Annotated in this window: 112 protein-coding genes, 2 tRNA genes, 1 other RNA gene, 2 pseudogenes and 1 other annotated feature (1 of these 118 running past the window's edge); of the genes and pseudogenes, 66 read left to right on the top strand and 51 right to left on the bottom strand. The window is 68.6% G+C overall.

The genetic code is table 11. The features are described 5' to 3' along the window. From KTN05_RS00585 to KTN05_RS00565, 5 genes are all read left to right on the top strand, one after another. Positions 1-956: the 3' portion of an ABC transporter permease gene (locus KTN05_RS00585; protein WP_217327429.1), read on the top strand. Its footprint begins 28 nt before the window's first position; only the last 956 of its 984 coding nucleotides appear in the window; the start codon falls outside the window, past its left edge; it ends in the stop codon at positions 954-956. A gap of 1 nt (position 957) precedes the next feature. Then, positions 958-1920, top strand: a complete 963-nt coding sequence (locus KTN05_RS00580) for an ABC transporter permease (RefSeq protein WP_217327428.1) — start codon at positions 958-960, stop codon at positions 1918-1920. Then, positions 1917-3551, top strand: a complete 1635-nt coding sequence (locus KTN05_RS00575) for an ABC transporter ATP-binding protein (RefSeq protein WP_217327427.1) — start codon at positions 1917-1919, stop codon at positions 3549-3551. The genes KTN05_RS00580 and KTN05_RS00575 overlap by 4 nt, the downstream gene beginning before the upstream one ends. A gap of 152 nt (positions 3552-3703) precedes the next feature. Beyond that, positions 3704-4828 carry an aminodeoxychorismate synthase component I gene (locus KTN05_RS00570; RefSeq protein ID WP_371823245.1) on the top strand — a complete coding sequence of 375 codons (1125 nt, stop codon included), beginning with the start codon at positions 3704-3706 and terminating at the stop codon, positions 4826-4828. Continuing rightward, positions 4786-5421: an aminotransferase class IV family protein gene (locus KTN05_RS00565; RefSeq protein ID WP_217327425.1), complete on the top strand. Its 636-nt coding sequence runs from the start codon at positions 4786-4788 to the stop codon at positions 5419-5421. Before KTN05_RS00570 ends, KTN05_RS00565 begins: the two co-directional genes overlap by 43 nt. A 22-nt stretch (positions 5422-5443) precedes the next feature. Here KTN05_RS00565 and KTN05_RS00560 read toward each other — a convergent pair whose 3' ends face one another. Together KTN05_RS00560 and KTN05_RS00555 are read right to left on the bottom strand one after the other, a co-directional pair. Beyond that, on the bottom strand, positions 5444-6058 hold the full coding sequence (locus tag KTN05_RS00560; protein ID WP_217327424.1) for an isochorismatase family cysteine hydrolase: 615 nt from the start codon (positions 6056-6058) through the stop codon (positions 5444-5446). 112 nt (positions 6059-6170) lie between these two features. Beyond that, complete coding sequence (locus KTN05_RS00555; protein WP_217327423.1) at positions 6171-7034, bottom strand: MurR/RpiR family transcriptional regulator; 864 nt, start codon at positions 7032-7034, stop codon at positions 6171-6173. Between the two features lie 149 nt (positions 7035-7183). On the opposite strand from KTN05_RS00555, the gene KTN05_RS00550 reads away from it, so the two are divergent. The 7 genes from KTN05_RS00550 (at position 7184) to KTN05_RS00520 (ending at position 14858) form a co-directional block, all read left to right on the top strand. Beyond that, positions 7184-7939: an N-formylglutamate amidohydrolase gene (locus tag KTN05_RS00550; RefSeq protein ID WP_217327422.1), complete on the top strand. Its 756-nt coding sequence runs from the start codon at positions 7184-7186 to the stop codon at positions 7937-7939. Further along, positions 7939-8445, top strand: coding sequence for a TRAP transporter small permease subunit (locus tag KTN05_RS00545; RefSeq protein WP_217327421.1), 507 nt, complete (start codon positions 7939-7941; stop codon positions 8443-8445). Before KTN05_RS00550 ends, KTN05_RS00545 begins: the two co-directional genes overlap by 1 nt. Then, entirely contained in the window at positions 8445-9785 is a 1341-nt protein-coding gene (locus tag KTN05_RS00540; RefSeq protein ID WP_217327420.1) for a TRAP transporter large permease subunit, read from the top strand. The genes KTN05_RS00545 and KTN05_RS00540 overlap by 1 nt, the downstream gene beginning before the upstream one ends. Positions 9786-9832: 47 nt before the next feature. Beyond that, complete coding sequence (locus tag KTN05_RS00535) at positions 9833-10867, top strand: TRAP transporter substrate-binding protein (protein WP_217327419.1); 1035 nt, start codon at positions 9833-9835, stop codon at positions 10865-10867. A 65-nt stretch (positions 10868-10932) separates the two neighbouring features. Then, a complete protein-coding gene (locus KTN05_RS00530; protein WP_217327418.1) occupies positions 10933-12297 on the top strand; it encodes a glutamine synthetase family protein in 1365 nt (454 codons plus the stop codon). Positions 12298-12330: 33 nt separating this feature from the next. Continuing rightward, positions 12331-13716, top strand: a complete 1386-nt coding sequence (locus tag KTN05_RS00525; protein ID WP_217327417.1) for an aldehyde dehydrogenase family protein — start codon at positions 12331-12333, stop codon at positions 13714-13716. Next, positions 13713-14858: an iron-containing alcohol dehydrogenase gene (locus KTN05_RS00520; RefSeq protein ID WP_217327416.1), complete on the top strand. Its 1146-nt coding sequence runs from the start codon at positions 13713-13715 to the stop codon at positions 14856-14858. The genes KTN05_RS00525 and KTN05_RS00520 overlap by 4 nt, the downstream gene beginning before the upstream one ends. 204 nt (positions 14859-15062) lie before the next feature. Here KTN05_RS00520 and KTN05_RS00515 read toward each other — a convergent pair whose 3' ends face one another. Continuing rightward, entirely contained in the window at positions 15063-15812 is a 750-nt protein-coding gene (locus KTN05_RS00515) for an SDR family oxidoreductase (protein ID WP_217327415.1), read from the bottom strand. A gap of 221 nt (positions 15813-16033) precedes the next feature. Continuing rightward, positions 16034-16089: a sequence feature (sul1 is cis-regulatory element that is thought to sense ions involved in sulfur or methionine metabolism; They are found in Alphaproteobacteria), on the top strand. A 51-nt stretch (positions 16090-16140) separates the two neighbouring features. On the opposite strand from KTN05_RS00515, the gene KTN05_RS00510 reads away from it, so the two are divergent. The 3 genes from KTN05_RS00510 (at position 16141) to KTN05_RS00500 (ending at position 19091) form a co-directional block, all read left to right on the top strand. Further along, the gene (locus KTN05_RS00510; protein ID WP_217327414.1) at positions 16141-17631 is read left to right on the top strand and encodes a SulP family inorganic anion transporter; all 1491 of its coding nucleotides are present in this window, start codon (positions 16141-16143) and stop codon (positions 17629-17631) included. Positions 17632-17641: 10 nt separating this feature from the next. Then, positions 17642-18490: a universal stress protein gene (locus KTN05_RS00505; protein ID WP_217327413.1), complete on the top strand. Its 849-nt coding sequence runs from the start codon at positions 17642-17644 to the stop codon at positions 18488-18490. Between the two features lie 154 nt (positions 18491-18644). Further along, complete coding sequence (locus KTN05_RS00500; protein WP_217327412.1) at positions 18645-19091, top strand: YaiI/YqxD family protein; 447 nt, start codon at positions 18645-18647, stop codon at positions 19089-19091. A 163-nt stretch (positions 19092-19254) separates the two neighbouring features. Here KTN05_RS00500 and KTN05_RS00495 read toward each other — a convergent pair. From KTN05_RS00495 to KTN05_RS00470, 6 genes are all read right to left on the bottom strand, one after another. Beyond that, positions 19255-19330: transfer RNA gene (locus KTN05_RS00495), tRNA-Phe, on the bottom strand. Positions 19331-19435: 105 nt separating this feature from the next. Continuing rightward, positions 19436-19585: a DNA gyrase inhibitor YacG gene (locus KTN05_RS00490; protein ID WP_217327411.1), complete on the bottom strand. Its 150-nt coding sequence runs from the start codon at positions 19583-19585 to the stop codon at positions 19436-19438. Beyond that, entirely contained in the window at positions 19585-20652 is a 1068-nt protein-coding gene (locus tag KTN05_RS00485) for a ribonuclease E/G (protein WP_217327410.1), read from the bottom strand. Before KTN05_RS00485 ends, KTN05_RS00490 begins: the two co-directional genes overlap by 1 nt. Continuing rightward, positions 20649-21209 (bottom strand): nucleoside triphosphate pyrophosphatase, encoded by a 561-nt coding sequence (locus tag KTN05_RS00480; RefSeq protein ID WP_371823244.1) that lies wholly within the window; start codon positions 21207-21209, stop codon positions 20649-20651. Before KTN05_RS00480 ends, KTN05_RS00485 begins: the two co-directional genes overlap by 4 nt. Positions 21210-21240: 31 nt before the next feature. Further along, positions 21241-21459, bottom strand: a complete 219-nt coding sequence (gene infA / locus KTN05_RS00475) for a translation initiation factor IF-1 (RefSeq protein WP_217327589.1) — start codon at positions 21457-21459, stop codon at positions 21241-21243. A 179-nt stretch (positions 21460-21638) separates the two neighbouring features. Beyond that, a complete protein-coding gene (locus tag KTN05_RS00470; RefSeq protein ID WP_217327409.1) occupies positions 21639-22847 on the bottom strand; it encodes an acyl-CoA dehydrogenase in 1209 nt (402 codons plus the stop codon). Between the two features lie 173 nt (positions 22848-23020). On the opposite strand from KTN05_RS00470, the gene KTN05_RS00465 reads away from it, so the two are divergent. Continuing rightward, positions 23021-25561 carry an OmpA family protein gene (locus KTN05_RS00465; protein WP_217327408.1) on the top strand — a complete coding sequence of 847 codons (2541 nt, stop codon included), beginning with the start codon at positions 23021-23023 and terminating at the stop codon, positions 25559-25561. Positions 25562-25629: 68 nt separating this feature from the next. Here the strand turns inward: KTN05_RS00465 and KTN05_RS00460 are convergent, their stop codons facing one another. The 4 genes from KTN05_RS00460 to KTN05_RS00445 are packed head-to-tail and all read right to left on the bottom strand — an operon-like array spanning position 25630 to position 28463. Further along, positions 25630-26133: a hypothetical protein gene (locus tag KTN05_RS00460; RefSeq protein ID WP_217327407.1), complete on the bottom strand. Its 504-nt coding sequence runs from the start codon at positions 26131-26133 to the stop codon at positions 25630-25632. Between the two features lies 1 nt (position 26134). Next, positions 26135-26563, bottom strand: coding sequence for a GNAT family N-acetyltransferase (locus KTN05_RS00455; RefSeq protein WP_217327406.1), 429 nt, complete (start codon positions 26561-26563; stop codon positions 26135-26137). Continuing rightward, on the bottom strand, positions 26560-27696 hold the full coding sequence (gene dapE, locus KTN05_RS00450; RefSeq protein WP_217327405.1) for a succinyl-diaminopimelate desuccinylase: 1137 nt from the start codon (positions 27694-27696) through the stop codon (positions 26560-26562). The genes KTN05_RS00455 and dapE overlap by 4 nt, the downstream gene beginning before the upstream one ends. A gap of 8 nt (positions 27697-27704) precedes the next feature. After that, a complete protein-coding gene (locus tag KTN05_RS00445) occupies positions 27705-28463 on the bottom strand; it encodes a sulfite exporter TauE/SafE family protein (RefSeq protein WP_217327404.1) in 759 nt (252 codons plus the stop codon). 198 nt (positions 28464-28661) lie between these two features. Between KTN05_RS00445 and KTN05_RS00440 the strand changes: the two genes are divergently transcribed. Both KTN05_RS00440 and KTN05_RS00435 read left to right on the top strand, forming a co-directional pair. Beyond that, positions 28662-30290, top strand: coding sequence for an acyl-CoA dehydrogenase family protein (locus KTN05_RS00440; RefSeq protein ID WP_217327403.1), 1629 nt, complete (start codon positions 28662-28664; stop codon positions 30288-30290). A 108-nt stretch (positions 30291-30398) separates the two neighbouring features. Next, entirely contained in the window at positions 30399-30812 is a 414-nt protein-coding gene (locus KTN05_RS00435) for an META domain-containing protein (protein ID WP_217327402.1), read from the top strand. Here KTN05_RS00435 and recO read toward each other — a convergent pair. The 8 genes from recO to mutM form a co-directional block, all read right to left on the bottom strand. Next, entirely contained in the window at positions 30809-31522 is a 714-nt protein-coding gene (recO, locus tag KTN05_RS00430; protein WP_217327401.1) for a DNA repair protein RecO, read from the bottom strand. The genes KTN05_RS00435 and recO overlap by 4 nt on opposite strands. Next, the gene (locus KTN05_RS00425) at positions 31519-31947 is read right to left on the bottom strand and encodes a VOC family protein (protein ID WP_217327400.1); all 429 of its coding nucleotides are present in this window, start codon (positions 31945-31947) and stop codon (positions 31519-31521) included. The genes recO and KTN05_RS00425 overlap by 4 nt, the downstream gene beginning before the upstream one ends. Position 31948: 1 nt before the next feature. Continuing rightward, entirely contained in the window at positions 31949-33025 is a 1077-nt protein-coding gene (recF, locus tag KTN05_RS00420) for a DNA replication/repair protein RecF (protein WP_217327399.1), read from the bottom strand. A gap of 29 nt (positions 33026-33054) precedes the next feature. Then, positions 33055-34173, bottom strand: a complete 1119-nt coding sequence (gene dnaN, locus KTN05_RS00415; protein WP_217327398.1) for a DNA polymerase III subunit beta — start codon at positions 34171-34173, stop codon at positions 33055-33057. Positions 34174-34267: 94 nt separating this feature from the next. Further along, on the bottom strand, positions 34268-35644 hold the full coding sequence (dnaA, locus tag KTN05_RS00410; protein ID WP_217327397.1) for a chromosomal replication initiator protein DnaA: 1377 nt from the start codon (positions 35642-35644) through the stop codon (positions 34268-34270). A gap of 491 nt (positions 35645-36135) precedes the next feature. Continuing rightward, complete coding sequence (gene rpsT, locus KTN05_RS00405) at positions 36136-36405, bottom strand: 30S ribosomal protein S20 (protein WP_217327396.1); 270 nt, start codon at positions 36403-36405, stop codon at positions 36136-36138. A gap of 128 nt (positions 36406-36533) precedes the next feature. After that, positions 36534-37310: an enoyl-CoA hydratase gene (locus tag KTN05_RS00400; RefSeq protein ID WP_217327395.1), complete on the bottom strand. Its 777-nt coding sequence runs from the start codon at positions 37308-37310 to the stop codon at positions 36534-36536. Positions 37311-37378: 68 nt separating this feature from the next. After that, on the bottom strand, positions 37379-38224 hold the full coding sequence (mutM, locus tag KTN05_RS00395; protein ID WP_217327394.1) for a bifunctional DNA-formamidopyrimidine glycosylase/DNA-(apurinic or apyrimidinic site) lyase: 846 nt from the start codon (positions 38222-38224) through the stop codon (positions 37379-37381). 55 nt (positions 38225-38279) lie between these two features. Here mutM and ubiE point away from each other — a divergent pair, with 55 nt between their 5' ends. Both ubiE and ubiB read left to right on the top strand, forming a co-directional pair. Then, entirely contained in the window at positions 38280-39032 is a 753-nt protein-coding gene (gene ubiE / locus KTN05_RS00390; protein ID WP_217327393.1) for a bifunctional demethylmenaquinone methyltransferase/2-methoxy-6-polyprenyl-1,4-benzoquinol methylase UbiE, read from the top strand. Between the two features lie 3 nt (positions 39033-39035). Continuing rightward, complete coding sequence (ubiB, locus tag KTN05_RS00385; RefSeq protein ID WP_217327392.1) at positions 39036-40565, top strand: 2-polyprenylphenol 6-hydroxylase; 1530 nt, start codon at positions 39036-39038, stop codon at positions 40563-40565. 145 nt (positions 40566-40710) lie between these two features. Here ubiB and KTN05_RS00380 read toward each other — a convergent pair whose 3' ends face one another. Both KTN05_RS00380 and KTN05_RS18430 read right to left on the bottom strand, forming a co-directional pair. Beyond that, positions 40711-41427 carry a flagellar hook capping FlgD N-terminal domain-containing protein gene (locus KTN05_RS00380; protein ID WP_254367871.1) on the bottom strand — a complete coding sequence of 239 codons (717 nt, stop codon included), beginning with the start codon at positions 41425-41427 and terminating at the stop codon, positions 40711-40713. Then, the gene (locus KTN05_RS18430; RefSeq protein ID WP_217327391.1) at positions 41384-41764 is read right to left on the bottom strand and encodes a flagellar hook-length control protein FliK; all 381 of its coding nucleotides are present in this window, start codon (positions 41762-41764) and stop codon (positions 41384-41386) included. The genes KTN05_RS00380 and KTN05_RS18430 overlap by 44 nt, the downstream gene beginning before the upstream one ends. 1378 nt (positions 41765-43142) lie before the next feature. Between KTN05_RS18430 and KTN05_RS00370 the strand changes: the two genes are divergently transcribed. The 8 genes from KTN05_RS00370 to KTN05_RS00335 all read left to right on the top strand — a co-directional run bounded on the left by KTN05_RS00370 (position 43143) and on the right by KTN05_RS00335 (position 47707). Then, positions 43143-43391, top strand: coding sequence for a flagellar biosynthesis protein FlgJ (locus KTN05_RS00370; protein WP_254367870.1), 249 nt, complete (start codon positions 43143-43145; stop codon positions 43389-43391). Next, positions 43384-43698, top strand: a complete 315-nt coding sequence (locus KTN05_RS00365) for a hypothetical protein (RefSeq protein WP_217327390.1) — start codon at positions 43384-43386, stop codon at positions 43696-43698. Before KTN05_RS00370 ends, KTN05_RS00365 begins: the two co-directional genes overlap by 8 nt. 74 nt (positions 43699-43772) lie before the next feature. Beyond that, a complete protein-coding gene (locus KTN05_RS00360; protein ID WP_371823243.1) occupies positions 43773-44732 on the top strand; it encodes a flagellin in 960 nt (319 codons plus the stop codon). A 72-nt stretch (positions 44733-44804) separates the two neighbouring features. Further along, positions 44805-45167 carry a flagellar biosynthesis regulator FlaF gene (gene flaF / locus KTN05_RS00355; protein WP_217327389.1) on the top strand — a complete coding sequence of 121 codons (363 nt, stop codon included), beginning with the start codon at positions 44805-44807 and terminating at the stop codon, positions 45165-45167. After that, positions 45168-45569, top strand: a complete 402-nt coding sequence (flbT, locus tag KTN05_RS00350) for a flagellar biosynthesis repressor FlbT (protein WP_217327388.1) — start codon at positions 45168-45170, stop codon at positions 45567-45569. It begins immediately after the preceding gene. A 59-nt stretch (positions 45570-45628) separates the two neighbouring features. Beyond that, positions 45629-46348: a DUF1217 domain-containing protein gene (locus KTN05_RS00345; RefSeq protein WP_217327387.1), complete on the top strand. Its 720-nt coding sequence runs from the start codon at positions 45629-45631 to the stop codon at positions 46346-46348. Positions 46349-46664: 316 nt separating this feature from the next. Further along, positions 46665-46964, top strand: a complete 300-nt coding sequence (locus tag KTN05_RS00340) for a hypothetical protein (protein ID WP_217327386.1) — start codon at positions 46665-46667, stop codon at positions 46962-46964. A 14-nt stretch (positions 46965-46978) separates the two neighbouring features. Next, positions 46979-47707 carry an NAD-dependent deacylase gene (locus tag KTN05_RS00335; protein ID WP_217327385.1) on the top strand — a complete coding sequence of 243 codons (729 nt, stop codon included), beginning with the start codon at positions 46979-46981 and terminating at the stop codon, positions 47705-47707. Positions 47708-47743: 36 nt separating this feature from the next. On the opposite strand, the gene mnmH is transcribed toward KTN05_RS00335, so the two are convergent. Beyond that, positions 47744-48952: a tRNA 2-selenouridine(34) synthase MnmH gene (mnmH, locus tag KTN05_RS00330; RefSeq protein WP_254367869.1), complete on the bottom strand. Its 1209-nt coding sequence runs from the start codon at positions 48950-48952 to the stop codon at positions 47744-47746. A gap of 21 nt (positions 48953-48973) precedes the next feature. After that, the gene (locus tag KTN05_RS00325; RefSeq protein WP_217327384.1) at positions 48974-49528 is read right to left on the bottom strand and encodes a L,D-transpeptidase; all 555 of its coding nucleotides are present in this window, start codon (positions 49526-49528) and stop codon (positions 48974-48976) included. A 409-nt stretch (positions 49529-49937) separates the two neighbouring features. Between KTN05_RS00325 and KTN05_RS00320 the strand changes: the two genes are divergently transcribed. Continuing rightward, a complete protein-coding gene (locus KTN05_RS00320; RefSeq protein WP_217327383.1) occupies positions 49938-52373 on the top strand; it encodes a heavy metal translocating P-type ATPase in 2436 nt (811 codons plus the stop codon). A 57-nt stretch (positions 52374-52430) separates the two neighbouring features. On the opposite strand, the gene KTN05_RS00315 is transcribed toward KTN05_RS00320, so the two are convergent. The 5 genes from KTN05_RS00315 to meaB all read right to left on the bottom strand — a co-directional run bounded on the left by KTN05_RS00315 (position 52431) and on the right by meaB (position 55877). Further along, complete coding sequence (locus KTN05_RS00315; protein WP_217327382.1) at positions 52431-52901, bottom strand: copper chaperone PCu(A)C; 471 nt, start codon at positions 52899-52901, stop codon at positions 52431-52433. 30 nt (positions 52902-52931) lie between these two features. Then, positions 52932-53279, bottom strand: a complete 348-nt coding sequence (locus KTN05_RS00310) for a hypothetical protein (RefSeq protein ID WP_217327381.1) — start codon at positions 53277-53279, stop codon at positions 52932-52934. Positions 53280-53378: 99 nt separating this feature from the next. After that, a complete protein-coding gene (rpmB, locus tag KTN05_RS00305; RefSeq protein ID WP_217327380.1) occupies positions 53379-53654 on the bottom strand; it encodes a 50S ribosomal protein L28 in 276 nt (91 codons plus the stop codon). Between the two features lie 108 nt (positions 53655-53762). Beyond that, the gene (locus tag KTN05_RS00300) at positions 53763-54854 is read right to left on the bottom strand and encodes a bifunctional transcriptional activator/DNA repair enzyme AdaA (RefSeq protein ID WP_217327379.1); all 1092 of its coding nucleotides are present in this window, start codon (positions 54852-54854) and stop codon (positions 53763-53765) included. 63 nt (positions 54855-54917) lie between these two features. Further along, positions 54918-55877 (bottom strand): methylmalonyl Co-A mutase-associated GTPase MeaB, encoded by a 960-nt coding sequence (gene meaB / locus KTN05_RS00295; RefSeq protein WP_217327378.1) that lies wholly within the window; start codon positions 55875-55877, stop codon positions 54918-54920. A 105-nt stretch (positions 55878-55982) separates the two neighbouring features. Here meaB and KTN05_RS00290 point away from each other — a divergent pair, with 105 nt between their 5' ends. The 3 genes from KTN05_RS00290 (at position 55983) to KTN05_RS00280 (ending at position 58508) form a co-directional block, all read left to right on the top strand. Next, positions 55983-56342 carry a thioredoxin fold domain-containing protein gene (locus KTN05_RS00290; RefSeq protein WP_254367868.1) on the top strand — a complete coding sequence of 120 codons (360 nt, stop codon included), beginning with the start codon at positions 55983-55985 and terminating at the stop codon, positions 56340-56342. 63 nt (positions 56343-56405) lie between these two features. After that, positions 56406-57698: a serine--tRNA ligase gene (gene serS / locus KTN05_RS00285; RefSeq protein WP_217327377.1), complete on the top strand. Its 1293-nt coding sequence runs from the start codon at positions 56406-56408 to the stop codon at positions 57696-57698. A gap of 66 nt (positions 57699-57764) precedes the next feature. Then, on the top strand, positions 57765-58508 hold the full coding sequence (locus tag KTN05_RS00280) for a hypothetical protein (protein WP_217327376.1): 744 nt from the start codon (positions 57765-57767) through the stop codon (positions 58506-58508). Here KTN05_RS00280 and der read toward each other — a convergent pair. The 3 genes from der to KTN05_RS00265 form a co-directional block, all read right to left on the bottom strand. After that, positions 58505-59986, bottom strand: a complete 1482-nt coding sequence (gene der / locus KTN05_RS00275; protein ID WP_217327375.1) for a ribosome biogenesis GTPase Der — start codon at positions 59984-59986, stop codon at positions 58505-58507. The genes KTN05_RS00280 and der overlap by 4 nt on opposite strands. Then, complete coding sequence (locus KTN05_RS00270) at positions 59986-61308, bottom strand: PQQ-like beta-propeller repeat protein (protein ID WP_217327374.1); 1323 nt, start codon at positions 61306-61308, stop codon at positions 59986-59988. The genes der and KTN05_RS00270 overlap by 1 nt, the downstream gene beginning before the upstream one ends. Before the next feature lie 71 nt (positions 61309-61379). Then, positions 61380-62087 (bottom strand): tetratricopeptide repeat protein, encoded by a 708-nt coding sequence (locus KTN05_RS00265; protein ID WP_217327373.1) that lies wholly within the window; start codon positions 62085-62087, stop codon positions 61380-61382. A 182-nt stretch (positions 62088-62269) separates the two neighbouring features. On the opposite strand from KTN05_RS00265, the gene KTN05_RS00260 reads away from it, so the two are divergent. Both KTN05_RS00260 and rarD read left to right on the top strand, forming a co-directional pair. After that, complete coding sequence (locus KTN05_RS00260; protein ID WP_217327372.1) at positions 62270-62869, top strand: superoxide dismutase; 600 nt, start codon at positions 62270-62272, stop codon at positions 62867-62869. 141 nt (positions 62870-63010) lie between these two features. Next, entirely contained in the window at positions 63011-63901 is an 891-nt protein-coding gene (gene rarD, locus KTN05_RS00255) for an EamA family transporter RarD (RefSeq protein ID WP_217327371.1), read from the top strand. Here the strand turns inward: rarD and ispG are convergent. The 3 genes from ispG to hemA all read right to left on the bottom strand — a co-directional run bounded on the left by ispG (position 63869) and on the right by hemA (position 67755). After that, positions 63869-65014 carry a flavodoxin-dependent (E)-4-hydroxy-3-methylbut-2-enyl-diphosphate synthase gene (ispG, locus tag KTN05_RS00250; RefSeq protein WP_217327370.1) on the bottom strand — a complete coding sequence of 382 codons (1146 nt, stop codon included), beginning with the start codon at positions 65012-65014 and terminating at the stop codon, positions 63869-63871. The genes rarD and ispG overlap by 33 nt on opposite strands. A 121-nt stretch (positions 65015-65135) precedes the next feature. Beyond that, positions 65136-66407, bottom strand: coding sequence for a helix-turn-helix domain-containing protein (locus KTN05_RS00245; RefSeq protein WP_217327369.1), 1272 nt, complete (start codon positions 66405-66407; stop codon positions 65136-65138). A gap of 118 nt (positions 66408-66525) precedes the next feature. Continuing rightward, entirely contained in the window at positions 66526-67755 is a 1230-nt protein-coding gene (hemA, locus tag KTN05_RS00240; RefSeq protein WP_217327368.1) for a 5-aminolevulinate synthase, read from the bottom strand. Between the two features lie 161 nt (positions 67756-67916). On the opposite strand from hemA, the gene KTN05_RS00235 reads away from it, so the two are divergent. Continuing rightward, positions 67917-69302, top strand: coding sequence for a dipeptidase (locus KTN05_RS00235; RefSeq protein ID WP_217327367.1), 1386 nt, complete (start codon positions 67917-67919; stop codon positions 69300-69302). Positions 69303-69375: 73 nt separating this feature from the next. Here the strand turns inward: KTN05_RS00235 and KTN05_RS00230 are convergent, their stop codons facing one another. Continuing rightward, the gene (locus tag KTN05_RS00230; RefSeq protein ID WP_217327366.1) at positions 69376-69888 is read right to left on the bottom strand and encodes a CarD family transcriptional regulator; all 513 of its coding nucleotides are present in this window, start codon (positions 69886-69888) and stop codon (positions 69376-69378) included. 329 nt (positions 69889-70217) lie between these two features. On the opposite strand from KTN05_RS00230, the gene KTN05_RS00225 reads away from it, so the two are divergent. The 3 genes from KTN05_RS00225 (at position 70218) to KTN05_RS00215 (ending at position 72892) form a co-directional block, all read left to right on the top strand. Beyond that, a complete protein-coding gene (locus tag KTN05_RS00225; RefSeq protein ID WP_217327365.1) occupies positions 70218-71261 on the top strand; it encodes an extracellular solute-binding protein in 1044 nt (347 codons plus the stop codon). Between the two features lie 78 nt (positions 71262-71339). Then, positions 71340-72425, top strand: a complete 1086-nt coding sequence (locus tag KTN05_RS00220; RefSeq protein ID WP_217327364.1) for a TRAP transporter substrate-binding protein — start codon at positions 71340-71342, stop codon at positions 72423-72425. A 50-nt stretch (positions 72426-72475) separates the two neighbouring features. Further along, positions 72476-72892 (top strand): PaaI family thioesterase, encoded by a 417-nt coding sequence (locus KTN05_RS00215; protein WP_217327363.1) that lies wholly within the window; start codon positions 72476-72478, stop codon positions 72890-72892. An 83-nt stretch (positions 72893-72975) separates the two neighbouring features. On the opposite strand, the gene KTN05_RS00210 is transcribed toward KTN05_RS00215, so the two are convergent. Further along, positions 72976-73221, bottom strand: a complete 246-nt coding sequence (locus tag KTN05_RS00210) for a PepSY domain-containing protein (RefSeq protein WP_217327362.1) — start codon at positions 73219-73221, stop codon at positions 72976-72978. A gap of 115 nt (positions 73222-73336) precedes the next feature. Here KTN05_RS00210 and ssrA point away from each other — a divergent pair. Together ssrA and KTN05_RS00200 are read left to right on the top strand one after the other, a co-directional pair. Beyond that, positions 73337-73690, top strand: a transfer-messenger RNA (tmRNA) gene (gene ssrA / locus KTN05_RS00205). Positions 73691-73842: 152 nt separating this feature from the next. After that, positions 73843-75126 carry a glutamate-5-semialdehyde dehydrogenase gene (locus KTN05_RS00200; RefSeq protein ID WP_217327583.1) on the top strand — a complete coding sequence of 428 codons (1284 nt, stop codon included), beginning with the start codon at positions 73843-73845 and terminating at the stop codon, positions 75124-75126. Positions 75127-75530: 404 nt separating this feature from the next. On the opposite strand, the gene KTN05_RS00195 is transcribed toward KTN05_RS00200, so the two are convergent. Then, entirely contained in the window at positions 75531-76181 is a 651-nt protein-coding gene (locus KTN05_RS00195) for a histidine phosphotransferase family protein (RefSeq protein WP_217327361.1), read from the bottom strand. Positions 76182-76238: 57 nt separating this feature from the next. Between KTN05_RS00195 and KTN05_RS00190 the strand changes: the two genes are divergently transcribed. The 3 genes from KTN05_RS00190 to KTN05_RS00180 all read left to right on the top strand — a co-directional run bounded on the left by KTN05_RS00190 (position 76239) and on the right by KTN05_RS00180 (position 78187). Then, complete coding sequence (locus KTN05_RS00190; protein ID WP_217327360.1) at positions 76239-76424, top strand: DUF3553 domain-containing protein; 186 nt, start codon at positions 76239-76241, stop codon at positions 76422-76424. A 129-nt stretch (positions 76425-76553) separates the two neighbouring features. After that, a complete protein-coding gene (locus KTN05_RS00185; protein WP_217327359.1) occupies positions 76554-77336 on the top strand; it encodes a GNAT family N-acetyltransferase in 783 nt (260 codons plus the stop codon). Beyond that, positions 77333-78187: a 1-acyl-sn-glycerol-3-phosphate acyltransferase gene (locus KTN05_RS00180; RefSeq protein WP_217327358.1), complete on the top strand. Its 855-nt coding sequence runs from the start codon at positions 77333-77335 to the stop codon at positions 78185-78187. The genes KTN05_RS00185 and KTN05_RS00180 overlap by 4 nt, the downstream gene beginning before the upstream one ends. Here the strand turns inward: KTN05_RS00180 and KTN05_RS00175 are convergent, their stop codons facing one another. Next, positions 78188-79966, bottom strand: coding sequence for an SLC13 family permease (locus tag KTN05_RS00175; protein WP_217327357.1), 1779 nt, complete (start codon positions 79964-79966; stop codon positions 78188-78190). Between the two features lie 123 nt (positions 79967-80089). After that, on the bottom strand, positions 80090-80911 hold the full coding sequence (locus KTN05_RS00170; protein ID WP_217327356.1) for a TIGR00282 family metallophosphoesterase: 822 nt from the start codon (positions 80909-80911) through the stop codon (positions 80090-80092). 131 nt (positions 80912-81042) lie between these two features. Here KTN05_RS00170 and gpmI point away from each other — a divergent pair, with 131 nt between their 5' ends. The 5 genes from gpmI (at position 81043) to KTN05_RS00145 (ending at position 86595) form a co-directional block, all read left to right on the top strand. Beyond that, positions 81043-82566, top strand: a complete 1524-nt coding sequence (gene gpmI, locus KTN05_RS00165; protein ID WP_217327355.1) for a 2,3-bisphosphoglycerate-independent phosphoglycerate mutase — start codon at positions 81043-81045, stop codon at positions 82564-82566. Next, positions 82563-83765 (top strand): murein hydrolase activator EnvC, encoded by a 1203-nt coding sequence (locus KTN05_RS00160; RefSeq protein WP_254367867.1) that lies wholly within the window; start codon positions 82563-82565, stop codon positions 83763-83765. The genes gpmI and KTN05_RS00160 overlap by 4 nt, the downstream gene beginning before the upstream one ends. Further along, entirely contained in the window at positions 83762-85264 is a 1503-nt protein-coding gene (locus KTN05_RS00155) for a S41 family peptidase (RefSeq protein ID WP_217327354.1), read from the top strand. Before KTN05_RS00160 ends, KTN05_RS00155 begins: the two co-directional genes overlap by 4 nt. 11 nt (positions 85265-85275) lie before the next feature. After that, positions 85276-85782 (top strand): RNA pyrophosphohydrolase, encoded by a 507-nt coding sequence (locus KTN05_RS00150; protein WP_217327353.1) that lies wholly within the window; start codon positions 85276-85278, stop codon positions 85780-85782. 81 nt (positions 85783-85863) lie between these two features. Further along, positions 85864-86595 carry a DUF421 domain-containing protein gene (locus KTN05_RS00145; RefSeq protein ID WP_217327352.1) on the top strand — a complete coding sequence of 244 codons (732 nt, stop codon included), beginning with the start codon at positions 85864-85866 and terminating at the stop codon, positions 86593-86595. Between the two features lie 3 nt (positions 86596-86598). Here KTN05_RS00145 and KTN05_RS00140 read toward each other — a convergent pair whose 3' ends face one another. Beyond that, positions 86599-87066: a YbaK/EbsC family protein gene (locus KTN05_RS00140; protein ID WP_217327351.1), complete on the bottom strand. Its 468-nt coding sequence runs from the start codon at positions 87064-87066 to the stop codon at positions 86599-86601. Between the two features lie 48 nt (positions 87067-87114). On the opposite strand from KTN05_RS00140, the gene KTN05_RS00135 reads away from it, so the two are divergent. Both KTN05_RS00135 and KTN05_RS00130 read left to right on the top strand, forming a co-directional pair. Continuing rightward, entirely contained in the window at positions 87115-87444 is a 330-nt protein-coding gene (locus KTN05_RS00135) for a hypothetical protein (RefSeq protein WP_217327350.1), read from the top strand. An 85-nt stretch (positions 87445-87529) separates the two neighbouring features. Next, entirely contained in the window at positions 87530-88780 is a 1251-nt protein-coding gene (locus tag KTN05_RS00130) for a lytic murein transglycosylase (protein ID WP_217327349.1), read from the top strand. Between the two features lie 266 nt (positions 88781-89046). On the opposite strand, the gene KTN05_RS00125 is transcribed toward KTN05_RS00130, so the two are convergent. Together KTN05_RS00125 and dapD are read right to left on the bottom strand one after the other, a co-directional pair. Continuing rightward, on the bottom strand, positions 89047-89298 hold the full coding sequence (locus KTN05_RS00125; protein WP_217327348.1) for a GlsB/YeaQ/YmgE family stress response membrane protein: 252 nt from the start codon (positions 89296-89298) through the stop codon (positions 89047-89049). Positions 89299-89436: 138 nt separating this feature from the next. After that, entirely contained in the window at positions 89437-90261 is an 825-nt protein-coding gene (dapD, locus tag KTN05_RS00120) for a 2,3,4,5-tetrahydropyridine-2,6-dicarboxylate N-succinyltransferase (RefSeq protein ID WP_217327347.1), read from the bottom strand. Between the two features lie 106 nt (positions 90262-90367). On the opposite strand from dapD, the gene KTN05_RS00115 reads away from it, so the two are divergent. Then, positions 90368-91204 carry an LOG family protein gene (locus KTN05_RS00115; RefSeq protein ID WP_217327346.1) on the top strand — a complete coding sequence of 279 codons (837 nt, stop codon included), beginning with the start codon at positions 90368-90370 and terminating at the stop codon, positions 91202-91204. A gap of 2 nt (positions 91205-91206) precedes the next feature. On the opposite strand, the gene rlmH is transcribed toward KTN05_RS00115, so the two are convergent. From rlmH to KTN05_RS00100, 3 genes are all read right to left on the bottom strand, one after another. After that, positions 91207-91680, bottom strand: a complete 474-nt coding sequence (gene rlmH / locus KTN05_RS00110; RefSeq protein ID WP_217327581.1) for a 23S rRNA (pseudouridine(1915)-N(3))-methyltransferase RlmH — start codon at positions 91678-91680, stop codon at positions 91207-91209. 21 nt (positions 91681-91701) lie between these two features. After that, on the bottom strand, positions 91702-92136 hold the full coding sequence (gene rsfS, locus KTN05_RS00105) for a ribosome silencing factor (RefSeq protein WP_217327580.1): 435 nt from the start codon (positions 92134-92136) through the stop codon (positions 91702-91704). 128 nt (positions 92137-92264) lie between these two features. After that, positions 92265-93647 (bottom strand): mechanosensitive ion channel family protein, encoded by a 1383-nt coding sequence (locus KTN05_RS00100; RefSeq protein ID WP_217327345.1) that lies wholly within the window; start codon positions 93645-93647, stop codon positions 92265-92267. A 50-nt stretch (positions 93648-93697) separates the two neighbouring features. Between KTN05_RS00100 and KTN05_RS18425 the strand changes: the two genes are divergently transcribed. Both KTN05_RS18425 and leuC read left to right on the top strand, forming a co-directional pair. Next, a complete protein-coding gene (locus tag KTN05_RS18425) occupies positions 93698-93820 on the top strand; it encodes a hypothetical protein (protein ID WP_256449464.1) in 123 nt (40 codons plus the stop codon). Between the two features lie 60 nt (positions 93821-93880). Next, positions 93881-95320, top strand: coding sequence for a 3-isopropylmalate dehydratase large subunit (gene leuC, locus KTN05_RS00095; protein ID WP_217327579.1), 1440 nt, complete (start codon positions 93881-93883; stop codon positions 95318-95320). Positions 95321-95345: 25 nt separating this feature from the next. On the opposite strand, the gene KTN05_RS00090 is transcribed toward leuC, so the two are convergent. After that, positions 95346-95918, bottom strand: a complete 573-nt coding sequence (locus KTN05_RS00090; protein WP_217327344.1) for a hypothetical protein — start codon at positions 95916-95918, stop codon at positions 95346-95348. Between the two features lie 74 nt (positions 95919-95992). Here KTN05_RS00090 and leuD point away from each other — a divergent pair, with 74 nt between their 5' ends. Together leuD and KTN05_RS00080 are read left to right on the top strand one after the other, a co-directional pair. Continuing rightward, positions 95993-96598 (top strand): 3-isopropylmalate dehydratase small subunit, encoded by a 606-nt coding sequence (gene leuD, locus KTN05_RS00085; RefSeq protein WP_217327343.1) that lies wholly within the window; start codon positions 95993-95995, stop codon positions 96596-96598. Then, positions 96589-97644 carry an endonuclease/exonuclease/phosphatase family protein gene (locus tag KTN05_RS00080; RefSeq protein ID WP_217327342.1) on the top strand — a complete coding sequence of 352 codons (1056 nt, stop codon included), beginning with the start codon at positions 96589-96591 and terminating at the stop codon, positions 97642-97644. Before leuD ends, KTN05_RS00080 begins: the two co-directional genes overlap by 10 nt. A 1-nt stretch (position 97645) precedes the next feature. Here the strand turns inward: KTN05_RS00080 and KTN05_RS00075 are convergent, their stop codons facing one another. Continuing rightward, entirely contained in the window at positions 97646-98044 is a 399-nt protein-coding gene (locus tag KTN05_RS00075) for a hypothetical protein (protein WP_217327341.1), read from the bottom strand. A 128-nt stretch (positions 98045-98172) separates the two neighbouring features. On the opposite strand from KTN05_RS00075, the gene leuB reads away from it, so the two are divergent. From leuB to KTN05_RS00060, 3 genes are all read left to right on the top strand, one after another. Next, the gene (leuB, locus tag KTN05_RS00070) at positions 98173-99300 is read left to right on the top strand and encodes a 3-isopropylmalate dehydrogenase (protein WP_217327340.1); all 1128 of its coding nucleotides are present in this window, start codon (positions 98173-98175) and stop codon (positions 99298-99300) included. Between the two features lie 4 nt (positions 99301-99304). Beyond that, positions 99305-100273 (top strand): DMT family transporter, encoded by a 969-nt coding sequence (locus tag KTN05_RS00065; RefSeq protein WP_217327339.1) that lies wholly within the window; start codon positions 99305-99307, stop codon positions 100271-100273. Positions 100274-100325: 52 nt separating this feature from the next. Further along, positions 100326-100402: transfer RNA gene (locus KTN05_RS00060), tRNA-Pro, on the top strand. Between the two features lie 330 nt (positions 100403-100732). Here KTN05_RS00060 and KTN05_RS00055 read toward each other — a convergent pair. Then, positions 100733-100876 (bottom strand): hypothetical protein, encoded by a 144-nt coding sequence (locus KTN05_RS00055; protein WP_217327338.1) that lies wholly within the window; start codon positions 100874-100876, stop codon positions 100733-100735. 283 nt (positions 100877-101159) lie between these two features. Between KTN05_RS00055 and KTN05_RS00050 the strand changes: the two genes are divergently transcribed. Genes KTN05_RS00050 through KTN05_RS00030 form a run of 5 tightly spaced genes read left to right on the top strand, consistent with a single transcriptional unit; the run spans position 101160 to position 107471 of the window. Then, the gene (locus KTN05_RS00050) at positions 101160-102725 is read left to right on the top strand and encodes an ABC transporter substrate-binding protein (RefSeq protein WP_217327337.1); all 1566 of its coding nucleotides are present in this window, start codon (positions 101160-101162) and stop codon (positions 102723-102725) included. A 59-nt stretch (positions 102726-102784) separates the two neighbouring features. Then, complete coding sequence (locus KTN05_RS00045; RefSeq protein ID WP_217327336.1) at positions 102785-103753, top strand: ABC transporter permease; 969 nt, start codon at positions 102785-102787, stop codon at positions 103751-103753. 13 nt (positions 103754-103766) lie between these two features. After that, positions 103767-104747 (top strand): ABC transporter permease, encoded by a 981-nt coding sequence (locus KTN05_RS00040; RefSeq protein ID WP_217327335.1) that lies wholly within the window; start codon positions 103767-103769, stop codon positions 104745-104747. Between the two features lie 4 nt (positions 104748-104751). Next, positions 104752-105942 carry an amidohydrolase family protein gene (locus KTN05_RS00035; RefSeq protein ID WP_217327334.1) on the top strand — a complete coding sequence of 397 codons (1191 nt, stop codon included), beginning with the start codon at positions 104752-104754 and terminating at the stop codon, positions 105940-105942. Next, positions 105939-107471 carry a chlorohydrolase family protein gene (locus tag KTN05_RS00030; RefSeq protein WP_371823242.1) on the top strand — a complete coding sequence of 511 codons (1533 nt, stop codon included), beginning with the start codon at positions 105939-105941 and terminating at the stop codon, positions 107469-107471. The genes KTN05_RS00035 and KTN05_RS00030 overlap by 4 nt, the downstream gene beginning before the upstream one ends. Here the strand turns inward: KTN05_RS00030 and KTN05_RS00025 are convergent. Then, positions 107390-108025, bottom strand: coding sequence for a flavin reductase family protein (locus KTN05_RS00025; protein WP_217327332.1), 636 nt, complete (start codon positions 108023-108025; stop codon positions 107390-107392). The genes KTN05_RS00030 and KTN05_RS00025 overlap by 82 nt on opposite strands. A gap of 112 nt (positions 108026-108137) precedes the next feature. Here KTN05_RS00025 and KTN05_RS00020 point away from each other — a divergent pair, with 112 nt between their 5' ends. The 3 genes and pseudogenes from KTN05_RS00020 to KTN05_RS00005 form a co-directional block, all read left to right on the top strand. Continuing rightward, positions 108138-108845: a GntR family transcriptional regulator gene (locus KTN05_RS00020; protein WP_217327331.1), complete on the top strand. Its 708-nt coding sequence runs from the start codon at positions 108138-108140 to the stop codon at positions 108843-108845. A gap of 144 nt (positions 108846-108989) precedes the next feature. After that, positions 108990-109576, top strand: a pseudogene (locus KTN05_RS18005) (IS21 family transposase); the annotation flags it as partial. A 15-nt stretch (positions 109577-109591) separates the two neighbouring features. Further along, positions 109592-109944, top strand: a pseudogene (locus KTN05_RS00005) (IS110 family transposase); the annotation flags it as partial. Between the last annotated feature and the right edge of the window lie 95 nt (positions 109945-110039).

Genomic DNA, 110039 nt, shown 5'->3' with positions numbered 1-110039 from the left:
TCCAGTCCGTCATCGTGATGCTGGTGGTCGCGCTGATCGCCTTTCTCATCTTCCGCTATGTCGGTGATCCCATCGTCTCGATGGCCGGGGTCGATACCCGGCTGGAAGATCAGGAACTCATGCGCGAGCGGCTGGGGCTGAACGATCCGTTCTATGTCCAGTTCTGGAACTTCCTGACCAACGCCTTGCGGGGCGACTTCGGCATCTCCTACCGCTTGCAGCAGCCGGTGACGCGGCTGATCCTGGACCGCCTGCCCGCCACGCTGGAACTGGCCTTCGTATCCGCCACGATGGCGGTGGTCATCGGGGTGCTGATGGGCATCTTCACCGCGCTGCGGTCCCGGTCGTTCCTGTCGGGCGTGGTGATGACGCTGTCGCTGGTCGGCGTGTCGCTGCCCACCTTCCTGATCGGCATCGGCCTGATCTACATCTTTGCGGTGGAATTGCAGTGGCTGCCGTCGAACGGGCGCGGCGCGACCGTGGATTTCGGCTGGTGGCGCACCGGGTTCCTGACCGAAAGCGGGCTGCGCTCGCTGATCCTGCCGGCGATCACGCTGTCGCTGTTCCAGATGACGCTGATCATGCGCCTTGTCCGGGCCGAGATGATGGAGGTGATGCGCAGCGACTACATCCGCTTCGCCCGCGCCCGCGGCCTGCCGGACCGGATCATCAACTTCCGTCACGCGCTCAAGAACACGCTGGTCCCCGTCATCACCATCACCGGCCTGCAACTCGGCTCGGTGATCGCCTTCGCCATCGTCACGGAAACGGTGTTCCAGTGGCCGGGCGTCGGCTCGCTGTTCATCAACTCGGTGCAGGCGGTCGATGTGCCGGTCATGGCGGCCTATCTGATGATGGTCGGGCTGGTTTTCGTCACCATCAACCTGATCGTGGACATCCTCTATTACCTCGTCGATCCGCGCCTGCGGGTGCAGGGCCGCGCCGGAGGGCACTGACATGACCGACCCGACCACCGAACCGACCGATCCCGTCATCTCGACCCCCAGGACCCGCTGGCAGCGGGTCCGCGACAGCGACATCTTCTGGTCCTACTCGCATTCGCCGGTCACGATCATCGCCTCGATCGTGGCGCTGGGGCTGATCCTTGCCGCGGCCTTCGCGCCGTGGCTTGCGCCGCACACGCCGTTCCAGCCGGCGACCGTCAACCTGATGGACGGCTTCACCCCGCCGGGGGGCGAGTCGCTGTCGGGCGAAACCTACCTGCTCGGCACCGACGACCAGGGCCGCGACATGCTGTCCACCCTGATGTATGGTGCGCGGGTGTCGCTGTTCGTGGGCTTTTCGGCCACGTTGTTCGCGATGGCGCTGGGTGTGTCGCTGGGGCTGGCGGCGGGGTATCGCGGCGGTTTCCTCGACTCGCTCATCATGCGGATCGCGGATGTGCAGCTTTCCTTTCCCGCCATCCTCATCGCGCTGCTGATCTTCGGCGTGGCGCAGGGGCTGATCCCGGCCGCCCGGCAGGAGCAGACGGCGGTGTGGGTGCTGATCCTAGCCATCGGCCTGTCCAACTGGGCGCAGTTCGCCCGCACCGTGCGCGGCACGACGATGGTCGAGCGGCAGAAGGACTACGTCTCCGCCGCCCGGCTTCTGGGCCGGCATCCGGTCGCGCTCGCGATCCGGCATGTGCTGCCGAACGTCCTCGGCCCGGTGCTGGTCATCGCCACCATCAGCCTCGCCCTGGCGATCATCGAGGAGGCGACGCTCTCGTTCCTCGGCGTGGGGGTGCCGCCGACGCAGCCGAGCCTCGGCACGCTGATCCGCATCGGCCAGCGGTTCCTGTTCTCGGGCGAGTGGTGGATTCTCGCCTTCCCGGCCATCACGCTGATCCTGCTGGCGCTTTCGGTCAATCTGCTGGGCGACTGGCTGCGCGACGCGCTGAACCCGAGGCTGCGCAAATGAACGCTCCCGTCCTTTCGGTCCGCGATCTGGTCGTCGATTTCCCGCTGCGCCGGGGCAATTTCCGGGCGCTCGACGGCGTCAGCTTCGACATCGCCAGGGGCGAGGTGCTGGGCGTCGTGGGCGAATCCGGCGCCGGCAAGTCGATGACCGGCTCTGCCGTGATCGGGTTGCTGGAGCCGCCGGGCCAGATCACCTCGGGCGAGGTCCACCTGTCCGGCGCCCGCATCGACACCCTGCCCGAAGAGCAGATGCAGCATCTGCGCGGCAAGCGGATCGGCATGGTGATGCAGGACCCGCTGACCTCGCTGAACCCGCTGTTCACCATCGGCGACCAGTTGGTGGAAACCATCCGCCAGCACATGCCGCTGACCGAGAGCCAGGCGCTGGAACGCGCGATTTCGCTGCTGGAGGAGGCCGGGATTCCCGACGCCCGCCAGCGGATCAACGCCTATCCGCACCAGTTTTCCGGCGGGATGCGGCAACGGGTGGTGATCGCGCTCGCCATCGCCGCCGACCCGGAGCTGGTGATCGCGGACGAGCCGACCTCGGCCTTGGACGTGTCGGTGCAGGCGCAGATCATCCGCGTGCTGAAGGAGCTTTGCCAGCGGCGCGGCACGGCGATCATGCTCATCACCCACGACATGGGCGTGATCGCGCAGATCGCCGACCGGATCATGGTGATGAACGCGGGCAAGGTCGTGGAAACCGGCCCGGTGGCCGAGATCATCCGCCACCCGCGCGAGCCCTATACGAAGAAGCTCATCGGCTCGATCCCGACCATCGCCCGCAGCGGCGACGCCCCGCCCCCCGCGCCCGAGGACAGCGCCCCCGCCTTTGTGGACGTCCGGGGCCTGACCAAGGATTTCGATGTCGGGTCCAGGGTCATCAGCCGCCTGCTGCGCCGCCCCGGCAATGTCTTCCGCGCCGTCAACGACGTCTCGTTCCGCATCCGCAAGGGCGAGACCTACGGGCTGGTCGGCGAATCCGGTTCGGGCAAATCCACCTGCGCCCGGATGATCGCCGGGCTGATCGAGCCGACGGCGGGCCGCGTGGTCGTGAACGGGATGGACGTGTGGTCCGTCTCTGCCGCGCAGCGGGCGCGCAGCCGGGCGGTGCAGATGATCTTCCAGGACCCCTATGCCAGCCTCAACCCGCGCTGGCGGGTGGGCAACATCATCGCCGAGCCGATCCGGGTGCTGGGCCTCGCCCGCGGCTCGGAGGTCGAGGACCGCGTGGCCGACCTGCTGCGCAAGGTCCGGCTGGACCCCGTCGTGATGCGCAAGTTCCCGCACGAGTTCTCCGGCGGCCAGCGCCAGCGCATCGCCATCGCCCGCGCCCTGTCCAGCCAGCCCGAGTTCATCGTCTGCGACGAGCCGACCTCGGCGCTGGACGTGTCGGTGCAGGCGCAGGTGCTGGACCTGATGAGCGAGTTGCAGTCCGAGTTCGGGCTGACCTACCTGCTCATCAGCCACAACCTCGCGGTGATCCGGCAGATGGCGAACGACGTGGGCGTGCTGCATCGGGGCGTGCTGGTCGAAAGCGGGCCGGTGGACGCGATCTTCGACCACCCGCAGGCGGACTACACAAAGATGCTGCTGGACGCGGTGCCGGACCTCGCGGAAGTCGCCTGAGCCGGCCGGAAAGCGAGACGGCCCGCCTGTGATGGCGGGCCGGCTGCCGTCCGGGATGCAGCCGCCCGCATGGCGCTTTCACTCGCCGGGGAGTACAGCACGGCCCGCCCGGCGCTATGGCTGGGCCGGGAACCCGCTTGCGGAGGGCGCGTGTGATATTCTGCGAATTCGGCCCGGAAGGCGGCCCTGTGCTGTTCCGCAACCGGCGCGAACGGGTCACGGCCTGCGCGCCGCACGAGGTCGTGCCCGCCTTGGAACGGCTGGAGGCGGCGCGGCGCGCGGGCAAATGGATCGCCGGGTGGATCGCCTATGAGGCGGGCTATGCGCTGGAGGACCGGCTGCTGCCGCTGATCCCCGCAGGCACGGGGCCGCTGCTCGCCTTCGGGGTCTTCGACGCGCCGGACGCCCCGGATGGTTTCGCGCCGCCGGAGGAGGAGATCCGGCTTTCCCCCCTGCGCCCGCTGATCTCGCGCGGCGATTACGGGGCCGCCTTCGCCTGCACGCAGGCCTATATCGGCGCGGGCGACTGCTATCAGGTCAACCTGACCTTCCCGCTGGAAAGCCGGCTGGAACGCGGCTCACCTGCGGGGCTCTATCATGCGCTGCGACGCCTTCAGCCGGTCGGCTTCGGCGGTTTTGCGGATCTGGGCGGGCCGGTGGTCGTGTCCCGCTCGCCGGAACTGTTCGTGCGGCTTGACGCGAAGGGCATGATCGAGACACGCCCGATGAAGGGCACCGCGCCGCGCGACCCCGACCCGGCGCACGATGCCGAACTCGCGGCGGCGCTGGCGGCGTCGGAAAAGAACCAGGCCGAGAACCTGATGATCGTGGACCTGCTGCGCAGCGACATCGGCCGGATCAGCCGCATCGGCTCGGTCCGGGTGCCGGAACTTTTCGCCGTGGATTCCTTTGCCACGGTCCACCAGATGAGCTCGCGCGTGACCGGCCAGCTTGCCGCGCCCGCCAGCCTGCCCGCGCTGATGCGGGCGCTGTTTCCCTGCGGCTCCGTCACCGGGGCCCCGAAGATCCGCGCGATGGAGATCATCCGCGAGATCGAGCCGTTTCCGCGCGGCGTCTACTGCGGCACGCTCGGCTGGATGGCGCCGGACGGGTCGGGCTGCTTTTCCGTGGCGATCCGCACATTGTCGGTCTGGCCGGACGGGCGCGTGACGCTCAATGTCGGGGGCGGCGTGGTGCAGGATTCGACGGCGGAATCGGAATGGGAGGAGGCGCTGTGGAAAGCCCGTTTCGCGCTGCCGCTGACGACCCCGCGCTGAGGCTGATCGAGACGGTGCTGTGGCACGGCGCGGCATGTCCGCGCATCGGCGGCCATCTGGCGCGGCTGACCGCCAGCGCGGCGGCGCTCGGCTGGCCCTGCGACGCGGAAGCCGCGCGAGCCGCGCTGCGGGGCGAGCCCGGCACGCCCGCCCGGCTGCGGCTGACGCTGGACAGGGGCGGCGCGCTGGAGGTGACGCGGGCGCCCCTGCCCCCCTCGCCATCCGAATGGCGGCTGGGGATGGCCCCTGCCCGGCTGGACTCGGCGGACCTCTGGCTGCGGATCAAGACCACGCGCCGCGCCGCCTATGACGAGGCCCGCGCCGCGATGCCGGACGGGCTGCATGAGCTGCTGTTCCAGAACGAACGGGGCGAGGTCTGCGACGGCACCATCACGACGCTGTTCTTCGACCGGGGCGCGGGGCTGCGCACGCCGCCCCTGTCCAGCGGCTTGCTGGCCGGCGTGCTGCGGGCGGAGATGCTGGAGAGCGGGCAATGCCGCGAAGAAACGCTGCTCGCGGGCGATCTGCCGCGCGTGCGGCTGTGGGTCGGGAACGCGCTGCGCGGGCTGATGCCGGCGCGCTGGATGGGGTGAGCGGGCGGGGGAACGCCCCCGCTCAATCCTCCAGTCGCGCCAGCCAGTCGGCCAGCGAAAGCTCGTCCGTCGCATCCGTCGCGGCGCTCATGCTGCCTTCCATGATCTCCAGCGCCCAACGGCCGCGCTCCGCCGACTCGGCGGCTACCGCGTCGCCGGGAATCCAGAGGTCGTAGTCCCGCATATGCGCGTCGGCGGCGGTGAACAGCACGCAGATGTCGGTGGCGACGCCGGTCAGGATCAGCCGCGTGACCCCCAGCTTCGGCAGCAGCACCTGCAGGTTGGTCGCGTAGAAGCCCGAGAATTGCGGCTTGATGATGAAGAAATCATCCTCGCGCGGCTTCAGCAGGGCCGTGACCGGGTTGTGGCCACCCTCCAGCGCCCGCTCGACCAGCCGCGAGCGTTCGGAATGCCACTCGCCGAAATTGTCGTTGACGTAGATGACGGGCCAGCCCCGCTGCTCCACCTGCTCGCGCAGGCGCAGGATGGCGTGGGCGGCGTCGCGGGCGGCGGGCTTGACGGCCTCGGCCCCCGCGAAGTCGAACAGGTTGACCATGTCGATGATGAGAAGCGCGGCGCGCTCGCCCTCCTGATCGCGCATGGGCGCGGTGGGGGCGGTGTCGTCGGGTTCGGTCATGGTCGTTTCCCACTCGAAGGCGATGGCCGGATGACCGGCGGCGGCACGGGAAAACTCTGAAGGCGCGGGTCCGGTTGCAACGTCTTCCCTGCGGCGGCCCGCTGGTGACGGCTCAGCGCGGGCGCAGAGCCCTGCTGCGCCCGTAAAGCTCCTCCAGCCGGGCCATGCGGGTGCGGGTCTCGTCATGGGTCAGCGCCTGCACGGCCGCCAGCAGCGTCTCGACCAGCAGCAGCAGGCCCATGTTCGAATCCCAGGCCGAGGGCACCTCGACATGGGCGGCGAAGACATGGGACGCGCGGCTCGCGGCGGGCGACAGCCACTGATCGGTGAGCAGGATCACCTCGGCCCCGGCATCGGCGGCCATCCCCGTCATCGCCTGCACCGCGGCCTCGTAGCGGCGGATGTCGAAGGCGACCAGCACGTCGCCGGGCGTCAGGTCGAGGATCGCGGGCGGCCAGCCGGTGGCGGCGTCGGGCACCAGCTGCACGCCGGGCCGGATCAGCGACAGGTGGACACAGAGATAATCCGCCAGCGTATGGGTGATGCGCCCGCCGACCGCCCAGACCCGCCGCCCCGGATCGGCCAGCAGCGCCGCGCAGGCGTCGAACTCGGCCGGGTCCACCTGCCCCAGCGTCGCCTGCACGTTTTCGGCGACGGCGGCAGCGAAGCGGTTCAGGACATGCTCCTCGGGCGCCGATCCCGACCACCGCTCGTGCTTGGCGAGCGGCGAGACGAGCTGCGCCTCCAGCTCGTCGCGCAGCGCCGCCTGGAACTCGGGATAGCCGCGGAAGGACAGCTTCTGCACCAGCCGCAGCACGGTGGGCGAGGAGACCCCCGCCGCGCTCGCCAGCCGGGTGATCGAGGCGAGGCCCGCCACCGGATAGTTGCGCCGCAGATGGGCGGCCAGCTGACGTTCGGCCGGAGTCAGCACGGGCGCCGCCGCATGCAGGCGGTCGAGCATGGTCTGCTGCTGCATAAAGCGGGCCCTTTCATCGGCCGGTGCGGACGCAGGATCTGCGGCTTTCGTGTTCTGGAAGAATTTTAACAGCGGCGCGCAACCGCGAAATGATATTGACGGATCGCCGCAGGAAAGTCACCCTGCAAGGCAAGTCAAGGGAGGGGCTTATGATCGGAGAGGTCGATCTGCGCAACGGCGAGGCGGCGGGACCGTTTCTGTTCGTCTGCGAACATGCGTCCAATTCCATTCCCGCCGAGTTCGGGAATCTCGGCCTCGATCCCGCCGCGCGCGAGGCGCATATCGCATGGGATCCCGGCGCGATCGGCCTTGCGCGGGCGCTGTCGGACCGGCTGGAATCGCCCCTGGTGGCGGGCACGACCTCGCGGCTCGTCTATGACTGCAACCGCCCGCCGGATTCGCCTTCCGCCTGTGCGGGACGGTCCGAGATATTCGAGATTCCCGGCAATCTCGATCTCGACGCCGAGGGCCGGATCACCCGCACCGAGAAAATCTATCTGCCGTTTCAGGCCGCATTGACGCGGCAACTGGCGCGAACGCTCGCACGGGGGCGGCGGCCGGTGCTGGTGACGGTCCACAGCTTCACCCCGGTCTGGTTCGGCCAGACGCGCGAGGTCGAATTCGGCATCATCCACGACACCGACGCCAGCTTTGCGCAGGCGCTGTTCGACGCCGCCCGCGACCTGCCGCTGCGGGCCGCGCTGAACCAGCCCTATTCGGCCGCAGACGGCGTCGCCCATACGCTCAAGCTGCACGCCACCCCGCATGGACTGGCCCACGCGATGCTGGAAATCCGCAACGATCTGCTGGCCGGCGCGGCCGGGCAGCAGGCGGTGGCCGCGCATCTGGCGGACGCCCTGACCCGCGCCCTTCAGGCGATGCCCGCGCTGGAAAGGATCGCATGATGCCCGCCTGGATCGTCGCCTTTGTCCGCGTGGTCGAGGGCTTCAACTATTATGTCGGGCGAATGGCGCTTTACCTGTTCTTCGCTCTCGGCGGCATCCTGCTGTGGTCGATCATCGCCAAGGCGTTCTTCCGTCCGCCGCTGTGGACGCAGGAAATGTCGCAATTCACGCTGGTCGCCTATTTCATGCTCGGCGGGGCCTATTCGCTGCAATTGGGCAGCAACGTCCGAATGGACCTGCTTTACCAGAGATGGTCGCCGCGCCGCCGGGCGATGATCGATATCGTCACCGTCTTCGCGATGATCGCCTTTCTGGCAATCATCATCTGGGGCGGGCTCGACAGCGTGATCTATGCGCTGGACGTGGGCGAGCGGTCGCGTTCGGTCTGGCGGCCCTATCTCGCGCCGGTGAAGATCATCATCGTGACCGGCGCTTTGATGATGCTGCTGCAATCGATCTGTTTCCTGATCCGCGACATCGCCTTCCTGCGCGGAGTGGAGTTCTGATGCCCTACGAATACATCGCGGTCGTCATGTTCGGCGGGATGCTGATCCTGCTGCTGACGGGGCAGCGGGTCTTTGCGGTCATCGGCTTTGTCGCGGCGCTCGCCTCGGTCCTGCTGTGGGGCACGGGCGGGTCGGCCATTCCGTTCACCAGCGCCATCAAGCTGATGAACTGGTATCCGATGCTGACGCTGCCGATGTTCGTCTGGATGGGCTACGTCATGTCCGAAACGCGGATGGCGGACGATCTTTACCGCATGTTCCACGTCTGGTTCGGGCCGATCCCCGGCGGGCTGGCCATCGGCACGGTGCTGCTGATGGTGCTGATTTCGGCCATGAACGGGCTGTCGGTCGCGGGCCTCGCCATCGGCGCGACCATCGCCCTGCCCGAGATGCTGAAACGCGGCTACGACAAGGTGATGATCACCGGCGTCATTCAGGGGGGATCGAGCCTCGGCATCCTCGTCCCGCCCTCGGTGGTGCTGGTGCTTTACGCGATGATCGCGCGCCAGCCGGTCGGGCAGCTGTGGCTGGCGGGGATGCTGCCGGGGCTGCTGATGGCGGCGGTCTTCATCATCTACGTGGTGATCCGCTGCGGGCTGAACCCGTCGCTCGGCCCGGCGCTGCCGAAGGCGGAGCGGGACATCGCCCCCGCCGAGAAGTGGCGGCTGCTGCGCGCGGGCATCCTGCCGGTGGTGATCTTCGCCTCGATGATGGGGCCGTTCCTCTATGGCTGGGCGAGCCTTGTCGAGGCGTCGGTGATCGGCGCGAGCGTCACCACGCTGGTCGCCGCCCTGCGCGGGCGCATGACGAAGCGGGCGTTCGAAATCTGCTCGGTCCAGACGCTGGGCGTCACCTGCATGTTCCTGTGGATCCTGCTGGCCGCGCTGGCCTTCGGGGCGGTCTTCGACGGCCTCGGCGCGGTGCGGGCGATCGAGGGGCTGTTCCTGGGCGAACTCGGCCTGTCGCCCTGGGGCGTGCTGATCCTGATGCAGGCGTCGTTCCTGGTGATGGGGATGTTCCTCGACGACACCGCGATGCTGGTGATCGTCGCGCCCCTTTACGTGCCGCTGGTGGCGAAACTCGACCTCGGCATTCCGCCCGAGCAGGTGCTGATCTGGTATGGCATCCTCTACACCATCACCTGCCAGATCGCCTACATCACGCCGCCTTTCGGCTATAACCTGTTCCTGATGCGGGCGATGGCGCCGGACCATGTCACGCTGGCCGACATCTACCGCTCCATCGTGCCCATCGTGCTGCTGATGCTCTGCACCCTCGGCATCGTCATGCGCTTCCCCGAGATCGCGCTGTGGCTGCCGAACCTCGTCTATTCGAAATGAACCCCGAGGGCGGCTGAACCGCCCCTGAAACCCGCAAGGAGGAGAAGATGACCACCAGACGCAAGTTCCTCGCCACAGGCGCGCTCGGCGGTGCCGCGGCGGCCCTTGGCGCCCCCGCCATCGCGCAGAACGCGCCGATCCGCTGGCGGATGCAGACCTATGCCGGCGCGGCTTTGGGCGAGCATGTCGCCAAGCCCGCCATCGACAGCTTCAACAAGATCGCCGCCGGGCAGATGGAGATCGAACTTTACTACGCCGACCAGCTCGTCCCCACGTCCGAGCTGTTCCGGGCCATGCAGTCCGGCACCATCGACGCCGTGCAGTCGGACGACGACTCGATGCAGTCGCCGACCGAGGTCACGGTCTTCGGCGGCTATTTCCCGCTGACGCTGCGCTACAGCCTCGATGTGCCGGTGCTGTTCAACCAGTACGGCCTGAAGCAGATCTGGGAGGAGGAATACGCCAAGGTCGGCATCCAGCATATCTCGGCCGGGTCGTGGGACCCCTGCAACTTCGCCACGCGCGAGCCGATCAACAGCCTCGCCGACCTGAACGGCAAACGCATCTACACCTTCCCGACCGCAGGCCGCTTCCTCGCCCAGTTCGGCGTGGTGCCGGTGCAGATCCCCTATGAGGACGTGCAGGTCGCGTTGCAAACCGGCGAGATCGACGGCGTCGCGTGGTCGGGCATCACCGAGGATTACACCGTGGGCTGGGCCGACGTGACCAGCTACTACCTGACGAATCCCATCTCGGGCGCGTGGATCGGGCATTTCTTCGCCAATCAGGACCGCTGGAACGAGGTGCCCGACCATCTCAAGGAACTGCTGCGGGTCTGCTTCGAACAGTCGCACTACTATCGCCAATGGTGGTATTGGGGCGGCGAGGCCGATCTGCGCGTCAACGGCCCCAAGCTGCAACTGACCACCATCCCCGCCGAGGAATGGGCGCAGGTCGAGGCGGCGGCCGAGAAGTTCTGGGACGAGGTCGCCGCCGAATCCGAGACCAAGGCCCGCGTGGTCGAAATCTTCAAACGCTACAACGCGACCATGCTCAAGGCGGGCGCGCCCTACCGCTACTGAGCGGCAGCCCCTGCCCCCGCGCGGCCCGCCGAAGGGCCGCGCCTTTCCGATACGTGGAGCGAGACATGCCCGGCAACCTGACCCCGGACCAACTGAAAGCCGCCGTCGCGGCGGGCGAGATCGACACCGTCGTCACCGCCATCATCGACATGCAGGGCCGGCTGCTGGGCAAGCGCTTCCACGCCCGCCATTTCGTCGAAACCGGCATGGCCGAGACGCATGGCTGCAACTACCTGCTCGCCACCGATCTGGAGATGACCACCGTCGAAGGCTATGCCGCCGCCTCGTGGTCCAGCGGCTACGGCGACTGGGCTCACAAGCCCGACCTGTCCACGCTGCGGCGCATCCCGTGGCTGCCCGGCACGGCGCTGGTCCTGTGCGACGTGATGGACCATCACGGCCACGCGGATATCCCCGTCTCGCCCCGCGCGATCCTGAAACGGCAGATCGCGCGGGCCGCCGACATGGGCCTGACGCCCATGATGGCGACGGAACTTGAGTTCTATCTGTTCCGCGACAGCTACGACACGCTGGCGGATCGCGGCTGGCGCGAGATCGTGCCCCACACCCGCTACAACATCGACTATTCGATCCTCGGCACCACCAAGGACGAGCCGGTGATGCGGGCGATCCGCAACGGTCTCTACGACGCGGGCATTCCGGTCGAATGCTCCAAGGGCGAGGCGGATGCCGGACAGGAGGAGATCAACATCCGCTATTCGGACGCGCTCGACACCGCCGACAATCATGTGCTGGTGAAGAACGCGGTGAAGGAGATCTGCCATCTGCAGGGCGTCTCGGCCACCTTCATGGCCAAGTATCGCCACGGCAAGGCCGGCTCATCCAGCCACATCCACCAGTCGCTGCTTCGCGGCGGGGAAAGCGCGTTCTTCGACCGGGATGCCGAGTTCGGCATGTCGAAGCTGATGCGATCCTACCTCGCCGGGCTGCTGGAACATGCCTCGGACATGACCTTTTTCCTGGCGCCCTATGTCAACAGCTACAAGCGTTTCTGCGTGGGCCTGTTCGCGCCGACGAAGGTCGTCTGGTCGGTGGACAACCGCACTGCGGGGTTCCGCATCTGCGGCGAGAATACGGAGGCGGTGCGGGTCGAGTGCCGCGTGGGCGGGGCGGACCTGAACCCCTATCTCGCCCTTGCCGCGCAACTGGCGGCGGGGCTGGACGGGATCGAGCGGGGGCTGGAGCTTGAGGACCAGCACGCGGGCGATCTTTATGGCGATGCGGGCGCGCCGGAGTTGCCGAAGACGCTGCGCGACGCCGCCGACCTGCTGGAGCGGTCCGCGTTCCTGCGCCGGGCCATGGGCGATGACGTGGTGGACCACTACGTCCGCAACGCCCGCTGGGAGGTCGAGCGCGCCGATTTCGTCGTGACCGACTGGGAACTTCAGCACGGGTTCGAGCGGGCCTGACCGCCCGAACATTCCGCATCGAGGGAGACGCGATTGACCATCATCCGCTGCATCTCGCCGGTCAACGGCGAGCCTTACGCCGAACGCGAGGCGCTGAGCCTTGAGGCGGCGACCGCCGCCGTCGCCCGCGCCCGCGCCGCGCAGGGCGCCTGGGCCGCGCTGCCGCTGGACGAGCGCATCGCCCGCGTGTGCGCGGGGATCGAGGCACTGAACGCCATGAAGGACCGCGTGGTCGAGGAACTCGCCTGGCAGATGGGCCGCCCGGTCCGCTTCGGCGGCGAATACGGCGGCATCAACGAACGCGCCGCCCACATGACCGGCATCGCCGCCGAGGCGCTGGCGCCGCTGGTCACCCAGTCCGACGCCGGGTTCGAGCGCCGGATCGACTGGGTGCCGCACGGCGTCATCCTCGTCATCGCGCCGTGGAACTATCCTTACATGACGGCGCTGAACACCATCGTTCCGGCGCTGGTCGCGGGCAACGCGGTGGTGCTGAAACACGCCAGCCAGACGCCGCTGGTGGGCGAGCGGCTGGCCGCGGCGATGCACGCGGGCGGCGTGCCAGAGGCGGTGTTCCAGAACCTCATCCTCGACCATGCCACGACGGAAGGACTGATCCGCGCCCGCAGCTTCGGCTTCGTGAACTTCACCGGCTCGGTCGCCGGGGGCGCGGCCATCGAACGCGCGGCGGCGGGCACCTTCACCGCGACCGGGCTGGAGCTTGGCGGCAAGGACCCCGGCTATGTGATGGAGGACGCCGATCTCGACTGGGCGGTGGACGTGCTGATGGACGGGGCGATGTTCAACTCGGGCCAGAGCTGCTGCGGGATCGAGCGGGTCTATGTCCACCAGCGGCTTTATGACGACTTCGTCGGCAGGTCGGTGGAGTGGGTGAACAGGCTGCAACTCGGCAATCCGTTCGAGGCCGAGACCACGCTCGGCCCGATGGCCAGCGCCCGCTTTGCGCAGATCGTGCGCGACCAGACCGCCGAGGCCGTGGCCGCAGGGGCCACCCCGCTGATCGAGCGGCAGAACTTCCCCGCCGACGATGGCGGCGCCTATCTGATGCCGCAGATCCTGACCGGGGTGGACCATTCGATGCGCGTGATGCGCGAGGAAAGCTTCGGCCCCGTGGTCGGCATCATGCCGGTCAGCGGCGACGACGAGGCGCTGGCGCTGATGAACGACAGCGACTTCGGGCTGACCGCCTCGCTCTGGACCGCCGATCCGGGCCGCGCCGAGGCGATCGGCCGGCGGATCGAGACCGGCACCGTGTTCATGAACCGCGCCGACTATATCGACCCGGCGGGCGCATGGACCGGGGTCAAGGACACCGGCCGCGGCGCGTCGATGTCGTCCCTCGGCTACCGCGCCGTCACCCGCCCGCGCACGATCCATTTCCGCAAGGTGAAGCCATGACGCTGAAGGCCAACTGGTCCTATCCCACCGCAATCCGCTTCGGCGCGGGCCGCATCGCCGAACTGCCCGACGCCTGCAAGGCCGCCGGGATCGCGCGGCCGCTGCTGGTGACCGACCGGGCGCTGGCGAGCCTGCCGATCACCGCCGGGGCGCTGGCGGTCCTCGACGACGCGGGCCTTGGGCGGGCGGTGTTCTCGGAGGTCGATCCGAACCCGAACGAGACGAACCTTGCCACCGGGCTTGAGGCTTACCGGCAAGGCAACCACGACGGCGTGATCGCCTTCGGCGGCGGCTCGGCGCTGGATCTGGGCAAGCTGGTCGCCTTCATGGCGGGGCAAAGCCGCCCGGTCTGGGATTTCGAGGATGTCGGCGACTGGTGGACCCGCGCCGATGCGGGCGGCATCGCCCCGATCATCGCCGTCCCGACTACCGCCGGCACGGGGTCCGAAGTCGGGCGGGCGGGGGTGCTGACCAACAGCGAAACCCATGTGAAGAAGATCATCTTCCACCCGAAGATCCTGCCCGCGGTGGTCATCTGCGACCCGGAGCTGACGGTCGGGATGCCCAAGGCGATCACCGCCGGAACCGGCATGGACGCCTTCGCCCATTGCCTCGAGGCTTATTCCTCGCCGCATTTCCACCCGATGAGCCAGGGCATCGCGCTTGAAGGGCTGCGGCTGGTCAACGAATACCTGCCGCGCGCCTATGCCGACGGCGGCGACATCGAGGCGCGCGGGCAGATGATGGCGGCGGCGTCGATGGGCGCGGTGGCCTTCCAGAAGGGCCTCGGCGCGATCCACTCGCTCTCGCACCCGATCGGCGCCCGCTACGGCACCCATCACGGCACTACGAATGCCGTGGTGATGCCGATGGTGCTGGACTTCAACCGCCCCGCGATCGAGGAGCGCATCGCCCGTGCCGCCGCCTATCTGGGGATCGCCGGCGGCTTCGACGGCTTCCGCGACCGGGTTCTGGAGCTGCGCTCGGACATGGGGATACCGCCGAACCTGACGGCCCTTGGCGTTCCCAAGGACGACCTCGACAGCCTCGCGCAGGAGGCCCTCGACGATCCCTCGACGGGCGGCAACCCGGTGGCGATGACGCTGGAGAACACCCGCGCCCTGCTGGAAAGCTGCTTCTGACGCTGCGACCGGCTGCCTCACCGAGCCAGGCGCAGAACGATTGGCGAAGCTGCTTCCAGCGGTCCGTGGTGGCCCTCAGCCCCGGTGGCCCGACGCCGCATCGCGGGCCTGCCGTGCTGCGGCGGCTGTGCCGGAGCAGGCAGCGTGGCACCGCTTCGAGTCGCCCGGCCCCTCGGCGTCACGTCCTGTCCGCTACTACCCCCATCAGGCAATCAGCCCGATGCGGCGGCGGATCGCCTCGTCCCGGAGCGAGACCTCCGCCCCGAGAAACTCGTTCCCCGCCGGACCGCAGAGCCAGACCAGCGCCCGCGCCGGCCATTCGGGCGGAATATGCACCGACCAGTCAAGTTGGCTGACGGGGTTGATCCCGCTGCTACGGATCGCCGCCTGCATGTCGGTCGCCACGGTGCCCGGCGACAGGCTGATCGCGCGAATCCCATCGGCGCGCGCCTCGTGGTCCAGCGCGCGGGTCAGCATCCACGCGCCCGCCTTGCTGGCGCAATACGCGCTCCATCCATCCTGCGGCGCGTGGGCGGCGCCCGACCCCACGGTCAGGATCGTTCCGCCCCCGTGGCCGCGCATCACGGGAAGCGCCGCCCGCATCCCGTGGAAGACCCCCTTGAGATTGATGTCGATGGCCTGCGCCCACTCGCCCGGATCGGCGGAGGCAAGATCGGCGATGGGCCCGATGACGCCGGCGTTGTTCACCAGCACATCGAGCCGCCCGGTGCGTTCATGGAGCGCGGCCACGGCCCTTTCCATGTCTGCCGCCCTGGCGACGTCACCGCGCAGGGCGATGCCGCCGATCTGGGATGCAAGGCCATCGACCGCTGCCTGATCCCGCGCCATCACGCCTACGACCGCGCCCGCCGAGGCGAACGCGCGCGCCGTCGCGGCCCCGATGCCGCGGCTCGCCCCGGTGACAAGAACGACCTTGCCTTCCATGTTGACCATCTGTCTTTCCTCTCAGGCACGTTGGATCGAAACTGCGCGGGCAGCGTAGTCGAACGCTCGCCGGAATGGCCATGTCCCGTCAGGGGACGAGCCGCTTTCGCCGCGCTGGGGAGCCGCCTTGTCGCGCGCGAGCTCGCCCCTTCGCAGTCGCCTCGACCGAGCGGAGGCGGCTTGAGGCGCTTGGCAAGGCAGCCCCGAGCCGCTAACAGCGCGGCATACCGCATGGACCCGGTGCAATTCCGGGTGGCTCTTCCGGCCGCCGATCCGCCGGACAACCTGTTCTCGCAAGATCGATGAGACGGCCCGAAGGGTCGCCACAGGATACCTCATGACGCTGTTTCCCAATTATCGCGATCAATGGTTCGGCAACATCCGCGCCGATCTGCTGTCCGGTCTGGTCGTCGCGCTGGCGCTGATCCCCGAGGCGATCGCGTTTTCCATCATCGCCGGGGTGGACCCCAAGGTCGGGCTCTACGCCAGCTTCTCCATCGCGGTCATCACCGCCATCGTGGGCGGGCGGCCCGGCATGATCTCGGCGGCGACGGCCGCCACGGCGGTGCTGATGGTGACGCTGGTGCGCGACCACGGGCTGGAATACCTGCTGGCGGCGACGGTGCTGGCGGGGCTGATCCAGATCGGCGCGGGGCTGCTGAAGCTGGGGCGGTTCATGCGCTTCGTCTCGAAGTCGGTGATGACCGGCTTCGTCAACGCCTTGGCGATCCTGATCTTCATGGCGCAACTGCCCGAGCTTGATCCCGCACGCGTCGGATGGCTGACCTATGCGCTGGTCGCGGCGTCGCTGGCGATCATCTACCTGTTCCCGAGGCTTACGCGCGCCATCCCCTCGCCGCTTGTCACGATCCTCATCCTCACGGCGCTGGTCTGGGCGACCGGCTGGGACGTGCGGACGGTCGGCGACATGGGCGCGCTGCCGGACACGCTGCCGGTGTTCCTGATCCCGGACGTGCCGCTGAACCTCGAGACGCTGGCGATCATCTTCCCCTATTCGCTGGCCGTGGCCGTGGTCGGGCTGCTGGAGAGCCTGATGACCCAGAACCTCGTGGACGAGCTGACGGACACCACCTCAAATCGCAATCAGGAATGCATCGGCCAGGGGCTGGCGAATACGGCCACCGGCTTCATCGGCGGCATGGCGGGCTGCGCGATGATCGGCCAGTCGATGATCAACGTGAAGTCCGGGGGACGGGGGCGGCTTTCCACCTTCGTTGCGGGCGCGGTGCTGCTGATCCTCGTCGTGTTCCTGTCCGATTTCGTGCGGATCATCCCGATGCCCGCGCTGGTCGCGATCATGATCATGGTGTCGGTCGGCACCTTCTCGTGGTCCTCGATCCGCGACATGCGAACGCATCCCCGATCGTCCTCGGCCGTGATGCTGGCGACCGTGGCCACGGTGGTCTGGACGCACAATCTCGCCATCGGGGTGCTGGTGGGCGTGTTGCTGTCGGGGATCTTCTTCTCCGCCAAGATCGCCCAACTGTTCCGCGTGACCTCCACGCTTTCCGGGGACGGGCGCCACCGCACCTACGTCATCGAGGGGCAGCTCTTCTATGCCTCGGTCGAGGACTTCATGGCCGGTTTCGACTTCCGCGAGGCGGTGGAGCGGGTGACAATCGACGTCAGCCGCGCCCATATCTGGGACATCTCGTCGGTGCAGGCGCTGGATACCGCAGTGCTGAAGTTCCGCCGCGACGGGGCCGAGGTGGATGTCACCGGCATGAACGAGGCTTCGGCCACCATCGTGGACCGGCTGGCGCTGCACGACAAGCCGGGCGCCACCGACAAGCTTGCGGCGCATTGAGGAGACGGACGTGACCAACACCATCATCGCCCTGATCGACGGATCCGCGTTCGCGCGCCCGGTGCTCGACCTTGCCGCTTGGGCCGCCACGCGCAACGAGGCGCCGGTGCATCTGCTGCATGTGCTGCCGCCCAAGCCGCTCCCGAAGCCGGACCTGTCCGGCGAGATCGGGCTGGGCGCGCGCTCGACCCTGCTGAGCCAGCTGGCGACACTCGACGAGCAGCGGGCCGGACTGGCGATGGTGCAGGGCCGCGCACTGCTGGACGACGCGACCGCGCGTCTTGAGGCTGCCGGCGTGAGCCGCGTGACCTCGCAGCTGCGTCAGGGCGACCTGCTGGAGAGCGTGGCTGCGCAGGAACATGGGGGCGGCCTTCTCGTCCTCGGCAAGCGCGGCGAGACTGCCGATCAGGCGCGCGGCCATCTGGGCTCTAACTTCGAGCGCCTCCTGCGCGCCGCGAAGCTGCCGGTGCTGATGGCGCCGCGGCAGATGCCCCAGATCAGGCGCGCCACCATCGCCTATGACGGCAGCCCGTCGGCGCGCCGCGCGGTCGAGCGCGTGACCCGGCTGCCCGCCTACCGAGGCATCGAGATCGAGATCGTGCGCGCCGGGAACGGCCCGGAGGCCGAGGCGTCGCTGGCACAGGCGCAGACCGCGCTGGCGCAAAGCGGCATCACCGCGACGACGCAGATCCTGCCCGGCGCGCCCGAGGCGGCGATCCTCGCTCATCTGCGGGCCAGCGGCTCGGATTTCCTGGTGATGGGCGCTTACGGCCATTCGCGCATCCGCAGCCTGGTGGTGGGCTCCACCACCACGGCGATCCTTCAGAAGGCACAGGTGCCGGTGCTGCTGGTGCGATGACCGCGTCCTGCCTTCTTTCACTGCCGGCAGGTTGGAAGCCGAGCGATCATGAACGCCCGCCCTACTGACCCTTGCGCCCCCGCCGGAATATGCTGCATCGAGCAGAAGCGGCCAGCCGCTGCACCAGAACTCTCGCGACACGGGGCGTTGATCGATGGCAATCTATGTGGATGCGGACGCCTGCCCGGTGAAGGCCGAGGTCGAGCGCGTGGCCACGCGGCACGGTCTGCGCGTGCTGATCGTCTCGAATGGCGGGATCAGACCGTCGCCGAACCCGCTGGTCGAGACGGTGATCGTGCCGGAAGGCCCGGACGAGGCCGACAAGTGGATCGCCGACCGCGCCGGTCCGGGCGACGTGGTGATCACCGCCGACATCCCTCTGGCGGCAAGATGCGTCGGGGCCGGAGCGCAGGTTCTCAAGCACGACGGCGCGGCGCTGACCCCGGAGAACGTCGGCAACGCCCTCGCGACGCGCGACCTGCTGGCCGACCTGCGCGCCGCCGACCCGTTCCGGCAAGGCGGCGGCCGCAGCTTCACGAAGGCGGACCGGTCCCGCTTCCTCGATGCGCTGGAACGCGCCGTCCGCCGTGGTGTTCGCTGAACGGATAACCCTGGCGTTCGCTGCTTGCGTTCCGAGGTCCACGAATCTCTGGAGCGGATCAACGCTGCCCAGTTCGCAGCGGCTCAGCTTGTGCCACCTATCGTCAACTCATCACGGTGCGGCAGGTGATGCCAAGACCAGGGCAATTTCGATGAAATGGAAGTGGTGCCCGGAGACGGATTTGAACCGCCGACACGCGGATTTTCAATCCGCTGCTCTACCAACTGAGCTATCCGGGCCCCGTTCGGGGTGTGGCCCCAAGCCTGTGGGGCGGGGTGGCGTGTAACTAGACAACCCCGCTGGCCCTGTCCAGCCCGAATCGTGCGAGCGTCGAGCTTCCGGCGTCAATCTTCCGTCGGAGGCGTCGGGGCCGGCTCGCCGGGGATCGTGTAGTCGCCGCGCAGCCAGCGGGCGAGGTCCACGTCCGCGCAGCGGCGCGAGCAGAACGGGCGGTATTTCGGATCGCTTTCCTTGCCGCAGATCGGACAGACCATCACACGCCCCCTCCCGCAGCGGCCAGCGCCTGCAAGGCCGCACGGTCGCGCTTGCGGCTGAGTTCGTAAAGCCCCATTGCCGTCCAACCGATCAACGTCGTCTCGGTTCCCTCGGCCCGAAACGCGGCGCGGAGGGCCTGGTCCAGCGTGCCGCGGTCGCGCTTGGGGATCGGGGCGAAGTCGATCACCACCTGCCCGCCGAGACCGCGCAGGCGAAGCTGGCGCGGCAGGTCGCGGGCCAGCGCGATGTCGGCCTTCAGCGCGGCGGCGGGGGAGTTGTCGGGGCCGGTGTTCACGTCCACCGCGATCAAGGCGCGGGTCGGCTCGATCACCGCGTGGGCGCCGCCCGGCAGGGGCGCGCTGCCTGCCAGAAGCGCCTCGACGGCGTCGGTCACGCCGTGCGCGTCGAAGGCGCCGGGCGTGTCGTCGATGGCGTCGGGCGCGGGGTCGGCCCAGTCGATCCACGCCGCCCGCCACGGAGTTTCCGCATCCACCAGCAGCTCCGGCCCGCCCTGATGGTCGGCCATGACCTGTGTGGCAAGCTGCGCCAACTCCAGAAGCTCGGCCGCGATCTCCACATCATCCGCCTCGGCGGCGGCGGTGCGGATCACGAAGCCCATGCCCTCGGGGGCGCCGGCCTCGGCCAGCGCGGCCTCTCCCAGCCGGACCAGATGGTCCCGCAGATCATCCTCGCGGATGCGGCGCGAGACGTTCACCCCCGGCGCGCCGGGCGTCGCGATGGCGTTGCGGCCGCGGAACAGCGCGCGCTGGGTCACGGGGATCGCCTTGCCCTCGTCCGCGACGCCGCTCACCTGCACGATCAGCGCGCGCCCCTCGGAGAGGCCCTTCGCCTCGCGCAGGAAGCCGCGCTGGCCGCCGGGCAGACGCAGGAAGACGCCACCCTGCCCCTTCACCAGCCGGTCCACCACGCCGCGGCAGATCGCGCCGGGCGGCAGCGGCGTCAGGGCGGAAGCGTCCAGCGCCAGATCCTCCAGCCGGCCATCGACGATCAGCGCGGCGGCTTCGCGGCCCCAGAGATGCCCCAGAACGACCTGCCTGCCCTTCATGCCTGTCCCCTGATCCCGATGGATGCCAGCAGCCCGGCGGTTTCCGCCAACGGCAGCCCCACGACGGCGGTGAACGATCCCTGCAGCCACGGCGCGAACGCCGCCGCCGGGCCTTGGATTCCATAGCCGCCGGCCTTACCGCGCCAGTCGCCGGTGGCGACGTAGGCTGCGATCTCGGCGGCGGTCAGCGGGCGGAAACGGACCGTGGTTTCCACCAGCCGGTCCCGCGCGCGGCCCTCATGCAGCAATGTCACCGAGGTCATCACCTTGTGCCGGCGGCCCGACAGCAGGCGCAGGAAGGCGGTCGCCTCGGCCTCATCCTCAGGCTTGCCCAGGATGCGCCGCCCGGCGGTCACGACCGTATCGGCGGCCAGCACCGCGCCACCGGCGCCGCTGGTCACGGCCGCCGCCTTCTCGGACGCCATGCGCCGCGCATAGTCGCGCGGCGGCTCGCCCTTCAAGGGCGTTTCGTCGATGTCTGCGGGAATGACGGCGTCGGGAACGATGCCGATCTGCGCCAGCAGGTCCAGCCGCCGCGGGCTGGCCGATGCCAGCACCAGACGCGGCCTGTCCCGGCTGCCTGATTCGTTACTTGAAGCGGTAATTGATCCGCCCCTTGGTCAGGTCGTAGGTATTCATCTCGACCTGCACCTTGTCGCCAGCGAGAACGCGGATGCGGTTTTTCCGCATCTTTCCTGCCATATGCGCGATAATTTCATGGCCGTTCTCGAGCTCGACCTTGAACGTCGCGTTGGGCAGGAGTTCCGTCACGACGCCGGGGAATTCGAGCATCTCTTCCTTGGCCATGGTCTCTCCTGAAAGCGGCCCACGGATGTTGTGGACCGCTGCCATATGGTGCGGAAACAAGGATTTTTCAAGCCCTTTCGGCACCAGCCCCGCCCCCTCGGGCGGCCGGAAACATCCCGCGGGGATGAATGGGCCTTCGGGGCCCATTCATGGGGGCGCGAAGCCCCCGGTCCGGCAGATCAATAGAACGCCTGCAAGCCCGTGATGGCACGGCCGAGGATCAGCGCGTGGACGTCATGCGTGCCCTCATAGGTGTTGACCGTCTCGAGGTTGGCTGCGTGGCGCATCACCTGGAACTCCTCGGAGATGCCGTTGCCGCCGTGCATGTCGCGGGCCATCCGGGCGATATCCAGCGCCTTGCCGCAGTTGTTGCGCTTGACGAGGCTGATCATCTCGGGCGCCGCCTCGGCGGCATCCATCAGCCGCCCCACCTGCAGGCTGGCCTGCAGCCCCAGCGTGATCTCGGTCAACATGTTGGCCAGCTTGAGTTGGTAGATCTGCGTGTTGGCCAGCGGGCGCTTGAACTGGTGACGGTCCAGACCATACTGCCGCGCGGCGTGCATGCAGAACTCGGCCGCGCCCATGACGCCCCAGCTGATGCCGTATCGGGCGCGGTTGAGGCAGCCGAACGGACCCTTCAACCCTTCGACGTTGGGCAGCAGCGCATCCTCGCCCACTTCGACGTCCTGCATGACGATTTCGCCGGTGATCGAGGCGCGCAGGCTCAGCTTGCCCTGGATCTTGGGCGCCGAGAGGCCCTTCGTGCCCTTGTCCAGCACGAAGCCCTTGATCTTGCCGCCATGCGCGTCGGACTTGGCCCAGACCACGAACACATCCGCGATGGGCGAGTTCGAGATCCACATCTTGGACCCGTTCAGCACATAGCCGTTCGCGGTCTTCCTCGCGACCGTCTTCATTCCGGCGGGGTCCGATCCGGCATCCGGTTCGGTCAGGCCGAAGCAGCCGATGAACTCGCCGCTGGCGAGTTTCGGCAGGTACTTCTTCCGCTGCTCTTCCGAGCCGTAGGCGTAGATCGGATACATCACCAGCGACGACTGCACCGACATCATCGAGCGATAGCCCGAATCCACCCGCTCGACCTCGCGCGCGATGAGGCCGTAGGCCACGTAGGAAGCGCCGATCCCGCCATATTCCTCGGGAACCGTGACGCCCAGCAGGCCCATCTCGCCCATCTCGCGGAAGATCTCGGGGTCGGTCTTTTCCTCGCGATAGGCTTCGATCACGCGCGGCTGCAGCTTTTCCTGCGCGTAAGAGCGGGCGGCGTCGCGCAGCATCCGCTCCTCCTCGGAAAGCTGGCCGTCCAGACGCAGCGCGTCTTCCCAGTCGAAACGGTTCAGGTCGGGCGCGTCCTTGGGCTTCAAGGCCATGATCTTTCTCCTCGGATGTCACGGCAATGGATATGCGGTGACGCTTTGGGGTTCAATGCCGCGTTCACGGGCCCCTCACGCCGATGTCGGGAACGCCACGGCTTGTAGATCGTTACCGTCCGCAGAATGGGGCGCGTCCGCGCGCCCGAACCGACAGGAAAGCCGGAGGAAACATGCGCCGCATCTTCAACAACTCGACCGCCATCGCCGTAGGCGTCGCGCTGCTGCTGCCGCAGGCCAGCATCGCTCAGGCCGCCGTGACGGCCGACATGACCGCTGCCGAGGCGGCGCAGGCGGCTTCGGACCGCGCGGTGCAGATGCCGAACCTTCAAGCGGCGCTTGAAATCGAGCTGGATGCCGGGCTGAACGCCGAACAACTGACCTGCCCGATGAACGCGCCGCAGCCCTGCCCGGCCGATATCCGCTTCACCCCGCGCGGGATCGCGGTGCAGGTGGCGCCCGACGGCGCGATGTTCCTTGCCCCGCAGCAGATGCAGACCCACCGGGCGGATGCCGACGGCACCCTGACGCTTGACCCGAACGCCGTGCAGATGCAGGCGCCGCGCGCCGACATGATGACCCTCGGCGCGGCCGATGGCGCGGCGGCGCGGGTGCTGGCCCAGGCCGATACGGGGGAAACCGCCACCGACGCCGCACCGGCGGGCGAGCCGGTTCCGCTGCCGGACGCCGCGCCGGAACAGCCCGCCGAGCCGGCGCCTGCCGCCGAAGCGCCGGTGGATGCCGCCCCGGCGGACCCCGCGCCGGAGCCCGAGATTATCCCCGAGCCCGCGCCGGAGGCACCCGCTGCCGCCGAGGCCCCAGCGGAGCCAGCGCCTGCTCCCGAGGCCGCCGCCAGCGAAGCACCGGCCGAGCCTGCCGCCGCACCGGCGCCCGAGGCCGCGCCCGCACCTGAAGCCGCGCCGGAACCCGCCGAAGCGGGCGCGCCGGATGCTTCCGCCGCTTCCGAGACACCGGCCGCTAGCGCCGAGCCCGCACCTGCCGACGCGGCCCCCGCTGCCGAAGCAGTGACCGAAACGGCGCCGGAACCCGAACTGCCCGACGCGGCCGATCTGGAGCAGGCGCTCTCCGAATCGCAGGCCGAGGCCGATGCGGCGGAAGAACCCGCCGTCGAGGCCGACGCCCACGTGCCAGCCGACGCATCGACGGATGCAGCCGCAGAAGCTCCCGCGGCCGAGGCCTCCGCCGCTGACGCACCCGCCACGGATGCTCCCGCCGCCGATACTCCGGCGGATACGCCAGCCGCCGCCGACGCCCCTGCGGCTGAAACGCCGACGGCCGCCACCCCGGCGGACGCGCCTCAGGCTGACCCGGCCACCGCTCCGGCCGCCGATGCGGATGCGGCGACGACCGCTGCCGACGCTCCGACCACCGAGGCACCGCCGACCGACGCAACGGCCGCCGACGCTGCCCCGCCCGCCGAGGGCGCGACGCCCACGGTCGATGAGTTGCGCGACGCGCTCGCCGGAACGCCCGCGGCCGAAGGCACCCCCGCGGCCGAGGTCGAGGCGCAGGCGGTTCCCGAGGCGACCGCCGTCGAGACCGAAGCTTCCCGCGAAGCCGCCGAGGCCGTGGAACCGGCCGAGCCGGTCGCCGCGCTGAGCGCCGGGGACGACACCGCCGCCGATGCCGAGGTGGTGGAAACCACCGTAACGGAGGAAAACGCCCGCTCCTCGCAGGAGGACTTCGCGACCAGCATCAGCGCCGCCGCGGCGGCGGCAGCGGCGGCCGCCGGCGGGCAGCAGCCCGGCGCGGCGGCCGACACGGCCGGGACCGTCACCACGCAGGCGCCGCAGAGCCAGGCCGACGACGATGACGACGACAACGACCTGCTCAACTACGCGCTGGCGGGACTTGCGGGCTATGTCGTCGGGCAGATGCTGCCCAACAACCGGCAGGTTGCGCTGAACACCGGCGACCGGCTCGTCGTGACCCGCCCCGATGGCAGCCAGGAAGTCATCAAGAACGACAACGCCCTGCTGCTTCAGCCCGGCTCGACCGTGCAGACCGAGAACTTCAACGACGGCTCCAGCCGCACCACGGTCCTGCGCGAAGATGGCAGCCGGGTGGTGACGATCCGCGACGCCGATCTGCGGGTGCTGCGCCGGTCGGTGGTCGCGCCGGATGGCACCGCCACCACGCTGATCGACGAGACGGCGAACGTGCAGCCGGTCATCGTCTCGGAACTGCCGCCGCCCGCGCGGCCGGTGCTGGACGCCTCCGGCCCCGTGACCGAGGACGCGCTGCGCGAGGCCCTGCGGCGCGAGGTTGGCGTGGACCGCACCTTCACGCTGAACCAGGTCCGCAACATCCCCGCCGTCCGGGCGCTGGTCGCTCCGGTGGACATTCAGGCGATCACCTTCGACACCGGCTCGGCCGCGATCGAGCCGGCGCAGGCGCAGCAGCTCGCGACGCTCGGCAGCGTCATCACCGAGGCGGTGCGCAGCAACCCGCGCGAAATCTTCATGATCGAAGGCCACACCGACACGGTGGGCGGAGACGCGATGAACCTCGCGCTTTCGGACCGCCGGGCCGAATCGGTGGCGCTGGCGCTGACCGAATACTTCAACGTGCCGCCGGAAAACATGGTCGTGCAGGGCTATGGCGAGCAGTTCCTGCGCGTCCCGGCCGAAGGCGACATCCGCGAGAACCGCCGCGCCTCGGTGCGCCGGATCACCAACCTGCTCGCCCAGTAAGCGGGCCGCGAGAGACGATGGAGGCCGCCGGGAAACCGGCGGCCTTTCCTTTTGCGCTGACGGATCGGCTATTCGCTGCGGCGCCAGACGGTGCGGAACGTCTCGCCTTCGGCGTCCAGCGCGTTCGCCGCCTCGGCCAGATCGAAGCCCGGCAGCGCCGCGAAGGCGTGGGCGAGCGTCGCCGCGCCCGCCGCCTCGACCGGGATCAGCAGCGCCTGCCCGTCGCTGCTGCGCAGCCGCCAATGCGGATGGCCCTTCAGGCGCAGCAGCCGGACCTCGACCAGATCGCGCAAGGCAATCTCTCCGCCCAAGGTCTCGGCGCCGTAATAGCGGACCGCGCCCTCGATCAGCTCGACCACGCCCGGCGCGGCGATGTCGCGGCGAAAGCGCATCCGGCGGCGGGCATCGGTGCCCCAGACAAGGGCGACGGCGATCACGGCAAGGCCGAGCGGCTGATAGACCAGCCCGCCCCAGCTGAACACCCACGCCCCGAATGCGGCGACCAGCGCCGCCGCGGCCACTTCGCGCCAGGGGCGCAGCCGCTCGGCCAGTTCGGGGCGGATGACGGGCATGTCAAAGCGGCCGGGTCATGTCGCGATGCGGGATGCCCGCGTCGTCATAGACCGGCCCGCGAGCGGTGAAGCCCAGCTTCTCGTAGAACCCCAGCGCGTGAAGCTGCGCGCCCAGCTTTGCGGTGGTGACGCCGGGCATGGTCCGCAGCTCATCCAGCGCGGCAAGGATCAGCGCCGCGCCGAGGCCGCTGCCGCGATGCTCGACCAGCACCGCGACGCGGCCGATCTTGCCGGTCTCGCCGTCGATCAGCAGCCGCGCGGTGCCGACCGGACGGCCGCCCTCGACCGCGAGAAGATGGATCGCGGCGGCGTCCAGATCGTCCATCTCCAGCGCCTCGGGGACGTTCTGTTCCTCGATGAACACCGTCCGACGGATGGCGTGGCAGGCGGCCAGATCGTCCGTTCGCGTGATGGCCGCGTTGGGGATCATGCGAAATACCGCGCCAGAATGGTCTGGTAGATGTCCTTGAGCTGGCGCACCTGCGCGGCGGGCACCCGCTCGTCCACCTGATGCATGAAGGCACCGACGAGACCGAATTCCAGCACCGGGCAGTGGTCCTTGATGAAGCGCGCATCCGAGGTGCCGCCCGAGGTGGACAGCACCGGATCGGTCCCGCAGGCATCAGCCACGACGCCGCGCACCAGATCGACGAAGGGGCCGGGCCGGGTCAGGAAGCTTTCGCCCGAAAGCCTGATATCCACGTCGAAGCGCACACCGGTTTCCATCTCCATCGCCGCCGCCCGCTCGCGCAGCATCGCGATAAGGCTGTCGCCCGAGTGCAGGTCGTTGAAGCGGATGTTCACCACCGCCCGGCCCTTTTCCGGGATCACGTTCGACGCGGTATTGCCCACGTCGATGGTCGTGACCTGAAGCCCCGTCGGCTGGAAATGCTCGCTGCCCTGATCCAGCGGCGCGGCGGTCAGCCCCTCCAGCAGCCGCAGCAGCGGGTGGAGCGGGTTCAGCGCCTTGTGCGGATAGGCGGCGTGGCCCTGTTTCCCGGTGGCGGTGATGGTCGCCGTCAGGCTGCCGCGGCGGCCGATCTTGATCATCTCGCCCATCACCTCGGGGTTGGACGGCTCGCCGACAAGGCAGACATCCATCCGCTCGCCATTGGCGTCCATCCAGTCGAGGATGGCGCGGGTGCCGTCGCGCGACGGCCCCTCCTCGTCGCCGGTGATGGTCAGGATCACGGCGCCGTCGGGCGGGGTCTGGGTCACCAAGTCGATGGCGGCGGCCACGAAGGCGGCAACGCCGGATTTCATGTCGGTCGCGCCCCGGCCCCAGATGATCCCGTCGATCTCGGCCCCCGAGAAGGGTGGATGGGTCCAGCTGGCCGGATCGCCCGGCGGGACCACGTCCGTATGGCCGTTGAAGCCGAAGCTGCGCGCGCCCTTGGCACCCCAGCGGGCGTAAAGGTTGGGTGTGCCGTTCCGGTCCACGCGGGTGCAGGTGAAGCCCGCCGGTTCGAGCAGCGCGCGGAGCAGTTCCAGCGCGCCGCCCTCCTCGGGCGTGACCGAGGGGCAGCGGATCAGGCGGGCGGTCAGGGCGGCGGGGTCGGTCATAGGAGGCCTTACATCGTCAGGGCGCGGCGGATCAGGTTGGCGCCGGTCAGCACCAGCAGCACCAGCGTCCAGCGGCGGAACTGGATCAGGTTCATCCGGTCCTGCACGGCAAAGCCGAACTGCATCCCCAGAATGGCCGGCACCGCCATCAGCAGCGATAGCGGCAAGGTCTGCGGGTTCAGGATGCCGGTTAACAGATGCGCGACCACCAGCACCACCGCGCCGATCAGGAACACGACGCCCTGCACGCGGATCTGCTCGATCTTCGAGGCGCCGATCGACAGCAGATAGACGATCAGCGGCGGCCCCCAGATGCCCGAGATGCCGCCGTAAAGCCCGCCGATGACGCCGCTGACGATCTCGGCCCGCCGCTGGTGGTGGATCGGCAGCGTCATCGGCCGCCCGGAAAGCTGCCACAGCGCGAACACCATGATCGGCACGCCGAGCGCCAGATACATCACCCACTGCGGCAGCACCCGCGCGAACGGGGCCGAGACGAACATGAACAGCACCACCATCCCGATATGCCAGCCGAAGCGCCTGGCCGATTCGATGGCGGGGGTCAGGCCCTGCCGGGTGGACTGCTGAAGGTTGGTCACCAGCGTCGGCATGATGAGCAGCGCCAGCGACACATGCGCTGGCAGGAACGAGCCGAAGGCCGACATCATGATCATCGGCATGGAAAACCCGATCACCCCCTTCACGAAGCCCGCGAAGAAGGTGACGCCAAGCGCCAGCCAGACGAGATGAGGATCGAGGCCGAACATCGGCCGCCACCCTAGCGGCGGGCCGGGCGCTGGCAAGGGGTGCTTCCGGGCGGATGAGCGGCGAAGCCCGCCATGTAGAACTCGCGGCCGACGCCACGCAACAATGATACAGGAACGAACCCTTTGGCGCAGCAACATTGCGCTGCACCTGCAAAGAGGTTACCAGCAGCCAAACCGATTCATTGCAGGAACTGCCCGATGCTCGACGCCCGCGCCCCCTTCTCCCCTGCCGATGCGCAGGCGGTCATTCCCGAACTGGGCGCCCTGCTCGCCCGCGCCACCGAAGCGCTGAAGGCCCGCGTCGGCGGCGGCAAGGTAGATGCCGAGGCGCTGGAGCAGGACCAGCACGCCGCCCACGCGCTGTCATGGCTCGCGACCTATGTCGAGGCGCTGCGGCAGATGGCGGGCTGGGCCGGAGAGCTGGGCGACGGTTTTGGGGAGACGGAATCGCTCCTCCTCCAGATCGCCTTCGGGGAATACCTCGCCCAGATCGCCGGCGGCATCCCGATGAGCCAGACCGAGTTCGCGCGGCTGTCGGACCTCGGCATCGACTGGCAACCCTCGGACGCGGCGCGCGCGGCGATGGCGGGGAACACGCCGCAGGCGCGGGCGCGGCTGGTCGCCCTGATGCAGGACAACGCGGGCCGCGCGACCTTCGGCGCGACCGGGCTCGACGCCGATCTGGAAATGATCCGCGACCAGTTCCGCCGCTATGCCGACGAGCGGGTGGTGCCCTTCGCGCATGAATGGCACCTGAACGACGAGCTGATCCCGATGGAGGTGATCGTCGAACTGGCCGAGCTCGGCGTCTTCGGCCTGACCATCCCCGAGGAACATGGCGGCCTCGGCCTGTCGAAAGCCAGCATGGTCGTCGTCTCCGAGGAGCTGTCGCGCGGTTATATCGGCGTCGGCAGCCTCGGCACCCGGTCCGAGATCGCGGCGGAACTGATCCTCGGCGGCGGGACCGAGGAGCAGAAGGCGAAATGGCTGCCCCTGCTCGCCAGCGGGGAAATCCTGCCGACCGCCGTCTTCACCGAACCGAACACCGGCTCGGACCTCGGGGCGCTGCGGACCCGCGCCGTGCGGACCCAGGACGGGTGGGAGATCACCGGCAACAAGACCTGGATCACCCACGCCGCGCGGACCCATGTGATGACGCTGCTGGCCCGCACCGATCCCGACACGACCGACTGGCGCGGGCTGTCGATGTTCCTGGCCGAGAAGACCCCCGGCACCGACGAAGACCCCTTCCCCACCCCCGGCATGACCGGCGGCGAGATCGAGGTGCTCGGCTATCGCGGGATGAAGGAATACGAGCTGGGCTTCGACGGCTTCAAGGTCAGCTCCGACAACCTGCTCGGCGGGCAGCCGGGACAGGGCTTCAAGCAGCTGATGCAGACCTTTGAATCGGCGCGTATTCAGACCGCCGCCCGCGCCATCGGCGTCGCGCAATCGGCGCTGGAGCTGGGGATGCAGTATGCGCTGGACCGCAAGCAGTTCGGCAAGGCGCTGATCGCCTTCCCGCGCGTCGCCGACAAGCTGGCGATGACGGCGGTGGAGATCATGATTGCCCGCCAGCTCACCTATCATTCGGCGCGCGAGAAGGATCAGGGCAAGCGCTGCGATCTGGAAGCCGGGATGGCCAAGCTGCTGGGCGCGCGCGTCGCCTGGGCGGCGGCCGACAACGCGCTGCAGATCCACGGCGGCAACGGCTTCGCGCTGGAATACCCGATCAGCCGGGTGCTGTGCGACGCCCGCATCCTCAACATCTTCGAGGGCGCGGCCGAGATTCAGGCGCAGGTGATCGCCCGCCGTCTGCTGGGCTGACCGCCCGCGCGTGGCCGATCTGCCACGGGCATGATATCCTTGAACTTTCACGGGAACGCGAGCGCCGCCCCGGCGTTCGCCCTCCATGACCGATCGGGGGAAACTGCCATGAAGACTGCCATCCGCCTTGCCGCCGCCACGGCCGCCATCGCCGCCCTTTCCGCCTGCGAGCCGACCGGCGCCCCCGCCGGCGTCGGGTCCGAAGGCGGCGTGCCCTATGGGAACTATGTCGTCGTCGGCTTCGGCAAGGAGGCTGTGCCGACCCGCGACGGCTATGTGCGCCTCGGGCCGGGCAAGATCGAGGGGCGCGGGCCGTGCAACACCTTCACCGCCGTCAACACCCAGACGCTGCCGAACATTCACGTCTCGACGATGAACTGGACCGACATCCCCTGCGGCCACAAGGGGTTCGAGGGGCGGCTGTTCGAGGCGCTGACCCAGGCGCAGCAGGCGGTCTGGGAAGGCGGGGTGCTGAAGATCATCGGCCCGACCTACATCACGCTGGAGCGGACGGGGGGCTAAGCAGCCCCGCGCGACAGCCGCTCGACCAGCCGCGCGCGGGCGGCGGGCAGCGGCTGGCCTTTCTGCCCCTCGGCCAGATAGGCGTTCAGGAAATGCCCGGTCAGCGCCAGCGCCTCGGCCATTCCGCCCGACGGGCCGCCCAGTGGGCTGGGCAGCGGCAGAAGCCGCGCCGCCCATTCGCCCGCCCCCTCGGCCGTCACGGCATGGCCGGTGCGCGGGCTGACATAGGCCAGCCCCTCGCTGCGCCCGGTCACGGCGCAGCGGTCCAGCGTCAGGCCGAAGCCCAGTTCGTCCAGCAGCGTGACCTCCCAGCGGACGTAATCCCCGGCCCAGCCGCCCTGCGGCAGCGCGTCCAGCAGCGATTCGGTCCGGTCCCAGAGGCGCGGATGCGGGTCACGCTCGGGCAGCGCATAAGCCAGCAGCGCCGTCACCGCGTTCAGCGCAGCCAGCGCGTCCGCGTCGTCCATCAGCCCGGCGCGGGACAGAACCGGCTCGACCGAGAAGCTGCCCATCTGCTCGGCCAGCCGCGCCCGCCAGCGCAGGGCCAGCCGGTTGCCCGGTTGCAGCAACGGTCCGCGCCGTGTGCCCGCCCCGCCCGGCACCACGCCGGTCATCACCCCGGCGTCGCGGGCGAAGACGGTCAGGATCGCCGCGTTCTCGCCATGGCGGCGGCGGGCCAGGACCGTCGCCTCGCCCTGCCACTCCATCAAGGCAGGGTCAGCGATCCGGTGGGATCGAGCGGCCAGCCGGGATTATGCGCGATCTCCCACACATGGCCGTCGGGATCGGCGAGATAGCCGGAATAGCCGCCCCACGGCGTCTTTTCCGGGCGTTTCAGGGCCGTCGCGCCAAGATCGAGCGCGGATTGGAAGACGGCGTCCACCTCGGCCGTATCCTCGCAATTCTGGGCCAGCGTCGCCGCGCCGGTCCCGAGTTCGCCAGCGGGACGGTTCTGGTCCGCGGCGAGTTCGTCCAGCGAAAACAGCGCCAGCGCCGCGCCGTGCATCTGGAACAGCGCCAGCCCCTCGGGCGAGCCGGGATGCGGCACCCAGCCCCATTCACGGTAGAAAAGGGCGGCGCGGTGCAGGTCGGCGACGCCCAGGGTAATCAGCGTGACGCGGTTGCGGGGCAGCATGTCAGCCCTCCATCCCGGCGGTGGAAATCCCGCCCTCGCGACGAACGTGCAGAAATTGCGCCCGTCCGTCCAGCGCCGCGAACAGCTCGCGTCCGGTTCCGGTCAGCAGCGCCTGCGCGGGAAGGGCGGCTATCTCGTCGTAAAGCGCGGCGCGGCGGCCCGCGTCCAGATGCGCCGCCACCTCGTCCAGCAGCAGCAGGGGCCGCTCGGCGGCGAGCGCGCGGGCGTTGGCGAGGATCAGCGAAAGCAGCAGCGCCTTCTGCTCGCCGGTGGAACTCAGCGCGGCGGGCATGTCCTGCGGCCCCCAATGCGCCCCCAGATCGGCGCGATGCGGGCCGGTCAGCGTCCGCCCGGCGGCGAAATCGCGGGGCCGCATCTGCGCCAGTCGCGCGGCGATGCTGGCCGGATCGGGATCGTCGGCGCTCCCCTCGCCCGGCATTAGCGTCAGGTTCGCGGCGGGAAACGCCGTCTCGGCCCCGCGCTGCGCCTCGGCGATCCGGGCGATGGCGTCCAGCCTGTTGCGGGTGATCCCCGCGCCCGATTCCCCCATCTGCGCTTCCAGCACGCGGAACCAGCCCGCGTCGCGCGAATCCTCCTTCAGCAGCCGGTTCCGCTCGCGCATCGCCTTCTCATAGGTCAGCGCGGCGGCGGCATGGTCGGGGTGAAACGACAGGGTGATCCGGTCGAGAAACCGCCGCCGCGATTCGGGCGGGTCGGTCCACAGCCGGTCCATGGCGGGCGTCAGCCAGATCACCCGCATCAGCCCGCCGAGCGCCACCTGCGGCAGGGTCTTGTCGTCGATGGTGACGCTGCGCGGCTCGCCCGGCGGCGCGGCGGTTTCCACCTCCCGCCCGCCGATCGCCGCCCGGATCCGCCAGCCCGCATCCGGCCCCTGCCGCGCCTGATCGCCGGGGGTCGCATTCCGCAGCCCGCGTCCTGGCGACAGCATCGACGCCGCTTCGAGGATGTTGGTCTTGCCGGCCCCGTTCGCGCCGAAGATCGCCAGCGGGCGGGCATCGAAGGGCAGGTTCAGCCGCGCCCAGGACCGGAACTGCGCGAGCGCCAGCGATTCCAGCACGGGATGGAAAGCGTCCGCGCCCTCAGGCGTCACACGCGCATCGGCATGACGACATAGACGGCGGATTCGTCGCCGCCCTCGCGGATCAGCGCCGCATCGCCCGAGCCGTTGAACAGGAACACGGCGTTCTCGCGGTCCACCTGCTGGGCGATTTCCTGAAGATACTTGGCGTTGAAGCCGATCTCCAGCGGATCGTCGGCATAGGCGACCGCCAGTTCCTCATCCGCCGCGCCCGCGTCGGGGGCGTTGACGGACAGGATCAGCCGGTCCTCGTCCAGCGCCAGCTTCACCGCGCGGGAACGTTCGGAACTGACCGTCGCCACGCGGTCCACCGCGCGGGCGAAGTCGCTGGCGTCCACCTCCAGCTTGCGGGTGTTCCCCTGCGGAATGACGCGCGTGTAGTCGGGGAAGGTGCCGTCGATCACCTTGGACGTGAGCGTCAGCGTCGGCGTCGCAAAGCGCACCTTGGTCTCGCTGACCGACACGGCGATCTGCGCTTCGTCGTCGTCCAGCAGCTTCTTCAGCTCGGCCACGGTCTTGCGCGGCACGATCACGCCGGGCATGTCGCCCGCCCCTTCCGGCAGGGCTGCGTCGATCCGCGCCAGCCGGTGCCCGTCGGTCGCCACGCAGCGCAGCAGCTTGCCATCCGGCCCGTCGGCGACGTGCATATAGACGCCGTTGAGGTAATAGCGCGTCTCCTCGGTCGAGATCGCAAAGCGCGACTTGTCGAACAGCCGCCGCAGCAGCGCCGCGGGGGCGGTGAAGTTGACCGCGTATTCCGACGAGGCCATCACCGGAAAATCCTCGCGCGGGAGGGTGGCGAGGTTGAAGTTCGACCGCCCCGCCTGCACGCTCAACCGCCCCTCGGCCGCGTCGGCGGCGATGGAAACCAGCGCGCCATCGGGCAGCTTGCGCGCGATCTCGTTCAGCAGCGCGGCGGAAACGGTCGTCGCGCCGGGGCGTTCGACCATCGCGGGGGCCTTGTCCACGACCTCGGTGTCGAGATCGGTCGCGCGGAAGCTGACGGTGTCGCCCTGCGCCTCGATCAGCACGTTGGACAGGATCGGGATGGTGTTGCGGCGTTCGACGACGGATTGCGCCTGGGCGACGGCTTTGACCAGCACGGCCCGTTCGATCGAGAATTTCATGGGTCCTGCCCTTCGCTGTCGTCGCATCCCGCCGCGGCGGCGCGGCGGAGCACAGTTTGTTCAAACGCTTGGTATGGTCAAGCCTTCTGCGGGCTCAGGCTTCCAGCGTGCGGCGCAGAAGGTCGATATCCTCGGCCAGGCTGTGGTCCTGGGCGCGCAGTTCCTCGATCTTGCGCACGCCATGCATGATCGTGGTGTGGTCGCGTCCGCCGAAGCGGCGGCCGATTTCCGGCAGGCTGCGGCTGGTCATCTGCTTGGAAAGATACATCGCGATCTGCCGCGGCCGGGCCAGCGTCCGCACCCGTTTCGGGCCGATCATGTCGGACAGGCGGATGTTGTAATGCTCGGCCACCTTGCGCTGGATCTCCTCGATCGAGACCTTGCGGTCCGAGGCGCGCAGGATGTCGGCAAGGCTTTCCTGCGTGATGTCCAGATCGATCTCGCGCCCCATCAGGCTGGCGAAGGCGAACAGCCGCTGCAACGCGCCCTCCAGCACCCGCACGTTCGAGGTGATGCGGTGGGCGAGGAACTCCAGAACGCCCTCCTTCAGGACGAGGCCGGGATAGGTGGCGCGGAAAAGGTCGGTCTTGGATTGCAGGATCGACAGGCGCAGCTCGTAATCGGTGGGGTGCAGATCCACGATCAGCCCGCAGGACAGGCGCGAGCGGATCCGCTCCTCCATGTCCTTGATCTCGCCCGGCGCGCGGTCGGCCGAGATGACGATCTGCTTGCCCTGATCGACCAGCGCGTTGAACGTATGGAAGAACTCCTCCTGCGTGGAATCCTTGCCGGCGATGAACTGCACGTCATCGACCATCAGCAGGTCCACGGTGCGGAACATCTCCTTGAAGTCCATGACGGTGCGCTCGCGCAGCGCCTGCACGAAGCGATACATGAACTGCTCGGCCGAGAGATAGAGGATGCGCGATCCCGGATGCCGGATCTGCCGCTCGCGGGCTATGGCGTGCATCAGGTGCGTCTTGCCGAGCCCGACGCCGCCATAAAGGAACAGCGGGTTGAACGCGACGGCGCCGCCTTCGGCCACGCGCCGGGCGGCGGCATGGGCCAGCTCGTTCGGCTTGCCGACGACGAAATTGTCGAAGGTGTAGCGCGGATCGAGCGGCGAGGTCAGCTCCTCCTCGGCGCGGGCGGGCGGGCGCAACGCGGCTGCGGGCTGGACGGCCGCGGGCCGGGCCGCCGGGGCTGCGGACGGTGCGGCACCGATGCGGGACGGATCGACGCGGATGCTCAGCCGCTCGACCGCGCAGCCCTGGCGGGTCAGCGCGCTGAGGATGGAATCGGCGTAGTGGCGCGACACCCAGTCGGACAGGAACTTGGTCGGGCCGATCAGATTGGCGGTGCCATCCTCCAGCCCGGCCAGCCGCAGCGGCTGAATCCAGTTGGCATAGTTGTTCGCGCCGACCAGCTGCTCAAGCTCGCCCTTGGCCTGGCCCCAGATCCTGTCCATCATCGCTCGTTCGTCCTTGTCCCCGATCACCCCGCCGGCGGAGCGGCGGAACAGCGACTCACGCCGACCGGAGGACACGGACAAAGACACCCCTCCGGCGAAAGCCGGTTGGCGAAGGCCGGATGGCCGGTGAATTTGTCCGACAGAACGCAGGCATGACTGCTGGCAGGCAGTCGAGCAGCGTTCCCGGCAGTGGCCCCTTGACCTTGGCTGCCGGTCGCCCTGTTCCGGTGGCAGAACCGGAGGCGGGCAATCAGTCCCCGAATTGGCGCGACGTGAATCGCATCACCAAAGCTACGCCCAACGGCCAGGCCCCCGCAACCGATCTTCGCGCTTGACAGGATCTTTGCTCAATCGAATCTGGCACACGCAACACGCGAAAAAAACGTGGAAAATCAAGGACGCTGAAACGCCGAAAGGCGCATCTTCCGATGCGCCTGAGCGGGTCTTACAAGCAGGGAAAGGGCGGCGCACAGCCGCCCGTCCGGCCTTGATCAGGCGGCCGAAAGCGCCTTCACGCGGGCCGACAGCCGCGACATCTTGCGGGCGGCCGTGTTCTTGTGGACGACGCCGCGCGAGACGCCGCGCATCAGTTCCGGCTGGGCGGACTTCAGCGCGTCGGCCGCGACCTGCGGATCGCCACCGGCGATCGCCTCTTCGACCTTCCGCAGGAAGGTGCGGATGCGCGAGCGGCGGTTCTTGTTGACGGCGGTGCGGCGCTCGATCTGGCGCGCGCGCTTCTTGGACTGGGGCGTGTTGGCCATGTCTTGAGCGGTTCCGATACGGTGCGATAGTGAAACGGGTAAATCCTGAAGCCGTGCTTCTATGGAAGGCCTCCCGCTGAGTCAAGCGCCCTCCCGGAAGAATCCGGGAGGGCCAGCGGGATGGCGGATCAGCGGTCGCGGAACTGCGCCTCGCGCTTCTCCAGAAAGGCGGACATGCCTTCCTTCTGATCCTCGGTCGCGAACAGCGAATGGAACGCCCGGCGCTCGAACAGCAGCCCTTCGCGCAGGGTCGTCTCGAAAGCGCGGTTCACGGCCTCCTTGGCGACCTTGGCCGCGATCGCGGACTTCGCGGCGATCTTGCGGGCGGCGCCCAGCGCCTCCTCCATCAGCTTGTCGGCGGGCACGACCCGGCTCACCAGCCCCGAACGCTCGGCTTCGGCGGCATCCATGAAGCGGCCGGTCAGGTTCATGTCCATCGCCTTGGACTTGCCGACGAAACGCGACAGCCGCTGCGTGCCGCCGATTCCGGCCACGACGCCCAGATTGATTTCGGGCTGGCCGAACTTGGCGTTCTCGGCGGCGATGATGAAGTCGCAGATCATCGCCAGCTCGCATCCCCCGCCCAGCGCATAGCCTGCCACGGCGGCGATCATGGGCTTGCGGGTGCGGGCGATCTGGTCGATCTCGGCCCCGAACAGGTCGCCCTCGAACACATCGACGAAGGACTTGCCGGCCATCTCCTTGATGTCGGCGCCGGCGGCGAAGGCCTTTTCGCTGCCGGTCAGGACGATGCAGCGCACCTTCTCGTTCCCGTCGAGTTCGGCCACGGCCTGCGCAAGCTCGCCGATCAGCTGGCCGTTCAGCGCGTTCAGCGCCTCGGGGCGGTTCAGCCGGATCAGGGCAACCTTGTCCTCGATCTCGACGATCAGCGTTTGATAGGCCATCGCGTGTCTCCATATGACTTGGCATTCGTTAGCAAATCACCACTGCCGGCGGAAGCCCGGACGGCGGCTCAGCGCTGGCAGACGGGGCAATACCAGGTCGAGCGGCCGCCCTGCACGATCCGCCGGATGATGCCGCTGCAACCCTCGCGCTGGCAGGGCTGCCCCTCGCGCCCATAGACGCGGAAGCTGTGCTGGAAATAGCCCAGCTCGCCCGAGGTCTGGCGGTGATCGCGCAGGCTGGAGCCGCCTGCGGCGATCGCATCGGCCAGAACTTCGCCGATCTGCCGGTGCAGTTCGCCGATCCGCGCCCGACCGATCCGCCCGGCCGCGCGGGTGGGATGGATACCGGCCCGAAACAGCGCCTCGCAGACATAGATATTGCCCAGCCCCGCGACGATGCGCTGATCCAGCAGCGCCGTCTTGATCGGCGCGCGGCGGCCCGCCAGCGCATCGGCCAGCCGCTCGGCCGTGAAGTCCGGGCCGAGCGGTTCCGGCCCGAGCCTGGCGAGCAGAGGATGCGCCTCCCCCTCGCGCACCAGATCGACGGCCCCGAAGCGCCTTGCGTCGTTCAGCGTGATGGTGGTACCCAGATCGGTCGTCAGCACCAGATGATCGTGCTGCGGCAGGATCGACGTGTCGCGGTGAAACGTGCCCTGCCCCTCGCCCTCGATCCGCACCCGGCCCGACATGCCCAAGTGCAGCAGCAGGCTGGCCCCGCGGTCCAGATCGGCGAGAATGTATTTCGACCGCCGCCGCAGGCCCGTCACGCGCGCGCCCGTCAGCATCTGCACCAGATCGACCGGCATCGGCCAGCGCAGGTCTGGCCGGCGCTGATCCACCCGCGCGATCACGCGCCCTTCCAGATGCGGCGCAAGGCCACGGCGGACGGTTTCCACCTCCGGCAGTTCTGGCATTCCGACCCCGTTCATCGCATTGTGCCGCGCGAAACCGGCGACTGGATGCAGACCTATGAACGACGAGCGGCCCAAGCAAACGCATTTCGGCTTTCGTAGCGTGGCCGAGGATGAAAAGGCCGGGCTGGTCCACGGCGTCTTTTCGCGCGTCGCCTCGAAATACGACATCATGAACGATCTGATGAGCGTCGGCGTCCACCGCCTGTGGAAGACCGCGATGATGGACTGGCTGGCGCCGCGCGATGGCCAGCATCTGCTGGACGTGGCGGGCGGCACGGGCGACATCGCCTTCCGCTTCCTGAGCCGGGCGCCGGGCGCGCGGGTGACGGTCTGCGACATGACCGAATCGATGCTGGTCGAGGGGCGCAAGCGGGCGCAGGCGGATCGCCTGTCGGACCGCCTCGCCTGGGTCACGGGCGATGCGATGGCGCTGCCCTTCGCGGATGCGAGTTTTGATCGCTACACGATCAGCTTCGGCATCCGCAACGTGACCCGCATCCCCGACGCGCTGGCGGAGGCGTATCGCGTCCTGAAACCCGGCGGCCGGCTGATGGTGCTGGAGTTTTCGCAACTGCCGGTGCCGGCGATGCAATGGGCCTATGACCGTTACTCGTTCAACGTGATCCCGCCGCTGGGCCAGCTCGTCGCGAATGACCGGGACAGCTACCAGTATCTCGTCGAATCGATCCGCCGCTTTCCCGATCAGGAAAGCTTCGCCACGATGATCCGGCAGGCGGGATTCGGGCGGGTGCAGTATCGCAACCTGTCGATGGGCATTGCCGCGCTGCATTCGGGCTGGAAGCTCTGATTCATGCGCGGACCCCATAACATCTGGCGCCTGATCCGCACCGGCGCCACTTTCCAGCGCACCGGCGCGATGGGCGCCGCGCTCGACGCGATGGCGGCCCCGCCGCGGGTGCGGCTGGCCGCGCGCATCCTCGGCTGGCCCTTCGCATGGCTCGGCTACAAGGGCGATCCGGCGCTGCCGCCCATCACCCGCGCGATCACCGCGCTGGGGCCCGCCTACATCAAGTTCGGGCAGATCATGTCGACGCGGCCGGACGTGGTGGGCGCCGACCTCGCGAACCAGCTGCGCATGCTGCAGGATCGCCTGCCCCCCTTCCCGACCCGGACCGCGCGCGCGATGATCGAGGCCGAGCTGGGCCGCCCGGTGGACACGATGTTCATCGACTTCTCCGAGCCGCTGGCCGCCGCCTCCATCGCGCAGGTCCACCATGCGCGGCGCGCCGACACCGGGGCGGAGGTGGCGGTCAAGGTGCTGCGTCCGGGGATCGAGGCCGCGTTCCGCCGCGATCTGGACGCCTTCCATTTCGCCGCCAACATGATCGAGTGGCTCTCGCCCGCGACCCGCCGGCTGCGGCCCCGCGACGTGGTCAGCCATTTCGAATCGGTGGTGATGGGCGAGCTTGACCTGAGGCTCGAGGCCGCCTCGGCGTCGGAATTCGCCGAGAACACGAAAAATGACGAAGGTTTTTCGATCCCGAGACCCCATTGGGAACTGTCGGGGCGGCAGGTGCTGACGAGCGACTGGATGCACGGCATCCCCATGGGCGATGTCGCGGCAGTCCGGGCCGCAGGTCACGACACCGACGCGATCGCGGTGCGGTTGATCCAGCTTTTCCTTGGCCATGCGCTGCGCGACGGCTTCTTCCACGCCGACATGCACCAGGGCAACCTGCGGGTCGCCGCCGATGGGGATATCGTGGCCTTCGACTTCGGCATCATGGGCGAGATCGACGAATACGCCCGCCGCGTGTATGCCGAGATCATCATGGGCTTCATCCAGCGCGACTATCACCGCGTCGCGCGCGTGCATTTCGAAGCAGGCTACGTTCCCAGCGATCGCAACATGGCCGAATTCGCCCGCGCCCTCCGCGCCGTGGGCGAGCCGATCTTCGGCGCCGACGCGAGCAGGATCTCGATGGCGAATCTGCTCGCCTATCTCCTCGAGGTCACCGAGAAATTCGGCATGCAGACCCGGACCGAACTGATCCTGCTGCAGCGCACCATGGTCGTGGTCGAGGGTGTCGCCCGCTCGCTGGACCCGCAGATGAACATGTGGCAGGCGGCCCGCCCGGTGGTCGAGGCCTATATCCGCGACAATCTCGGTCCCCGCGCCGCCGCCCGCGACATGTTGCGGATCATCCAGACGCTCGGCCGGTTCGGCCCGCTCATGCCCGACCTGATCGAGTCGCGCCTGACCGAACTGGCCCATCCGACCCGGACCCTGCGCGTCGAACAGGGCCGCGGTTTCCTCTGGCCGCTGGCAGGCGTGGCACTGCTCGCCTTGGGCGTGGTGCTGGGGCTCGTCGCCGGGTAACGAGATCGGCTCGGCGCAGTTGGTTCCGCGCCGGTGAATACCGAACAACACGGATGCAGAGGCCGCGGTCATCCTGAAGAAGACGCCTGAGGCCGCCGAAGCGATGCGGCGGAACGCGGGGCCGAAGATGAAGCCACATCCTTCATCATCCGCCAGCGGACCGCAGCGCCGTCACATCGCGCTCCATCGTGCTCGCACCGCCGGCGAGCGACAGCTGCACGCCATTCGCCGTGATCTCGGCGCCGGTGACCCGGGCATAGGCGCCCACGCGAGAGCTGCCGATCGGGCTGCCGTCGCGCAGGCTTTCCAAGCTGAAGGAATAACGCCCGGACGGCAGCACCGCGCCGCTTGAGCTTCGCCCGATCCAGTCCACATCGCCGGTGCCCAGCCCGACATCCTCGCGCGAGACCTCTGCGCCGTTCGCATTACGCGTCACGAGGATGACCTGATCGGCATCCGGCTCCGGCTCCAGCGTCAGGGTGACGGCTGCGCCGTCGAAGGCCACGGGATCGGTCGTGCGCACCTCCTTGCCGATCCAGTCGGCAACGGTTGCCAGCCCGCCGCTCGATTTCCCCGCCATCGCGGCCAGAAGATCGTTCGTGCGGACCTGCTGTTCCACACCCGAGAACGTCGCCAATTGGACGGCGAAATCGGATCCCTCCATCGGGTTGAGGGGATCCTGGTTCTTGATCTGCGTGGTCAACATCTTCAGGAACGTCTGGAAATCCCCGCCCGCGAACGAGGCCGTCGTCGCGCCCGAAGCGGCCGCTGTATGCCCCGCCCCCACCGGGCTGGCTGCACTGATCATGTCATTCTCCCTACATCCTGATGTCGAGCCGCCGGCCCGCTTCGATCCGCCCATCTGCTCCAGCGTTCCCTTGTGCGCTTTCGGACGCAGCGCCTGAATCGCGTGGACCAACGCCGCGTTCAGGACCGGAGCCACCGTTTCCAGCCTCGCGCTGCCCGCCGCCCGGCGCGCTTTCGGGGTTCCGGCCATCGTCCTGGCGGGCAAATTCCAGCTGCGCATTACCCACGCCACTGTCCTTCAGTTCCCGCAGCAGCAGGTCGGCATGGCGACGCAGCAGGTCCAAGGTATCGGACCGCTCCACGATCATGCCGACCTGCAGATCCGTCCGGTCGCCCGAGATCATCACCCTCACGCGCCCGAGCTCATGGGGGTTGAGCGTGATCTCGACCACGCCATTCCGCGCGGCGACGATCCCATCCGCCAGTTGCAGGTGCGGAGCAGGCGCGACCGTAGCTGGCAACCGGGACTGTTGCCCCGCGAGATCCTCGACAGGACCGGCTGGCAGGACGGCTGTGGGCGGCATATATCGCGCGAAGACGTCCGGCATCTGCGCTCGCTCCGCCCCTTCCAGAGCGCGTGAGAAGACTTGCGCGCGCCCCTCGAGGGCGCTCCCATCTCGCACTGCCTCCTCCGAACCCTCGGGCAACGTCGAAGGAAAATCCTCCGGGCACATGCCTGGGACAGGCAAGCTTGCCGCGCCCGCTCCGACGGCAGCTTCACGTCTCACCGTCGCGCCCGTGGCAACGTCAGGAAGCCCGCTGAAGCCCTGTGCGGGGGCGGGCCGAAGCGAGCCGTCCCCTTCGACAGAGCGCATTCGGCTTTCGAGTCCAGCAGCAGAAAGTTCAGTCCCGCCATTCGCGAAGGAAGCGCAAGCCTTTCCGGTTGATGCCCCGATATCCGCCGCAAGCAACGAGTACTTCGCGTCCACCGAGTTGCCGAAAACCTGCCTCCCCACCCACTCGGCGGGTCGTGCGGGGCCCGCGGTCGCGTCTCCCACCTCGAATCGTGCGCCCTCCGGCAAATCTCCCTGCGGAGAGACCTCGCCAATCGTCCCGATAGATGCCCAGTTCTCTGCGGCTGCAGCTCCAACCGGCAGGCGCGCACTCCTGGTGGCCGAGGCCGAAAAAAGATGGGCACCGCCTGTCTCCGGTCCCCGTTCTGCTGAGGTGAGAGGATATGGCCCCCGAGCCGGCTGTGATTCGGCTTCACGCAGAGGGCCGAGCGTCCACGGCACCGGGGCAGGTAAGTTTGCAGCGACGCTCGCGCCAAAGATATTTCCGACCTCTTCGGCCGCGTTATGGGCGACACGGTCCATCGCCTCGAACGGGTCAGGGTCGGGTCCATCTCCGACACGGGGAGCCAGTTCCCCCAGACCCGACGGCCGCGCGTCGCGGGCCGGGGCATCGTCGGAACACGAACACCTCCTGACGCACACCGCATCGGACACCGGCTCAGAATTGGCATCTTCCCGGACGCCGCTGTCCGCCGCCGGCGTCTCGTCCTCGACAGAATCGGCACGAGTCTCCGAAACGATCCTCACCCTAGTAAGCAGACACTCGAAGCCGGTCTCGGATGCGAGCGCATTCGAAGGCTCCGACGAAAGCGCCGGTGCCGGCCTGGTCCGGGCCATCATTGCAGACGTGCCAATCCATATTGCCTGCGCGTTCATCGAATCCCCCTTGCGACTCCCCTTCTACCCTCGACTGATTACGAATTGTTTACCCATCCCTGATATTCCATGCCCAGTTGACATCACAAAGGTCAAGATAATGAAAATCGAACCTATTTCTCACCCCGCCACAGCCATGGCTCGATTCGAAGCCAGCGCCGACAGGCTGGAAGCTGCGTTCCTGACCGAAATGCTGAAGCACGTCGGAGTCGATGATTCGTCATCCGATTTCTCCGGCGGCGCGGGCGAGGCGCAGTTCGCCAGCTGGCTCACCGAACAGCGCGCCGGCGCATTGTCGCGGTACGTGGATCTGAAACTGGTTCGCCAAGGGGCGCTTTCTCATGAATGACCCGCTGGACCTGCTGGAAAAGGCCGGCATCGCGCTGGCGCAAATGGACCCTGCCAAGGCTGAAGCGCTGCTCGGCCGGTTCGAGGAGGCCCTTGGCGCGGGTATGATCGAAACCGCGTCAGTTCCTGCGTGCCGCGCGGCCATCGCACGTCTGGCCGCGCTGTCGGAGGCGCAGCGACAAGGGGTTCAGGCGGCGGTGGATGGTGTCATCGCAGCGCGCGAGACGGCGGTGAGTCTGAATATCTATGATACGACCGGCCGAATTCGCGTGGAGCCGGGCAGCCGCGGGCAGATCCATAAATTTTGAATCTATTCGTTCCCCCAAAACATTCGCGCTGCCCGGCGGAGTTCAGTAATCGTTAGGACATCACTGCTAGAACGGTGAACGCATCGGATGGTGCGGGGCAAAATGGAAGCCCGCGGGTCAGAAGGCCCTGGATCAACCTCGGGCGAAAACGCCCATCTCAACGGAGGGACAAGATGTCCAGCATTCTGACCAACAACGGCGCCATGGTGGCGCTGCAGACCCTGAAGGGGATCAACGCGAATCTGGCGAAGACCCAGGACCAGATCTCGACCGGCAAGGCCGTGGCGACTGCCAAGGACAATGCCGCGATCTGGGCCATCGCGAAGACGATGGAATCGGAAGTCGGCGGGATGAAGTCGATCTCGACCAGCCTGTCGATGGGCGCGCAGGCTGTCGGCACCGCGCGTCAGGCGGCGGAAACCGTGACGAACCTGCTGGAGGAAGTCCGGAACGTGGTCGTGCAGGCGCAGGACGGCAACGTCGATCGCGCCACGCTGGACGAAGACATCAAGGTTCTTCGTGACCAGATCAAGTCGGTGGTGGCCTCGTCGCAGTTCAACGGCAAGAACCTGGTGAACGGCAGCGAAACCGGCTACAACGTGCTGTCGTCCATGGTCGGCGGCGCGACGGCAGGCACGCCGGGCAAGATTGCGGTCACGCTGACCAACCTGTCCGTCGATGGCGCCACCCCCGGTGTCCTTGCGGCGCTCGAGACGCTCACCGTGACTGGTGCTGACGACGCAGCGGCCACAACAGCCGCCACAGCGGCGATGACCAGCATCAACACGATGATCGGTGCGGCGAAGACGGCGGCGCAGACCTATGGCGCAGCCGGCAAACGCATCGACATCCAGGCCGACTTCATCTCGAAGCTCTCCGATTCCATGAAATCCGGGGTCGGGGCACTGGTCGATGCCAACATGGAGGAAACCTCTGCCCGCCTGCAGGCGCTGCAGACCCAGCAGCAGCTCGGCCTTCAGTCGTTGTCGATCGCCAACCAGGCGCCGCAGTCGATCCTGTCGCTGTTCCGCTGATCCAAGCGGGCGGGGCGCTGAACCGGCGCCCCGTCCGTCATCCTGCGCAACCTTGCCCAAGGAGCCGTCTGCATGAATGCGCCTGTCTTTGTCTCCGGCACCCCCTTCGCCGCGCCGCAGATCCGTACCGATCGCGACAATGAATACGACAGCTTCGCCCGCGTGACCCGCCGCCTGAAGGCGGCCGACGTGACCGGGCGCGGCGCGCTCGCCAGCGAGGCGGTTCACATGAACACCCAGCTCTGGTCCGCCCTCGCGTCCGATCTGGTCCTGCCGGACAATGCGCTGCCCGAGGCGCTGAAGGCGCAGCTGCTGTCGCTGGCGCTGTTCTCGATCCGCCACGGCTTTCGTGTCGCGGCTGGCGAAGGCGATCTTTCCCCGCTGATCGACATCAATGCCAGCATCATGGCCGGGCTGCGCGGAACGGGGGCCTGAATGACCGGACTTGTCATCAAGCTGGCGCCGAACGAGCGTGTGCTGATCAACGGCGCCGTCATTCAGAACGGGGACCGTCGCGCCAGCATCTCGGTCCGCAGCCCGAATGCCAACATTCTGCGGCTGAAGGACGCGCTGCATCCCGATCAGGTCAGCACCCCGGTTTCGCGCGTCTGCTACGTCGCGCAATTGCTGCTGTCGGGCGATGCCGACCCCGCCGAGGGGCACGCTCAGCTCATCGCAGGGCTCGAACAGCTCTCGCAGGTCTTTTCGGACCGCGACAGCCGTTTGATGATCGACGATGCATCGGCCGCGGCACTGCTGGGGAACTACTACCAGGTGCTCCGGCAACTCCGCCGGTTGCTGCCGCGAGAGGCGCGGCTTCTCGCCAGGGCGCAATGACCGGATCGGTCGCCATCGGCCTGCCGGGCTATGCCGGCTGGCGCGTGCTGAACCGCACCATGGCAGCCCAGCAGGCGATCGTGGCGAAGGACCCGGCATTGATCCGCGATCACGACTACTTCCGCGAGAAAATGAAGACCGTCGCGTCGCCGGAAGAATTCGTGTCGGACTATCGGCTGATGAAGATCGCCCTGACATCCGCCGGGCTTGAAGGCGACCTTCAGAACCGCTTCTTCATCCGCAAGGTTCTCGAATCCGATCTCGCGGATCCGACGAGCCTTGCGAACCGGCTCAGCGACAAGCGTTACGCGCGATTTGCCGAGACGATATCCGCAGCCATGGCCACGCCCGCCGGGACGAGTGTCGAGGAGGTGATCGACCGGCACAAGCAGGCCGAGCTGGAGATCAGAATCGGCAATGTGGACCCCGACCTTCGCGTCGCTCTTTATGCCCGGCGCGAACTCGGCTCGATTGCCGGGGCACCATCTACCGACAAGACCAAATGGTATCAGATCCTCGGATCGACACCTCTGCGCAAGGTCGTGGCCGGCGCTTTCGGGTTCGGCACCGCCTACGGCAAGCTGCCCCTCGACCGCCAACTGGAGGAATTCAGCGCAGCCGCCGGAAAGCTGTTCGGCACGACGGAAGCGAAGGCGCTCGCCGATCCGGCCAACATGGAGAAGCTGATCCAGCGCTTCCTGATCCGGTCGCAGGCAAGCACCGGCGCGCAGACGGGCTATTCCAACGCGCTGATGCTATTGCGTCGAAGCGTGGGTTGACGCGGAAGAGGGCAGTCCGGGCGAAACGGCGCCGTTTGCAGAAACCTTCTCGGCCGGGACAGCGCTCCAGCTCGGGTCGCCTGCATCGGGATGCAGACCGCTTCGATGTGCGCTTTGGCGCAAACGACAACGCCGCAGCACCACCAGACGGATGGGCGGAGCGTGGCACCCTCAACCCGAGGGGTTGCCATCGTTGTGACAACCGGCATTTTCTGGTAGTTTTCGGAGGTCACGCGCGGACTCAGATTCCCCCGTCCGTCGCGGACTCAGAACCGACCGCCGGCCAAACGGTGGCTTCACGAGGAGACGAAAGATCATGCTGAAACCCGCAGTCATCATCGCGGCGGTCGTGCTGACCGCGCCCTTCGCCGTCGCCGGTCCGCTCGATTCAGCCTGCAAGGGGTCCGACCGCCGCAGTTCCGCGCGGCTCTGCGGCTGCATCCAGCAGGCGGCCGACCTGACGCTGTCGCGGGCCGACCAGCGGCGCGCGGCGAGCTTCTTCCGCGACGCGCAGAAAGCGCAGGACGTGCGGATGTCCAAGAGCAATGCCGACAACGCATTCTGGGCCCGCTACAAGAACTTCGCCTCGACAGCCCAAGCCTATTGCGGGCGTTGAGGAGGCATGCCGACGTGAGCCGGGCCGACGCACCCCGCACCGCCACCCGGATCGTGGTCCTGACCGGGGCCGGGCTGTCGGCCGAAAGCGGCCTGGCAACGTTTCGCGACAGTGGCGGGCTTTGGGAACAGCACGCGATCGAGGATGTGGCGACTCCGCAGGCGTTCCGCCGCAACCCCGATCTTGTCCAGCGCTTCTACAACGACCGCCGGCGGCAGGCCCGGAAAGCGCAGCCCAACGAGGCGCACCGGGCGCTGGCGCGGCTGTCCCTGCGGGACGACGTGATGCTGGTGACGCAGAACGTGGACGACCTGCTTGACCGTGCGGGCGCGCGTGGCGTCGTCCACATGCACGGGGCGCTGAACCGCGGCGTCTGCGCAAACTGCGGCCATCGCTTTCAGGTCGATGGCGACCTGACGACCGACGATCCCTGCCCGTCCTGCGGACAGGCGAGCCTTCGCCCCGATATCGTCTGGTTCGGCGAGATGCCGCAGCAGATGGACGAGATCCTTCACGCGTTGCAGGCGGCCAGCATCTTCGCGGCGATCGGCACCTCGGGCGAGGTTTACCCGGCCGCCGGTTTCGTCGAGATCGCCCATGACCACGGCGCCGAATGCGTCGAGATCAACCTCGATCCGCGCCGCAGCTCGCCGCTGTTCGACCGGCACCTCGCCGGACCGGCGACGATGACGGTTCCGGCATGGGTGGACGATATACTGGGCAGCGCTCCGACCGAACCCTGACCCCGGCCGATCGGGCAGCTTCGCAGCAGCGGCGGCCTACGTCGCCTTGCGGCTCGCCGCACGAGCCGCTTCGGTGCAGGTTCCGGCATCGGTGAGGCCGGTTTCGAGGACCGCTTCCGGTGGGGTCAAGGCCGAACGCGCGTCTGCCGCCTGCCCGATCCGGCCCGCGAACCCAGTGAAAGCTTCGCTCCGCAGCACCGCCTCGATCTCCGCTGCGGCCCGCTCCGGCGCGGGGCCCTCCAGGGCATCCAGTTCGATCACGCCGATCTCGGCTTCGGCATAGCGCGCGCGGTGGCTCAGGTAGCGCGGGTCGTAATGGGCCTGCATCAGACCTTCGGCCAGATCGGCCCAGCGCCCTGCGCGGGCGAGGCCGCGCCATTCCTCGATGCGGCTGGCGGGGTGCAGATGGGCGAGGCGGGCGACCGCTTCCTCGATCCGTCCGGCATCCGTCAGCAGGTCCGCATAGGCCTGCACCGTAAACTCGGCGCGCGCGCGGGCCGGCACCGACAGCCGCAGGCGCGGCGCCGCGCAGAGCGCGTGCCACATCGCGCGGGGCAGGATCACCTCGCCGATGCGCGAGCTTTCCGCCTCGACCACCACCGGCCGCGCCGGGTCCAGCCGCGCCAGTTCCATCGCCAGCCGGCTTTCGAACAGCTTCTGGGGCGGCTGCCCGCCTGCCATCGCGCCGAACAGGCTGCCGCGGTGGTTGGCGAGCCCCTCGAGGTCGATCACCTGCGCCCCGCGCCGCGCCAGCAGCCCCAATATCCGCGTCTTGGCCGAGCCGGTATTGCCGTCCAGCACCAGCAGCTTCGACGCCGGGCCGCGCTGCTCGACCTGCTCCAGCACCAGCCGCCGCCAGGTCTTCCAGCCGCCGTCCACGACCGCCACCCGCCAGCCGATCTGGCCCAGGATCGTCGCGAACGAACCCGAGCGCTGCCCGCCGCGCCAGCAATACAGCAGCGGTTGCCAACCGCCGCCACGATCCGCCAGCGGCCCGGCGATATGCCGCGCGGCGTTCGCCGCGACCAGCGCGCCGCCGATCTTGCGGGCGTCGAAGGCCGATTGCTGCTTGTAGATGGTGCCGACATCGGCCCGCTGCGCGTCGTCCAGCACCGGCAGGTTGATCGCCCCCGGCATGTGATCGGTTGCGTATTCCGACGGCGAGCGCACGTCGATCACCTCGTCGAACCCCGCAAGCGCAGGGTCCGTCAACGAGGTCAGCGTCAGCCTGCGGGGCTCCGGCAATCCGTCGATCCCGGCGCGGGCTCAGTAAACGTAAACGGGCGTGCCGATCGGCACCCGGTCGAACAGGTCCATCACCGCCTCGTTCCGCATGCGGATGCAGCCGTTCGAGACCGAGCGCCCGATGGAGCCCGGATCGGTCGTCCCGTGGATGCGGATGGCAGTGTCGTGGCCGCTTTCGGTGTGCAGATACAGCGCGCGGGCGCCCAACGGGTTCTGCGGGCCGCCCGGCATCCCGTCCTTGTATCTGGCGTAGTGTTCGGGGCTGCGCTCGATCATCGCCGCCGTCGGCGTCCAGCTCGGCCATTCGACCTTGCGCCCGACCAGCGCGCGGCCGCGCCAGACCAGCTCGGCGGTGCCGACGGCGACGCCGTAGCGGATCGCCCGGCCCGGCGCGATGACGTGATAGAGGAAGTAGTCCTTGGACACGACCACGATCGAGCCGACCTCGAAACCTTCGCGGATCGGCACCTCGACCGGCGCATAGGGATCGGCGGCCTGGGCGATGCCGAGGCGGGGCGCGGCGATGACGGCAAGGGGCAGGCCCAGTCCGAGCGTCAGGAGCTTGCGGCGGTTCATGTCCGTCCCTTTGATATTGCGTGTCGTTTTACCTGCGATTACCGGCTCGGCCCGCCCCGATCAACTCAAAGCGGCGTGACCCGGCGGCGGTCCGCTTGCACGAGGTGCCCGCAGGGCACATATCCTCCACTGGAAGGAGCCGCCATGTCCTGCTGCAAAAGCCTGTCGCCTGTCCCGCCCCGCCGGGCCGCCGTCCGCGCCGCGCATGACTGCAACGGCCGGGGCGACCGGGCCTGTCGCTGCTTCCAGCGGGGCCGGCGGCTGACCGCCCGCACCGCGCCCGTCCACCCGCCGGTGCATCTCGCCCCGCCGCGCCCGCATGAGGCAGCGGCCCGCCCGCCCGGCCGCCCGCAGGCGCCGCCGCGCATCCTCTTTGCCCCGAACGCATGTTCCAGCCAAAGAGGATACCATGGCACAACAGATCGAACTGCAGCTTGACGGGCTGAGCTGCGCCTCCTGCGTCGGCCGCGCCGAACGCGCCCTTTCGGCGGTTCCGGGCGTGGGCCGCGCCGCCGTCAACCTTGCCACCCAGCGCGCCACGCTGGAGCTGACCGACCCCGCCGCCCTGCCCAAAGCCGTCGAGGCGGTGTCCGAGGCGGGCTATCAAGCCGAGATGGCCACCACCCGCCTGAGCATCGATGGGATGAGCTGCGCATCCTGCGTCGGGCGGATGGAGCGGGCGCTGGCGCAGGTGCCGGGCGTCGTCTCGGCGCAGGTGAACCTTGCGACCCAGACCGCCACGGTCAGCCATGTGCCCGGTGTGCCCGCCGCCGATTTCACGGCCGCCGGCGACAAGGCCGGCTATCCGGTCACGCCCGTCGAGGACCGCACCGCCAGCCCGCAATCCGCCGCCGACCGCCACGGGGCCGAGGCGGACCGCCTGCGCCGCAACTTCTGGATCGCCGCCGCGCTGACCCTGCCCATCTTCGTCGTCGAGATGGGCGGCCACCTGATCCCCGGCTTCCATCACTGGCTGCTGGCGCGCGTGGACACGCAGCTTCTCTGGATCGCCCAGTTCGTTCTGACCCTCGCCGTGCTCGTCGGGCCGGGGCGGATGTTCTTCCGCATCGGCATCCCTGCGCTGCTGCAGGGCCGGCCCGAGATGAACAGCCTCGTCGCGCTCGGCGCGGGGGCGGCGTTCCTCTATTCGACCTTCGCGACCTTCGCCCCCGGCCTGCTGCCGCCCGACAGCCGCGCCGTCTATTTCGAGGCGGCGGCGGTGATCGTCACGCTGATCCTGCTGGGCCGCTGGCTGGAAGCCCGCGCCAAGGGTCAGGCAGGTCATGCGATCCGCAAGCTGATCGAACTCGCGCCCGACACCGCCCATGTGAACCGCAGCGGGCGGCTAGTGGACACGCCGGTCACGCAGCTTGTTCCCGGCGACATCGTGACGGTTCTGCCGGGCGAGCGGCTGCCGGTGGACGGCGTCGTGACCGAAGGCAGCGGCCTCATCGACGAATCCATGCTGACCGGAGAGCCGGTGCCGGTGACGAAATCCCCCGGCGATCCGGTGACGGGCGGCACGGTGAACGGCGCCGCCCCGCTCAGCTTCCGGGTGACGGCGACGGGGGCCGACACGGCGCTGGCCCGGATCGTGCGGCTGGTCGAGGATGCGCAGGGCGCGAAGCTGCCGGTGCAGGCGCTGGTGGACAGAGTGACGCGGGTCTTCGTTCCGGTGGTGCTGGCGCTATCGGTGCTGGCCTTCGCGCTGTGGCTGATCTTCGGCCCCGAACCGCGGGTGACGCATGCGCTGGTGGCGGCGATCTCGGTTCTCATCATCGCCTGCCCCTGCGCGATGGGGCTTGCCGTGCCGATGTCGATCATGGTCGGCACCGGGCGGGGGGCAGAACTCGGCATCCTGTTCCGGCGCGGCGACGGGCTGCAACGTCTGGCCGAGGCGAAGACTGTCGCCTTCGACAAGACCGGCACGCTGACGCAAGGCCGCCCGACGCTGGTCGCGCTGGCAACCGACGGGATCGACCGGGCCGAGGCGCTGCGCCTGACCGCCGGGGCCGAGGCGCGGTCCGAACATCCGCTGGCCGCTTCCCTTGTCGCGGCGGCGGCGGCCGAGGGGATCGACGCGCCGCCCGCGCAGGACGTCTCGGCCCTGCCCGGCCGGGGCCTTCGCGCCACGGTGGAAGGCCGCGCCGTGCTGCTGGGCAATCGCGGCGCGCTGGAGGCGGCCGGCATCGCCGCCGATCCAGCGCTGGCCGCGCGGGGCGATGCTCTGGCGGCCGAGGCGGCGACGCCGATCCATCTGGCGGTGGACGGGCGGCATGTCGCGGTGATGGGGATGGCCGATCCGCTGCGGGAAAGCTCCAAGGGGGCCATCGCGGCGCTGCACGAGGAAGGCCTGCAGACCGCGATGATCTCCGGCGACGTGCAGGCGGCGGCGGATGCGGTCGGGCGCAGGCTGGGGATCGACCATGTGGTCGGGGGCGTCCTGCCGGAAGGCAAGCTGGACGCGATCCGCGCGATGGGGCCGGGCAGCGTCTTCGTGGGCGACGGGATCAACGACGCCCCTGCCCTCGCGGCGGCAGAAACCGGCATCGCCATCGGCACCGGCACCGATGTCGCCATCGAGGCGGCCGAGGTCGTGCTGTCCTCGGGCGATCCGAGCGGGGTGCCGCGCGCCATCGGGCTGTCCCGCGCGGTGATGCGCAACATCCGGCAGAACCTGTTCTGGGCCTTCGCCTACAACGTCGCGCTGATCCCGGTCGCGATGGGGGCGCTGGTGCCCTTCGGCGGCCCGCAGCTGTCGCCGATGCTGGCGGCGGGGGCGATGGCGCTGTCGTCGGTGTTCGTGGTCACGAACGCGCTGCGCCTGCGCGGGTGGCAGAAATAGCCACGCAGGACACGGCCGGCGCGGAGCGTTCCGCGCCGGCCGCTGAGTCCTGTTCGCTCAGTGCGCGGCGTGACCGTGAGCATGACCGCCCGCCGCCGCGTCAGGCTGGCGCGCGTTGTCCACGACCGCCGCCACCGGCAGCGTGCCGCAATCGCCCAGATCCAGCGTGATGTTCACGGTGTCGCCGTCATTCAGCGGCGTCTCAAGCGCCATCAGCATGATGTGGTCCGCCCCGCGCGCGAGCGGATGGCTGCCGCCCGCCGGGATGGTGACGGATTCGACGGGGGTCATCTTCATCACCCCGTCGGTTTCCTGATGGGTGTGCAACTCGGCCCGCTCGGTCACGTCCGAGGCGACGGCGCTCAGCACGCAATCGTTCGCGTTCGCGTTCTCGATGGTCATGAAGGCCGCGCCCGAGCGGGGGTTGGCCGAACGCGCATAGGCGTCGCTGGCGGTGATGCCGGGGGCCTCGGCCAGCGCGGCAATGGGGGTCAGCGCCAGAAGCGCGGCGGAAATCAGGGTTTTCATGGGTCTGGTCCGTCTTTGATGGTTGGAAGGTCAGGTCAGCGCGGACGAGGCCGGGGGGCCGCGCGGCTGGTTGACGATGACGGAGAGGCCCGCGCCGTCGCGGGCGGCTGGCAGCGGAACCACCAGGACGGCGGCCAGCCGCCGGGGAAGCTCCGGCGGCGGCACGTCCAGCGCGGCCAGCAGCGACAGCGCCATGTCGGGGCAGATGACGACCCGCTCGACCGGATTGCCGCTGGCATCGACGGCGACGGTGGTGACGCCGTGCCCGTCGCACAGCACCATCTGCCCCGCCACCCGCGCCTGCCCCCGCGCAGACCCCAGCGAGAGGCTGGTGGCCGCGATCAGCAGAATCAGAAGAAGATGCAGGCCCGGGCGCATGACCAAGGCTTAGCGGGCCGCGCGGGAAACGCAAAGCCGACATGCGAAAGGCCCCGCTCCGGGAAGGAGCGGGGCCGTAGGAATTCGCAGGTCAGCCGATCAGGCTTTCGCCAGATCCCGCTTGATCTTCAGCGCGCGGGCCGACAGCTCGGCGTCCTTTGCCTTGGCGAGGAACGCGTCCAGCCCACCGCGGTGATCGACCGAGCGCAGCGCGTGCGCCGAAATCCGCAGCGAATAGGACTGGCCCAGCTTGTCGGAGATCAGCGTGACGTCGTTCAGGTTCGGCAGGAACCGGCGACGGGTCTTGTTGTTGGCGTGGGACACGTTGTTGCCGGTCATCGGCCCCTTGCCGGTCAGTTCGCACACGCGCGACATGATCTGTTTCCTTCGCTGCTCGGGCAACCGCATCGTTTGGGCGGCACCGAAAATGAAAGGGCGCTAGCCAAGGCAGCGCCCGGAAATCCGTTGCGCGTGATTAGGCGCTCAGGCCCCCTGCGTCAAGGCCGAATCGCCGTGCCGCGCGGCGGCGAGCCTGCGTTCGGCCTCGATCAGCGCCTGCTTGCGCCAGATGCCGCCCGCATAGCCGGTCAGGCTGCCATCGGCGCCGATCACCCGGTGGCACGGCACAACGATGGCGATCTGGTTCGCCCCGTTGGCCCGCGCCACCGCCCGCGTGGCGGTGGGCTGGCCGATCCGGCCCGCCAGCGTGGCATAGCTGATCGTCTCGCCCGGCGGGATGCGGCGCAACTCCTCCCACACGCGGCGCTGGAACGGGGTGCCGTGAAGGGTGAGGGGCACGGTGAAGCCATCGGGCCGGCCGGCGAAGAAGGCGGCAAGCTCGGTTTCGGTCCGGTCGATCGCGGGGGTGCGGCCCAAGGCGATCCCTTGTGCCCCTTTGGACAGGGCCCGCAATTCGGCGGCGAGCCCCTTGCCGTCCACGAACTCCAGCAGATGCAGGGTTTCCGCGTCCCCGACCGCGATCATCCCGCCAAGCGGCGTGTCGATCCAGTCGGCGGACAGCCCCGCCCCTGTCCGCAGCGCCTGCGGCGGCGCGCCGAAAAGCCGGGCGAAGGCCTCGCGGAAGCCCGAGGCGCTGTCGAAGCCCGCCTCGAGCTGCGCCTCGATCACCGGGGCGCCGGCGCTCAGGGCGCGGGTCCCGGCCCGCAGCCGCATCTGCCGGGCGAGTTCAAGGAACGTCATCCCGAACTGCCGGCGGAAGGCCCGCCGCACCGTCGAGGGGTCCAGCCCCAGCGCCGCCACGTCCGTTTCGGACCAGCGGCGGGCGGGGTCGTCCCGCAGCGCCGCCAGCAGCGGGGCGATCACCGGATCGCCCTCGGCCTGCGCGCCCAGGGGGTGGCAGCGGCGGCAGGGCCGGAACCCCGCCGCCAACGCGGCCGCCGGTCCGTCGAACCAGCGGCAGTTTTCAGGCCGCGGCTTCTTCGCCGGGCAGGTCAGCCGGCAGAAGATGCCGGTCGAGGTGACGCCGACCAGCGCCCGCCCCTCGAACGCGGGGTCGCGTTCCAGCAGGGCGCGGTAGAGCGTGGCCGGGTCGGGAAGGGTGAAGAGCGTGTCCATGAAGCCCATCCTACCCGATTCGCGCGGGCCTGCCGCCGAACTTCGGGCGTTTCATTCAGAAAGCTAACGCAGGCTGTCCAGCATCTCGGCGGCCGCCGCCACCGGATCGGCATGGCCCATCGCCACCTCCGCGCCCAACGTCTGCAGCAGCGTCGCGGCGGGCTCCTGCGACAGCCGCGCCAGCAGGCCCGCGCGGACCTCGGCAAGGAACCAGCTTTGAGCCTGCTCGGCCCGGTGGCGGTCGAAATGGCCGTGTTCGCGCCGCCAGTCCACCAGCGCCTGCATCTCGGCCCATGCGCCCTCCAGCCCCTGCCCTTCCACCGCCGAGACCGGCAGCGCCTTGGGGAATCCCGGCGGGTCCTGCGGGCGCTTGCGCAGCAGCCGCAGGGCGCCGGCGTAATCCGCGACGGTCCGCATGGCGGTGGCGCGCAACTCTCCATCGGCCTTGTTGACGAGGATCAGGTCGGCCATCTCCATGATGCCGCGCTTGACGCCCTGCAACTCGTCCCCGCCCGCCGGGGCCAGCAGCAGCACGAACAGGTCGGTCATGTCCGCGACCAGCGTCTCGGACTGGCCGACGCCGACGGTCTCGACCAGCACCACATCGAAGCCCGCCGCCTCGCAGAGGCGCACCGTCTCGCGCGTGCGCCGGGCGACGCCGCCGAGTTCGGCGCGGCTGGGCGAGGGGCGGATGAAGGCGCGCGGCTCGCGCGAGAGGTGCTCCATCCGGGTCTTGTCGCCGAGGATCGAGCCGCCCGAGCGGGCCGAGGACGGATCGACCGCCAGCACCGCGACGCGCAGCCCCTGCCCCGTCAGCATCAGGCCGAACGCCTCGATGAAGGTGGACTTGCCGACGCCGGGCGTTCCCGACAGCCCGATCCGCAGCGCCTGACGGGGCGGCAGCGCCGCCAGCAGATCGATGGCGCGGGCGCGGTGGTCGGGGCGGGTGCTTTCCACCAGCGTGATCGCGCGGGCCAGCGCGCGGCGGTCGCCTCGGGTCAGCTTTTCGGGCAGGTCGTCCATCCGGGGCCCTCTCGAACAACGGCCCGGCGAGTCGTAGTCGCCCCTGCCGGCGATGTGAAGCCATGCGCCATTGCGGCGGCGCGGGGGCGGCCCTACCAAGGCGGAATGCTCCGCATCCTCAGCCTTTGCACCCTGATCCTGCTGGCCTTCGGTGCCCATGCCGGGGGCGCGCGCTGGCAGATGCTGATGGTGGAAAGCCCCGGCTGCCCCTTCTGCCGCCAGTTCCGGGCCGAGATCCTGCCCTCCTACGCCGCCCACCCGCAGGGCCGCGCCGCGCCCCTGCTGCATGTCGATTTCGACGGTCCCTGGCCCAACGGACTGGCCCTCGCCAGCCGCCCGCGGGTGACGCCGACCTTCATCCTGCTGGAAGGCGGCAAGGAAATCGGCCGGATCGAGGGCTATCCGGGGCGCGAGGCGTTCTGGCCCGCCGTCGCGGAAATGTTGCAGGACGCAGAGGCCCGCTGACCCGCCCCTTTTGTCACGCGCCCGCCTGCGCTATCCGGGGGGCGCCGAGACAAAGGGACCGCCATGCACGACATCCGCGCCATCCGCGAAAACCCCGAAGCCTTCGACGCGGGCCTTGCCCGCCGGGGCCTCGCGCCGATGTCGGCGGAAATCCTTGCGCTCGACGCCGACCGCCGCGCCCGGATCAACGCCGCCGAGGAGGCGAAGGCCGAACAGAACCGCGCCAGCAAGGAAACCGGGGCCGCGAAGGCGCGCGGGGATGAGGCCGAGTTCGAGCGGCTGCGGGCGCTGATCGGCGACAGCAAGGCGCAGATCGCCGCGATGATGGCCGAGGCCGAGGCGCTGGACCGGCAACTGAACGACCTGCTGATGACCATTCCCAACCTGCCGCTGGACAGCGTGCCGGACGGCGAGGACGAGACGGACAACGTCGAAATCCGCCGCTGGGGCGAGCCGCGCGCGCTGGACTTCCCGCCGCTGGAGCATTTCGACATTCCCGGCGTGAAGCCCGGCATGGATTTCGCCACCGCCGCCAAGCTCTCCGGCTCGCGCTTCGTAGTCTTGTCGGGCGGCGTGGCCCGCATCCACCGGGCGCTCGCGCAGTTCATGCTGGACATGCACATCGACAAGCACGGGCTGACCGAAACCTGGACGCCGGTTCTGGTCCTGTCCGACATGATGCTCGGCACCGGGCAACTGCCGAAATTCGGCGAGGACAGCTATCAGACCCGCGAAGGCTGGTGGCTGATCCCGACGGCCGAGGTGACGCTGACCAACACCGTCCACGGCGATCTGGTCGAACACGCCACGCTGCCGCGCCGGATGGTCGGCCATTCGCAGTGCTTCCGGTCCGAGGCAGGCTCGGCGGGTCGCGACACATCGGGGATGCTGCGCCAGCATCAGTTCGAGAAGGTCGAGATGGTGTCGATCACCGACGCCGAAAACGGCCTTGCCGAGCATGAACGGATGACGAAATGCGCCGAGGCCGTGCTTGAGGCGCTCGGTCTGCCCTATCGCACCGTGGCGCTCTGCACCGGCGACATGGGCTTCGGCGCCCGCATCACCCACGATCTGGAAGTGTGGCTGCCCGGCCAGGACACCTACCGCGAGATTTCCAGCGTCAGCTATGTCGGCGATTTCCAGGCGCGGCGGATGAACGCACGCTATCGCCCCGAAGGCGGCGGCAAGCCGGAGTTCGTGCACACGCTGAACGGCTCGGGCCTCGCCGTCGGCCGCACGCTGATCGCGGTGCTGGAAAACGGCCAGCAGGCCGATGGCTCGGTCGAACTGCCGGCGGTTCTGCACCCCTATCTCGGCGGCGCGATCCGGCTGGGACGCGACGGATCGCTTGCCTGAGGGCGGCGGAGGCGGCCCGACGCAACCTGCCTGCCCGGCGCCGCGTTCCTGAGGATGGACCGGTGGATGCGCGCATGGCTTGAATCCTTCGTCGTCGCGTTCTTCGCGGCGGGCGCGCTGCTCGTCGCGCTGCGCCCCGACCCCGTGCTGCGGCGCGGCTCGCTGAGCTATGTCGAGATGCTGGAGCGATATGCGATGCAGAACGGCGCCGGGGCGCTGATCGCCGCCGACGATCTGGTGAGCATCGTCCAGAACCCGGTGAATATCTGGCTCTGGGGGCTGTTGATCGCGGTGATGCTGAGCTGCGCCGCCTATATCGCGCTGCGCTGGCAGAGCGGGTTTCCGCGGCGGTTGCCGGTGCTGGTCCTGCTTGGACTGGCCGCCGGGGCGGTCTGGCCGTGGATCTCGACGGCTTCGCCGGCGCTGGGAATGACGCTGGCACTGGGCGCGCCGGTCGGCGTCGTCGCCGGGCTGCTGACCGACCCCGAGCCGACCGAGCCGGTGGACTGGCCGCTGGGACTGATCGCGGGCTGGCTGACCGTCGGCGCGACCGGCGCGGCGGTCGCGCTGGCGCGGCTGCATCTGAACCTGCAGAGCGAGCTGGCCGCGCTCTGCGGACTGCTGGCCCTGTCGCTGATCGGGGCGCAGGTGCAGCTGTGGCTGGGCAACAACGTGACCTACGCGCTGGCGATCATCTGGGCGATGCTGGGGGTGGCGGTCGCCAGCCTCGGGCTCAGCACGACGCTTTCGACCGCCTGCGTGCTGGGGATCGCGACGATGGCGGTCGTGCTGGTGCGGGTGACGACCTAGGAATCCTTCGGGCGCTGCCGGGACTTGTGCTTGGCCAGCGCGCCGGTCGGGCGCTTGTTGCTCTTGTCCTTGTAGGGGTTCTTCGCCCCCTGATCGCGGAACGTCAGGCGGATCGGCGTGCCCGGCATGTCGAAGTCGATCCGCAGCCCGTTCACCAGATACCGCTGATAGCTGTCGGGAATCTGGTCCACATGGGTCGCCATGACGACGAAGGCCGGCGGCCGGGTCTTCACCTGCGTCATGTAGCGCAGGCGGATGCGGCGCCCGCCCGGCGCGGGCGGCGGATGCGCCTCGGTCATGGCGCCGAGCCACTGGTTGAGCTTCGCGGTGGAGATGCGGCGGTTCCAGACCTCGTGCGCTTTCAGGACCGCAGCATGCAGCCGGTCCAGCCCCTTGCCCGTGCGCGCCGAGACGGTGACGAGCGGCGCGCCCTTGAGCTGCGGCAGAAGCCGCTCGAACGCCTCGCGCAGTTCGTTCAGCTTGTGGGGCTTGTCTTCTTCAAGATCCCACTTGTTCGCGGCGACGACCACCGCGCGGCCCTCGGTTTCCGCGAAATCCGCGATCCGCAGGTCCTGCTGCTCGAACGGGATCGCCACGTCCAGCAGCACCACGACCACCTCGGCAAAGCGCACCGCCCGCAGGCCGTCCGCGACCGACAGCTTTTCCAGCTTGTCCGAGATCTTCGCCTTGCGGCGCATCCCCGCCGTGTCGAAGATCCGCATGGGCGTGCCCATGAATTCGGTCGTGACACTGATGGAATCGCGGGTGATCCCGGCTTCGGGGCCGGTCAGCAGCCGATCCTCGCCGATGATCTTGTTGATGAGGGTGGACTTGCCCGCATTGGGCCTCCCGATCACCGCCAGTTGCAAGGGACGCGCGACGGAGGGGCGCCAGTCCTCGGCCCCCTCGCCGCTTTCGGCCTGCTCGTCGGTCAGGGCGACGTCTGTTTCCGGCACGATCGGCGCGGGGCGTTCCGCCTCGATCCGGTCGGCCAGCGGGGCGAGGATGCCGTAGAGGTCGTCGAACCCCTCGCCATGCTCGGCCGAAACCCGCAGCGGCTCGCCGAGACCCAGCGAATAGGCTTCGAGGAAGCCCGACTCGCCCGCCCGCCCCTCGGCCTTGTTGGCGACGAGGATGACATGCCGCGCCCGCTTGCGCAGGATGTCGGCGAAATATTCGTCGGCAGCGGTGACGCCCGCGCGGGAATCGATCACGAACAGGCAGATATCGGCCTCGTCCACCGCCCGCTCGGTCAGGCGGCGCATGCGGCCTTGCAGGCTGTCATCCTCGGCCATCTCCAGCCCGGCGGAGTCGATGGCGATGAAGCGCAGATCGCCCAGCCGGGCGTCGCCTTCGCGCAGGTCGCGGGTCACGCCGGGCTGGTCATCGACCAGCGCCAGCCGCTTGCCGACGAGGCGGTTGAACAGGGTGGACTTGCCGACATTCGGGCGTCCGACGATGGCGAGGGTGAAGCTCATCAGCGGAACGCGTGCAGTTGGCCGTCGCGGCCGGTGACGTAAAGCGTGCCGCCCGACACGACGGGGGCCGTCGCCGCCCCGCCGGGAATCGCCCCCTGTCCGACCAGCGCGCCGGAGTTCGGATCGAACACCCGCAGCACGCCATCGCTGGAGGCGACGAACAGCCGCCCGCCGGCCAGCACGGGGCCGTAATGCGCGACGATGCGATCCTGCCGCCGCACCCGACGGTCGGTGTAATAGGGCAGCTGCACCGCGAAGATGCGCCCGCCGGCCGCCGCGTCCAGCCGCACCAGCTGCGCCTGATCGTTCACGGCGAAGGCCGACCCGCCCGCCAGCAGCACCGGGCTGTTCGCGCCGTCCTTGTCCGACCATCGCTGCATCCCGGTCGCCATGTCGAAGGCGGTGATCCGCCCCGAGGACGAGCCCGCCAGCACCGTATCCCCCGCGATCACCGGATCGCCGGTCAGGTCGCGGATATAGGCGATGGCGCGGCCGCGGCGGGTGCCGGCGACCTGCGCGCTCCATTTCTCGACGCCGGTGGCGGTGTCCACGGCCAGAAGCTGGCCCGAGGCGAAGGGGAAGACCACGGTGTCGCCCGACACCGCCGGGGCGGACACGCCGGTCACGCCCGTCTGCGCGGCGATGCCCGACACGGTCCACAGCACCCGGCCATCGCTGGCGCGCACGGCCCAGCCGGTCGAATCGCGGGCGACGGCATAGACGGTGCCGTTCGCCACCGTGGGGGCGCCACCGATCGGGGCCTCGACCCCCTGGCGCCAGCGCACGCCGCCGGTCGCCGCGTCCACGGCCACCAGTTCGCCCCAGCCGGTCGTCACGAAGACCGTGCCGCCGTCATAGGCGAGCCCCCCGCCCGAGACGCTGTCGCCGCTCTCGGAGGCGGGCTTCAGGTCCACGCTCCACGCCGTGCCGCCCGACAGCGCGGTGGCCGTCACGCGGGCGCGGCTGTCCATGGCGAAGACGCGCCCGCCCGCCACCACCGGATCGGCGGTGATGCTGTGGCGGCGGCCCGCGGCCTCGCCGATCCGGGCCGACCACAGAAGCTGCGTGCCGCCCGTCAGCGCCGCGTGCGGCATCAGATGGGCGGCGTTCGCGGCCCGCTGCGGCCACTCGAAGGAACGCGGGGCGGCCAGGTTCAGCGCAGTGGAGGTGACGGGATTGCCGTCCACGATCTGCGGCCCGCCGGGCGAGACGACCTCGCGCGGGTCGAGCCGGGTGCCGGGCAGCGGCGGGTCGCCGCGGTTGCAGCCGGCAAGCACAAGCGCCGCGCAGATGGCGGTGACGGTCAGGGTCAGCTTGGACATCGCGGCATCCTTTCGGGCGGACATTGGGGCGGCGCGCGGCCAGCACGGCCGGCGCGAAGGTCAGGGTCGGATCAGCCGGCCGGCAGCGTCGCCGGCACGTTGCCGGGCAGGTCCGCTTCGGGCTGGGGATCGACGCCAAGGGTGATGAGCATTTCGGACAGTCGCCGGCGCATCGTCTCGGTCAGCCCATCCTTGAGCTGGATCTGCCGGATCAGGGCGATGGCGTCGTCGGGGCGGCCCGCGTCGATCAGGGCCACAGCCTTCAGCTCCAGCGCCAGCAGCTCGAACGGGGCGCCGGGCGCGCTGAGCGTCGCCAGAACCGCGTCGCGCGTGGGCGGGTCCATCGCCTCGCCCTGCGCCAGCACCGACTTGAGCGAGGCGAGATGCGCCATCACCACCTCGTCGCCATCGGCCGTCTCGGCAGCGGCGGCAAGCCGCTGGCCCGCCTCGGCCCCCTGCCCCGCCTCGACCTCGGCCCCGGCGGTCAGCAGGTCGCGGACCATCGCCCGCCCGGCGGAGTTCAGCGGATCGATGGCCGCCAGCGCCTCGGCCTGCGCCGCCGCCTCGGCCTGCGACTGCGCCGCGATCACGGCGTCGCCGAAGGCCTGCGCGCGCGTCGCGGCCCGGTTCCCGGCATATTCGCGCCAGGCCGACGCGGCGACCAGCAGCACGATCAGCAGGACCACGATCCAGCCGAAGCGCCGCATCAGCGTGAACAGCCGATCGCGGCGCAGATCCTCGGTCACCTCGTCGATGAAGCTGTCATTCTGATTGGCCATGCGGTCCCCGGAACCTTTTTCCCGCCCCTTCTACACACCGGATCGCCCCTTTGCCAATGCGCCCGTCGCGCCCCGGCGGAGGGAACTGCCGGCGCGGGGGTTGCGTTTGGGTGCGAGCCGCGCCACCCATTCGGGTGGACTAGCTGACATTACCCTTCATCTTGATCCGAAAGGAAAATGACATGGCCTTCGAGCTTCCCGACCTTCCCTATGCCCACGACGCGCTGGCGGCGAACGGCATGTCCAAGGAAACCTTGGAATACCACCACGACAAGCACCACAAGGCGTACGTGGACAAGCTGAACGAGCTGGTGAAGGGCACCGAGTGGGAGAACGCCAGCCTGGAAGACATCGTCAAGGGCACCTATCAAAAGGGCGCCGTGGCCCAGAACGGCATCTTCAACAACGCCAGCCAACACTGGAACCACGCGCAGTTCTGGCAGATGATGTCGCCGAAATCGGGCGCCATGCCCGGCGAGCTGGAAAAGGCGCTGAAGGACAGCTTCGGCTCGGTCGATGACTTCAAGAAGAAGTTCACCGAGGCCGGGGTCGGCCAGTTCGGCTCGGGCTGGGCGTGGCTGGTCAAGGGCGCCGACGGCAAGCTGGAAGTCACCAAGACCGAGAACGGCGTGAACCCGCTGTGCCACGGCCAGACCGCCATGCTGGGCTGCGACGTGTGGGAACATTCCTACTACATCGACTTCCGCAACGTGCGTCCCAAGTATCTGGAAAACTTCCTGAACCACCTCGTGAACTGGGAAGACGTCGCCCGCCGCATGTGATTCCCTCCGCGGTTCCGCATCAGACCCGTCCGCAGCCGCGGGCGGGTCTTTTCATGTCCGCTTCCCGCCCTCCCCCGCCACCCTTGCGGAACGCGCGGATCGGGCGCATGGCGGGCGGCGGGCAGAGACGGAGAGCGACACGTGACCGAGCGGACGAGGGGCATTCTGTCCATGATCGGCGTCTGCGTGATCTGGGGCACCTCGCCGGTCTTCTACTACCTGCTGCGCCACGTTCCCCCGCCCGAGGTGCTTGCCCACCGCACGATCTGGTCGCTGGTCCTGTTCGCCGGGGTGCTGGCGGTGCAGGGCAGGCTGCACCGGCTGCGCGAGGCGCTGGGTCCACCCCATCTGCACCGGGTCATGCTGGCGGCGGTGATGATCTCGGCCAACTGGGGCGTGTTCATCTGGTCGGTCCAGAACGGCCATGTCGTCGAATCCTCGATCGGCTACTACATCTATCCGCTGGTCGCCGTCCTCTTCGGCGTGGCGCTGTTCCACGAGCGGCTGCGGCCGCTCCAGAAGCTTGCGGTCGCGCTGGCGACGTCGGCCGTCGTGGTGCTGACCCTCGGGCTGGGGGCGGCGCCGTGGATCAGTCTCATCATCGCCGTGACCTTCGGCTTCTACGGCGTCATCAAGAAGGCGCTGCCGCTGGGGTCGGTGCAGTCGGTGACGGCCGAGGTCGCGGTGCTGGCGCCGCTGGCGCTCGGCTGGCTGGCGCTGGTGCATCTGGGGCTGCTGCCCGGCCTTGGCAGCGGCGCGTTCGGGTCCGACCTGTGGACGAGCGTCCTGCTGGTCATGTGCGGGCCGATGACGGCCATTCCGCTGATGCTGTTCGCCCGCGCCGCCCGGTCGGTGGACATGGCGACGGTGGGGCTGATCGGCTATCTGAACCCGACGCTGCAATTCCTGTGCGCGGTGGTGATCTTCGGCGAGGTGTTCACCCGCTGGTACATGATCGCCTTCGCCATGATCTGGACGGCGCTGGCGATCTGGTCGGCGTCAGCCTTCCGCGCGGGCCAATTCCGGCGCTGAGGGCTCCTCGGCGCTCGCCAACGCCTCGGCCCGCTGCTCGACCAGTTCGACGATATGGTCGATCATCTGGGCGTTGCTCATCTTGTGGCTCTGCTTGCCGGCCATGTAGACCATGCCGCTGCCCGCGCCGCCGCCGGTGAAGCCGAGATCGGTCATCAGCGCCTCGCCCGGCCCGTTCACCACGCAGCCGATGATCGACAGGCTCATCGGCACCTTGATGTGTTCCAGCCGCTGCTCCAGCGCCTCGACCGTCTTGATGACATCGAAGCCCTGCCGCGCGCAGGACGGGCAGGAGATGATCTGCACCCCGCGCGTGCGCAGGCCGAGCGACTTCAGGATCTCGTAGCCGACCTTCACCTCTTCCACCGGATCGGCCGACAGCGACACGCGGATCGTGTCGCCGATGCCGGACCACAGCAGGTTGCCCATGCCGACGGCGGATTTCACGGTGCCGCCGCGCAGGCCGCCCGCCTCGGTGATGCCCAGATGGATCGGCGCGTCCGTCGCCTCGGCCAGCGCCTGATAGGCGGCGGCGGCGAGGAACACGTCGGACGCCTTCACGCTGATCTTGAACTCGTGGAAGTCGTTGTCCTGCAGCAGCTTGATGTGGTCGAGGCCGCTTTCCACCATCGCGTCGGGGCACGGCTCGCCGTATTTCTCCAGCAGGTGCCGCTCCAAGCTGCCGGCGTTGACGCCGATGCGGATCGAACAGCCGTGATCGCGCGCGGCCTTGATGACCTCGCGCACGCGGGACGGCTCGCCGATATTGCCGGGGTTGATCCGCAGGCAGGCGGCGCCGGCCTCGGCGGCCTCGATGGCGCGGCGGTAGTGGAAATGGATGTCCGCGACGATCGGCACCGGGCTTTCCCGCGTGATCTCGCGCAGGGCGCGAGTCGAGCCCTCGTCGGGGGTCGAGATGCGGACGATATCGGCGCCCGCGTCGGCGGCCTGGATCACCTGCGCCAGCGTCGCGCGCACGTCCGACGAATCGGTGTTCGTCATCGTCTGCACGCTGATCGGCGCGTCGCCCCCGACCGGAACATTACCCACCATGATCCGCCGCGACTTGCGACGGTCGATGTTGCGCCAGGGACGGATGGGATTGTGGCTCATGCGCCTCGTGCCTTTTGCTGCTGGCCCCCAGATAAGCCGACAGGCACGGCGGGGCAACCGCCGCGCCAAGCGAATCCCCGTGAGCATGGCCTTGAGCGCGGCCTTGAGCGTGGGTCTGGTGTCAGCCCCCCGGCCGCGGCGTCGGCGGGGCCGCGCCGCCCGCGCCTGCCTCCTCCGGCTCGCCGATCAGCGGCGCGGCCGAGGCCAGCGCCACCATCTGCGCCAGTTCCGGGTCCGAGGTGAGATCTGCGGCGGCGAAGCGTTCGGTCAGGGCGGCGGGGGACAGTTCGATGTTCTTCACCACCTGCGCGCCGGGGGCCGCCGGGCCGTAGGTCTGGCCGCTGACCGCGAAATAGACCGCGCCGGAGTTGCCCGCCCGCAGGACCGGCGGCTGCTCCAGCTTGGGCAGGGTGAACCGCTCACCCGCGTCCATCGTCTTTTCCAGGATCACCGTGCCATCGGCGCTGCTGACGCGCACCCAGGCGGGACGCACGGCGAGCAGTTCCAGTTCGGCCGCGTCCGCCGCGACGGTGCGGACCGCCTGGTCCTGCCCCGCCGGCAGTTGCGGGCCATGCGCCATCGCCGCCGCATCGGGGGCAGGCGTCGCCGCCAGTGCGGTCTGGATCGCCTCCTCCATCGGGTCGGGCAGGCCGGGATCGATGGCGGCGATGGGCCCGTCGCGCGGCGTCATCACCGGCACTTCCAGCGCCTGCGGGCGATAGATGCGGTCCAGCGCCTCGGGCTGCGGCAGGTCGATGGCGGCCAGGTCCTGCGACAGCTCGGGGGCCTGCATCTCCTGCACGGGGTCCAGCGCGGCGACGATGCCCGGCGACTGGTCCGAAGGGGTCAGCCGGACCTTCTGCACCTCCTGCAGGACCGACCAGCCGCCATAGCCGAGCCCGACCGCCAGCGCGACCATCACGGCGATCGAGCCGATGGCCCGCGGCTCGATCCCCGACCAGAAGCTTTCCGGCTGGGGGATGAACAGCGCCTTGGGATTGGCCAGCGCCTCGGCCGGATCGGCGGGGCGGCGCTGTGGCTTGGGACCGGAGGCGGCGGGGGCCATGCCATGCACCGGCTGAAAGCCCGATTCCTCGCAGAAGTGACGGAAGGTCCAGTCCGGGTCCATGCCCAGATACTTGGCGTAGGAGCGGACATAGCCGGCGATGAAGCTGGGCGCGTCGAAGGCCGAGACGTCGCAATTCTCGATCGCGGCGACATAGCTCGCGCGGATGCGCAACTCGCGCTGCACGTCCAGCAGCGACTTGCCCAGCGTCGCGCGTTCCCCGCGCATCACATCGCCCAGCCGCATCTCGAAATCGTCGAACCGGGGCGCTGACCGCACCTCGGAAGAATTGTCGTTGGCCGGACGTTCCGTCCGCATGCCGATCATCTGCGCCTGCCCCAATACTCGAAGAGTTTGCCACTACCGCTTTAACGCGAATCTGGCACGTTTTGATTGAGGAAATCTTATCACGGGTCCGCGAGGACGGCACCCGTTGATTTTGGGGTCAGGCGACCGCGTGGGCGCGATTCAGCGCACAGCGTGACCAGAGCGCATCCATCGCCAGCACCAGCCGGTCGATCTGCTTGGGATCATGCACCGGCGATGGCGTGAAGCGCAGCCGCTCGGTCCCGCGCGGAACGGTGGGGAAGTTGATCGGCTGGACGTAGATGCCGAACTCGTCCAGCAGCAGGTCCGACAGCATCTTGCAGTGGACCGGATCGCCGACATGGACCGGCACGATATGCGTGCCCCGGTCGTCGATCGGCAGGCCCAGCCCGCGCAGCCGCATCTTGAGGATGCGGGCGTTGGTCTGCTGCGCGTCCCGCAGCACCTGCCCCTCGGGCGTCTTGAGGAACGCGATGGAGGCCGCCGCCCCGGCGGCGATCACCGGCGGCAGCGAGGTGGTGAAGATGAAGCCCGGCGCATAGCTGCGCACCGCGTCGCACATCTTCGCCGAGGCGGCGATATAGCCGCCGAAGACCCCGAACGCCTTGCCCAGCGTTCCGTTGAAGATGTCGATGCGGTCCATCAGCCCGTCCCGCTCGGCCACGCCGCCGCCGCGGGGGCCGTACATGCCGACCGCGTGGACCTCGTCCAGATAGGTCAGGGCGTTGAACTCGGCCGCCAGGTCGCAGACCGCCTCGATCGGGCCGAAATCGCCATCCATCGAATAGATCGACTCGAAGGCGATCAGCTTGGGCAGCGCCGGATCGTCGGCTTCCAGCAGCTCGCGCAGGTGGTCCACGTCGTTGTGGCGGAAGATGCGCTTGGCGCCGTCGAAACGCTTGATCCCCTCGATCATCGAGGCGTGGTTCAGCTCGTCCGAATAGATGATGAGGCCGGGGAACAGCTTGCGCAGCGTGGACAGCGTGCCGTCATTGGCGGTGTAGGCCGAGGAAAAGACCAGCGCCGCTTCCTTGCCGTGCAGATCGGCGAGTTCCGCCTCCAGCCGCTTGTGATAGACCGTGGTGCCCGAGATGTTGCGCGTCCCGCCCGATCCGGCGCCGGTCGCGTCAAGCGCCTCGTGCATGGCGCCCAGCACCGCCGGGTGCTGACCCATCCCCAGGTAGTCGTTGCCGCACCAGACGGTGATTTCCTGTTCCGTGCCGTCCGGGCGGGTCCAGATGGCCTGCGGGAAATGGCCCTTGCGGCGCTCGATGTCGATGAAGGTGCGGTAGCGGCCTTCCTCGTGCAGCCGGCCAAGCGCGAGATCCAGAGCGGCTTCGTAATCCATGAGCGTTCCCTTGCGTATCTGGCTGGGTGCGGCCATCGTCCGGCCGCAAAGCTTCTGGACTTGATAAGCCGAACGGTCCGCGTTTGACAGCCCCTCGGGCGATTCATGCGACCTTTGGGCGCAGAAGAACCTGATGAAACGACTAGGGAAAGGCCGGCACGATGAAGGATGACAAGGCATTGGGCAGGGTTCTGGCCAGCCTGGACGCGGGCCTGTCCGAGGCGCTGGAGCGGCTGAAGGAGTTCATCCGCATCCCCTCGGTCGGGACCGATCCGGCCCATGATGCCGACACCCGCCGCGCGGCGGAATGGCTGCGCGATCAGTTGGCAGGGCTGGGATTCGATGCCGCGGTGCGCGAGACGGCGGGGCAGCCGATGGTGGTCGCCCACTCCGCGCCGGGCGGGAGGCGCAAGATCCTGTTCTACGGCCATTACGACGTCCAGCCGGTCGATCCGCTGCATCTGTGGGACCGGGATCCCTTCGATCCGGCCATCGAGGATACGCCCGACGGCCCGGTGATCCGCGGCCGCGGCGCCTGCGACGACAAGGGCCAGCTGATGACCTTCGTCGAGGCGATGCGGGCGTGGAAGGCCGTGCATGGCCGCGTCCCTGACGGCCTGACGCTGCTGTTCGAGGGCGAGGAAGAATCCGGCTCGCCCAGCCTGCAGCCGTTCCTGACGGCGAACGAGGACGAGCTGCGCGCGGACCTCGCGCTGATCTGCGACACCTCGCTTTATTCGGACGGGCGGCCCGCGATCACGACCCAGCTTCGCGGCCTGATGGGCGAGGAGATCGTGATCCGCGCCGCCGACCGCGACCTGCATTCGGGCAGCTTCGGGGGCCTTGCCGCGAACCCCGTGCAGGTGCTGGCGAACGCGCTGGCCGCCGTGAAGGACGCCGAGGGGCGCATCACCCTGCCCGGCTTCTACGATGGCGTCGAGGAGCTGACGAACCAGCTTCGCGCCGACTGGGACGATCTGGGCTTCGACACCGAGGAATTCCTGTCCCGCGTGGGCCTCAAGCAGCCCATCGGTGAAAAGGGCCGCTCGGGGCTGGAGATGGTCTGGTCGCGCCCGACGTTCGAGATCAACGGCATCGCCGGCGGCTATGCGGGCGAGGGATTCAAGACCGTCCTGCCCGCCGAGGCCCGCGCGAAGGTCAGCTGCCGCCTGGTCGCCGGGCAGGACCCGGACCGCATCCGCGCGGCGCTGCGCGAGCATGTCCGCCGCTTCGTCCCCGAGGATTGCACCGTCGAATTCATCGGCCACGGCAACTCGCCCGCCAGCCGCATGGACATATCCGACCCGGCCTTCGCCGCGGCGAAGGAGGCGCTGAGTGAGGAATGGGGCCGTGAGGCGGCGTTCATCGGCGCGGGCGGCTCGATCCCCATCGCGGGGGATTTCCAGACGATCCTCGGCATGGACACGATGCTGATCGGCTTCGGCCGCGACGACGACCGCATCCATTCCCCGAACGAGAAATACAACGTCGAAAGCTTCTCCCGTGGGGCGCGAAGCTGGGCACGGATCATGGCGCGGCTGGTGTGATCCCGGCCCGGCATCGCCCAGCAACGCAAAAGGCCCGCGCGAGGCGGGCCTTTTCAATTCAAACGGCGGCGGCTCAGGCTGCGACGCGCGAGGTCAGGACCGATTCCACCTTCTTCTGCGCCCCGCCCTCGTCGATGCCGCTGACGGCGGCGACTTCGCGGGTCAGGCGGTCCAGCGCGGCTTCGTAAAGCTGACGCTCGGAATAGCTCTGCTCGCGCTGGTCGTCGCTGCGATGCAGGTCGCGCACGACTTCCGCGATCGACAGCAGATCGCCCGAGTTGATCTTCTGCTCATACTCCTGCGCCCGGCGCGACCACATCGCGCGCTTGACGCGGGCCTTGCCCTTCAGCGTCTCCAGCGCGCGGTCCACCAGATCGGGCGAGGCGAGGCCCCGCATCCCGATCGCGGTCGCGCGCGCGGTCGGAACGCGCAGGGTCATCTTGTCCTTTTCGAACGAGATCACGAACATTTCCAGACGCAGGCCGGCAACTTCCTGCTCTTCGATCGACACGATACGGCCGACGCCATGCGCCGGATAGACGACGAAATCATCGGGACGGAATTCATTCTTCTTGGTCTTCGACATCGAGCTTCCTTCCAGGCGCCCCGGAGGGCGGGCGCAAAAAAACCCGGACGGGTCGCCCCGCCCCGGGTCCGTTGAGCTTGTTGTTAGTCCACCGGGCAGACGGCGGACCGGGCAGTCTGATTGGGACGACGCAGCAAAAACCACCTCGCCCCAGAACAAATGTGGAAGTCTTGTAACACGAATCACCCCCGAAAACAAAGAAAATCGGTTGACATCGCTGGCGGCGCCCGGAACACGCGCGCTCCCGCCCCTTACCGTCGATTTGCCATCTTGCCGCCAAGCGCCCGGCGCGGTTAGCGTTCCGCCCAAACCTTGGAGGGGAACGACCCATGACCTACCTGCGCTCGACGGCCATGCTGCTGGCCCTGATGACGACCCCCGCGCTGGCCGCCGACGCCGAGCTGACCGTCTTCGACTGGTCCGGCTTCGAAGACCCGCGCATCTTCCAGAAATACATCGACCAGCATGGCGACGTGCCCACCTTTGCCTTCTATGGCGACGACGACGAGGCGTATCAGAAGCTCGCCTCGGGCTTTCGCGCGGATGTCGCCCATCCGTGCAGCCAGATGGTGTCGAAATACCGCGACGCCGGGCTGATCGACCCGTGGGACACCTCGCGCATCCCGAACTTCGCCGACATTGCCCCCCGCTTCCTCGATTCCGAAATCTTCCAGGACGATGAGGGCGTCTGGTACATCCCGACCGACTGGGGCGCGACCGCCATCGCCTACAACACCGAGAACGTCCCCGCCGAGGACGTGGCGAGCCTGAACGTCTTCGTCAACCCCGCCTATCAGGGCCGCACCAGCCTGCCCGATTCAGCCGATGACGTCTGGGCGCTGGGGTATCTCGCGACCGGCACGACCGACTGGACCGAGGTCACGGACGAGCAGTTCAACGCCGCCGCCGACTGGCTGCGGCAGGCGCATCAGAACGTGCAGGCCTACTGGACCGACCCGGCCTCGCTGAACCAGATGATGGCGTCTGGCGGGGTGGACGTGGCGTGGTCGTGGAACGACAGCCCGACCCAGCTTGCCGAAGAAAACTTCCCCATCGGCTTCCAGCGCGAACCGGCCGAGGGCAGCTCGACCTTCTTCTGCGGGTTCATCAACCTCAAGAACGGGCCCGGCAGCGAGGACAAGACCTACGACTTCATCAACGCCTGGCTGGACCCGTCGGCCGCGCAGGGCGTGCTGGATGTCGTCGGCTACGGCCACACCACCAACGCCGGGATGGATCTGGTGAAGGACGACCCGCGCGTGCAGGCCGGCCTCAGCGAGGTGGACGTGCCGCTGCTGGCCCAGACCCCGAACGACCCGGCGCAGCGCGAGCGTCAGCTTGCCGAGTTCGAGAAGATCAAGGCCGGGTTCTGATCCGTCCTTTCTGACACAGGCGGGGCGCGGCCGGTCGGCCCCGCCCCTTTCCGACTGCCTCACCCGAAAGAAGATACCATGAAACGTCGCGACTTCCTGTCCACCGCCGCAGTCGGCTCTGCCGCCACGATGCTGGCCGCCCCCGCGCTGGCGCAGGCCCAGCCCACCGTCAGCTGGCGCCTGACCTCGAGCTATCCGAAAAGCCTCGAGACGCTCTACGGCATTTCCGACCAGCTCTCGCGCCGCATCGCCGAAATGACGGATGGGGGCTTCACCATCCAGCCCTTCGCGGCGGGCGAGCTGGTGCCGGGGCTTCAGGCACTGGACGCCGTGACCGACGGCACGGTGGAGTGCGCGCACACGCTGGGCAGCTACAACATCGGCAAGGACCCGACCTGGGGCTTCGACACCTCGCTGCCCTTCGGCCTGAACACCCGGCAGACGATCGCCTGGCTGCATTACGGCGGCGGGCTGGAGCTGATGAACGAGTTCATGGCTCCGTTCAACGTCCGCACCATTCCGGCGGGCAACACCGGCGCGCAGATGGGCGGCTGGTATCGCAAGCAGATCACGTCCGTGGCGGACCTCAACGGCCTCAAGCTGCGGATCGCGGGGCTGGGCGGCACGATCCTGTCGCGGCTGGGCGTCGTCCCGCAGCAGATCGCGGGCGGCGACATCTACGCCGCGCTGGAACGCGGCACCATCGACGCGGCCGAATTCTCGGGGCCGCTGGACGACGAGAAGCTGGGCTTCCAGCGCGTCGCCCCGCATTACTACTATCCCGGCTGGTGGGAGGGCACGGCGAACGTCGGCCTTTACGTCAACCTCGACCGCTGGAACGCCCTGCCCGCGCATTTCCAAGCCGCGCTGGAGGCCGCCTGCGCCGAGACGATGACCCACTGCATCGCCAAATACGACAACGGCAACCCCGACGCGCTGCTGCGGCTGGTGCAGGCGGGCGCGCAGGTCCATGCCTTCCCCGACGACGTTCTGGCCGCCGCCTTCGCGGAATCGCGCAAGCTGTATGACGAATACGCGCAGTCGAACGACAACTTCCGCAAGGTCTATGAGCAGTGGTCGGCCTACTGGCTGAAGCAGCAGCAGTGGATGCGGATCGCCGAGCTGCCCTACGACTACTTCAACGCAAGCCAGGCGGCGCGCTGACGAAACCCGGCCGGCTCGTGTAGGGGCCGGCCCCGGACCGGGACCCACATATGGATCGCGACGAACAGGAACGCATCGCCTTCGACCAGCCCGCCTTTGCGCATCTGCTGGGCTTCCGAATGATCTCTGTCCAGAAGGACGAGCTGGTGGCCGAGATGGAGGTGACGCCCGAACTGGCCAACCGCAACGGCGTCATGCATGGCGGCGCGATCATGGCGCTGGCCGACAATATCGGCGGCACCGCGACGATCATCAACCTGCCTCCGGGCAAGTCCACCACGACGCTGGAAAGCAAGACCAACTTCCTGCGTCCGATCCGCGTGGGCGACAAGGCGACGGCGCGCTGCGTGCCGCTTCACCGGGGCCGCACGACGATGGTGTGGCAGACGACGATCTCGCGCGGGGACGGCAAGCCCGCCGCCATCGTGACCCAGACGCAGGTCGTGATCGACTGGCGCAAGGCCTGACCGCGCCGCGCGACAGGTGACTCGCAGAAGGTGAAGGGGCCGCGCTTCCTGCGCGGCCCCTTCCGTTCAGCCCCTGTGCCGGATCAGCGCGGGCGGCCGGTCATCGGGTCGATGTCCACCTCGACCTCGCGGCCGTCGCGGGTGCGGTATTCGACTTCCCAGTAGCCGTCATTATCCCATTCGATGCTTTCGACATAATGCAGGTCGTCGCCCAGCTCGGCCTCGACCGTCGCGGCGATCTGCGACAGCCTCGGCGCGTCGTCGGCGGGGGGCGCGGCCACCGCTGCCAGCGGCATCATCAGGGCGAGCGGCAGGACAAGGGAACGCATCGTGATCTATCCTTCGTTCATGGTCAGCGCCCTTCAACGCGCCGGAGCCGGGTTCGTTTCCTCACCGCGCCGTGTACCGGTCCTGCCCCGAAGCCGCGAGACGGTCCCCGAGATAACCCTTGTCAGCCGCCCCGCGGCTTCCTAGATTGGCTGTGTCCGGGTTCGCCCGGACTATGGACATAAACGCGCAGGTAATAACCGGATCGGACCCGGGGGCGGTACCCGGCGGCTCCACCAAACTCCCTCGTTGGGGGCACATGGGGCCGAAACAGGATCGACGAACGTCTAAAGCTGTTAGCTTTGTCTCGGTGAGCTACCACCGTTATCGGTGCGAAAAGTACAGTTGCCAACGACAACCGTGCTCCGGTCGCTCTGGCTGCGTAAGCAGCTCGGGTAACCGAAACCTAAGCCCTTCCGCCTAGCAGCGTAAGGCGGGGCCCGCAGGAGCCTGGCAACAGAATCCTGCACCTTCCCCCCCTTTTCCTCGTATATTGCGCCCTCACGGATGCCCCCAGACACGGGCGCTGGCCGCCGCCACGCGCAGCGACTATGTTGCCGCCAGGTTCGAGCGCCCCGCGCGAACCGGCGGATGACGGCGCCCCACAGGATGAGAACGCGATGATGGACGACACCTCGAACGGGATTGAAACCCTGACCGCCGACGAGCTGATCGCCCGCATGGGCGCCCGCGCGCGCGAGGCGGCCGCCTCGCTCAGCGTCGCCTCGGCCGAGCGCAAGCACGCCGCCCTGATCGGCGCCGCGCAGCTTCTGGTCGAGCGCGAGGCGCAGATCCTCCACGCCAATGCCGAGGATCTGGTCAATGCCGAGCGGAAGGGCCTGCCCCTCGCGATGGTGGACCGGCTGCGGCTGGATTCGGGGCGGGTGCGCGGCATCGCGGACGGGCTGCGGGCGGTGGCCGAGCAGCCCGATCCGGTCGGCCGGGTGCTGGCCGAATGGGACCGCCCGACCGGGCTGCATATCCGCCGCGTCTCGACCCCGCTGGGGGTGCTGGGCGTGATCTATGAAAGCCGCCCGAACGTGACCGCCGATGCGGGCGCGCTGGCGGTGAAGTCGGGCAACGCGGTGATCCTGCGCGGCGGATCGGATTCGCTGCATTCCTCGGCGGCGATCCTGTCCTGCATGGCCGAGGGGCTGCGCCAGGCGGGGCTGCCCGAGGCGGCGATCCAGATGGTGCCGACCGGCGACCGCGCGGCCGTGACGGCGATGCTGCGGGCGCAGGGGCTGATCGACGTCATTATTCCGCGCGGCGGCAAGGGGCTTGTCAGCCTTGTGCAGGCCGAGGCGCGGGTGCCGGTCTTCGCCCATCTGGAGGGGATCTGCCACGTCTATGCCGACCGCGACGCCGATCTGGAAAAGGCCCGGCGCGTGGTGCTGAACGCCAAGACCCGCCGCACCGGTATCTGCGGCGCGGCCGAGTGCCTGCTGATCGACCGGGAGTTCTACAGCAGGCACGGCGACGTGCTGATCCGCGACCTGCTGAACGCCGGCGTCGAGGTCCGGGCCGAGGGCGAGCTGGCGAATATCCCCGGCACCGTCCCGGCCACCCCCGAAGATTTCGGCCACGAGTTCCTGGACAGCATCATCGCCGTGAAGCTGGTGGACGGGGTGGAGGGCGCGATCGGCCATATCCGCCGCTACAGTTCCGGCCACACCGAGTCGATCCTGACCGAGAATGACGCCGCCGCCGAGCGGTTCTTCCGCGAGCTTGATTCCGCGATCCTGATGCGGAACGCCTCGACCCAGTTCGCGGATGGCGGCGAGTTCGGGATGGGCGCGGAAATCGGCATCGCCACGGGCAAGATCCATGCCCGCGGACCGGTGGGCGCGGAGCAGCTGACGAGCTTCAAGTATCTGGTGACGGGCGACGGGGCAGTTCGGGCCTGAGCGGCTGGTGACGGAGGCACCGATCGCTTCGGACCCATCGCCACCTATAATCAACGCCGCTGAAGAAAACGGGCCACAAGCCCGTTTTCGGGCGGTTCGGCAAAGCCTGCGCGACGGAAGGACGCGTCCGCACGGGTGGGCGCGAACGCGCCCGCCAAGGGGCGGGCGGGCGCGTCCCGGTCCGCTTTGGGCGAACCGGGCGGGTATCGCGGGCAGGTCGTGAAGTCGGCGGTGGCGTTACTGGCTACTGACCGGACGCGCGACAGACCGCCTCCTGCGGGAAAGACGGGAGCTCCCTTCCGCCCATATCAACGGACGCCCTCGTGCCGGCCCATCTCGCGGCGAATGGGTGCGCTGCGGGCTCGACTGTCCCGATGAGCGCCCCGCCCCTCTCAGACGCCCCCTCAGAACGAAATCTCCGCCCCGCTCTCGTCCAGCTCGCCCGCCAGCGGGCGCCCCGCGGCCAGTGCATGGGCGGCGAGCAGCGCGAACTGCACCTCGGGGGCGGAAGGCTCCTCCAGATGCGAGCGGCCCGGTTGCAGCCACGCCCAGAGATGCGGCGCCGGGCGGGTGCGGGCGGCCTCGGCCACCAGACGCCAGCCCTGCGCGCCGCGGCAGATCAGCACCCGCCCGCCCCATGGCAGCGCCGTTTCCAGGCACATCACCGCCAGCAGGATCATCCGCGCCTCGCCGCGCGGCAGGTCCCCCTCGGCGTCGAGCTGCACTTGCAGCCGCCCGCCCGCGCCGCCGCCGCTGCCGATGTCGCGCAGCAGGTTCCGCAGGTCGCCCACGGACAGGCGCTGGTCCGGCGCGGTATGGCCGAAGGCCACGCGGAACACGCGGATCCGCGCCCGCGCCGCCTCGACACTGTCGGCGATCAGTTGCAGCTCCGGCGAGGGGCCGGGGGCGGGCGGCCCCCCCATCTCGATCAGCTCGACCCCGTTGCCGATCGCGCCCAGCGGCGAGACGAGGTCATGGCACAGCCGCGAGGCGACGAGCGCGGCGAGCCGTTCGGCGGCGATGGCCGGCAGGGCCGGACTGGTCGTGCAATCCATCACCGGCTAGCCTGAGGGCAGCCGCGCGGGCAGACGGGAAGCAGGGGGAAAATCGTCATGAATGAAATCCTGGAACCTGGAATGATGGTCCGTCACCCCGGCGCGCCCGACTGGGGCGTCGGGCAGGTCCAGTCCCGCGTGGGCGACCGCATCGTCGTCGCCTTCGCCGATGCCGGAAAGCAGGTCATCGACGGGTCGCGGGTCAGGCTGGAACTGGTGGATGGCGGAGCCGGCATGAACTGAACCATAATGCAACCCCCGGTTACGTCAAGCGGGAGTCATGTTCCCGTGATGAGCGAAAATCAGCCGGGTTGCACGGAAGCCGCGCGGACCCTAGACAACCCTCATCCTCCACCACAAGGGACAGAGCACATGACGCCCGACGCCTCGTGGTTCGAGATCCGCCTTGCGGCCAACGAGGCCGACCTGCTCGCCGCGCAGCGCCTGCGCTACCGCGTCTTCGTCGAGGAGCTGGGCGGCGACGGCCCGCTGGTCGACCACCAGAACCGGCTCGAACGGGACGAATTCGACCCCATTGTCGATCACCTTGTGCTGGTGGACACCCGCCGCGATCCGGCGGCGCTGGATCATGTCGTCGGCGTCTATCGCCTCCTGCCGGGCGACCGGGGCCACGCGTTCGGCCGTTTTTACTGCGATTCCGAATACGACCTGACTCGGCTGAAGGCCTCGGGCCGCACGCTGGTCGAACTGGGCCGGTCCTGCATGGATGCCGATTATCGGGGCGGCTCGGGCATGTTCCTGATGTGGAACGCGCTGGCCGACTATGTGCTGAACCGCGGGCTGGAGGTTCTGTTCGGGGTCGCCAGTTTCCACGGCACCGACCCGGCGCCCCTCGCTCCGGCGCTGTCGTGGCTGCATCACCACCACCTCGCGCCCGAGGCGATCCGCCCCGTCGCCCTGCCCGAAGGTTATCAGCGCATGGACCTGATCCCGGAAGCCGGTCTGGACCGGCGCGAGGCGCTGCTGGCGATGCCGCCGCTGATCAAGGCCTATCTGCGGCTCGGCGGGGTCGTGGGCGAAGGCGCCTTCGTGGACCGGGCGTTCAACACGACTGACGTGCTGCTGCTGATGGACACCCAGGCGATGTCGGGTCGCCACCGCCGGTTCTACGAAGGCCGCGGCCAGAGCGCATGACCCCGCCCTCGCCCGAGGCCGCCAGCTATACCGGGCGCGAGGCCACGTGGCGCGGCGGAACCCCTCCGCCCCTGCCCCGGATCGGGCCGGCCGGCTGGGTGCTGGTGGCGCTGCGGGGGGCGGCGGTCGTTTCGGTCCTGCTGATCGGTGTCCTGCTGCTTCTGCCGCTGCGCGCGGGTGAGCGGCTGGCCGCCGGCCCGCGCCGCCCCGTCACCGGGCCGTGGGTGCAGGGCGTCTGCCGGTTGAGCCTGTGGTGCATGGGGATCGGCTGGCGGCGCATCGGGCGGCCCATGCGCGGGCCGGGCACGGTGGTCGCCAACCATTCCAGCTGGCTCGACATCCTCGTTCTGAACGCGGCGATGCCGGTGTTCTTCGTCAGCAAGGCCGAGGTGGCGGGCTGGCCCGGCATCAACATCCTGACCCGCGTCACCAACACCCATTTCGTCGCCCGCGACCCGCGCCTCGCCCGCCAGCAGGCCGCCGAGTTCGCCGCCCGCACAGCCGCCGGTCACCGGCTGCTGTTCTTTCCCGAAGGCACCAGCACCGACGGCCGCCGGGTCCTGCCGTTCAAGCCGACGCTGTTTCAGGGATTCCTCGATCCCGCTTTGCCCGAGGGGCTGGCGGTCCAGCCGGTCACCGCCAGCTATCACGCGCCGCCGGGGCGCGATCCGCGCTTCTATGGCTGGTGGGGCGACATGGATCTGGGCCCGCATCTGCTGGCGGTCTTGGCCCAGCCGCGTCAGGGCAGCGTCACCGTCACGCTGCACCCGCCGATCCCGGTCGCGGGGCAGGACCGCAAGCGCCTTGCCGCGCAGGCCGAGGCGGCGGTGCGCAGCGCGATGGACGCCTGACTACAGCGGCCAGAACAGCGGGATCGTTAGGCAGGCGACGATGCCCGTCACGATGTCCATCGGAATGCCGATCCGCAGGAAGTCGCTGAAGCGGTAGCCGCCGGGGCCATAGACCATCATGTGCGTCTGATAGCCGATCGGCGTCGCAAAGGCGACCGAGGCCGAGAACATCACCGCCACCACGAAGGCGCGGGGGTCATGGCCAAGCTGCAGCGCAAGCTCGATGGCGATGGGGGTGAGGATGACGGCGACGGCGTTGTTCGACAGCACCTCGGTCAGCGCGAGCCCGAGGAAATAGACGCAGACCAGCGTCCAGAAGGGCGACATTCCCTGCATCCACGGCGCCACCGCGTCCACGATCAGCTCGACAGCGCCGGTATGCTCCAGCGCCGCGCCGATCGCGAGCATGGCGAAGATCATGGCGAGCAGCCGCGCCTCGACGAAATCGAACGCTTCGTCGGGATCGACGCAGCTGGTCAGCAGGATCACGGCCGCCGCCACGAAGGCCAGCGCCATGATCGGGGCGAGGTCGAGCGCCGCCAGCACGACGACGAACAGCAGCGCCCCGATCGCGATGGGGGCGTGGCGGCGGCGGAACGGCTTGGTCGTGGGATGCGTCACGCCGGTCAGGTCCATGTCGGACACCAGCCGGGCGATATCCTCGGGCGCGCCTTCCAGCAGCAGGGTGTCGCCGACGCGGATCTCCAGATCCTCGAGCTGGCGGCCGAAGTTCTGGTTCCGGCGATGCGCGGCGATGGGATAGACGCCATAGCGCCGCCGCAGGCGCAGGTCCCCCAGCCGCCGGCCGATCATCCGGGCGCCGGGCGAGATCAGCACCTCGACCGTGGTGGTCTGGACCGAGGACAGCTTGTCGAGCGCCCGCAGGTCCTTGTTCTTCTGCATCTCCAGCAGGTCGGCCATTTCCGAACGCAGCACCACGCGGTCGCCCGGCTCCAGCACGACATTCGCCATGTCGCGGCGCAGCGAGGCGTCGCCCCGCAGCACGTCGATCACCCGCACCGCGTCGCGCTTGAACATCTTCACGTCATTGACGTTCATGCCGACGATGCTGCTGTCCTCGGGGATGGCGACCTCGGTGAAATACTTCATCTCGGCGCGGTTGGTCAGGAACCCGGACAGGCTGGCCCGGTCGGGCAGCAGGCGGTGGCCGACCAGCGCCATGAAGGCGCCCCCGGCCAGCGTCACCGCGACGCCCACCGGCAGGATGTCGAAGATGCCGAAGGGCTGCATCCCCCGGTCCTGCACGACCCCGTCCACCAGCAGGTTGGTCGAGGTGCCGATCAGCGTCAGCATCCCGCCCATGACGGTGAAGTAGCTCAGCGGGATCAGCAGCTTGCTGGGCGAGATATTGGCACGCGCCGCGACCTGGATGACGATGGGGATCATCACGGCGACGACCGGCGTGTTGTTCATGATCCCCGAGGCGACCGCGACGAAGGCGAACAGCACGCAGATCGTCAGCACCGGCTGGGTATCGGCGCGGTTCGCCACCTGACGCGACAGCGCCTCGAGCGCGCCGGTCCGCAGCAGGCCGCCCATGATGATGAACATGAAGGCGATGGTCCACGGGGCCGAGTTCGACAGCACCGCCGCCGCGTCCCGATGGGGCAGCAGCCCCAGCGCCAGCATCAGCGCGGCAGCGCCGATGGCGACGACCTCGGGCGGCTGCTTTTCCCGCACGAACAGGACGAAGGTGATGGCGATGATGACCAGCACGGCGATGGCGGCCGATTGGCCGGTCAGTGCGAAACCGAACATGCGTATGCAACCTCTGCGCGTCTGCCGCCGGGGCGGAGGTGCCGGAAAAACCCGTCCGGCGCAAGTCGGAGGGGGTTGGAGCGGGCCGCTTCCGCCGATGCGAGGCCGTGCATCAGCGCGGCGTCAGCCCTTGATCCCATGCGTCGGCACCAGCCGTCCGCCGTCGCGCAGCGCCTCGACCGCCGTCGCAAGGCCGGTGCGGTCGTCGGTCGTGACCAGCACGCCGGACAGCGTCGCCTCGCCCTCGGCGGGGGTGAAGCGGTCGCGGCCCATGCCGGTCAGGAAGCGGCGCATCGGCTCGGCCTTGTCCATGCCGATGACGCTGTCGTAATCGCCGCACATCCCCGCGTCGGACTGATAGGCGGTGCCGCGCGGCAGGATCTGGGTGTCGGCGGTCGGGACATGGGTGTGGGTGCCCACCACGAGGCTCGCGCGGCCGTCGCAGTAATGACCCATCGCCATCTTCTCGCTGGTCGCCTCGGCGTGGATGTCCAGCACGGCGGCCTGCACCATGCCGCCGGGCGGATGGGCGCGCAGCACCGCGTCGACGGCGCTGAAGGGATCGTCGAAGGGGCGCTTCATGAACACCTGCCCCAGCGCCTGCAGCACCAGCACCTTGCGCCCGCGCGCGTCCGAAAACACCCGAAAGCCCCGCCCCGGCGCCTCGCGCGCGTAGTTCAGGGGGCGCAGGACGCGCGGCTCGGTGTCGATGAAGGACAGCATGTCCTTCTGGTCGAAGGCGTGGTCGCCGAGCGTCAGGCAGTCGGCCCCGGCGTCCAGCAGAAGTTTCGCATGGGCGGCGGTCAGGCCCATGCCGCCGCTTGCATTCTCGCCGTTCACGATCGTGAAATCGGCCTTGAGGCTGGCCTTGAGCGCAGCCAGCCGGTCGGTGATCGCCCGGCGGCCCGAACGGCCCATCACATCGCCAAGAAAGAGGATTCTCATGCGGCGAACCTAAGCCCAAGTCCGGCCCGCGTCCACGGCGACGTGCTTGCCCCCACGCTTGCCCCCTGCGACGGGTGCGCGTAAAAACCCGCGACCGGCGAAATCCGGCCCCTTCCGCGAAAGGCCATGCGATGACCGCTCCGAAACCCGTCGTTCTGTGCATCCTCGACGGCTGGGGCATCTCGGACCGGCCGGAGCAGAGCGCGCCCGATCAGGCCCGCACGCCGAACATGGACCGGCTGCTGGCCGAGTGCCCGCACGCCACGCTCATCACCTATGGCCCCGATGTCGGCCTGCCGCGCGGGCAGATGGGCAATTCCGAGGTCGGGCACATGAATATCGGCGCGGGCCGGGTCGTGGCGATGGATCTGGGCCAGATCGACCTCGCCATCGAGGATGGCAGCTTCTTCCAGAACCCCGAGATTGCCGGCTTCGCGGATCGCGTCTCGGCGGCGGACGGGACGGCGCATCTGCTGGGCGTCGTCTCGGACGGGGGCGTTCACGGCCATGTCAGCCACATCGTCGCCGCCTGCCGCGCGATGACCGAACGGGGGGTGCCGGTCGTGGTCCACGCGATCACTGACGGGCGCGATGTGCCGCCGCAATCGGCGCCGGGGTTCATTGCCGCACTACAGGCCGCCCTGCCCCAAGGGGCCCGGATCGGCACCGTGATCGGCCGTTATTTCGCGATGGACCGCGATAACCGCTGGGACCGGGTCAGCCGCGCCTATGCCGCCATCGTCCGCGCCGAGGGGCTGACCGCGCCGAATGCTGCCGAGGCTGTCAGCGCCGCCTATGCCCGCGGCGAGACCGACGAGTTCATCCAGCCCACCGTGCTTTCGGGCTATGCCGGGGCGAAGGACGGCGACGGCGTCTTCTGCCTCAACTTCCGCGCCGACCGCGCGCGCGAGATCATGGCGGCGCTGGCCGATCCCGATTTCACCGCCTTCCCCACAGCCAGCCGCCCCCGCTGGTCCGCCGTGCTGGGGATGGTGGACTACTCGGCCCGCCACAGCGAATTCATTGCCGCCGCCTATCCCAAGCAGGTGGTGGAGAACACGCTCGCGCACTGGGTCTCGCTGCGCGGGCTGCGTCAGTTCCACATCGCCGAGACCGAGAAATATCCCCATGTCACCTTCTTCCTGAACGGCGGCCGCGAGGCGCCCGAGCCGGGCGAGGACCGCTTCATGCCGGCCAGTCCGAAGGTCGCCACCTACGACCTGCAACCCGAGATGTCCGAGCCCGAGGTGGCCGAGCGGCTCGTCGGCGCGATCGGGGCGGGCTACGACCTGATCGTGGTGAACTTCGCCAATCCCGACATGGTCGGCCATACCGGCAGCCTGTCCGCCGCCATCCGCGCCTGCGAGGCGGTGGATGACGGCGTGGGCCTGATGCTGGCGGCGCTGGACCGCGCGGGCGGCGCGGCGGTCATCATCGCCGACCACGGCAACTGCGAGACGATGATCGACCCGGAAACCGGCGGCCCGCACACCGCCCACACCACCAACCCGGTGCCGGTGATCGTCTATGGCGGCCCGGCGGGCGCCGGTGTGATCGACGGGCGCTTGGCCGATGTCGCGCCGACGGTGCTGGAGCTGATGGGCATCGAGCCGCCGGAGCAGATGACCGGCCATTCGCTGATCCGCCGCGCATGATCCTGCGTCCGGTCCTTACGGCCCTGCTCGCCGGTCTGCTGGCGGCGACGCCCCCGGCGCTTGCTGCCCAGCCGATCAATCCGGCCGAGGCGGCGGCGCGCGACGCGGCGCTTGCGGCCGAGCAGCTGCGCTCGGCGCTGGGGCAGATGGATCAGGCGCTGACCAAGGACGATCAGGTCGTCGCGCTGACGGAAATCATCCGCGCCTACGAGATCGGCCTTGCCGCCCTGCGCGACGGGCTGCGCCGCGCAGGCCTGCGCGAGGCCGAGATCCGCGAGCAGTTCGACGCCCGCCGCGACCGGCTGGGCCGGGTGCTGGGGGTGATGACGACGATGCAGCGCTCGCCCGAAACGGCGCTGCTGCTGCACCCGGCCGGGCCGACCAGCACGGCGCGATCCGGCATGATCCTCCATTCGGTCGTCCCGGCGCTTCAGGACGAGGCGGACAAGCTCAAGGACGATCTGGACGAGATCGCGACCGTCCGGGCGCTGGAAACCAGCGCCGCCAACACGCTGGCCGAAGGGCTCGGCCAGGTGCAGGAGGCGCGGCGCCTGCTCGCCTCGGCGGTGACGGACCGCTCGTCCCTGCCGGTCCGGTTCGGCGACGCGCCCGAGGAGGTGCGCACCCTGATCCAGTCCGCCGACACGCTGGACGCCTTTGCCAGCGGCATTGCGGGGATGGAAAAGGACATCGGCGCCCCGATGGCGGATTTCGAGGGCGCGCAGAGCAGCCTGCCGCTGCCGGTCATGGGCACGGTGCTGCGCGGCTACAACCAGCCCGACGCGGCCGGGGTCGAACGCCCCGGCCTGACCATCGCCACCGCCCCCGCCGCGCTGGTCACGACGCCATGGGCCGCGACCATCCGCTATCGCGGGCCGCTGCTCGATTACGGCAACGTGATGATCGTTGAACCCGCGCGCGGGTATCTTCTGGTCGTCGCCGGACTAGATCAGGTTTTCGGTGAGATCGGCGACGTCCTGTCGGCCGGCGAGCCTCTGGGATTGATGGGCGGGCAGGAAGGCTCAGCCACGGAATTCGGCCCCGCCTTCGTGGCCAACGCCGCGACGGGCAGCATCGCGGGCCAGACCGAGACGCTGTATCTTGAATTGCGTCACGGGAAGGAAACACTGGACCCTGCCGACTGGTTCGTGATGAATCCGGTTGTGGGGCAGGCTCAGCAGGTCAGGACAACCGAATGAAGCACTATCTGATAGCAGGGATCGCCGGCACGCTGGCCGGGGTTCTTGTCACGACGCAGCTCGCCGGGCCGCTGATCGCGCAGGAATCCGGGCGCAATGCCTCCGTCTATCAGGAACTCGACCTGTTCGGCAGCGTGTTCGAACGGGTGCGCCGCGACTATGTGGAACAGGTGGACGACAAGACCCTGATCGAGGCGGCGATCAACGGGATGCTGACCTCGCTGGACCCGCATTCCTCGTTCCTGTCGTCGTCCGATTACGAAGACATGCAGACCCAGACCCGCGGCAGCTTCGGCGGCCTCGGGATCGAGGTCGGGCAGGAAGACGGGCTCGTCAAGGTCATCTCGCCCATCGACGACACCCCCGCCGCCGAGGCGGGTGTGCAGGCGGGCGACTATATCAGCCATGTTGACGGCGAATCGCTGATGGGCCTGTCGCTGGATCAGGCGGTCGAGAAGATGCGCGGCCCGGTCGGGTCCGAGATCACCATCACCATCCTGCGCGAGGGCGAAAGCGAGCCCTTCGACATCACGATCATGCGCGACACGATCAAGCTGCAGGTGGTCAAGACCCGGACCGAGGGCGACACCATCGTCCTGCGCGTGTCCACCTTCAACGACGAGACCTATTCCACCCTGCAGACGCAGATGGATCAGGCGATCGAGGAAGCCGGCGGCATCGACGAGGTGGAGGGGTTCGTCCTCGACCTGCGCAACAACCCCGGCGGGCTGCTGGATCAAGCGGTGCTGGTGTCCGACGCGTTCCTCGACGCGGGCGAGATCACCTCGACCCGCGGCCGCAACCCCGAGGACAGCGAACGCTGGAACGCGGAACCGGGCGATCTGGCGCAGGGCAAGCCGATGGTCGTGCTCATCAACGGCGGTTCGGCCAGCGCGTCCGAAATCGTGACCGGCGCGCTTCAGGACCACCGCCGCGCCATCGTCGTCGGCACCAAGAGCTTCGGCAAGGGCTCGGTCCAGACGGTGATGCCGGTGACATCCGACAGCGCCATCCGCCTGACCACCGCGCGCTACTACACGCCCTCGGGCCGGTCCATCCAGGCGCTGGGGATCAACCCCGACATCATCGTCCAGCAGCCCCCGGCCCGCCCGCAGGAGGATGAGGACGACAAGCCCCGCAGCGCGTCGAACTTCAACACCTCGGAAAGCGACCTGCGCGGGGCGCTGAACAACGATTCGATCAGCGACGAGATGAAGCAGCAGATCGAGGAAGAGGCCAAGCAGGTGGAGGCGACGGCCAAGCTGCGCGAGGAAGACTATCAGCTCGCCTACGCCATCGACATCCTCAAGGGTCTGGCGGCGGTGAACTATCGCGCGTCCGAAGTCCCGGCTGCGGCCAAACCCGCCGTGACCGGCGAAGACGCGACCACGGGCGAGCCCGTGCCGGACGCCGTGGACAACCAGACCGACGCCGCGCCCGGCCAGAACCCCGGCGCCCCGGTGGCGCGCCCGGCGAACCATCCGGTGCCCCGCCCGTGAGCGATGACGGCGTGACCGACAAGGGAGAGGAGGCGACCGGCCCCCTCGGCCTGCCCTATCGACCCTGCGCGGGGGTGGTGCTGGTGAACGATCAGGGGCTGGTCTTCGCCGGCCAGCGCATCGACAACCCCGGCGACGCCTGGCAGATGCCGCAGGGCGGCATCGATCCGGGCGAATCCCCGCGCGAGGCGGCGCTGCGCGAGCTGGGCGAGGAAACCGGCCTGTCCCCCCATCTGGTCGAGGTGGAGGCCGAGACCGAGGGCTGGATCTGCTACGACCTGCCGCCCGAGCTTCTGGGCCGGATGTGGCAGGGCCGCTTCTGCGGCCAGCGGCAGAAATGGGTGCTGATGCGCTTTCATGGCGACGACAGCGATGTGAACCTTGAAACCGAACACGCCGAATTCAGCCGCTGGGCCTGGATGGCCCCGGACGATCTGATCCAGCGCATCGTTCCCTTCAAGCGCGACGTCTATGCCCGGATCTTCGCCGAGTTCGCAGGCCGCCTGACTCCGCGCTGAGGTTCTTGCACGCGCCGGCGGCCTTCGCCATGAAGGCCAGTGCCGCGGGCCGGTTGCCGCCCCGGCCTTCACGGAGCGGCCATGGAAGACCCCGTCATTCCCTTCGATCTTGCGCGGATGTTCTTCGGCGAGCATCCACCCCTGTTCTATCTGGAAATCCTGTTCAGGACGGTCGTGATCTACGGCTACACCCTGACGCTGGTCCGCTGGATCGGCGGGCGCAGCGTGGCGCAGCTTTCCATGATGGACATGCTGCTGGTGATCGCGCTCGGATCGGCCGTGGGCGACGCCACGTTCTACCCGGATGTCCCGCTGTTGCAGGCGATGCTGGCGATCACTGTCATCGTGATGCTCAACAAGGCGCTGGATGCGATCGCGGCGCGGTCCAAGCGCGCCAACCAGGTGATCGACGGACGCCCCATCGCGGTGGTGCGCGACGGCTGCATCAGCATTCCCGGCCGCAAGGCGAGCGATATGTCGATGGAAGAGGTCCGCAGCATGCTGCGCCGGCTGGGCGTCGCCAATCTCGGCCAGGTCGAGATGGCGTTCGTCGAGGAAGGCGGCGGCATGTCGGTGTTCGGCCGCCGCAAACCCGCGCCCGGACTGTCCCTGCTGCCGCCGGACGACATGATGCGGCACGTCACCCTGCGCACCCCCGGCGAAACGGTCGAAGGTCATCTCTGCTGCGCCGAATGCGGCAACCTGCGCCGCTCGGGCGAGGTCAGGCAGGACCAGCCCTGCGACAATTGCGGCAACCGGGGCTGGACCGAGGCGCGGCTGCTGGATACCGGCGAGCTGCCGCAGCTCGACTGACGCTCAGCCGGTGAAATCGGCGGGCGCGGCGCCGCTGACGCGCAGCAGGTCGGCGGGCGCGGCGGAAAAGACGTGGCGCGGCGTCCCTGCCGCCGCCCAGACCACGTCGAAATCGGACAGCCGCGGGTCCCAGAAGGCCGCCACCGGCCGCAGATGGCCGACCGGCGCCACGCCGCCGATGGCAAAGCCGGTCTCGGCCCGGATCAGCCCGGCATCGGCCTTGCCGAGCCTCTGCCCCGCGACAGCCGAGGCCTTGGCGGCATCGACCCGGTTGCCGCCCGCCGTGATGAACAGCACCACATGGCCGCTGTCCTCGCCCCGGAAGATGATCGATTTGGCGATCTGATCGACCGCGCAGCCCACCGACGCGGCGGCGGCCTCGGCGGTGCGGCACTCGCCCGCCTCGATCACGCGGACCGGCAGCCCCGCCGCGATCAAAGCGGCCTCGACCCTTGCCAAGCTGCGGCTCATCCCCCATCCCCCTGCCTTGTGGCGCGGCACCATCGCAGGGGGCGAAGCATGGCACAACAGGTCTATACGCTGCTGGTCCAGGTCGGCCGCAAACCCGGCGACGGCCTTCCGAAGGGCGCGACCGGCGCGGCGCTGATCTGCTATGCCTCGGGCAAGGATCAGGCCGAGGCGGTGCGCGAGACGGTGGCGGTGCTGAAACAGGCCGACCTCGCCCCGCTGGAGGTGCAGGGCTACGGCACACTGGACGAACGGCTGGCCGGCGGCGACGAGATACCGGGCGAGGAACGCGCCCTGATGGCCCGCGCGCTGGAGGAAAACGCCGTGATCGTCGCGCAGATGGAGCCGTTCTTCGACGATCCGACCGGCGATTCGCGCTGAAGGCGAGGTTTGGGTTTTCCCCCCTGCCCGGCTGCGCTAGGCTGACTGAAAAAGAGCAGCTTTCAAGAACGAACGGGCAGTGACAATGAGCTTCTTCCTTTCCCGCCTCGCGGTTTCAGCGGTCCTGATCGCGGCGCTGGGGTCCTGCGGCGTCGCCGTGGCCCCCCCCGGACCTTCGGGCAGCAGCGTGACCCCGGCGGCGATTCCCGCCGCCTCGCCGCAGGACGCGGCGGGCCTGCAACGCTGGGTGCAGAATTTCCGCCCCCGCGCCATCTCGCGCGGCATCTCGCCCGCGACCTTCGACCGCTCGATGGCGCTGGCGCAATACAACCCCGATGTCGTCCGCCTCGACCGCCGTCAGGCCGAGTTCACGCGCCCCGTCTGGTTGTATCTCGACAGCGCCGTCTCGCCCGAGCGTATCCGCACCGGCCGCGAGATGGCCGCGCGCCACGCGGGCGTGCTGAGCCAGATCGAGCGGCGCTACGGCGTCCCGCGCGAGATCGTGCTGGCCGTCTGGGGGATGGAATCGAACTACGGCTCGAACCGGGGGCGGATGCAGGTCATCCCGTCGCTCGCGACGCTCGCCTATGACGGCCGCCGCGCCGAGATGTTCGAGAACCAGCTGGTCGCCGCGCTGCGGATCATCCAGGCGGGCGACACAGACCCGACGCATCTGCTCGGCTCGTGGGCGGGCGCGATGGGGCACACCCAGTTCATGCCGACCTCGTTCCTCGAATACGCGGTGGACTTCACCGGCGACGGGCGGCGCGACATCTGGTCTGACGATCCGACCGACAGCCTCGCCTCGACCGCCGCCTATCTGGCCCGCAACGGCTGGAATCGCGGTCAGGCCTGGGGGACCGAGGTGGTGCTGCCCGCGGGCTTCAGCGACGTGGGCAAGGCGACGCGCCGGTCCACCGCGCAATGGGCGGCGGCGGGCGTGCGCCCGATGCACGGCCGGGCGCTGCCGCAGGGCACCGGCTCGATCATCCGCCCGGCGGGCGCGCGCGGGCCGGCCTTCCTGATCCTCGACAACTTCCGGTCGATCCTGCGCTACAACAACTCGGACAATTACGCGCTCGGCGTGTCCTATCTGGCCGAGGCGATCGCCGGCCGTCCGGGGATCACCGGGTCATGGCCGCGCAGCGACCGCCCGCTGACCCAGAACGAGCGGTTCGAGATCCAGCGCCTGCTGGCCCGCCGCGGCTTCTACAACGACGAGATCGACGGCAAGATCGGCACCGGCACGATGGAGGCGATCTCCGCCTTCCAGCGTTCCATCGGCCAGCCGCCGGATGGCTACGCGACCTCGGTCCTGCTGGGGCAGCTGCGCTGACGGAAACGGGGGCCTCTGGCCCCCTTTCTCGTCGATGGTTGGAATGAGGCGCAAGTTCCGGGCGTTAACCCGCTGGAAACCGTCCTTGCCGTAGAAGTGGGTAAGCACCACTGCACAAGGGCGACGCCATGCCGCTCGACATCCATCGGCAGATGCCGCTCGAACCGCGCATCACTCACCGGGCGAAATGGCCGCTGCCCGCCCGCTCCATGAGAAAAACCCGCGGCGGACCGCGGGTTCTTCCAGTCTTCTGCCTGTATGCGGTCCTAGCGTCTTACCGCTCGGACGATCCAGATCAGGATCACGGCGCCGATCAGGCCGGCGATGCCCTGTCCCAGCCAGCTTCCCGCCTGAAAATTGACGCCGAAGAGGCCGAGCAGGAAGTTGGCGACGACCGCGCCGACGATCCCGAGGATGATGTTCAAGAAGATGCCGGTATCGGCCTTCATGATGCTGCTGGCGATCCAACCCGCCAGACCGCCGACGATGATGGCCGCCAGCCAACCGAGTCCTTCCATGCGATAGTCTCCTGTGCCGAGGGGTTCTCAGCGGGAAACGCGCCAAAAGTGCTATCGGTTCAAAGGCAAAGCAACTTTTGTTGCCCCGGCCGGGCAGTTTCGCCCGGCCGGGGCACAGCAGCAACCGCGCCGTGCGCGTCAGTCGCGCAGCAATTCGTTGATCGAGGTCTTGCTGCGCGTCTGCGCATCCACGCGCTTGACGATCACCGCGCAGTAAAGGTTCACGCCGTTCTTCGACGGCATCGTACCCGACACCACGACCGAGCCCGCCGGCACCTCGCCATAACTGACCGCGCCGGTCTCGCGGTCCACGATCTTGGTGGACTGCCCCAGATAGACCCCCATGCCGAGGACCGAGCCCTCGCGCACGATCACGCCCTCGACCACCTCGGACCGGGCGCCGATGAAGCAGTCGTCCTCGATGATCGTCGGGCCGGCCTGCATCGGCTCCAGCACGCCGCCGATGCCGACGCCGCCGGACAGGTGGACGTTGCGCCCGATCTGCGCGCAGGACCCGACGCTGGCCCAGGTATCCACCATCGTGCCCTCGCCGACATGGGCGCCGACATTGACGAAGCTTGGCATCAGCACCGCGCCTTTGGCGACATAGGCCGAACGGCGGACGATGGCGCCGGGCACCGCGCGGAAACCCGCGGCCCGCCACTGCTCGTCGCCCCAGCCCTTGAACTTGCTGTCCACCTTGTCCCACCACGCGGCGCCCTGCGGCCCGCCGGACATCTGCTCCATGTCGTTCAGGCGGAAGCCCAGCAGCACCGCCTTCTTCGCCCACTGGTTCACATGCCAGCCGCTGCCGCGCTTCTCGGCCACGCGCAGGCTGCCGGAATCGAGCGCGTCGAGCGTCGCCTCGATCGCGTCGCGCACCTCGCCCGTGGTGGCGGGGCTGATGGTGTCGCGGGTATCCCAAGCGGCCTCGATGGCGGATTCAAGCGCGGCGTTCGTCATGGTGGCTCCTGTCGGCAGCGGGTGGAAACTCTTGCCTCAGGGCTATAAGCGGGGCGTCGGGGCCGCGCAACGCCGCAAGGCCGCCGGCCGGGTGCAAGGGGTGACGATGACCGCAGACGACGACCACCGCAACGTGCTGCGCCACAGCGATCAGGATGCCCGGATCGTCGCGCGCGAACCCGATACGCCGCAGACGCGCGCGCCCTCCTACCGGCTGGCCTTCACCGACACCGATTTCCTGCTGCGCGAGGAGCTTCGCCCCGTCCGCCTGCAGCTGGAACTTCTGAAGCCTGAGATGCTGATGAACGAGGCGGGGGTGGAAAGCACCGTCGTCATGTTCGGCGGCGCCCGCATTCCCGCCCCGGAACACGCGGCCGGCGCGGCCACCCCGACGCTCGCCGCGCTCAGCAGCTACTACGCCGAGGCCGAGCGTTTCGCCCGGTTGATGACCGCCCGCAGCATGGGCACGGGCGGGCGCGAATGGGTGATCTGCACCGGCGGCGGTCCCGGCGTGATGGAGGCGGGGAACAAGGGCGCGCAAGAGGCGGGCGGCACGTCCATCGGCCTCGGCATCGTGCTGCCGCACGAGCAGGCGCCGAACCTGTTCGTGACCCCCGCGCTCAGCTTCAATTTCCACTATTTCGCCATCCGCAAGATGCATTTCCTGATGCGCGCGCGGGTCATCACGGTGTTTCCCGGCGGCTTCGGGACGCTGGACGAGATGTTCGAGGCGCTGACCCTGATCCAGACCCAGCGCATGAAGCGGCTGCCGTTCCTGCTGTTCGGCCGCGCGTTCTGGGAGCGGATCATCGACTGGCAGGGCCTCGTGGACGCCGGCACCATCAGCCCCGGCGACCTCGACCTGATCCGCTTCGTGGAAACCGCCGACGAGGCGATCGGGATCATCGACGGCTGGCGCGAGCCGCCCCCGCCCGAGGGCTGAGCCTAGGCGCGGTGATACGGGCTGCCGGCGAGGATCGTGGCGGCCCGGTAGAGCTGCTCGGCCAGCATCACGCGGGCCAGCATGTGCGGCCAGACCATCTGCCCGAAGGACAGCACCAGATCGGCGCGGTCCCGCAGGGCCGGGTCCAGCCCGTCCGCGCCGCCGATCAGCAGCACGGTTTCGGGACGTCCGTCATCGCGCCAGCGGCCAAGCTGCGCGGCAAAATCGGGGGATGAGAGAAGCCGCCCGCGCTCGTCCAGGGCAATGATCGCCGCGCCGTCGGGGATCTGGCGGGCCAGCAGCGCGGCCTCGGCCGGCATGCCGCCGCCGCGACGATCCTCGACCTCCGCCACGCTGGCGGGACCGAGGCCGAGCGCCCGGCCGGTCTGATTGAGCCGGGTCAGGTAGTCGTTGATCAGCCCGGCCTCGGGGGCGCGGGCTGGCAGGCGTCCGACCGCCGCGATGCGGATGCGCATCATGGCCGGACGCCCGAGCGGTTACTGCGCGATGGGCAGCGATGCGTCCTGCGCGGCCCGGTCGGCCCGCAGACTGCCGAGCGCGTCGGCCGGCATCCACATCTTTTCGAGCTGATAGAACTCCCGCACCTCGGGACGGAACACGTGGACGATGACGTCGTCGGTGTCGATCAGCACCCAGTCGCCGGTGTCCTTGCCTTCGATCCGGACATTGCGGCCCAGATCCTGCTTGAGACGCTCGGCCAGCTTGTCGGCGATGGAGCCGACCTGACGCGAGCTGCGGCCCGAGGCGATGACCATGTGGTCAGCCATGGCCGAGCGGCCGCGCAGGTCGATGGTGACGATATCCTCGGCCTTGTCGTCATCGAGCGAGGACAGGATGCGGGCCAGCAACTGATCGCTGGTCGTCGCGGTGGTCGCGGTCGGCGTTGCCGCCGACGGGACGGTGGTGGACAGGGGACTTCCTCCGGTCTGCGCGCCGCAATTCCCCGGCGCCGGGATAAATCCAAGATAGCACGGGAGGGCGGATTTTCAATGAAGCCATTTGTCGATTTCGCCGGATCGGCCTTCGGCCTGCGCCGGTGTCATTCGGTGGGCACCATCCCGGCGCGGATCGAGGCGGCGCGGTCGGCGGGCGTCGGCTCGTCCGCGGCGATGGTGGTGCCGGTGTCCTGCTGGTGCAGGAGGCGCACCTCGCGCTGCGGAAAGGGGATGGTGACGCCGTGCTTGCGGAACCCGTCCCACAGCGACAGGAACACCTGTCCCTTGACGTTGGTCAGCCCCTGCTGGGCGTCGGTGATCCAGAAGCGCAGCAGGTATTCCACGGAACTCTCGCCGAAATCGATGACCCAGCAGACCGGCTTGCGGTCCTCGCAGACGCGGGGAACATGGGCCGCCGCCTCGATGGCGATGCGGCTGACCAGATGCGGATCGTCGTGATACGAGGCGCGGAAATTCAGGTCCAGCCGCACGAATTCGTCGGTATGCGACCAGTTGACGACTTGCCCGGTCACCAGATCCTCGTTCGGGATCAGGTATTCCTTGCCGTCCCGCGTCACCACGCTGACATAGCGCGCCCCCAGCGCGTCGATCCAGCCGAAGGTGTCGCCAAGGCTGATGACGTCGCCGGGTTTGATCGACTTGTCCAGCAGGATGATGATCCCGCTGACGAGGTTCGACACGACCTTCTGCAACCCGAAGCCCAGCCCCAGCCCGATCGCGCCGGAAAAGAACGTGAGCCCGGTCAGGTCCAGCCCCAGCGCCTGAAGCCCGAACACCACCGCCACGGCGAGCAGCGCCACCTGCACGATCTTGGTCGTCAGCACCCGCACCGAGGGCGACAGGTCCGCATTCCGCGCAAGGCTCGCCGCGATCAGCCGCGACAGCACCCGCACCACCGCGATCAGCAGCGCCGCCAGCGCGACCGCCCGCAGCACGTCCAGCAGCGACAGCCGGAACGTGCCGACATCCAGCGCAAGGCTGTCCAGCACCGCCCGCATCGGGTCCAGCAGCCCCATCAGATACAGCGTCGCCCAGATCCACGCGCCCCAGCGCACGATCCGGCGCAGGAACGGGTTGGCGATGATCCGCACGCCGAAGTCGATGGCGACCCAGGCCGTCGCGACCGTCGCCGCCAGCGCGATCAGCTGGCTGCGCGAGGGCCACGTTACCTCTCGCATCACCAGCACCACCGCCCAGGCGAGCGCGGCGAAGATCATGACCCGCAGCTTGCGCCGGACCAGCAGCCCCAGCCGCAGCCGCCACTTGGGCCAGCCCTTGCGGGTGCGCAGCCAGCGGTCCAGCCGCGGCCGGACCAATGCGCGCAGCAGATGGGCCAGCAGGACCAGCGCGAGGATGGCCGCCGCCTGCCACAGCCGGTGCGGCAGCAGCATCAGCTTGAAGAACACCGTGATCTGCGACCACAGCGCCCCGCTGGCATCCGCGATTCCCGGGATCAAGCTTTCCATGGCTGCATCACGACACAGCCGGGGCGATGCGGCAAGCGGCCGCATGACGCTTGAAACAGGGGCGCGGCGAGCCTATAAACACTGGCATGTTCCGGTATTTCGACATTCAGGACCGCGTCCGCCTTCCCGGCCGCTTCTTCGGCGCCAGCCTGACCGTGACCGCACGACTTTGATCGTCCGCGCCGTCGCGCCCACGATCCACCCCTGATTTTCCACAATTGATCGAGTTTGCCATGTCCGGCACGACCCCCGCCAGCAGCGGCCCCCGCACGCTCTACGACAAGATCTTCGACGCCCATGTCGTCGATCGCCAGCCCGACGGCACCGCGCTGCTCTATATCGACCGGCATCTGGTCCATGAAGTGACCAGCCCGCAGGCGTTCGAGGGGCTGCGCATGTCCGGCCGCAAGGTCCACGCGCCCGAGCGGACCATCGCCGTCCCCGACCACAACGTCCCGACCACCGCCGACCGCGTTCAGGGGATCGAGAACCCCGAGGGCCGGTTGCAGGTGGCCGAGCTGGACAAGAACGCCCGCGAGTTCGGGGTGAATTACTACCCGATGAACGACGTGCGCCAGGGCATCGTCCACATCGTCGGCCCGGAACAGGGCTGGACCCTGCCCGGCATGACCGTCGTCTGCGGCGACAGCCACACCGCGACCCATGGCGCGTTCGGCGCGCTGGCGCACGGGATCGGCACGTCGGAGGTGGAGCATGTGCTGGCCACCCAGACGCTGATCCAGAAGAAGTCGAAGAACATGAAGGTCGAGATCACCGGCAAGCTGCGCCCCGGTGTGACTGCCAAGGACATCACCCTGTCGATCATCGGCCATACCGGCACCGCCGGCGGCACCGGCTATGTCATCGAATATTGCGGCGAAGCGATCCGCAGCCTGTCGATGGAAGGCCGCATGACCGTCTGCAACATGGCGATCGAAGGCGGCGCCCGCGCCGGGCTGATCGCCCCGGACGAGACGACCTTCGCCTATGTGAAGGGCCGCCCCCACGCGCCCAAGGGCGAGGCGTGGGAAGCCGCGCTGAACTGGTGGCGGACGCTGCAGTCCGACGAGGGTGCGCACTGGGACAAGGTCGTGACGATCCGGGCCGAGGACATCGCCCCGGTCGTGACCTGGGGCACCAGCCCCGAAGACGTGCTGCCGATCACCGGCCGCGTTCCCGCGCCCGAGGACTTCACCGGCGGCAAGGTCGATGCGGCGCGTCGCAGCCTCGACTACATGGGCCTGACCCCCGGCACCCCGCTGTCCGCCATCGCCATCGACGCGGTGTTCATCGGGTCCTGCACCAACGGCCGGATCGAGGATCTGCGCGCCGCTGCCGAGATCCTGAAGGGCAAGCACCTCGCGCCGAACGTGCGCGGGATGGTCGTGCCCGGCTCGGGTCTGGTGCGGCTTCAGGCCGAGGAGGAGGGTCTGGACCAGATCTTCACCGACGCGGGCTTCGAATGGCGGCTGGCGGGGTGCTCGATGTGCCTCGGCATGAACCCCGACCAGCTCGCACCGGGCGAACGCTGCGCCGCGACCTCGAACCGCAACTTCGAAGGGCGGCAGGGCCGCGGCGGGCGCACGCATCTGATGTCGCCGATCATGGCCGCCGCCGCAGGCGTCGCCGGGCATCTGGTCGATGTCCGCGACGTCATGGCGGAAACGGTCTGACGCCATGCCCCTCGGCGCTGATCGGTCAGACCTGTCCTGCGGCGCGCCTCTGCGGGCGCCGCAGGATGGCGATGGCGTTCAGCGCGATCAGCACGAGGCCTGCGTTCTCGAAGACGTAGTTCACGCTGATCCCGAACAGGCGCTGGTCGATGAGCATGTCCATGCCGTGAAAGCCCACGGCGCGCATCATCACGAAGCCGCCGAGGATCGCCGTGCCCGACAGCGCCAGCCGGTGTTCGCGCAGGCTGCCGCCGAGCGTGTCGCGGCCGATCACCAGCGAGCCGACCACCAGCACCAACAGCGCGGCCAGGAATCCGACCTGCACCGCCCGGCGCGCCTCGTACCAGCCCTGCGCCATCGCGAGGCAGCGCCCCGTGGCGGTCAGCGCGGTCTGCAGGTCGAGCTGCTTGTTCACCGCCAGGAACAGCAGCAGCCCGGCGAGCACGGCCCAGAAGCCCCCGCCGCTGCCCGGCGGCATCCTGCGCCACACGGCGACGGCCAGCCCCGTGCAGATCAGATAGGCGGCGACCGTCAGCCAGCCGGTCGGCTCGGGATCGCCGATCCCCGGTGTCCAGCGTTCCGCGACGCAGCCGATCATGACATCCCCCTCGTCAACCTTGCAGCCGCCGCGCGCTTCCGGCCGGGCGGCACCTTGCGACCCGAAAGGACCACATGGACAAGTTCACCACTCTGACCGGTATCGCCGCGCCCATGCCGCTGGTCAACATCGACACCGACATGATCATCCCCAAGCAGTTCCTGAAGACGATCCACCGCTCGGGGCTGGGCAAAAGCCTGTTCGACGAGATGCGCTACAACGCCGACGGCTCGGAAAAGCCCGATTTCGTGCTGAACAAGCCGGCGTATCGCGAGGCGCAGATCATCGTCGCGGGCGACAACTTCGGCTGCGGCTCGTCACGCGAGCACGCGCCTTGGGCGCTGAAGGATTTCGGCATCCGGGCCGTCATCTCGACCAGCTTCGCGGACATCTTCTACAACAACTGCTTCCAGAACGGCATCCTGCCGGTGGTGTTGCCGCAAGAGGCGGTGGACGCGCTGATGAAGGATGCGGAAAACGGTGCCAATGCGCGGCTGACCGTCGATCTGGAAAATCAGGTCGTCGTCGGCGCGGACGGGACGGAATATCCGTTCCAGATCGACGCGCATCGCCGCCACAACCTGCTGAACGGGTTGGACGACATCGGCCTGACGCTTGAGAAGGCGCCGTCGATCGGCAGCTACGAACAGCGGATCGCGCAGTCGCAACCGTGGGTCTGACCCGCGCGGCGGCTCTTTTCCTGCTGCTGGCGGCGCCCTTCGGGGCGAGCGCCGAGACGCTGCGGGTCGCCACATGGTCGCCTGACCTGACCCGCAAGGGACCGGGGCTGCTGCTGCGCGACATCCGGTCCGGCAAGGACGAACAGATCGCGGCGGCGGTGCAGATCGTCGCGGCGGCGGATGCCGACGTGCTGCTGCTGACCGGCTTCGACTGGGATCACCACGGCGCGGCGCTGACCGCCTTCGCCGGCCTGCTGGAGGAGGCGGGCGCCCCCTATCCTCACCGCTTCGCCGCCCAGCCCAACAGCGGCATGGCCACCGGTCTCGATCTCGACGGCAACGGGCGGACGGGCACGGCGGACGACGCGCAGGGCTTCGGCTTCTTCACCGGCGAGGGCGGGATGGCGGTGCTGTCGCGCCTGCCGTTGGGAGAGGTGACGGACCATTCCGCCTTCCTGTGGCGCGACCTGCCGCGGAACCTGATGCCTTCGGTGCCCGAGGAGATCGCGGCGGCGCAGCGCCTGTCCTCGACCGCGCATTGGGACGTGCCGGTGACGGTCGGCGGAACGGTGCTGCATTTGCTGGCCTTCTCGGCCACGCCGCCGGTCTTCGACGACCCGGAGACGGACCGCAACGGCCGCCGCAACCATGACGAGATCGCCTTCTGGGCGCATCACCTGCCCGATGCGCCGTTCGTGATCCTCGGCGATTTCAACCTCGATGCCATCGATGGGGACGGCCGGCGCGAGGCGTTCGACCTGCTTCTGCCGCATGTGCAGGACCCCGAGCCCGCGAGCGAAGGCGGACGCCTCGCGCCGCAGGACGGGGCCAATTCGACCCAGAACGGGCGGCCGGCGCTCGACACCGCGCAATGGCCGAGCGCGGACGGACCCGGCAACCTGCGGGTGGATTACGTGCTGCCCGCGCGCAGCCTGACGACGACCGACGCGGGCGTCCTGTGGCCCGCGCCGGGCGAGCCGCTGGCGGATGTTGCGGGGGCGGCGTCCCGCCACCGGCTGGTCTGGGTCGATCTGGCCCTTCCCTGACCTATTGCGACTGCGCAATGGGCGTCGTGCCGCCGCCCATCCCCACCAGCCGGTCGATCAGCGGCCCGGCGGTCGGGCCGATCCGGTCGCAGGCGCCGGGATCGTCCAGCAGCTTGAAGGCGGGGGCGAAATAGGTGCGGTCATAGCTCTGCGCGTCCAGCCCCAGCCGCGCCGCAAGCCGGTCGCCGGTGCCGGTGATCAGCGTCCATTCGCCGTTGCCGATCGCATGATCCGGGCAGTTCGAGGTGATCACGTTGACCTGCGCCAGCTGCGCAATCAGCTCCTTCGCCTCGGCCTCTGGCATCGCCGACACGTCCGGCAGCTGCACCGCCATGCCCCCGTCGGCAAAAGCCGCGCTGGCCAGCCCCGCCATCAGCGCCGCTGCAATGATCGTCTTCATGGGTCGCCCCCTTGTCCGTGCGCCCATATCAGGCCCCACTCGGCCCCGGACCGCAAGCCAACTCGGCGTGAGCTTGACCCGGCTTTGCCTCGCGTCTAGGCGAGGAGCGACAGCAAAAAGGGGCCCATATGAGCGACCAGTTTTCCCTTCTCATCCTGCCGGGCGACGGCATCGGGACCGAGGTGATGGCCGAGGTCCGCAAGGTCATCGGCTGGTTCGGCGACAAGCGCGGCCTGAGCTTTTCCATCGATGAGGATCTGGTCGGCGGCTGCGCCTATGACGCGCATGGCACGCCCCTGACCGACGCGACGATGGCCAAGGCGCAGGCGGCCGACGCGGTGCTGCTGGGTGCCGTGGGCGGGCCCGCCTACGACAATCTGGACTTCAGCGTGAAGCCCGAACGCGGCCTGCTGCGGCTGCGCAAGGAGATGGACCTGTTCGCCAACCTGCGCCCGGCGCAATGTTTCGACGCGCTGGCCGATTTTTCTTCGCTCAAGCGCGAGGTGGTGGCGGGGCTCGACATCCTGATCGTGCGCGAGCTGACCTCGGGCGTCTATTTCGGCGAGCCGCGCGGCATCCATGCCGACGACAACAACCCGGACAACGAGGGCGGCCGCGTCGGCGTGAACACCCAGCGCTACACCAGCGGGGAAATCCGGCGCGTGGCGCGGGCGGCGTTCGAGCTGGCGAAGAAGCGCGGCAATCGCGTCTGCTCGATGGAAAAGGCGAACGTGATGGAATCCGGCATCCTCTGGCGCGAGGAGGTCCAGTGGGTGCACGACAATGAATACCCCGAGGTCGAGCTGACCCACATGTATGCCGATAACGGCGCGATGCAGCTGGTCCGCCGCCCGTCGCAATTCGACGTGATCGTGACCGACAACCTGTTCGGCGACATCCTGTCGGACGCGGCGGCGATGCTGACCGGAAGCCTCGGGATGCTGCCCTCGGCCAGCCTCGGCGCACCGGCGGCGAACGGGCGACCCAAGGCGCTGTATGAGCCCGTCCACGGTTCCGCCCCGGACATCGCGGGTCAAGGCAAGGCCAACCCCATCGCCTGCATCCTCAGCTTCGCGATGGCGCTGCGCTATTCCTTCGACAAGGGCGCAGATGCCGACCTGCTGGAGCGGGCGGTGGAAAAGGTGCTGGCCGACGGCGCGCGCACCGCCGACCTGATGGGGCCGGAAGGCGGCACCCCCGTCAGCACCTCGGAGATGGGCGACCGCATCCTTCAGGCGCTGGACGCGCTGGCCTGAGACCATGGCCGGCGCGAATCTTCGCGGCGCCACGCTTGGTCTGGCCGGCATGGCGCTTTATGCCGGCCATGACGCCATCCTGAAGCTTCTGGGGGCGGGCTACTCGCCCTTCCAGATCCTGTTCTTCGCCGCGGTGCTGTCCTTCCCCCCCGCGACGGTCCTGCTGCTGGCGCGGCGCGACATCGGCTCGCTGCGCCCGCGCCACCCCGGCTGGGTGGCGCTGCGCAGCGGCTGCATCTGCCTCAACGCCATCGCCTGCACCACCGCCTTCGGGCTGCTGCCGCTGGCGCAGGTCTATGCCATCCTGTTCACCATGCCGCTGATCATCACGGTGCTGTCGATCCCGATGCTGGGCGAGCGGGTAGGTCCGCATCGCTGGGGCGCGGTGATCGCCGGGCTGGTCGGGGTGCTGATCGTCCTGCGGCCGGGCAGCGGCGCGCTGTCCCTTGGCCACGCCGCCGCGCTGACGGCCGCGTTCGGCGGGGCGCTGGCGGCGCTGATCGCCCGCCGGATCGGCGGCCAGGAACAGGCGATCGTGCTAGTCCTCTGGCCCATCGTCCTGAACGTGGCCGTCACCGCCATCGCCCTGCCCTTCGTCTATCGGCCCATGCCGGTCGGAGATCTGGGCCTGACCGCCGCCGTCGCCGTCCTCGCGCTCAGCGCCAGCGCGCTGAGCGTCCTCGCCTATCGGACGGGAGAGGCCGCCGTCGTCGCGCCGATGCAATACAGCCAGATCGGCTGGGCGGTTCTCTGGGGCTGGCTGCTGTTCGCGGAACTGCCGGGCCGCGCGACGCTGCTGGGTCTTTCGGTCATCGTCGGCTCGGGCATCTACATCCTCTGGCGCGAAGCGCGGGGCGCCAGCCGCTCCAGCCCCGTCACCGCCTCGGACGCGGCGGGCGACGCGCTGGTCTCGCCCCGCGCGACCTTCGGCCCGCGCCTGTTCGCCCCGCGCATATTTTCCCGCCGCCCCTGACCGCCGGCCCTTGCATTCCGCCGCGCCCCGCGCTACCTGCCCCACCTACGGTCGGAGCGTAGCGCAGCCTGGTAGCGCACCTGCTTCGGGAGCAGGGGGTCGGAGGTTCGAATCCTCTCGCTCCGACCAATAGAAATTATAGCTTATTTCCAATAAGATAATTTCCGTCGGCGGTCACGACCGGAACACCTCTTCGGCCCGGTTTCCCGGTCCATGTGGTCCCAGCCACTCGCTTCTCATCGGCCATTTCAACCGCCGACGAATCGGACAACCGCGAGTCAGCGGCTTCTCCGACTGGCTCTGCAGTGACCACGTCGGTCTCACGGCACAAGTTCGACGCCCACATAGCAGAGATCTCCAATACACCGTAGCCGGAACCGGGTCGGCGGTCACATTTCCCCCTCGCCCTATCTGATCCCGTGCGATCCGCTCGAGATCCAGCTGTTGACCGGAAGCCTCTCATCTCTCTGCACACTGGGAGGCGCGCAGGGCGAGCTTCGTCGTCAGCAGCGTGTCGCTGCTGCCTTTCAGAACAGCGTTGCAGGCGACCTGCAGAAGAAGGGCAAACAGCACCACGCTGAAGGCACCCGCTGACCACTCCACGCCTCCTTGTGTCTGCCGAGCGCGATCCCGGCATCGCACTGCATTTACTGTATGCAAATAATGTCTACAATTTCGTTGACACGTTGACGCCATTGGTCAAGGCTCGTCCTGTCTGGTCAGGGGAGAGGATCATGCAACAAGACCGAAAGGCGAGTGTGCGCGCTGACAACAAGCCGCGCAGCTGGCTGACCCTGATGGCCGAGTAGGGCCGCCCTCCGCCAGGTTTTCTGGCCTCCAAGGCGGCGCCGAGATCGTAGGGGGCCCTTCACAGGGAGCACTAAGGATGAGACTCATCAAGGGACTTCTAGCCGGTGTGACGGCGGTGGCCGTGCTGGCAACGCCCGTCTGGGCGGAGAACATGATCCGCTGGGGCGGGAAGCGCGACATCTACTCGCTCGACCCTTATTCCTACGGCGACAGCTACACCATCGCCTTCCTCAACCATGTCTACGAAGGGCTGGTGCGCTACAACGACAAGCTGGAGATCGAGCCGGCGTTGGCAACCGAATGGGAGGTCGTGTCGGACGCAGTCTGGCGCTTCAAGCTGCGGGAGGGGGTCAAATTCCACGACGGAGCCGAGTTCACGGCCGACGACGTTCTTGCCTCGCTGCGCCGGGTCAGCCACGAAACCTCACCGCTTCGCGGGAACCTGCCCGCCTACAAGTCCGCGACGAAGATCGACGATCATACGGTCGAGATCGAGCTGACCGGCCCATATCCCCTGCTGCTGAACGACCTGACCAACATCCACATCTTCGACGAAGGCTGGCTGACAGCCAACAATTCGGAACTGCCCACCGATGTCAGCGCCCAGGTTGAGGGCTTCGCCACCTTCAACACCAACGGCACCGGGCCCTTCCGTCTGGAAAGCCGGGTGCCCGACAGTAAGACTGTGCTGCTGAAGAACGACGGCTGGTGGGACACGCCCCTCCACAACCTGGACCGGATCGAGTTCACCCCCGTCACCTCGGCCGCCACCCGCGTCGCAGCCCTGCTTTCTGGCGAAATTGACTTCACCGAGGAAGCGCCCGTTCAGGATGTGGCGCGCCTCTCCGCGGCACCCGGTGTCACTGTGCTGGAACGGACGGACCTCCGGACGCTGATGGTGGGCTTCAACCGCAGGGACCAGTTGGCCGACGGGCGTGACAACCCTTTCAACGATCTGCGGGTCCGCCAGGCCTTCGAACTGGCGATCGACAAGGATTTGCTCCAGAAGCGCGTGATGCGCGGCAAGTCCCGCAACGCGGGCACGGTCGTCTCGCCCGAGATTCCGGGCTATGACGCAGCCTTGGATGAGTTCCCGGCCGCCGACGCCGCCCGCGCGAACGCCCTGCTGGCAGAGGCCGGGCACGAGGGTCTGCCCTTCACGTTGATCTGCACCACCGATGCCTATGTCAGCGAGGAGGACATCTGCAACGCCATGGTGTCGATGCTGACCCGGGCGGGTTTCAAGCCCACGCTCGACATCGGGCCGACCGCAGTGCAGACGCCCAAGCGATCCAGCGGCAAGGCTGACGTCTACCTGATCGCCTGGGCCAACGAGCCGATGCTGGACAGCTATTCCATCCTCGTCCAGATGATGCAGTCCAAGACCGGAACCGCAGGCGTCTTCAATTGGGGCGGCTGGTCTTATCCCGAGTTGGACACGCTGATCGTCCAGGCTTCGACCGAGATGGACCGGGACAAACGTCTGGCGCTGCAGACGCAGGCGCTGAAAATGGTCAAGGACGACATGATCATGCTTCCGCTGCACCAGCAGCCGATCGCCTGGGCGATGTCGGACAAGGTCGAAAGCGTGGTCCAACTGGCCGATAACAAGGTCCGCCACTGGATGACCCGGATGAAATGATCACGGTCGGCGGGGCCGCTGCGGCCCCGTCCCTCCCCTTCTTCCGACGAGGCAGGAACATGCTGGTCTTCATACTCAGACGCTTGTTCAACGCCGCCTTCGTGATGCTGGCGGTAGCGTTTCTGGCCTTTGCCATCTTCCGGGTGGCCGGCGATCCCGTCGAGATGATGGCCAACGAACAGATGACCCAGGCCGACCGCGACGCCCTGCGCGAACGGATGGGGCTGAACGACCCGATGCTGGTCCAGTATGGTCGCTTCGTTGCCAATGCCGCGAGCGGCGATTTCGGCATGTCCTGGCGCAACGGGCAGGAGGTGCTGGGCCTGATCGGCGAGCGCTTCCCCGCCACAATGGAACTGGTGCTGGTAGCGACCTTCCTGTCGCTCGCGATCGGGCTTCCGCTCGGGGTTCTGACCGCGATCGGGCGCGGGCGATGGTATGCCGAGGCGCTGCAACTGGTGTCTATCATCGGCGTCTCCTTGCCCAGCTTCGTGGTCGGCATCCTCCTGATCCTGGTCTTTTCAGTGACGCTGGGAATCGCGCCAGCCTTCGGCCGCGGCGAGGTGGTGGATTGGGGCTGGTGGTCTACGGGCTTTCTGACCCACTCAGGCAGGGCAGCACTGCTGCTTCCTTCGATTGCCCTGGCGCTCTACCAGATCACGCTGGTCATGCGGTTGGTGCGGGCCGAGATGCTCGAAGTGATGCGATCCGATTTCGTCAAGTTCGCCCGGGCCCGCGGTGTGCCGCGTCACCGCATCTGGTTCCTCCACGCGCTGCGCAACTGCCTGATGCCAGTCATCACCATGACGGCGATGAACGTGGGCTCGCTGATCGCCTTCGCGCTGATCACCGAGACTGTGTTCCAGTGGCCGGGGATGGGGCTGCTGTTCATACAGGCGGTCACCTTTCTCGACTTCCCGGTGATGTCGGCCTATCTCGTCATCATCTCCTTCATCTTCGTCGCACTGAATACGGCGGTGGACATCGCCTACGCCGTGATCGACCCGCGGCTGCGCGAAACGAAATAAGGGAGCCGCCTTCATGACCGATCCCGCGACCCAGCCGCAGGTAAACCTGCCCGCCGACGCCATCCTGCCCTCGGACGGACCGGACGGTCGGATCGCGCGCTGGCGCAAGAGCGACCTGTGGTATTCCTTCACCCGCAACCCCTCGGCGATCTTGGGAACCCTCGTGCTGCTGCTTCTGGTGCTGGCTGCCTTCGCGGCGCCGCTTTACGTGCCCCAGAATCCCTATGACCCTGGCCAACTCGACCTTCTGAACGCCGAGATCCCGCCGATCTGGCACTCCGACGGGATGTGGCCATTCCTGCTGGGCACGGACACGCAGGGGCGAGACATGCTGTCAGCCATCTTGTATGGCTCGCGCATCTCGATCGTGATCGGCTTTGCGTCAGTCGCGCTGTCACTGGCGATCGGGCTGATGTTCGGGCTGTTCGCGGGGTATTTTGGCGGCTTCACCGACACGGTCCTGATGCGACTGGGCGATATCCTGCTGTCGATCCCGACCATCCTGGTCGCAATCCTTGTCAGTGCCGTCGCGCGTCAGGCGCTGCCGGCCAACCTGCGGGAGATCGGCGCAGCGGGCGTGCTCGTGCTGGCGATCACGTTGGCAGCATGGGTGCAATATGCCCGCACCGTCCGCGCCCAGACCGCCGTCGAACGCAAGCGCGAATACATCGCCACCGCCCGGCTGCTGAAGGTCCCGGCAAGGCGGGTGATGTTCCATCACATTCTGCCGAACACTCTGACCCCGGTCTTCGTCGCCGCCACCCTGAACTTCGGCATGGCGATCCTGACGGAGGCTACGCTGTCCTTTCTGGGCATCGGGATGCCGCCCAGCCAGCCCAGCCTGGGCACGCTGATCCGGCTGGGCAACGACTTCCTGTTTTCTGGCATCTGGTGGGTCGTGGTGTTCCCCGTGATCCAGCTGTCGCTGCTGGTGGTGTCGGTCAACCTGGTCGGCGACTGGCTGCGCGACGCCCTGAACCCCAAGCTGAGGTAAGACGATGGACCTGCTGATCCGCAACATTCGCCCGATGGGCGACGCGCCCACTGATCTTCTGGTGCGCGGCGGACTGATTGCCGAGATCGCGCCCGCCATCGACGCACCCGGCGTTCCGGTCGAGGACGGCGGCGGCCATCTGGCGATCCCCGGCCTGATCGACGCTCATACGCATCTGGACAAGACCACCTGGGGCATGGACTGGCATGTCAACGAGAACCGGGCCTCGCTGAAGGAACGCATTGATTTCGAGCGCGAGCAGCGCGCCCGGATTGGCATCGACCCACATCGCCAGTCGTTGCGCCATGCGTTGGGGCTGGTAGCCCATGGTGCGACCCATATCCGCAGCCATGTCGACATTGACACGGAGCACGGCCTGACGCTTCTGGAAGGTGTGGCTCGCACGCGCGAGGCGCTGGCAGGGGTCATCGATATCGAGATCGTCGCCTTCCCCCAGTCCGGCATCATGGCCCGCCCCGGCACCGCCGAGTTGCTAGACCAAGCGCTGGCAAACGGGGCCGATGTCGTCGGCGGTATCGACCCCTGCGGGATGGAGCGCGACCCCAAGGGGGCCTTGGACGTGGTCTTCGGGCTGGCGGAAAGGCACGGCAAGCCCGTGGACATCCACCTCCACGAACTGGGCGAACTGGGCGCCTTCAGCCTCGAATTGATCTTTGAACGGACCCGCGCGCTGGGAATGCAGGGCCGGGTGGCGGTCAGCCATGCCTTCTGCCTGGGCGCGCCCGACTGGCAGCGCACAGCGGCGCTAATCGACGAGATCGCGGACCTGGACATTGCCATACTGACGACCGGTGCGCCCTCGGCTCCGGTGCCTTCACTCGCGCGGTTGCGCGACGCCGGCGTGCGCGTCGGCGCCGGCTGCGACGGCATCCGTGACACTTGGGGACCATGGGGCAAGCCCGACATGCTGCACCGGGCCGAGGTGATCGGGATGAAGAACGGCTTCCGGCGGGACGTCGATCTGGAGCACGCGCTGCATGTCTGTTCTGTCGGCGGAGCCGAGGTGATGGGCTTTGCCCACGCGATCGAGGTGGGCAACCCTGCCGACCTGACACTGCTGCAGGGCCGGACGCTGGCCCATGCGGTGGCCGGGGGCGCGCCGCGCCCGTTGGTCGTCAAGGCCGGCCGCGTCACCGGGCGGCTGGGCGAGCTGGCCGGGCAGGTGATGCCGTGACCGCGCCCACTCGCCCCGCCGAACCGCCCGCAGCCGGACGAGTGTTGTCCGCGCTGCCTCTGGGCGGGTGCCCCGACGGTCGGACCCTTTTGACCGCTCGTTGGGTATTGGGCCATGGTGAAGGCGAGCACCGCCTGATCCCAGACGGCGAGGTGGTGATCGAGGGCGGCCGCATCCTGTTCGTCGGCCGCCGCTTCGACGGCGAGGTCGCGAGGCGCCTCGACTTCGGGCTGGCGCTGATCTCTCCCGGCCTGATCGACCTTGATGCGCTGTCCGACCTGGACACGACCGTGCTCGCCATCGACCATCAGCCGGGTTGGGCGAAGGGCCGGGTCTGGCCGCAAAGCTATGTCGAACGCGGCCCCTACGAGATGTATACTCCGGACGAACTGGCGTTCCAGAAACGCTTCGCTTTCGCCCAGCTCCTGCTGAACGGGATTACCACCGCAGCGCCGATCGCCAGCCTGTTCTATCGCGAATGGGGCGAGACGGTGGCCGAGTTCGAGGCCGCCGCCGACGCGGCAGGCGAGATGGGGCTGCGGGTCTACCTTGGCCCGGCCTACCGCTCGGGCGGGATGGTGCTGGAGGGGCCTGGGCGCATGGTCCCCGTCTTCGACGAAGCGCGGGGGCTTGCGGGCCTCGACGCCGCGATCAGCTACATCCGCAACCATGACGGCCGCCACAGCGGGCTGGTCCGCGGCCTTTTGGCGCCCGACCGCGTGGAAACCTGCACCGCCGAGCTCTTGCGCCGCACGGACGCCGCCAGCCGCGAGTTGGGCTGCCCAATTCGGCTGCACATGGCACAGGGCCGGATGGAGCTGGACACCGTGCGCACCCTGCACGGCACTACCGCCCCCGAATGGCTGGCGAGCCTGGGACTGCTTTCGCCGCGCCTGATCGCACCGCACGCGATCTTGGCGACGGATGCCGACCTGCGGCTTTACGCCGAGCATGGCGTCCATGTCGTCCATTGCCCGCTGGTCTCGGGACGCGGGGGGTCGATGCTGCGGTCCTTCGGGGGGCTGCGGGCCATGGGCATCAACATCGCCATGGGCACCGACACTGCGCCCCCCGACATGCTCCTGAACCTGCTGACCGCGCTGATCACGGGCCGGATCGCAGGCGGGCCAAACTCGGTCCGCTCGGCCGACATGTGGGATGCCGCGACACTCGGCGGCGCGCGGGCGCTGGGGCGCGATGACTTGGGGCGGCTGATCCCCGGCGCCCCCGCCGACATCGCGGTCTACCTGAGGCGCCCGTCGCTTGGCGGCGACGTGCAGCAGGCACTGAATGTCCCCGCGTTATCGATGGGCCGTTTCTATACTGGCTGGAGTGCCGATAGGGTTGGTGGCCATTATACGCGTGCCGGGCGAGGCAACGGCGACAGCCGCTGCGCGCGCCGTTTCCGTCATGCCCGGCGTCGAGTTCGGGTTGATCAGGTGCAGGATCATAGCTTGGCCTCGCGCACAGCGACGATGGATGCGATGTCGGGGGCCTTCAGCTCGATCTGCCGGTCGGCGACGACGTAGTTGTCGGCGTGCAGGCGCGCGATCGGATGATAGCACTCGGGGTTCACGTAGCGCCCGGCCGCGTCCAGGCAGTCGGGGCGGACATGCATCATCACGACCTGCCCCAGCACGATCACCCGTCGGTCATAGTCGATCAACCGCTCCACCAGGCATTCCATGGCGCAGGGCGCCTCGGCGATGCGGGGCGCGCGCACCAAGCGGCCCGGCAACGGCGTCAGCCCCGCGGTCCGGATCTCGTCCACGTCGCGGTCGAACGGCAGCCCGCAGATCAGCATGCCCGGTGCTAGTGCGAGGTCCACCATGTTGACCACGAATTCGCCGGTTTCCCGGATGTTGAGCACCGTGTCCTTGACGGCGCCGTCCGGCCGGGTCTGAATTCCCAGAATGACGATCGGAGGCTCATGCGAGAACACGTTGAAGAAGCTCATGGGGGCAGCATTCTGACCGCCTTCCGGCCCCGCCGAGGACACCAGCGCTACAGGCCGCGGACCCACGAAGTTCGACAGCAGCCGATAACGCTCCTGCGCCTCAAGAGCAGTAAAGTCGAACTCCATCTCACCCCCCGGGGTCGATAGTGAAGGTGCTGCGGCACCGTCGAAGTGGCGCCGCAGCGGTTGATTTCGCCTACGGTATTGTCTACAAGTTTGTAGTCAAGGATGATCTGTCATGAATGATGCCAGTCTGACCCCGGCGCACGGCGCCACTGACAAGCCGCCTACGTCCTCCGAGATCGGCGAGCGGATCTGGCTGGCCATCGCCGAACGGCGGCTGCGCCCCGGCACCCGCCTGAAGGAGGAGCAGCTGGCCGAGATCTTCGGCGTCAGCCGCGCCCGCATCCGCCAGGCGCTTGCCGGGCTGGCAAGCGAGGGGCTGGTCCAGCTGCTGCCTAACCGGGGCAGTGTGGTCGCCGCCCCCACCGTCGAAGAGGCGGGCGACGTGTTCTTCACCCGAAAGCTGGTCGAGGAGCGCATCATCGAGCGACTGACCCCGCGCATCACACCCCGCCAGATCGCCGAGCTGCGCAAGCATGTCGCCCGTGAGCGGGCCGCGGCAGAGGCCGATGCAGTGTCGGACGTGATTCGCCTGTCGGGCGGCTTCCACATGTCCTTGGCCGAACTGCTGGGGTCCGAGTTCCTGATCTCGACCCTGCGGGACCTGATCTCGCGCTGTTCGCTGATCACCGCCGTCTATCGCGACAGCGCGCATTACAACTGCGGGCCAGACGAGCATTCCGAGATCATCGACTGCCTCGCCGCCGGCGACGCGGGCGCGGCCATGCGGGTCATGCGGACGCATCTGGACCACATCACGACCAGCCTTGACCTGGACGTGGAGCGGCAGATCGAGTCCGACCTGAAGCGGGTGCTCGGCTAGCCGAACATGCAGCGGGACGCCTATCCCATCGAAGGCAAGAGGTTTCATCGCCGACGACGAGCATGCGCGGGAGTTCAACGTTCCGCACGTTAACCTCGCTTTATTCTTCCTTGGACAAGGCACCTCCATCACGCAGGAAGCCGCGCGCCTTACCGGCCGCGCACGAAGGGCAAGGACCAGCGCGGCGTCGGCTACGTGAAGGGCAACGCGATCGCCGGACGTGCCTTCGACAGCTTCATGGCTCTGGAGGCGCATCTGGTGCAATGGACTCGCGAGATCGCCGACCGGCGGGTCCACAGCATGACCGGCGAGGCGCCGATGCTGCGCTTTGCCCGTGACGAAGCCGGGACACTGAAGCCGTTGCAGGGTCGTGGTCCTTTCCTGGCCCTGCGCGAACTGAGCCGGCGCGTCGGGCCTGACTGCGCGGTGGAGATGGACACCAACGCCTACTCGGTGCCTTGACGGCTGATCGGCGAGCCGGTGCGCGTGCTGGTCGCGGCCGAGACGGTTCGCATCACCCATGCGGGCGTCGAGGTGGCCTGCCACCCCGCAGCGCCGGCCGGCGGGGGCGCATTGTCGATCCGGTCCACTTCGCCGGGGTTGCCGGTGCCGCCGGCCGGACGATCCAGACGATCACGGAGACGGTCGGCGGGGAGAGGGATGTGGACGCGCCGATCCCGATCCCGACGCTGCTGCGACCCCTGGCCGAGTATGAAGCGGCCGCGGAGGGGCTTGGTGATGGGCGCGGCGGCGCGCACTTCTGGGGCCGGCAAATCGGTAAGTTGGGCCATGGTTGCGGTTGATCCCGCCCGCATACGTCAAACCCTCCATGAAGCGGCAGAAGAACTATGCTTCCTATGCCAAAGCCATCTGCGAGGCGGCTTTGCGCCCGACGATGCGTTTCGTGCCCGTGAAGAGCGAAGAGACGCAGGAAGCGGGGCTGGTCTTCCGCGGGCGCGAGCTTCTGATCCGGCAGCGGACACAGGCGATCGATGCCCTGCGCGGGCATCTGGGCGAGTACGGGCAGATCGGGCCCCAAGGTGCGGCTAACACAGCGCGGCTGATTGCCATCGTCGAGGATACGGACAGCGGCCTGCCAGGGTCATGCCCCTTGGCGTGGTGTAGGAGCGCCGGCCCTCGGAGAGGTCCGAGCTTGATCAGATTGCTACAGCGGGCAGCCTGATGCCGGGATTG

The organism is Paracoccus sp. Z118 (assembly GCF_019061185.1).
Classification (GTDB): domain Bacteria; phylum Pseudomonadota; class Alphaproteobacteria; order Rhodobacterales; family Rhodobacteraceae; genus Paracoccus.
The sequence above is the reverse complement of the archived record's forward strand: the minus strand, read 5'-3'. Positions and strand labels throughout refer to the sequence as shown.

What these genes read in the sequence shown, in the direction of transcription:
- KTN05_RS00575 (WP_217327427.1), top strand. Translation starts at nt 1,917, where the DNA reads ATGAACGCTCCCGTCCTTTCGGTCCGCGATCTGGTCGTCGATTTCCCG.
- KTN05_RS00130 (WP_217327349.1), top strand. Translation starts at nt 87,530, where the DNA reads ATGAGCTTCTTCCTTTCCCGCCTCGCGGTTTCAGCGGTCCTGATCGCG.
- flaF (WP_217327389.1), top strand. Translation starts at nt 44,805, where the DNA reads ATGAATGCGCCTGTCTTTGTCTCCGGCACCCCCTTCGCCGCGCCGCAG.
- KTN05_RS00515 (WP_217327415.1), bottom strand. Translation starts at nt 15,812, where the DNA reads ATGGTCAACATGGAAGGCAAGGTCGTTCTTGTCACCGGGGCGAGCCGC.
- KTN05_RS00035 (WP_217327334.1), top strand. Translation starts at nt 104,752, where the DNA reads ATGGACCTGCTGATCCGCAACATTCGCCCGATGGGCGACGCGCCCACT.
- KTN05_RS00215 (WP_217327363.1), top strand. Translation starts at nt 72,476, where the DNA reads ATGGATCGCGACGAACAGGAACGCATCGCCTTCGACCAGCCCGCCTTT.
- KTN05_RS00445 (WP_217327404.1), bottom strand. Translation starts at nt 28,463, where the DNA reads ATGTTCGGCCTCGATCCTCATCTCGTCTGGCTGGCGCTTGGCGTCACC.
- KTN05_RS00435 (WP_217327402.1), top strand. Translation starts at nt 30,399, where the DNA reads ATGAAGACTGCCATCCGCCTTGCCGCCGCCACGGCCGCCATCGCCGCC.
- KTN05_RS00510 (WP_217327414.1), top strand. Translation starts at nt 16,141, where the DNA reads ATGACGCTGTTTCCCAATTATCGCGATCAATGGTTCGGCAACATCCGC.
- KTN05_RS00045 (WP_217327336.1), top strand. Translation starts at nt 102,785, where the DNA reads ATGCTGGTCTTCATACTCAGACGCTTGTTCAACGCCGCCTTCGTGATG.
- meaB (WP_217327378.1), bottom strand. Translation starts at nt 55,877, where the DNA reads ATGGACGACCTGCCCGAAAAGCTGACCCGAGGCGACCGCCGCGCGCTG.
- KTN05_RS00325 (WP_217327384.1), bottom strand. Translation starts at nt 49,528, where the DNA reads ATGAACCGCCGCAAGCTCCTGACGCTCGGACTGGGCCTGCCCCTTGCC.
- leuC (WP_217327579.1), top strand. Translation starts at nt 93,881, where the DNA reads ATGTCCGGCACGACCCCCGCCAGCAGCGGCCCCCGCACGCTCTACGAC.
- KTN05_RS00185 (WP_217327359.1), top strand. Translation starts at nt 76,554, where the DNA reads ATGACGCCCGACGCCTCGTGGTTCGAGATCCGCCTTGCGGCCAACGAG.
- KTN05_RS00090 (WP_217327344.1), bottom strand. Translation starts at nt 95,918, where the DNA reads ATGATCGGCTGCGTCGCGGAACGCTGGACACCGGGGATCGGCGATCCC.
- ispG (WP_217327370.1), bottom strand. Translation starts at nt 65,014, where the DNA reads ATGAGCCACAATCCCATCCGTCCCTGGCGCAACATCGACCGTCGCAAG.
- KTN05_RS00075 (WP_217327341.1), bottom strand. Translation starts at nt 98,044, where the DNA reads ATGAAGACGATCATTGCAGCGGCGCTGATGGCGGGGCTGGCCAGCGCG.
- KTN05_RS00290 (WP_254367868.1), top strand. Translation starts at nt 55,983, where the DNA reads ATGCTCCGCATCCTCAGCCTTTGCACCCTGATCCTGCTGGCCTTCGGT.
- KTN05_RS00500 (WP_217327412.1), top strand. Translation starts at nt 18,645, where the DNA reads ATGGCAATCTATGTGGATGCGGACGCCTGCCCGGTGAAGGCCGAGGTC.
- KTN05_RS00160 (WP_254367867.1), top strand. Translation starts at nt 82,563, where the DNA reads ATGATCCTGCGTCCGGTCCTTACGGCCCTGCTCGCCGGTCTGCTGGCG.
- hemA (WP_217327368.1), bottom strand. Translation starts at nt 67,755, where the DNA reads ATGGATTACGAAGCCGCTCTGGATCTCGCGCTTGGCCGGCTGCACGAG.
- KTN05_RS00315 (WP_217327382.1), bottom strand. Translation starts at nt 52,901, where the DNA reads ATGAAAACCCTGATTTCCGCCGCGCTTCTGGCGCTGACCCCCATTGCC.
- serS (WP_217327377.1), top strand. Translation starts at nt 56,406, where the DNA reads ATGCACGACATCCGCGCCATCCGCGAAAACCCCGAAGCCTTCGACGCG.
- KTN05_RS00200 (WP_217327583.1), top strand. Translation starts at nt 73,843, where the DNA reads ATGGACGACACCTCGAACGGGATTGAAACCCTGACCGCCGACGAGCTG.
- KTN05_RS00140 (WP_217327351.1), bottom strand. Translation starts at nt 87,066, where the DNA reads ATGAGCCGCAGCTTGGCAAGGGTCGAGGCCGCTTTGATCGCGGCGGGG.
- flbT (WP_217327388.1), top strand. Translation starts at nt 45,168, where the DNA reads ATGACCGGACTTGTCATCAAGCTGGCGCCGAACGAGCGTGTGCTGATC.
- KTN05_RS00100 (WP_217327345.1), bottom strand. Translation starts at nt 93,647, where the DNA reads ATGGAAAGCTTGATCCCGGGAATCGCGGATGCCAGCGGGGCGCTGTGG.
- KTN05_RS00320 (WP_217327383.1), top strand. Translation starts at nt 49,938, where the DNA reads ATGGCACAACAGATCGAACTGCAGCTTGACGGGCTGAGCTGCGCCTCC.
- KTN05_RS00195 (WP_217327361.1), bottom strand. Translation starts at nt 76,181, where the DNA reads ATGGATTGCACGACCAGTCCGGCCCTGCCGGCCATCGCCGCCGAACGG.
- rpmB (WP_217327380.1), bottom strand. Translation starts at nt 53,654, where the DNA reads ATGTCGCGCGTGTGCGAACTGACCGGCAAGGGGCCGATGACCGGCAAC.
- KTN05_RS00260 (WP_217327372.1), top strand. Translation starts at nt 62,270, where the DNA reads ATGGCCTTCGAGCTTCCCGACCTTCCCTATGCCCACGACGCGCTGGCG.
- KTN05_RS00520 (WP_217327416.1), top strand. Translation starts at nt 13,713, where the DNA reads ATGACGCTGAAGGCCAACTGGTCCTATCCCACCGCAATCCGCTTCGGC.
- KTN05_RS00465 (WP_217327408.1), top strand. Translation starts at nt 23,021, where the DNA reads ATGCGCCGCATCTTCAACAACTCGACCGCCATCGCCGTAGGCGTCGCG.
- dapE (WP_217327405.1), bottom strand. Translation starts at nt 27,696, where the DNA reads ATGACCGACCCCGCCGCCCTGACCGCCCGCCTGATCCGCTGCCCCTCG.
- dnaA (WP_217327397.1), bottom strand. Translation starts at nt 35,644, where the DNA reads ATGATGGACAGGATCTGGGGCCAGGCCAAGGGCGAGCTTGAGCAGCTG.
- ubiE (WP_217327393.1), top strand. Translation starts at nt 38,280, where the DNA reads ATGAACGACGAGCGGCCCAAGCAAACGCATTTCGGCTTTCGTAGCGTG.
- KTN05_RS00125 (WP_217327348.1), bottom strand. Translation starts at nt 89,298, where the DNA reads ATGGAAGGACTCGGTTGGCTGGCGGCCATCATCGTCGGCGGTCTGGCG.
- KTN05_RS00270 (WP_217327374.1), bottom strand. Translation starts at nt 61,308, where the DNA reads ATGTCCAAGCTGACCCTGACCGTCACCGCCATCTGCGCGGCGCTTGTG.
- KTN05_RS00455 (WP_217327406.1), bottom strand. Translation starts at nt 26,563, where the DNA reads ATGATCCCCAACGCGGCCATCACGCGAACGGACGATCTGGCCGCCTGC.
- KTN05_RS00180 (WP_217327358.1), top strand. Translation starts at nt 77,333, where the DNA reads ATGACCCCGCCCTCGCCCGAGGCCGCCAGCTATACCGGGCGCGAGGCC.
- KTN05_RS00135 (WP_217327350.1), top strand. Translation starts at nt 87,115, where the DNA reads ATGGCACAACAGGTCTATACGCTGCTGGTCCAGGTCGGCCGCAAACCC.
- KTN05_RS00235 (WP_217327367.1), top strand. Translation starts at nt 67,917, where the DNA reads ATGAAGGATGACAAGGCATTGGGCAGGGTTCTGGCCAGCCTGGACGCG.
- KTN05_RS00310 (WP_217327381.1), bottom strand. Translation starts at nt 53,279, where the DNA reads ATGCGCCCGGGCCTGCATCTTCTTCTGATTCTGCTGATCGCGGCCACC.
- KTN05_RS00265 (WP_217327373.1), bottom strand. Translation starts at nt 62,087, where the DNA reads ATGGCCAATCAGAATGACAGCTTCATCGACGAGGTGACCGAGGATCTG.
- KTN05_RS00210 (WP_217327362.1), bottom strand. Translation starts at nt 73,221, where the DNA reads ATGCGTTCCCTTGTCCTGCCGCTCGCCCTGATGATGCCGCTGGCAGCG.
- KTN05_RS00170 (WP_217327356.1), bottom strand. Translation starts at nt 80,911, where the DNA reads ATGAGAATCCTCTTTCTTGGCGATGTGATGGGCCGTTCGGGCCGCCGG.
- KTN05_RS00040 (WP_217327335.1), top strand. Translation starts at nt 103,767, where the DNA reads ATGACCGATCCCGCGACCCAGCCGCAGGTAAACCTGCCCGCCGACGCC.
- KTN05_RS00245 (WP_217327369.1), bottom strand. Translation starts at nt 66,407, where the DNA reads ATGATCGGCATGCGGACGGAACGTCCGGCCAACGACAATTCTTCCGAG.
- KTN05_RS00400 (WP_217327395.1), bottom strand. Translation starts at nt 37,310, where the DNA reads ATGGCCTATCAAACGCTGATCGTCGAGATCGAGGACAAGGTTGCCCTG.
- rpsT (WP_217327396.1), bottom strand. Translation starts at nt 36,405, where the DNA reads ATGGCCAACACGCCCCAGTCCAAGAAGCGCGCGCGCCAGATCGAGCGC.
- KTN05_RS00280 (WP_217327376.1), top strand. Translation starts at nt 57,765, where the DNA reads ATGCGCGCATGGCTTGAATCCTTCGTCGTCGCGTTCTTCGCGGCGGGC.
- KTN05_RS00535 (WP_217327419.1), top strand. Translation starts at nt 9,833, where the DNA reads ATGACCACCAGACGCAAGTTCCTCGCCACAGGCGCGCTCGGCGGTGCC.
- KTN05_RS00380 (WP_254367871.1), bottom strand. Translation starts at nt 41,427, where the DNA reads ATGGGCGGATCGAAGCGGGCCGGCGGCTCGACATCAGGATGTAGGGAG.
- KTN05_RS00225 (WP_217327365.1), top strand. Translation starts at nt 70,218, where the DNA reads ATGACCTACCTGCGCTCGACGGCCATGCTGCTGGCCCTGATGACGACC.
- KTN05_RS00300 (WP_217327379.1), bottom strand. Translation starts at nt 54,854, where the DNA reads ATGGACACGCTCTTCACCCTTCCCGACCCGGCCACGCTCTACCGCGCC.
- KTN05_RS00440 (WP_217327403.1), top strand. Translation starts at nt 28,662, where the DNA reads ATGCTCGACGCCCGCGCCCCCTTCTCCCCTGCCGATGCGCAGGCGGTC.
- KTN05_RS00470 (WP_217327409.1), bottom strand. Translation starts at nt 22,847, where the DNA reads ATGGCCTTGAAGCCCAAGGACGCGCCCGACCTGAACCGTTTCGACTGG.
- KTN05_RS00545 (WP_217327421.1), top strand. Translation starts at nt 7,939, where the DNA reads ATGCCCGCCTGGATCGTCGCCTTTGTCCGCGTGGTCGAGGGCTTCAAC.
- KTN05_RS00370 (WP_254367870.1), top strand. Translation starts at nt 43,143, where the DNA reads ATGAAAATCGAACCTATTTCTCACCCCGCCACAGCCATGGCTCGATTC.
- KTN05_RS00345 (WP_217327387.1), top strand. Translation starts at nt 45,629, where the DNA reads ATGGCAGCCCAGCAGGCGATCGTGGCGAAGGACCCGGCATTGATCCGC.
- KTN05_RS00340 (WP_217327386.1), top strand. Translation starts at nt 46,665, where the DNA reads ATGCTGAAACCCGCAGTCATCATCGCGGCGGTCGTGCTGACCGCGCCC.
- KTN05_RS00025 (WP_217327332.1), bottom strand. Translation starts at nt 108,025, where the DNA reads ATGGAGTTCGACTTTACTGCTCTTGAGGCGCAGGAGCGTTATCGGCTG.
- KTN05_RS00460 (WP_217327407.1), bottom strand. Translation starts at nt 26,133, where the DNA reads ATGCCCGTCATCCGCCCCGAACTGGCCGAGCGGCTGCGCCCCTGGCGC.
- KTN05_RS00530 (WP_217327418.1), top strand. Translation starts at nt 10,933, where the DNA reads ATGCCCGGCAACCTGACCCCGGACCAACTGAAAGCCGCCGTCGCGGCG.
- KTN05_RS00065 (WP_217327339.1), top strand. Translation starts at nt 99,305, where the DNA reads ATGGCCGGCGCGAATCTTCGCGGCGCCACGCTTGGTCTGGCCGGCATG.
- KTN05_RS00115 (WP_217327346.1), top strand. Translation starts at nt 90,368, where the DNA reads ATGACCGCAGACGACGACCACCGCAACGTGCTGCGCCACAGCGATCAG.
- KTN05_RS00485 (WP_217327410.1), bottom strand. Translation starts at nt 20,652, where the DNA reads ATGAAGGGCAGGCAGGTCGTTCTGGGGCATCTCTGGGGCCGCGAAGCC.
- KTN05_RS00230 (WP_217327366.1), bottom strand. Translation starts at nt 69,888, where the DNA reads ATGTCGAAGACCAAGAAGAATGAATTCCGTCCCGATGATTTCGTCGTC.
- der (WP_217327375.1), bottom strand. Translation starts at nt 59,986, where the DNA reads ATGAGCTTCACCCTCGCCATCGTCGGACGCCCGAATGTCGGCAAGTCC.
- ubiB (WP_217327392.1), top strand. Translation starts at nt 39,036, where the DNA reads ATGCGCGGACCCCATAACATCTGGCGCCTGATCCGCACCGGCGCCACT.
- dnaN (WP_217327398.1), bottom strand. Translation starts at nt 34,173, where the DNA reads ATGAAATTCTCGATCGAACGGGCCGTGCTGGTCAAAGCCGTCGCCCAG.
- KTN05_RS00555 (WP_217327423.1), bottom strand. Translation starts at nt 7,034, where the DNA reads ATGCAGCAGCAGACCATGCTCGACCGCCTGCATGCGGCGGCGCCCGTG.
- KTN05_RS00175 (WP_217327357.1), bottom strand. Translation starts at nt 79,966, where the DNA reads ATGTTCGGTTTCGCACTGACCGGCCAATCGGCCGCCATCGCCGTGCTG.
- gpmI (WP_217327355.1), top strand. Translation starts at nt 81,043, where the DNA reads ATGACCGCTCCGAAACCCGTCGTTCTGTGCATCCTCGACGGCTGGGGC.
- KTN05_RS00560 (WP_217327424.1), bottom strand. Translation starts at nt 6,058, where the DNA reads ATGACCGAACCCGACGACACCGCCCCCACCGCGCCCATGCGCGATCAG.
- KTN05_RS00365 (WP_217327390.1), top strand. Translation starts at nt 43,384, where the DNA reads ATGAATGACCCGCTGGACCTGCTGGAAAAGGCCGGCATCGCGCTGGCG.
- KTN05_RS00020 (WP_217327331.1), top strand. Translation starts at nt 108,138, where the DNA reads ATGAATGATGCCAGTCTGACCCCGGCGCACGGCGCCACTGACAAGCCG.
- dapD (WP_217327347.1), bottom strand. Translation starts at nt 90,261, where the DNA reads ATGACGAACGCCGCGCTTGAATCCGCCATCGAGGCCGCTTGGGATACC.
- KTN05_RS00540 (WP_217327420.1), top strand. Translation starts at nt 8,445, where the DNA reads ATGCCCTACGAATACATCGCGGTCGTCATGTTCGGCGGGATGCTGATC.
- KTN05_RS00550 (WP_217327422.1), top strand. Translation starts at nt 7,184, where the DNA reads ATGATCGGAGAGGTCGATCTGCGCAACGGCGAGGCGGCGGGACCGTTT.
- KTN05_RS00050 (WP_217327337.1), top strand. Translation starts at nt 101,160, where the DNA reads ATGAGACTCATCAAGGGACTTCTAGCCGGTGTGACGGCGGTGGCCGTG.
- mutM (WP_217327394.1), bottom strand. Translation starts at nt 38,224, where the DNA reads ATGCCAGAACTGCCGGAGGTGGAAACCGTCCGCCGTGGCCTTGCGCCG.
- KTN05_RS00145 (WP_217327352.1), top strand. Translation starts at nt 85,864, where the DNA reads ATGGAAGACCCCGTCATTCCCTTCGATCTTGCGCGGATGTTCTTCGGC.
- KTN05_RS00190 (WP_217327360.1), top strand. Translation starts at nt 76,239, where the DNA reads ATGAATGAAATCCTGGAACCTGGAATGATGGTCCGTCACCCCGGCGCG.
- KTN05_RS00155 (WP_217327354.1), top strand. Translation starts at nt 83,762, where the DNA reads ATGAAGCACTATCTGATAGCAGGGATCGCCGGCACGCTGGCCGGGGTT.
- KTN05_RS00425 (WP_217327400.1), bottom strand. Translation starts at nt 31,947, where the DNA reads ATGCTGCCCCGCAACCGCGTCACGCTGATTACCCTGGGCGTCGCCGAC.
- leuB (WP_217327340.1), top strand. Translation starts at nt 98,173, where the DNA reads ATGAGCGACCAGTTTTCCCTTCTCATCCTGCCGGGCGACGGCATCGGG.
- KTN05_RS00580 (WP_217327428.1), top strand. Translation starts at nt 958, where the DNA reads ATGACCGACCCGACCACCGAACCGACCGATCCCGTCATCTCGACCCCC.
- leuD (WP_217327343.1), top strand. Translation starts at nt 95,993, where the DNA reads ATGGACAAGTTCACCACTCTGACCGGTATCGCCGCGCCCATGCCGCTG.
- rlmH (WP_217327581.1), bottom strand. Translation starts at nt 91,680, where the DNA reads ATGCGCATCCGCATCGCGGCGGTCGGACGCCTGCCAGCCCGCGCCCCC.
- KTN05_RS00220 (WP_217327364.1), top strand. Translation starts at nt 71,340, where the DNA reads ATGAAACGTCGCGACTTCCTGTCCACCGCCGCAGTCGGCTCTGCCGCC.
- infA (WP_217327589.1), bottom strand. Translation starts at nt 21,459, where the DNA reads ATGGCCAAGGAAGAGATGCTCGAATTCCCCGGCGTCGTGACGGAACTC.
- KTN05_RS00490 (WP_217327411.1), bottom strand. Translation starts at nt 19,585, where the DNA reads ATGGTCTGTCCGATCTGCGGCAAGGAAAGCGATCCGAAATACCGCCCG.